Origin of the sequence: Nevskia ramosa DSM 11499 (assembly GCF_000420645.1) — a bacterium.
Taxonomy (GTDB): Bacteria; Pseudomonadota; Gammaproteobacteria; order Nevskiales; family Nevskiaceae; genus Nevskia; species Nevskia ramosa.
Genome location: NZ_ATVI01000001.1, coordinates 1 through 113,310, shown reverse-complemented (window position 1 = coordinate 113,310; position 113,310 = coordinate 1). Strand labels below are relative to the sequence as shown.

Sequence of the window (113,310 nt, the reverse complement as noted above, 5' to 3'; positions counted from 1 at the left end):
AGCAGGAAGGCGTGCACTACCACTACGTCGATGACGCGGCGTTCGCGGCGATGGTCGAGCACGGCGATTTCCTTGAGCACGCCGAAGTCTTTGGTCGTCATTACGGCACCGGCCTGACCCGTACCAAGGAACTGCTTGGCCAGGGGATCGATGTGATCCTGGACATCGACTGGCAGGGCGCGCGCCAGGTTCGCGCCCGGCGTTCGGACGTGCAGAGTGTGTTCATCCTGCCGCCGTCTTCGGACGAACTGGAGCGGCGCCTGCGCGCGCGCGGCCAGGATACGGACGAGGTGATCGCCGCTCGCATGCATGCGGCGCGAGCCGAGATGTCGCATCACGGCGAGTACGACTACCTGCTAGTCAACCACGATTTCGATCGCGCGCTGGACGAGATGGCGGCGATCTTCGTCGCTCGCCGGATGCGCGGTGCTACCCAGCAGGCGCGTTACGAAAACCTGATCACCAGCCTGCTCGACGAGTAAGTGGCGCGTCCGAATCGCCGCCGTCTGGCACGCTTTTCGCGCCGCCGCTATAATCCGCGACTTCCCGCAGCACAAGAGTGACAAGCCCATGGCCCGTGTAACCGTTGAAGATTGTCTGGACCGCATCCCGAACCAGTTCGAACTGACCCTGGTCGCCGCCAAGCGCGCCCGTCAACTCGCCCGGGGCGCCGAAGCCAAACTGCCGTGGGGCAACCACAAGTCGACCGTGCTTTCCTTGAAGGAAATCGCTCACGGCTACATCGATACCGGCGTGCTCTCGGAAGCCGACCTGCCGGCGATCCAGCAGCCGAAGATGGAACTCGAAGCGCTCGATCCGAGCTTCGATCTCTAAGCGACAACGCCTACGTTGCAACGATCAGGGGCCGCAAGGCCCCTTTTTCGTGGCCGACGGTCCGGGGCCGAGCAAGCCGCGTCTATACTCAAACCATGGATATCCCGGTTATCACGCGCATCGGCACCGCCATTCGCACGCAGAGAGTCGCGCGTGAGTACGGCATCGAAGCGCTGACCAAGATCCTCGAGGAGTATCTGCCGGCACCGCAGATTTCCGAAGTGCGCCGCGCCTACGAGTTCGGCGCCAAGATGCACGCCGGCCAGAACCGGTCGAGTGGCGAGCCGTACATCTATCACCCGCTGGCGGTGGCCAAGATCCTCGCCGAGATGCGGTTGGATGCGACCACGCTCTGTGCCGCGATCCTGCATGACGTGATCGAGGACACCCCGGTCGGCAAGGAAGAGATCGCCCGCCTGTTCGGCCGCGATGTCGCCGAGCTGGTCGATGGCGTGTCGAAGTTCCAGAAAGTCGAAGGCATGTCCGGCGCCGAGCGCCAGGCCGAGAACGTCCGCAAGTTGCTGCTGGCGATGGCGCAGGATCTGCGCGTGATCCTGGTCAAGCTCGCCGATCGCCTGCACAACGTTCGTACCTTGGACGGCGTCGAACCGGCCAAGCGCCGGCGCGTGTCGCTGGAAACGCTGGAGATCTATGCGCCGATCGCCCAGCGCCTCGGGATCAATACCTTGCGGATGGAACTGGAGGATCTGTCCTTTCAGAACCTCTATCCGAATCGCTACGAAGTATTCCGCAAGGCGGTCAACGATCGGCTCGGTGACACCAAGGGCTTGATCAAGGAAATCGAGCACAAGCTCGAGCGGGCGCTGAAGGAAGAAGGCATCGGCGCCAGCGTCGTCGGCCGGCAGAAGAACCTGTACGGCATCTACGAAAAGATGCAGCGCAAGCGCCTGCGCTTTCTCGACGTGATGGACCTGCTCGGCTTCCGCGTGCTGGTCACCAAGGTCGACGACTGCTACCGCGCGCTCGGTGTCATCCACCACGCATACCGGCCGATCTCCGAGCAATTCAACGATTTCATCGCCAGCCCGAAGGTCAACGGCTACCAGAGCCTGCATACCACCTGCATCGGCCCGCAGGGTCGCAAGATCGAAGTGCAGATCCGTACTCGCGACATGCACCACATCGCCGAGAACGGCATCGCCGCGCACTGGCAGTACAAGCTTGAAACCAAGGGCGTCACCAAGTCGGTCAGTGGCAAGAACGACTCGCAGAGTGCGCCGCAGGTTCGTGCCCGCGAGTGGCTCGGCAATCTGTTCGCCGCGCAGACCGGTGCCGCCCCGCTGGAGTTCATCGACAACGTCAAGGTCGATCTCTTCCCGGACGAGGTCTACGTGTTCACGCCGAAAGGCCACATCCGGCAATTGCCGCGCGGCTCCACGGCGGTCGATTTCGCGTATTCGGTGCATACCGAACTCGGCGATCACTGCGTCGCCGTGCGCATCGATCAGCAGTTGGAGCCGCTGAACACGATCCTGAAGAACGGCCAGACCATCGAAGTGATCACCGCGCGTCATGCCCGGCCGAATGCGGCCTGGCTGAACTACGTGAAGACGGTCAAGGCGCGTCAGCACATCCGCAATTACCTCAAGAATCAGCGCGAGGACGAAGCGATCCGCCTCGGCCGCCGCCTGCTGGAAATTGCCCTGCGCGAACTGAACGTGCCGCTGACCGTGCTCAAGGAAGAATCGACCGGCGCTGTGCTGAAGGCTTTCGGCCTGCAGGACATCGAAGACCTGTACGTGTCGATCGGCAGTGGCAGTCGACTGGCGCCGTTGGTGGCGCGCCACTTTCTGCCTGATCCGAGTGCCGCAACGATTCCCGGCGAAAGCGTACCGCTGGCCGTGGAAGGCACCGAAGGCCTGGTCATCGATTACGCCAAGTGCTGCCATCCGATTCCCGGCGACGAGATCTGCGGCTATGTCTCGATCGGCCGCGGCATCGTCGTTCATCGCCTCGAATGCAAGCATGTGTCGGCGCGTAAAGGCGCAGCGCAGGAGCGCGTACCGCTGATCTGGGCGCCGAGCGTGCAGGGCGATTTCCTCGCCGAACTGAAGCTCAAGGCCGAGAATCGGCGCGGCTTGCTCGCCGGTGTTGCCGGCGAAATCGCCGGCGGCGGCTCGGGCATCGAGAACGTGCAGATGCCGGAACGCGGCGGTGGCGATACGGCGCTGGAAATGCGCTTCGTGATCACCGTGCGCGATCGCGTCCATCTGGCGCGCGTGCTGCGTCGCCTGCGCCGGCTTGAAGCCGTGCAGCGCGTCATCCGCATCTGATCGCAGGCTGGCGCGGCGCACCGCAACCGCGCTAGTGTCGCGGGCACTTCAGGGGCAGTTCGGGCCGGCGATCACCGAGGCCCTTGCTCCAAGCTTGCAGCCTCCACGAACGAGAAACCGCATGTCCCGCCAGATCATTCATACCGATGACGCGCCCGCCGCGATCGGCCCGTATTCCCAGGCCGTCAAGATCGGCGATACCGTCTATCTCTCGGGCCAGATTCCGCTCGATGCGGCGACCATGACCATGGTCAACGCGACCATCGAAGACGAGATCCATCAGGTGTTCAAGAACCTGCGCGCGGTCTGCACGGCTGCCGGCGGTGGCCTTGGCGACATCGCCAAACTGAACATCTTTCTCACCGATCTCGGCCACTTCGCGACGGTCAACGCGATCATGGTCCAGTACTTCAGCGCACCATTCCCGGCGCGCGCCGCGATCGGTGTCGCCAGCTTGCCGCGTGGCGCACGCATCGAGGCAGATGCGGTGATGGTGCTCGGCTAAGCCAGAATCCTTTCGGCCGCGCGCGGCGATGAGCGAATCCCGCAGCCAGTCGCGGTCTGATGGGCGCCCCAATGGGCGGCCGGGTCAACGGCCAGCGTTGACCCTCGATACCGAGCTGACCTTCCTCAAGGGCGCCGGCCCGGCGGTTGCGATGAAGCTCAAGCCGCTCGGGCTGGAACGGGTGCGCGATCTGCTGCTGCATCTGCCGATCCGCTATGAAGATCGTCGCCGCATCGTGCCGATCAGCGACGTCGTCCATGGCGCCGAAGCGCTGGTCTGTGGACGCATCGAATCGACCGAAGTGCGCTTCGGTGCCAAGCGCTGGCTGCGCGTGGTCATCGACGATGGCCGGGCCAGCCTGGTGCTGCGCTTCTTCCATTTCAACGAAGCGCAGAAAGCGGCGATGGTCACCGGCCATTGGCTACGTGCCTTCGGTACGGTGCGGGTTGGCAACAGCGGTGCGGAGATCGTTCATCCCGAATACCGGGTTGCCGAGACTGCCGTGCAACTGCCGCCAGAAGACCGGCTGACCCCGATCTACGGCCTGACCACCGGCATTACCCAGACGCGGGTCCGGGCGCTGATCCAGCAGGCGCTCGCCGTGGCCCAGCACGATCCGGATTACATCGCTGATTTTCCGGGCCTGGGTGGCCCGACAACGCTTGCGGCGCTGCGCACCCTGCACGAGCCGGACGGCCGCGATCTCGGTGATCTGCTGCTCGATCGCCACCCGGCGCAGATCCGCCTGATGCGCGAGGAACTGCTGGCCCATCAGCTGTGCATGCGCCTGCTGCGCAAGCAGACCAAGGCCGCGCCCGGCGCGCGCATCGAAGCGGTGCTGCCGGCGTCGGCGAAGCTGCAGGAGAAGCTGCCGTTCGCACTCACCGGCGCCCAGCGTCGGGTGATTTCCGATATCGCCCACGACCTCGCCGCCGGCCAGCCGATGCTGCGGCTGATCCAGGGCGACGTCGGCTCCGGCAAGACCGTGGTTGCTGCCGCGGCGATGCTCGGCGCCGCAATGAGTGGCCTGCAATCGGTGCTGATGGCGCCGACCGAGCTGCTGGTCGAGCAGCACGCGCGCACCTTGTCTGCCTGGCTGAATGCGGTGGGTGTCGATGTCGGCCTGTTGACCGGCAAGATGAAGAAGTCCGAGCGCGATGCGGCACTCCATCGGGCGGCGACCGGCGAGACGCCGGTCTGGGTCGGCACGCATGCGTTGTTCCAGGGCGACATGAAGTTCAAGAAGCTGGCGCTGGTCGTCGTCGACGAGCAGCACCGCTTCGGTGTCGGCCAGCGCCTGGCTTTGCGCGACAAGGGCCCGGCCGGCGTCACGCCGCATCAGCTGATCATGTCGGCGACCCCGATCCCGCGCACCCTGGCGCAGACCGTCTACGCCGATCTCGATGTCTCGGTGATCGACGAACTGCCGCCCGGCCGCACGCCGGTGCAGACCGTGGTGCTGTCGAACGAGCGCCGCTTCGATGTGCTGTCGCGGATCGGCGAAGCCTGCCGCCTCGGCCGCCAGGCCTACTGGGTCTGCACCCTGATCGAGGAGAACACCGAACTGCAGGCGCAGGCCGCCGAGGAAACTTATCGCCAGCTGCGCGAGGAACTGCCGGAGCTGCGGGTCGGCCTGGTTCACGGCCGCCTGAAGGCTGCCGAGAAGGAAGCGCAGATGCGCGCCTTCCAGAGCGGCGCCACGCAGCTGCTGGTCGCGACCACGGTGATCGAAGTCGGTGTCGACGTGCCGAACGCCAGCATCATGATCATCGACAACGCCGAGCGGCTGGGCCTGTCGCAGCTGCATCAGCTCAGAGGCCGGGTCGGCCGCGGCGCTACTGCCAGCCAGTGCTTGCTGATGTATCAGCCGCCGCTCGGCGAAGGTTCGCGAGCGCGGCTCGATGTGATGCGCACCACCACCGATGGCTTCGTCATCGCCCAGAAGGATCTCGAACTGCGGGGTCCCGGTGAACTGCTTGGCCGCCGCCAGACCGGATTGATCGGCATGAAGATCGCCGACCCGGTGCGCGATTCGGCGCTGATTCCCGGCCTGCAGAAGCTGGCCGATGACTGGTGGCTGAAGTCGCCGAAGGATGCAAAGCGGATGATCGCGCGCTGGATTGGTGATGCGGATCGTTATGCGCAGGTCTGAAGGCGAGGCGCGGGACGCCGCTGGCACAATGACCCGATGAAAGCCCCGATCCCGATGCTGCTGGCGCTGGTCGCCGGTGCGGTCTTGCCCTTGCAGGCCGGCCTCAACGGCCAGTTGCGCGGCTACCTCGGCAATCCGTTCGCGGCGGCCTTCGTGTCGTTCTCGGCCGGAACCTTGCTGCTGCTCGCGATTCTGATCGCGATGCGCGCGCCGCTGCCGGCGAGCCCGCAGTCGGTGCCATGGTGGCTCTGGGTGGCGGGCGGCACGCTGGGCGTTGGTTACCTGATCATGAGCATCGTGCTGCCGCCGATGCTCGGCGTGGCGCTGACCTTCGGGCTGATCGTTGCCGGCCAGCTGACCATGTCGCTGGCGCTCGATCACTACGGCCTGCTCGGCTTCGCGCCGCACCTGATCAACCCCTGGCGGGTGCTCGGTGCGGCGCTGATCGTGGCCGGCGTGGTGCTGATCCGCAAATTCTGATTGCTGCCATTCGATGATTCGCGAACGTCTGCGGGAACGCTGGCAGGTCTGGGCCCAGCTGATGCGGCTCGACAAGCCGGTCGGCATCTATCTGCTGCTGTGGCCAACCTTGTGGGCGCTGTGGTTCGCGGCCGGCGGGCTGCCGCCGCTCTTGCTGCTGGCGATCTTCGTCGCCGGCACCGTGCTGATGCGCAGCGCCGGCTGCGTGATCAATGATCTTGCCGATAGGAAGTTCGATGGTCATGTCGAGCGCACTCGGCAGCGACCGCTGGCTTCAGGGCGAGCGCGGCCAGCGGAAGCGCTGATCCTGTTCGTCGTGCTCGGCCTGATCTCGCTCGCCGTGGCCGCGCCGCTGAATGCCGCCGCACTGTGGCTGACCGTGCCGGCGATCGTGCTCGCGGCGAGCTATCCGTTCGCGAAGCGCTTTCACAGCCTGCCGCAGGCGCATCTCGGCATCGCCTTTTCCTGGGGCATTCCGATGGCATCCGCTGCGGTATCCGGCGCGGTCGACTGGCCGATGTCGACCTTGCTGATGGCCGCCAATCTGTGCTGGGTGATCGCCTATGACACGCTGTATGCGATGGTCGATCGCGATGACGATCTGCGCATCGGCGTGAAATCCAGCGCCATCCTGTTCGGCCGCTTCGACCGATTGATCGTCGGCCTGCTTCAAACGGCCGCGCTATTGCTGCTGGCGTTCGCCGGCTGGCGGGTCGCGCTGGGATGGCCGTACTACGCGGGCCTGCTGCTGGCGGCAATTTTCGCCGCGCACCAGCTCTGGCAGGTGCGCCATCGCGAGCGCGCCGCCTGTTTTTCTGCTTTTGTCGGAAACAATCGTATCGGTGCGCTGGTCTTTCTGGGGCTCGCCGTCTCGCTGCCGCCGTTCTGAACGAGGATTCCACGATGTCCACCGCCACACTGTTTCGCTGGCCGCTTGCAGTTGTCCTGCTGAGCCTTTGCGGGCTTATTGCCTGCGCCCACGCGAAGGGGGCCGAAGACGGTGACGACGATGTCGAAGTAGCGGCTTCCGCCGGCGGCGCCACAGCTGCACAACGCGAGGTCGTCTACACCCCGGCGAATTGGCCGGCGGCGCTCTCCGGCGATCTGTTCACGCCAAGCAGCAAGGCTCCGGCGGGCGGGCGGCCAGCCGTGATCGCGCTGCATGGCGGCGCTTGGCACAAGGGTGATCGCACGAAGCTTCAGGGCTTGGGCAAACGTCTTGCCTCGCGCGGCTTGGTCGCGTTGACCATCGACTATCGGTTGGTGCCGGACGCGATCTACCCGGCGCAATTGCAGGACGTGCAGCAGGCGGTGCGCTGGTTGCGCGCCAATGCGGCGTCGATCGGCGTCGATCCGAAACGGATCGCGATCTGGGGTTCGTCGGCTGGCGCCCATCTGGCGGTATTGGAGGCGGGCCTGAGCCCTGGGGACCAGTATTTCGATCCGGAGGCGCGGGTACAGGCCGTGGTCGGTGTCGGCACGCCGACCGATTTCCGTGACGGCGGTGGTGGCAACAAGTCACTCGCCGCCTTTCTGGGCGAGCGCTGGAGCAAGGGTTCGAAGGTGTTCATCGACGCTTCACCGATCGCCCATGTCTCGGCGGACGATCCGCCGGTGTTCCTGATTCATGGCGACGCCGATACCACCGTGCCGCCCGAGCAGGCCACCGTTTACCGCGATGCGCTCACCGCCGCCGGCGTACCCAACACTTTGGTGCTGGTGCCCAAAGCCGGGCACGCGCTCGGCGCGGCTGGCAAGGATGCCTTGTCGAGCGGCATGGATTTTCTTGCCCAGCGGCTGCATCCCTGAGGGCCTGGAATCCCGATTGCCGCATCGGCCGTAGTGGCAACGGATAACTCCAGGCGAATTTCCCGATGATGCTCAGACTCGTATCCGCAGCGCTGTTGCCGGCCGCTGTGCTCAGCAGCGGCTGTGCGCGCCATATCGGCAAGCCGGAAACGCCGCAGCCGGCCCGCGTCGAACGCAGCTACAGCGTGCAGCGCGATCAGCTGTTCACGCCGCCGAACTGGCCGAAGGCGCTGCTCGCCGATGTCTACACGCCGAGCGGTGTGCCGCCGTCCGGCGACTGCTGGCCGGCGGTGCTGGTGATCCACGGCGGCGGCTGGAAAAGCGGCGACCGCGAGCAGGTGGAATCGCTGGCCGAAAGAGTCGCCAAGCGCGGTTACGTGGCGGTCAACATCACTTATCGGTTGGTGCCGGATGCGCTGTTTCCGGCGCCGGTCGAGGACGTGCAGCAGGCGGTGCGCTGGCTGCGTGCCAATGCTGAGCGGTATCAGGTGGATCCGACCCGCATCGGCGCCTGGGGCTATTCGGCCGGGGCGCATCTGGCAGCGCTGGTCGGTGGCCTGAGTCCTGGTGACCGGCTCTATGCCGAAGACGCGCGGCTGAAAGTGGTGGTGGCGGGCGGCATCCCGTCCGACCTGCGCAAGTTCCACGGCGGCACCCTGGTGCCGAATTTCCTCGGCGAGCACTGGAGCGAGAATTCGGTGGCGTTCCGCGAATCCTCGCCAGCCGCGTACGTGACGGCCGGTGATCCGCCAGTGTTCCTGTACCACGGCACCTGGGACATGCTGGTGCCGCTCGATCAGTCGCTGGACTACCAGGCGGCGCTCGATGCCGCCGGGGTTCCCAACGAGCTGTACCTGCTGCGCGGTCTCGGCCATATCGCCGCGTTCCTGATGGATGGTGCGGCGGTGCAGCGTGGCGCCGATTTTCTCGATCGCCATCTGCGCTGAGCGGCTTCAGGGAACTCGCGCTGCTGTCCAGACCTCGATTCGCGCGGCACCCGCTTCCCGGCAGGCACGGGCCAGTTCGTTGACGGTGCTGCCGGTGGTCATTACGTCATCGATCAGCGCGATGTGCCGTCCGGCGATTCGTTGATCGACGGCAAACGCACCGCGCACTTCGCGGCGGCGTTCGACGGCGCGCTTGCCGATCTGGTCGGCGGTCTCGCGGATGCGCGTCGCCGCTTGCCAGTCGATGTCGATCGCCAGCACGCGGTTGATACCGCGCGCCAGTTCCAGCGCCTGGTTGTAGCCGCGCTCGCGCAGGCGTTTCGGATGCAGCGGGACCGGAAGAAGGAGTTCGGGAAACGGCTCGGGACGCGCCGCGACCAGCGCCGCCAATTCACCACCGAGCCAGCGCGACTGCCGGAACTGCGCGTGGTACTTCAGCCCGGCGATCGCGCCGGCAATCGGTGGCTGATAGCGAAATGCCGACAGCGCGCTATCGAAGTGCGGCGCGTCCGCCGCGCAGCTGCCGCAGATGTATGCGGAAGCGCTGGCCAGCGGCAAGGCGCAGACCGGACAGGCGATGCGGTTCCACGGCAGGCTGTCGCGACAGCCGTCGCAGATCGTCCCCGGATCGGCCGGGCCGGTGCACAGCAGGCAGGCGGAGGGGACGATCCAGCGCTTGAGTGCCCCGATAACGTCAACCATGAGACAGGCCTTTCGGTTGACAGGAGTCGTGTGTGGCGGAAACACTGCGCGTCTTGTTCACCGTCCGGATTTCTCCATGTCGCTCGCCCTCGCGCCGTCGCCCAGCAGCCTGTCCGCTCCCGTTCGCAATGACTGGACGCGCGCCGAAGTCGAAGCGCTGTTCACGCTGCCGTTCAACGATCTGCTGTTCCGGGCTCAGAGCGTTCATCGCCTGCATTTCGATCCCAATGCGGTGCAGCTGTCCACCCTGCTGTCGATCAAGACCGGCGCCTGCCCCGAGGATTGCGGCTACTGCCCGCAGAGCGCGCGCTTCAAGACCGGCCTGAAGGCCGAGCCGCTGATGCCGCTCGCCGAAGTGGTCAAGGCCGCTGTTGACGCCAAGGCCAATGGCGCGACCCGCTTCTGCATGGGCGCCGCCTGGCGCGCGCCGAAGGACAAGGACATCGAGAAAGTGTCCGAGATGGTCCGCGAAGTGAAGGCCCTGGGCTTGGAAACCTGCGTCACGCTCGGCATGTTGAAGCCAGAGCAGGCGAAGAACCTGGCCAGCGCCGGCCTCGATTACTACAACCACAATCTCGATACCTCGCCGGAGTTCTACGGCGAGATCATCAGCACACGCACCTACGACGATCGCCTGGAAACGCTGGCCAATGTCCGCGAAGCCGGCGTCAAGGTCTGCTGCGGCGGCATCGTCGGCATGGGCGAGTCCGAGACCGACAGAGTCGAATTCCTGCGCGCGCTGGCCAATCTGCCGCAGCATCCGGAATCGGTGCCGATCAACGAACTGGTCGCCGTGCCCGGCACGCCGCTCGCCAATGCCGCGCCGCTTGATCCGCTGGACTTCGTGCGGATGATCGCCGTGGCCCGCTTGATGATGCCGCAGAGCTATGTGCGCCTGTCCGCCGGCCGCACCCAGATGAGCGATGAAACTCAGGCGATGTGTTTCTTCGCAGGCGCCAATTCGATCTTCTACGGCGAACGCCTGCTGACCACGACCAATCCGCAGAACGCCCGCGATCGCGCGCTGCTGGCCAAGCTCGGCATGCGCACCGAGCAGCGGATCGATGGCTCGGCCCATCTCGACCATCATCACGCGGACGTCGCGACCGCCGACGCCTGCAGTCCGCAGATGGCCTGCTGCGACGAATGAACGCCCTGGTGGTCGGGCCTTCGCTGCTCGATGTCCGCCTGAGCCACGAACTGGAACGACTGCGCGCTGCCGATCTCTATCGCCAGCGTCGCGTCATCGATGGCAGCCACGGCGTGCGCTTGAGCGTCGGCGGCAAGTCCTGCATCAGCTTCTGCAGCAATGATTACCTCGGCCTGGCCAGCGATCCTCGGGTGGCCGAAGCCGGCCGTGCTGCGCTGACCCGAGTCGGCACCGGCAGCGGCGCGGCGGCGCTGATCTCCGGCTACAACGCCGAGCACGCAAGGCTTGAAGAAGAGCTGGCCGATTACTGCGGCCGCGAGCGCGTGCTGCTGTTCTCCAGCGGCTGGGCGGCGAATCTCGGTTTGCTGCGCGCGCTGTTCGGCAAGGACGACACGCTGATCTGCGATGAGCTGAACCACGCCAGCCTGATCGATGGCGCGCGCCTGTCCGGCGCCCGCTATGTGCGCGCGCCGCACGGCGATATCGCGGCGATCGAGGCGGCGCTGATCGGGGCCAAGGAGCGGGGCGGCGAGATCGGCATCGTCAGCGATTCGATCTTCAGCATGGACGGCGACGAGGCCGAGGTGCCGACGCTGGCGCGCCTGGCGAAACGCAGCGGCGCAACCCTGATCGTCGACGACGCACATGGTTTCGGCGTTCAGCCCGCGCCTGGCGCTCGCTATCCGGGCGCCGATGCGCCCGAGGTCTATGTCGCCACGCTCGGCAAGAGCCTCGGTGCATCCGGCGCCTTTGTTGCCGGCTCCGAAGCGCTGATCGAATTCCTGATCCAGCGCGCGCGAACCTGGGTGTTTTCGACGGCCCCGCCGCCCGCAATAGCCGCTGCGGCGCGCGCAGCCTTGGCGATCATTCGCAGCGAACCGGACCATCAGGCGCAGCTGGCCCGGAACATCGCCCGCTTCCGCGCCGGCATCGCCGCGCTCGGCGACGGTCTGCCGTTCCGACTGATGGCCTCGACAACGCCGATCCAGCCGCTGATCGTCGGCGATGCTGGCCGGGCGATGGCCTTGTCGCGCGCCTTGTTCGAGCGCGGTTACTGGGTGGCGGCGATCCGGCCGCCGACGGTACCGGCCGGAACCTCGCGGCTGCGGGTGACCTTGTCGGCGGCGCATGACGAGGTGCAGATCGACGGCCTGATCGAAGCGATTGGCAGCTGCCGTTTGCCACCCGACACCCGTCGCTGACGGCGCCGTGGCACAGACGATCTTCGTCACCGGTACCGACACCGGCGTCGGCAAGACCCACGCCGCTTGCGCACTGGTCCGGGCGCTGCGCGCACAAGGGCTCAAGGTCGGTGCGATGAAACCGGTCGCCAGCGGTTGCGAGCGCACGGCGGATGGCCTCCGCAACGACGATGCCCTGGCGCTGATCGAAGCGACCGGCCGGCCCTTGGCCTATGCCGACGTCAATCCTTATGCCTTCGAACCGCCGATTGCGCCGCATCTTGCGGCGGCCGCCGTGAACGTCGATATCGACCTCGCGGTGCTCGATGCCGCCCATGCGCGGCTGGCGGCGGATTGCGAGGTGCTGGTTGTCGAGGGCGCGGGTGGCTGGCGGGTGCCGTTGTCGGCTGAAGCGGGTCGTCCCACTTATGCCGGCTGGGTCGCCAGCCATGATTGGCCGGTGCTGCTGGTGGTCGGTTTGCGGCTCGGTTGCCTGAATCACGCGCTGCTGACGGCGGAATCCATTGCGCGACGTGTGCCGCTGGTCGGTTGGATCGCCAATCGCCTGCCACCCGAGCAGCCGGCCTGGCGGGACAATGTGGCGACGCTGACACAGCAGTTGCCGACACCGCTCCTGGGCTGTCTGCCGCCGGCCGATGATGCCGCTGCGGCGATCGATATCGGCGCCCTGCTCAAGGCGCTGCGCGGAAGCTGAAGCGCTGGCGCGGTCGGCAATTTGTCATCGGCAGCGATGGACCGCTATTTCTGCACGACAGAGCCTATGACAGAAACGGGACAGAACCCGTCCGAAGCCGCGCGACTCAACCAGCGCAAGGCTTTGCGGCAGGCGCTTCATCCACTACAATCCGCCCGCTGCGAATCCCCGCTATCCCAAGGACGCGTCCGGACTGCCTCGTGACCACAGTGCGTGACACGTTGCTGGTGATCCGTCCGAACGCGTCGATGTCGGTGCGTGCGGCACAAGGGGTGATGCTGGTGATGGCGACGGTGTCGCTGAGCATCGCGGGCTTGTTCACCTGGCACGGCTTCTGGCCGGTCCTGCCGTTTGCGGGATTGGAGCTGGCGGCGTTGGCTTGGGCGTTGCAGGTCAGCCTGCGTCGCAACCGGTATCGGGAAGTGATCGAGTTCGACGATCAGCGGTTGCGGATCGAATTCGGCATGAGCGGGGAAGGCGCTGCGCTGTCGGTGGACTGGAACAGGTCCGCGACGCGGGTGCTGCTGGAAATGGGGCCGCATCGCAACGATCCAAGCCGGCTCAAGCTGGTCAACGGGCCGCAAAGCCTGGAACTGGGGCGCTGCCTGACGGATGCTGAACGCGAGCAGCTGGCAACAAGATTGCGTGAACTGATACTGGCCGGCTGGCGCGCCGGGCCGCCTCTGGCGGCAGAAGGCGCGGCGCCGGACTGCAACTGATTCCTACATATGGGGCTGAAGTAGACATGTCGAACCTGATTCGCGGCCTGCGTGGCCTTGCTCTCGCAATGACCGGCATGGCCGGAAGTTTTGCGGCGCAGGCTGCAGACACGATGGAAAACGCCTATTGGAACCTGCCGAAGGGCGTCACCGACATCAGCCATGAGGTCTGGCACCTGCACATGGCCGCGTTCTGGGTCTGCGTGGTGATCGCCATTGTGGTGTTCGGCGTGATGTTCTATTCGATCTTCGCGCACCGCCGCTCGAAGCATCCGGTGCCGGCGACGTTCCATCATTCGACCACCGTCGAGATCATCTGGACGATCATCCCGTTCGTAATCCTGATCGGCCTGGCCATTCCGGCAGCCGGCACGCTGATCAAGGAATACGACACCCGCAACGCTGAGATGACGGTGAAGATCACCGGCTATCAGTGGAAGTGGCAGTACGAATACGTGGGCGAAGGCGTCAGCTTCTTCTCGACGCTCGATCCGGAATCGAACAAGGCGCGTCAGCTGCACTCGGGCATCGATCCGAAGACCGTGCCGCACTACCTGCACAACACCGATAACTATCTGGTGCTGCCGGTCGGCAAGAAGGTTCGCTTCCTGCTGACCTCGAACGACGTCATCCATGGCTGGTGGGTGCCGGATCTGGCGATCAAGAAGGACGCGATCCCGGGCTTCATCAACGAAATGTGGACGCAGATCAACGAACCGGGCATCTACCGCGGCCAGTGCACAGTTCTCTGCGGCCGTGACCACGGCTTCATGCCGATCGTCGTCGAAGCCAAGAGCGAAGCCGACTACGCTGCCTGGCTCGCCAAGCAGAAGGGTGGCGCTGAAGTAGCTGCTGCGGCCCCGGTTGCCGCTACCGATGCTGCTGTCGACGCGCCCGCCGCGCCTGCTGCCGAAGCGGCGCCGACGGAAGTCGCAGCGGCTGCTCCGGCACCTGCTGCTGCGCCAGCACCGGCCGCCGCCGCTGCCCCAGCAGCCGATGCTGGCAAGAAGCTGTTCCTCGGCAACTGCGCTGCCTGCCATCAGGCCACCGGCGCCGGCATGCCGCCGACCTTCCCGGCGCTGACCGGCTCGAAGATTGCGACGGGTCCGGCTGCGGGGGCGATCACCCAGGTGCTGAAGGGCAAGAACGCGATGCCGCCGTTTGCCCAGCTTTCGGACGCCGATGTCGCCTCGATCCTCACCTACGTGCGCAACGACCTCGGCAACAAGGTCGGCGACACCGTGACCGCCGATCAAGTCAAGAAGCTGCGCTGATCCGCGCGGCTTGACGTCGCAACCTTCAAGAATCCAGATTGAGTCAGGAGCACCGAGTCATGGCCAACACGCACGACCACAGCCACGATCACAGTCACGGGCACGACCACGCCCATGACGATCACCATCACGGCCCTGCCAAGGGTGTGATGCGCTGGATCAAGACCACCAACCACAAGGACCTCGGTACCTTGTATCTGTGGTTCTCGTTCACGATGTTCTTCATTGGCGGCCTGATGTCGCTGGTGATCCGCGCAGAGTTGTTCCAGCCGGGCATGCAGTTCATCGATCCCGAGTTCTACAACCAGATGATCACGCTGCACGCGCTGGTCATGATCTTCGGCGGCGTCATGCCGGCGTTCGTCGGCCTGGCGAACTGGATGGTGCCGATGATGATCGGCTGCTCCGATCTGGCCCTGCCCCGCGTCAATAACTGGGGCTTCTGGATCCTGCCGTTCGCGTTCTCGATGCTGCTGTCGACGCTGTTCCTGCCGGGCGGTGGCCCTGCCGGTGGCTGGACGCTGTATCCGCCGCTGGTGCTCCAGGGTGGTGCCTCGTTCCCGCTGACCATCTTCGCGATCCACATGCTCGGCATCTCGTCGATCACCGGCGCGATCAACGTCGTGGTCACGATCATGAACATGCGCGCGCCGGGCATGACCCTGCTGAAGATGCCGCTGTTCGTCTGGACCTGGCTGATCACCGCCTACCTGCTGATCGCGGTCATGCCAGTGCTTGCCGGTGCGGTGACCATGCTGCTGACCGACAAGTACTTCGGCACCAGCTTCTTCAATGCGGCTGGCGGCGGCGACCCGGTGATGTTCGAACACATCTTCTGGTTCTTCGGCCACCCGGAGGTCTACATCATGATCCTCCCGGCGTTCGGCATCGTCTCGACGATCATCCCGACCTTCGCCCGCAAGCGTCTGTTCGGCTATGACTCGATGGTCTACGCCGTTGCGTCGATCGCCTTCCTGTCGTTCATCGTCTGGGCGCACCACATGTTCACCGTCGGCATTCCGCTGGCTGGCGAACTGTTCTTCATGTTCTCGACGATGCTGATCGCGGTGCCGACCGGCGTGAAGGTGTTCAACTGGCTGGCGACGATGTGGCGCGGCTCGATGACCTACGAAACCCCGATGCTGTTCGCGATCGGCTTCGTGTTCTTGTTCACCATCGGCGGCTTCTCGGGAATCATGCTGGCGCTGGCGCCGGTCGATTTCCAGTACCACAACAGCTACTTCGTGGTTGCCCACTTCCACTACGTGCTGGTGCCGGGCGCGATCTTCTCGATCATTGCCGCCATCTACTACTGGATCCCGAAGTGGACGGGCGTGATGTACAACGAGACGCTCGGCAAGCTGCATTTCTGGCTGAGCGCGATCTTCATCAACGTCACCTTCTTCCCGCAGCATTTCGTCGGTCTGGCCGGCATGCCGCGCCGCATCCCGGATTACGCGGTGCAGTTCACCGACTTCAACGTGATCTCGACGTACGGTGCGTTCCTGTACTTCATCGCGCAGTTCATCATGATCTACAACTTCCTTCGCTGCGCCATCTGGCGCAAGGGCATGGTCCCGGCGACGGCGCAGGTCTGGGAAGGCGCGCATGGTCTGGAATGGACGGTGCCGTCGCCGGCGCCGTACCACACCTTCGAAGATCCGCCGCACGTTGGCGACGAGCCGGCTGCTGCGCACTGAATGATTTGAGCGGATCTGGAGAACGATGACGACGATGGTCAAGCCTGCCGAACAGCCGACCCGACGCCGCAACTGGCGCCTGGCGGTGTTGCTGGCCCTCGTCGCCGTCGGTTTCTATGTCGGTTTCTTCATCGCCGTGAGCAACCGCAGCTGATGATGATTCGATGAAGAAGCCGATCCTCAGCAACAGCCGAGGCACCTGGAAACTGCTGATTGTGGTCGCTGGCATGTTCTGCTTCGGCTTCGTGCTGGTGCCGATGTACAACGCGATCTGCCAGCTGGTGAACCTCAATGGCAAGGACAGCGCGATGCTGGTCTCTGCCAAGGATGTCGTCGAGCGCGAAGATGCAACGCGCACGGTGAAGGTCGAGTTCGTGACCACCGTCAACGGTGGCCGCGTGTTCGCCTTCCGCGCCGAGCAGCCTTCGGTGCAGGTGCATCCCGGCAAGCTGTACACGGTCAATTTCGTGGCACGCAACGAGCGGGACGAAGCGGTGATCGGTCAGGCGGTGCCCAGCGTCGCGCCGTGGAATGCGGCCCGGCACCTGCGCAAGACCGAATGTTTCTGCTTCAGTCAGCAGCCGTTCGCGGCAAATGAAGAGAAGCGCATGCCGGTCCGTTTCATGCTGGATCCGGAGTTGCCGGCGGATGTTGAAGTGGTGACTCTGTCGTACACGTTCTTCGATGCCACCGCCTTGGCGGCCGGCAAGGTCGAAGAGGTGCAGAAGCAAGCTGTAGTCGTACCGAAAAGCTAGCCGTACCGCCATTCAAAGCAGATTCAAAGCAGACAGATAAGGAACCCGTCATGGCAACCCATGCCGCAGCAAGCGAGTCCAGCCACCGTCGTTATTTCGTTCCGGAGCCGAGCGTCTGGCCGTTCATGTTGACGATCGCGCTCGGCACGATCCTGTACAGCGTCAGCATGTACCTTGAAGAGCGCCACCCGGGGCCGATTCCGTTCGTGCTCGGCGGCGCGCTGTTCGTCTACATCGTGTTCACCTGGTTCCGCGGCGTTGCCAAGGAAAGTGAAACCGGTCAGTACAGCGAGCAGGTCGATCGGACCTACCGCCTCGGCATGAGCTGGTTCATCTTCTCGGAAGTGATGTTCTTCGCGGCCTTCTTCGGCGCGCTGTATTACGCCCGCGAACTGTCGGTGCCGTGGCTGTCGGGCGAAGGTGCCCGCGTCTCCACCAGCGAGTTCCTCTGGCCGGCCTTCGAGAACATCTGGCCGACCAACGGCCCGGCCGCCATCGGGGGGCAGTTCAAGACCATCTCGCCGTGGCATCTGCCACTGATCAACACGCTGCTGCTGCTGACCTCGTCGGTGACCATCACCTTCGCGCATCACGCGCTGAAGGAAGGCCATCGCAAGGCGACCATCCTGTGGATGTGGGCGACCATCGCACTTGGCGCCACCTTCCTGTACTTCCAGGTCACCGAGTACATCGAGGCCTATCACGAGCTGAACCTGACGCTGCACTCCGGCATCTACGGTTCGACGTTCTTCATGCTGACCGGCTTCCACGGCATGCATGTGACCCTGGGCACGATCATGATGATCTCGGTCACCGGTCGCCTGATGGCCGGCCACTTCAAGCCGGAAAGCCACTTCGGTTTCGAAGGCGTGGCCTGGTACTGGCACTTCGTGGACGTGGTTTGGGTCGGCCTGTTCATCTTCGTCTACATCCTCTAAGTCAGAGGACGAGGCGAGACCTGCAGCTTTCGAGGCTGCAGGTCTGCTGAACCAGAAAGCCCGACCGTTGCCGGTCGGGCTTTCGTCATTTGGGCGCAGACACCGTGAACGCTGGCGTCGGATTGAGGTCCATCAGCCGCCGATGCCGTGAGGGTGAATCCAGCCCATCATCGTCGCCACCAGCAGGAACACGATCAAGGCCACCTGCAGGCCGACTCTCAGGGACAGCGCCCGCACCGTGCGTTTGCTCTTGCTGGAATCCTTCAGCATGAAGAACAGTGCCGAGAACAGCGATACGACGATGGCGATCAGCAGCACGGCGATAATCAGCTTGGCGAGCATGGCAAGGTCTGGAAAGGGATTGCCGGAATGGTAAGGCTCGGCGCGCGGCTTCGATACCGGGCCGTCCAGCCATGACCTCGCGTTGGAGCTTCCGCCCGCCCTGGTGGGCGATTCTCGGCACCGTGCTTGGCTGTGCGCTGACCATCCGGCTCGGCCTCTGGCAGTGGCATCGCGGCCTGGCGCGGGAAGCGCTCGATGCCCAATACCTGAGCGCTGGCGCGCAGCCCCCGGAAGCTTTGCGAATTGACAGTGCAGTGCCGGACGGCGCCGATGCCGTACTGGCCGCAGCGTCTGGTGAATACGATGGCGCCCGACAGATTCTGCTCGACAATCAGGTCCATGACCGCACGCCTGGCTATCAGGTACTGACGCCGATCCGGCTCGCATCGGGCGGCATCGCGCTGATCAATCGAGGCTGGGTGCCGCAGAATCCGGATCGTCGCGTATTGCCACAACTGCCAGTCCCTGCAGGGCCGGTGACGCTCAGCGGCCTGTGGCGTTCGCTGCCACAACCGGCGCTGCGGCTGAAGACCGATAATTGCGCCGGCGCCGCTCAGCCCTGGCCGCGCATCGTCGAATATCCGACCTCCGACGATCTGCGTTGCCTGTACGGTGCCGACACGGCCGCCGGCATGCTGCTGCTGGCGCCGGAAGCGCCGGACGGCTATCTGCGTGAATGGTCGCAGGGCGACCGACGCTTCCCGCCACAACGCCATTACGGCTATGCCGCGCAGTGGTTCGCGTTTGCCGCGACCTTGCTGGTGATTTTCCTCAAGCTCAACCTGAAACGACGTCCATGAATCCGCAAGCCGCAAAACTGCGCCGATCCCGCCTGACCCTGGTACTGCTCGGCGCCCTCTTCATCGGGCCGCTGATCGCCGCCTGGGTGCTGTACAGCAACGGCATGCGGCCGACGCTGACCACCAATTACGGCGAACTGGTATTGCCGACCCAGCCGCTGCCGAAGCTCGAATTTCGGAATGTCGGCGGCGAGCCAATGCCGGAATTGCTGACCGGTCGCTGGAGCCTCGTCCAGCTCGGCGCCGCGACTTGCGACGCCGCCTGCAGCGATCGTCTGGTGCTGGGCCGCCAGACGCGGCTCGCACTCGGCGCCGTGGGCATCAACAAGGACCGTCTGCAACTGGTCTACATCGTGCCCGATGCGGCCGCCGCTACTGCCGCGGTCACGCAGCTGAGCGAGACACACAAGATCCTGCACATCGTTGCCGACGTCGGCCCCGCCGGCCAGCGCTCGGAGGACGTGTTCAAGCCGAGCGATCCGCTGGCGCTGTATCTGGTCGATCCGAATGGCAATTGGCTGATGACCTACAAGGACCAGGCCGACGTCGACAAGCTGCAGCGTGGGCTGCTGGATGATCTGAAAAAGCTGCTCAAGCTCTCCTCGATAGGATGAATCGTGACCCAGAGGGCGGCGAAGTCGCCGCACCATCACAGTAGTAAAATGCGCGGCTCGAAACACGACACCCCATGCTCCAGACCTTCAACCGCCTGAACCTGCTGACCCTGGTTCTCACCTTCTGCCTGATCGTGCTCGGTGCTTACGTGCGCCTGTCGCACGCAGGTTTGGGCTGCCCGGACTGGCCCGGCTGCTATGGCCACATCGGCGTGCCGGATGCCGCGCATGAGGTCGCCGCCGCCGAAGCCGCGTATCCGGAACGGCCTGTACAGGCGCCGAAAGCCTGGAAGGAGATGGTCCATCGCTATCTCGCCGGCATCGTCGGCTTGCTGATCGGAGCGCTGGCCGCGCTCGCTTGGCGTGATCGCAGCCACCGTCTGCCGCGTGGTCTGGCGACGGCTACCATCGGCGTGGTGCTGGTGCAGATCGTCTTCGGGGCGTTGACGGTTACTTTGAAGGTGAAGCCGATCATCGTCACCACCCATCTGCTGCTGGGTTTGACGACCTTGTCGCTGGTGTTCTGGATGTGGCTGGGGACGCGGGCGCCATCCGATCAACCGCAAGCCGCGCCGCTGCGTGCTGCCTTGCTGAAGCCGCTGTCGATCGCCGCGCTGCTGCTGCTCTGCGGTCAGATCTTTCTCGGCGGCTGGACCAGCACCAACTACGCCGCGCTGGCCTGTCCGGACTTCCCGGCCTGTCACGGCAGCTTCGCGCCGAAGGGCGAGCTCGGCGTGGCCTTCAAGCTGTGGCACGGCTTGGGCATCGATTACGAAGGCGGCATTCTCGATGTCGCAGCCCGTGCGACGATCCACATCGTCCATCGCTACGGGGCACTGGTATTGAGTCTGGTGCTGATCGGTATCGCTGCCTATTTGCTGAGCCTGAAGCGGGCGCTCTACCGACAGCTCGCGCTGGCGCTGCTGGGCGCGCTGGCGCTGCAGGTGCTCATCGGTGTCGGGCTGATCCACCTGCAACTGCCGCTATGGCTGGCTGACGCCCACAACGCCGGTGCGGCGCTGCTGCTGCTGGCGGTGCTGGCATTGAATCATGCGGTTTGGCAGGGAGGTCTGGCACGGTGCCCCGCCTCGTCCAGCGCAGACCTTGAGTCCCGAGCCGAACGATCATGAGCAGACCCCCCTCCTCGCTGAAAGCCCAGGCCGTGCCTGGTGCCGATGCGGTCGCTGCCGCACCGGTGTCGCGCAGCCGCGAGTACTACGAGCTGTGCAAGCCGCGCGTAGTGATGCTGATCGTGTTCACCGCAATCGTCGGCATGTTCCTCGCCGTGCCCGGCTTGCCGCCGTTCGCGGCGCTGATCTGGGGCACGCTGGGCATCTCGCTGCAGGCGGCTTCTGCGGCGGCGGTCAATCAGATCATCGATCGTGAAATCGACGCCCGCATGGCGCGCACCTGCGGCCGGCCGCTGGTCACCGGCACCTTGAGCCTGACCGAGTCGATCGCCTTCGCGACCTTTCTCGGTCTCGCCGGCTTCATCGTGCTGTGGTTCCTGGTCAACCCGCTGACCGCCGTGCTGACGCAGCTCACGCTGGTTGGCTATGCCGGCGTCTACACACTGTTCCTGAAGCGGGCGACGCCGCAGAACATCGTCATCGGCGGCGCTTCCGGTGCGGCACCGCCAGTGCTCGGCTGGGCGGCGGTCACTGGTACGGTCGATCCGCATGCGCTGATCCTGTTCCTGATCATCTTCATCTGGACGCCACCGCACTTCTGGGTGCTGGCGATTGAGCGCCGCGAGGAATACGCCAAGGTCGGCGTGCCGATGCTGCCGGTCACCCACGGCGTGGACTACACCGCGACCCAGGTGCTGCTTTACACCTTCCTGTTGATCGCCGTGACCATCATGCCGTTCGCGGTCGGCATGAGCGGCTGGCTGTACCTGGTGGCCGCGCTCGGGCTGGGCGGCCGCTTCCTGCAGCTGGCTTTCCAGATCAAGTTTGCGCCGCGCAAGGGCCTGAACATGAAGACCTTCGGATACTCGATCGTCTATCTGATGGGCATTTTCACGGCGCTGCTGGTCGATCATTACCTGATCTGAGCGGGAGGTCGGCATCCACAAAAAAGCCCGGCATTGCCGGGCTTTTGCGTATCGGAGCCGATGATCAGGCCGGCTCTGCTTCGACCTCGATCGCCTTGCGCAGCTTCTTCATCGCCGCGACCTCGATCTGGCGAATGCGCTCGGCCGACACGCCGTACTCGTCGCCAAGTTCCTGCAGGCCTGCCTTCGATTCATCAGCCAGCCAGCGGCGCTTCAGGATGTCGCGCGAACGATCGTCGAGTGCCGCCAGTGCGGTGCTCATCCGGGCTTCGCGGGCGTCCTGCCACTCGGCTTCCTCGATCGCCGAGTAGGCGTCGTGACGATCGGCCAGATAATCCTCGGGGACGAACGAGGACTCTTCGCCATCGTCCGGCGAAGCGCTGAACGACACATCGGCGCCGCCGAGGCGCGATTCCATCTGCAGCACTTCTTCGGGCTTGACCTTCAGATCCTTGGCCACCGCCTCGACTTCCGACTGGGTCATCCAGCCGAGGTGGGTCTTGGACTTGCGCAGGTTGAAGAACAGCTTGCGCTGCGCCTTGGTCGTGGCGATCTTGACGATGCGCCAGTTCTTCAAGATGTACTCGTGGATCTCGGCCTTGATCCAGTGCACGGCGAAACTGATCAGACGCACGCCGACACCCGGATCGAAACGCTTCACGGCCTTCATCAGGCCGATGTTGCCTTCCTGGATCAGATCGGACAGCGGCAGGCCGTAGCCCTGATAGCCGCGGGCGATATGGACGACGAAGCGCAGGTTCGACAGCACCAGTTTCTGCGCCGACGCGAGATTGCCGTCGTCGTGCAGTTCGTGCGCGAGCTTCTGTTCTTCGTCTGGCGTCAGCAGCGGAATCTGGCTGACCGACCGGATGTAGGTATCAAGGCTGCCGGCCAGCGGCACCGGAAACGAAGCAGCCCGTGGTGATAGTGCGAGAGCAGTCATCATGGTCCCCGTGTTTCGCAAAATATTAGCACTCGCGAAATTGGAGTGCTAAGACCAAAAGAAGTTCACCACAAAATTCGAAGTTCGATAGCCTCAAAGCATCGAGCAGCATAGACCTGCGGACTGGCGTCGAGGTTCAATCCGGCTCGATGCCACCGAGGTGGCGACCCACCGTCCAAAAGGCTGCCAGCCAGCCCAAAGCGGCACCGGTGGCGAACATGGCGAATACCGTGTCGGCCGCCAGCGCACCGAAGCCCGCGCCTACCCCGTACAGGCCGGCCAGATTCGCCGCTGGTTCTGACAAGGCAACTTGCGCGCCAATCACCATCAGGCAGGCCAGCAGCGCGCCGGTCAGGCCGTACCACAGGCCGGTATAAAGGAATGGCCGGCGAATGAAGCCATTCGAGGCGCCGATCACCTTGAGCACGACGATTTCCTCGCGTCTGGCCGAGATATCGAGCCGGATGGTGTTGGCGACCACCGCCAGCACGGCGATCGCCAGCGCCCCGGCGATCAGCAGCACCAGGCGTTCGACGATGGCGAGAATCGCGTACAGCCGCTCCAGCCACTCGCGATCCAGCCGCGCGCTTTCGACTTCCGGCAGCTTGGTCATCTCGTCGAGCATCGCCGAGGCCTGCGCCTTCGGCGCCTTGCTGTCCGGGGTAACGACGATCACCGCCGGCAGCGGATTGCTGTCGAGGATGTCCAGCGCTTCGCCGAAACCGGAGTGGGCCTTGAACTCGGCCAGTGCCTGATCGCGCGAGATGTAGCGGGCTTCGGCGACGCCGGGACGCTTGGCGAGCGTGGCGGCCAGCGCGCGGCCGGCGTTGTCGTCGAGGTTGTCGCGCAGGAACAATGAGGCGCGCAGCGAACCTTTGAGGCCGCTGGAAGCCGCATCGAGGCTGCCGAGCACCGAATACAGGCCGGCCGGCAGCGCCAGGGTCACGCCGATCACGAATGCGGTCAGCAAGGTGCCGAACGGCCGCCGCTTCAGCTGATCCAGGGTCGCGGCGATCGCCCGCGTGTGCTCGAGCAGCCAGCGCGAGAAGCCGCTCGGAGTGTTGCCGACTCGCCGTGCATTGCTCATGCGTCCTGCTCCTCGGCGTCATCGGCGTAGTCGAATTCGCTGGCCTTGACCTGGGTCAGCAGGCCTTTTTCCAGTCGCAGGATGCGATGCGGCAGCCGCGAGATCAGGCCCAGCGCATGGGTGGCGACCAGCACGCTGACGCCGACTTCATTGAAGCGGTTGAACAGCTGCATCACTTCCTGCGCCATTTCCGGATCGAGGTTGCCGGTCGGTTCGTCGGCGATCAGCAACCGCGGCTTGGCGACCACCGCACGGGCGATGCCGACTCTCTGCTGCTCGCCGCCGGACAAAGTCTGCGGCCAGTGGCGTTCCTTGCCGCGGAGGCCCACCGCATCGAGCGCCGCCCGCACGCGCCGGGCGATGTCATCGCCACTGTGGCCGCGGATGATCAGCGGCATCGCCACGTTGTCGAACACCGTGCGATCGGGCAGCAGATTGAAGTTCTGGAAGATCATGCCGAACTGCCGCCGATAGGCCGGCACTTCGCTCGGGCGCAGCGCCGACAGTCGCTGGCCATCGACGATGATCTCTCCGAGCGTCGGCCGGGCCAGACGGGCGATCAGCTTCAGCATCGTCGACTTGCCGGCGCCGCTCGGGCCGGTCAGGAAGGCCATTTCGCCACGCGCCAGTGCGAAGTTGGCGTTGCTGAGAATTTCCCGGCTGCTGTCGCCATAGTGATGGCTGACGCCGGTGAAGCGGATCAGCGCGTCGTTGCTCACCGTGGCTCTCCCAGTGCCGCGCCGCCGACCAGCGCTTCGGCATAGGCCTCGGCGTCGAACACGTCGAGATCGTCGATCGCTTCGCCGAGACCGACATAGCGCACCGGCAGCGCCAGCCGCTTGGCGATCGCCAGCAGCACGCCGCCTTTCGCGGTGCCATCGAGCTTGGTGATGGTCAGGCCGGTCAGGCCGATCGCTTCGTGGAATTGCACGGCCTGGTTCAGCGCATTGCCGCCGGCGGTGCCATCGACCACCAGCATCACCTCGTGCGGCGCATAGGCATCGAGCTTCTGGACGACGCGGCGAATCTTGCGCAGTTCGTCCATCAGATGGCTCTGGGTATGCAGACGGCCGGCGGTATCGGCGATCACCACGTCGATGCCGCGCGCTTTCGCGGCCTGCACCGCGTCGAAGATCACCGAGGCCGAATCGGCGCCGGCGCCTTGAGAAAGAATCGGCACGCCAGCGCGCTCGGACCAGGTGGTCAGCTGCTCGACCGCTGCCGCGCGGAAGGTATCGCCAGCGGCCAGCAGCACGCTCTTGCCTTCCTTTTTCATCTTCGCGGCCATCTTGCCGATCGTCGTGGTCTTGCCGGCGCCGTTGATGCCGGCGACGAAGATCACATAAGGCTTGATGTAGCTCGGCACCAGCAGCGGCTTGGCGCAGGGCCCGATGATGGCGAGCAGCGCTTTCTTCAGTTCCTTGCGCAGCTGCGCCTCGGTCTTGATCCGGCCAGCCATCACCTCGTTGCGTAACGTATCGCAGAGCTGGGTGGTGGCCTCGACGCCGGCATCGGCGATCAGCAGGCGCTCTTCGATGATCTCGATGGCATCGTCGTTGAGCTTTTCATCGGTGAACAGGCGGCCGAGGTCATAGGTCAGCCAGGAATCGCCCTTGTTGATCTTCTTCCGTAGCTTGGCGACGAAGCCGGCGTTGTCGCTCATGCCGCTTTCAGCTCCGCAAAGGCTTCCCGCGCCGCTGCAATCGTCAGCTCGACCTCGCGCGGGCCGTGCGCGGCCGAGACGAAGCCGGCCTCGTAGGCTGAGGGCGCCAGATAAATGCCGCGCTCGAGCATGGCGTGGAAGAAGCGCTTGAAGTGTTCGAGATTGCAGGCCGTGACTTCGGCGAAGCTGGTGATCGCCGGCTTGTCGGTGAAGAACAGCCCGAACATCGAGCCGAGCTGCACCGTCGTGAACGGGATGCCGGCGGCCTTCGCTTCGGCATCGAGGCCGGCGAGCAGCGCGGCAGTCGTCGCTTCCAGATGCGTGTAGATCGCGGCGTCATCGAGTGCGGTCAGCAGTGCGATGCCGGCAGCCATCGCCAGCGGATTTCCGGACAAGGTACCGGCCTGGTAGACCGGGCCGGCCGGAGACAGCTTCTGCATGATGTCGCGGCGGCCGCCGAAGGCGCCGACCGGCAGGCCGCCACCGATGATCTTGCCCAGGGTGACCATGTCCGGCGTGATGCCGTAGACGCCGGCCGCGCCCTTCGGGCCGACGCGGAAGCCGGTCATCACTTCGTCGAAGATCAGCAGCGCACCATCGGCCTTGCACAGCGTCTGCAGCCCTTCGAGAAAGCCCGGCTTCGGCAGGATGCAGTTCATGTTGCCCGCCACCGGCTCGACGATCACGCAGGCGATCTTGCCGGCATTGGCCTTGAACAGAGCCTCGACGGAGGCCAGATCGTTGTAATCGGCCGTCAAGGTGTACTTGGCGAAATCGGCCGGCACGCCCGGCGAGGTCGGCACGCCGAAGGTCAGTGCGCCGGAGCCGGCCTTGACCAAGAGCGAGTCCGAATGGCCGTGGTAGCAGCCTTCGAACTTCAGGATCATGTCGCGACCGGTATAGCCGCGGGCCAGGCGCAGCGCGCTCATCGTCGCTTCGGTGCCGCTCGAACACAGGCGTACCTGTTCGAGCCCCGGCACGCGGGCGCAGAGCAGTTCGGCCATGGCGATCTCGGCTTCGGTCGGCGCGCCGTAGGACACACCAATCTGCGCCTGCCTGATGATCGCGTCGCGCACCGCCGGGTGCTGATGGCCGAGGATCATCGGCCCCCAGCTGCCGATGTAGTCGACATAGGTCTTGCCGTCGGCATCGGTGATCGTTGCGCCATCGGCGGAGGCGATGAAGCGGGGCGTGCCACCGACAGCGCGGAAGGCGCGCACCGGGGAATTGACGCCGCCGGGGATCGAGGCCTGGGCGCGGCTGAACAGCTGGTCGGAACGGGATTCGCTTGTGGACATGGGACGGCAGTTTCCAGGGTTCTTCGAATCAGGAGGCGACGAACAGCGCGCAATAGGCGCGGGCGCGGCTTTCGATGCCGGCCGGTTCGCCATCGCCGAACAGGCCGTCGACGGCGGCCAGCCAGTCGGCACCAGCGGTGATCAGCAGCGCGCCATTATCCGGCGTAATGCCGCCGATTGCGCACAGCGGCACGACAAGGCGGCTGCGAGCCGCGGTCAGCGTGGCCAGCGAAGCCGGCGGCGCGTCGGGCTTGGTGTTGGAGGCGAAGTAGCGGCCGAAGGCGACATAGCTGGCGCCCGCCACAATCGCGGTTTCGGCACGGGCCAGCGAGTCACCGCAGCTGGCGCCGATCAGCGCTTGCGGGCCGAGCCGCGCGCGGGCTTCGCTCAGCGAACCATCGGAGGCGCCGAGATGCGCGCCGTCGGCGCCGATCCGCGCCGCGAGCGCGGCATCGTCATTGATGATCAGCCGCCCGCCGTGCGCGCGGCACAGCGCCAGCAGGGCGATGGCGTTCTGCTCGCGACGCGCCGGCGCGCTGCGCTTGTCTCGGTACTGCAGCAGCACGGCTCCGCCCACAAGCGCGGCTGCACAGGCGGCGAGCAGGCGGGAAGGATTGTCGGCCAGCGCATCCGGCGTGACGGCGTACAGGCCGCGTGGGGAGCCGTTCATGCCGGCAGTCTGCCCGGGATACGGCGCCCGCTGCCGACCGCGATCGCCCGTGCCAGTGCAGCCTGCGTCCACCGCTGGCCGGCATCGATCGCGTCATCGATGGAATCGCCCAGCGCCAGCCGCGCGGCGATGGCACTGGCCAGCGTGCAGCCGGCACCGTGGAAGGTTTCCGGCAGACGCGGCCATTGCCAGCGCTGTGCCGTCATCTCTCTTCCGTAACTGTGATTGACGACCGATGCGCCGGGTTCGTCGCCACCGGTGATCAGCACCCGCATGCAGCCATCGGTGACCAGTGCCGCGCCGCAGTCAGCGAGATCGGCGCCATCTGGCACTAGGCGTCGCGCTTCGGCGGCGTTCGGCGTCAGCACCGTCACCAGCGGCAGCAACTGCGCGCGAAGCGCGGCCGGAAACGCGTCGGCGACCAAGTCGGTGCCGCCGCCGGCCCGCAGCACTGGATCGCAGACCACTGGCACCGCCAGCCTTGCGAGATGGGCGACGATCACTGGCAGCTGCGCGATGCTGCCGAGCAGGCCGAGCTTGACCGCGTCGGGCCGCGCGTCGGCTAGCAGCACGCTCAGCTGTTCGTCGAGCAGGGTCGGGTCGGTAACGACCACGCGGCGGACATTGCGGGAGTCCTGCACGGTCAGCGCCGTAACCAGACTCAGCGTGTGAATGCGGTGTGCGGCCAGGGTTTCGATGTCGGCCTGCAGGCCGGCGCCGCCAACCGGATCGAGGCCGGACAGGCACAGCACACGAGGAAGGGAAAAAGCCATGCGTGCAGTCTATAAGCGGCAAACAAAAAAGGCTTGACAGCATCGATCGCATGACGTTGCTGCTAAGCACTTATGCACATCGTCAGGCAGCGAATGCCGCAAAGCCCCGGTATTGCGACATAAATCTGTCAAAAACCATAAAAAACACTGCAAACCATTGATATAAATAAACAAAGTAACTTGGTCAGAAATTAGGCGCAGGGCCAAAAACCCATGTGCGGACCGCTACTTAGCGGCGCTGCCCCGGCCTTGTTCACAGGCTTATCCACAGCTGCTGTGTGCGAACCGGGCTTCTTCTTAGATTTCAGTACTTAAGCCAGCTTTCTTCAAGTAAAGCGGAGATCCGCCCTCAATCGGTGCAGATCACCGCCACATCAATGCAGATCGGCCAGATAGTCGCTTCCAAGGGCTTGCATCTGGTCTTCGATCTGATTGGCGCGGCCGAGCACGTAGGCTGACGGCCGATCAACCCTGAGCCGCACCGGATTCGGCAGCACGGCGGCGAGCAGTGCCGCTTCGCTGCGGCTGAGCCGGGCGGCAGGCTTGTGGAAGTAAATCTGGGCGGCCGCTTCGACGCCATAAACACCCGGGCCGAACTGCGCGATGTTCAGATACATCTCGAGGACCCGCCGCTTCGGCCAGAAGGTTTCGATCAGCAAGGTGTAGCCGACTTCCAGCCCCTTGCGGACGTAACTGCGTCCGGACCACAGGAACAGGTTCTTGGCGGTCTGCTGGCTGATCGTCGACGCACCGCGCATGCGCCGCGAGCGCTTGTTGTGATCCAGCGCCTTGTCGATCGCTTCGAAATCGAAACCCCAATGCTCCGGGAATTTCTGATCTTCGGCAGCGACCATCGCCAGCCCGGCGACCGGCGCGATGCGCTGCCAGGGCACCCAGTCATAACGAATCTCGGGCGCATCGGACGCGATCATGAACGCGCTGGTGAACGGCGGCACGACCCGCAGGATCAGCACCTGCAGCACCGCGAACGCGGCGATCGCGAATGGCGCCAGCAGCAGCCATTGCCAGATGAGCAGGCGAGGACGTCGGAAGCGCTTCATGGCCGGTCATTCCGGTTGGGCGGCGGCGGTTCGTCGTCCGCCAGGGTGTAGACCGGCAGCGACCAGTTCCAGACGATCGCCCCGAGCCGGAAACCGGCGATCGCGACCATGCCAAGCACGGTTGCCGGCACGCGCTCCATGCCCAGTTCGAGTGCCGCGACGTACAGACTGGCGCCGACGATCACCGCGGTTGCGTAGATGTTGCCCTTGCGCAGGATCATCGGGATGTCATTGCACAGCACGTCCCGCAGCAGGCCGCCGAATGAAGCCGTGATCGTCGCCATCATCACCGCGATGACGCCGGAATGGCCGGCACTCAGCGCCACCTGGGCGCCGGCAATCGAGAAGAACGCCAGCCCGAAAGCATCGGCGACTTGCAGGATCTGCGTGGGCGGCCGTACCCAACGGGTATACGGAATGGTCAGCAGGGCCGCCACGATGATCACCACGACGTAGAGCGGATCGGCAATCCAGAACACCGGATGACGATCGAGCAGCAGATCGCGAATGGTGCCGCCACCGGTGGCAGTGACCAGCGCGATGACCACGACACCGAGCACATCCAGCGACTTGCGCCCAGCCGCCAGCGCGCCGCTGACCGCGAACACGGCCACGCCGCAATAGTCGAGTAGATGCAGGATCTTCATGCGCCGCGCAGCTTACGGCCGGGCTGTGCGGCTGTCATTGCGTACTGTCTCGCAACGCGGCTGCGGACTGCTCAGTGCGGGACTGGCAGCCCGAGGTTCTTCCAGAGCCGCAAGGTCGGGTCGGCCTGATTCAAGGTGTAGAAGTGGATGCCCGGCGCACCGCCGTTCAGCACCGCTTCGCAGACCCGGGTGACGACATCCAACCCGAAGTCGAGCAGCGCCGGTTTGTCGTCCTGCAACTGCTCGAGACGCAGACGAACATAGCGCGGGATATCGGCACCGCAGGCAGCCGAGAAGCGGCTCAGCTGGGCGTGGTTGGTGATCGGCATGATGCCGGCGATCACCGGAATCGTGATGTTGGCCTTGGCGCAGCGTTCGAGAAAATCGAAGTAGGCATCGGCGACATAGAAATACTGGGTGATCGCGGCGTGGGCGCCCGCGTCGACCTTGCGCCGGAAGGCGTCGAAATCGGCCGTCGGGTTCAGTGCCTGCGGGTGCATTTCCGGATAGGCGGCGACTTCCAGCTGGAAGGTGTCGCCATGGGTTTCCTGGACGAACGACACCAGCTCGTTTGCGTAGCGGAAATCGCCCGGTGCGCCGGTGCCGATGGCGGTGGCCGGCAAGTCGCCACGCAAGGCGACGATGCGCTTCACGCCCGCCGCCTTGTAACGATCAAGCAGGCTGGCGATTTTCGCGCGCGAGGAGCCGACGCAAGTCAGATGCGGCGCCGCTTCGATGCCGGTCTTCTCGACCACCTTGACCACGGTGTCGTAGGTGCCGTCCTGATCGGAGCCGCCGGCGCCGTAGGTCACCGAGAAATACTTCGGCTGCACCGCCGCAAGCTGAGCGGCGATGTTCGGTAATTTCGCGACGCCTTCGGGCGTGCGCGGGGGAAACAGTTCAAACGAAAACTGCGGTGCGACGGCGCTCACAGGCGTTTCTCGTAAAAGTGACGGTCATGGCCGTCGCTGTAGTTCTGGATGCAGCCGAAGCGGGTGTAGCCCAGCTTCTCGTAGAAACGCGGCGCCTGGAACTCGAAGGTATCGAGAAAGATGCCGCGGTACTTCTTCTCGCGTGTCGCCCGTTCAGCCTCGGCCATCAGCGCCGAGCCCAGGCCGGTACGGCGATAAGGCTCGGCGATCACGAGAATATCCACGTGCAGCCAGTAGCTGCGCCACTCGCCCAGCAGACCGCCGATGAGGCAGCCTGCTGGATCGCGTGCAGCCAGTTGAAAAGGGCCGAATGGCGCACGGCCGATGAACTGCTTGTTGTAGTCCCTCAGCAGTTCAAGGATGGCAGCCGCGGTATCGGTGTCTTGATCCGCGACTGCCGTGATCGACCAGGCGCCCGTCACGCCAGCCTCAGTAGCGGTAGTGATCCGGCTTGTACGGACCTTCCACCGGCACGCCGAGGTATTCGGCCTGCGCAGCGGTGAGCTTGGTCAGCTTCACGCCGATCTGCTCCAGATGCAGCGCCGCCACTTCTTCGTCCAGCTTCTTCGGCAGGCGATAAACGGTCTTCTCGTAGCTGTCCTTGTTCTTCCAGAGATCGATCTGCGCGAGCGTCTGGTTGGAGAACGAGTTGCTCATCACGAACGCCGGATGGCCATTGGCGCAACCGAGGTTCACCAGGCGGCCTTCGGCAAGAATGTAAATGCTCTTGCCACCCGGGAAGGTGTAGTGATCGACCTGCGGCTTGATGTTCATCTTCACGACACCATCGGCGGCGTTCAGACGATCCATCTGGATTTCGTTGTCGAAGTGGCCGATGTTGCAGACCAGCGCGTTGTGCTTCATCGCCTTCATGTGCTCGAGGGTGATGATGTCCTTGTTGCCGGTGGTGGTGACGTAGATGTCCGCCAGGCCCAGCGTGTCTTCGACGGTATCGACCTGGAAGCCTTCCATCGCCGCTTGCAGCGCGTTGATGGGGTCGATCTCGGTGACGATCACGCGCGCGCCGAGGCCACGCAGGCTGTGCGCCGAGCCCTTGCCGACGTCACCGTAGCCGCAGACCACGGCGACCTTGCCGGCGATCATCAGATCGGTGGCGCGCTTGATGCCGTCGGCCAGCGATTCGCGGCAACCGTAGAGATTGTCGAACTTCGATTTGGTGACCGAGTCATTGACGTTGATCGCCGGCACCAGCAGCTTGCCGGCCTCGACCATCTGGTACAGGCGGTGCACGCCGGTGGTGGTCTCTTCCGAAACGCCGCGCCAGTCCTTGACCACGCGCGTCCAGAAGCCGGGACGTTCGACCGCGACCTTCTTGAGCAGGTCCTTGATGACCTTGATCTCATGGTTGTCGGACGGCGTGTTGACCCAGTCCGAACCGTTTTCCAACTCGTAGCCCTTGTGGATCAGCAGGGTCACGTCGCCGCCGTCGTCGACCACCAGCTCGGGGCCGGTCAGTGTGCCGTCGGGCAGGGTGTGGGTGATCGAATCCAGCGCCAGATCCCAGTATTCCTCCAGCGTTTCACCCTTCCAGGCGAACACCGGCGTGCCGGCGGCGGCGACTGCAGCGGCGGAGTCGTCCGAGGTCGAAAAGATGTTGCAGCTGGCCCAGCGCACCGAAGCGCCGAGGTGGCCGAGGGTTTCCAGCAGCACGGCCGTTTCCTTGGTCATGTGCAGGGAGCCGGTCAGACGCACGCCCTTCAGCGGCTGCAGCGGCGCGTACTTGGCGCGGATCGACATCAGGCCGGGCATTTCTTCTTCGGCCATGCGGATGCGCTTGCGGCCGAATTCGGCCAGCGAGATGTCGCGGACCTTGAAATCGGTGAACGGGACAACGGGTTTCAGGACAGCATTCATGAGCATCGCTCCAGTGTAGAAATCGATTGGAACGGGCGCCGTTGCTGAAAGCCTGCCCCCGAGCCTGGCCGTCATCGCGTGGCGACGGTCGCAGCGCCCCTCGGGAGTCGTGGCAGGCATTGTATTCGCCTATGCGGATAAAAGGATAGACAGGAGCCGGACGGTTCGACCGGCGGCCCGGGCCAGCCGTTTCATGGCGAACTCGGCATCGGCTTTGCGTACCAAGGACCATGGATAACTCGACCAGCGACACCCGTAACGCCCGCAATGCCGCTGATGCCCCGCTGCGCGAGAACGTGCGCCGCATCGGTGCGACGGTTGGTGAAATGCTTGCCGAGCAGCACGGCGCGGCGTTTCTCGACGGCGTCGAAACGGTGCGCACCACGGCCATCCGTCGCCGCGAAGGCACCGCCACCTCGCAGGAATTGTCAGCGCTGCTTTCCGATCTGCCGGTGGTCCAGGCCGAATGGCTGACGCGGGCGTTCTCGACCTACTTCCAGGGCGTCAACATTGCCGAGCGTGTGCATCGCATCCGCCGTCGCCGCGATTACGAACGGGCCGGCGCCGCCGCCCAGCCGGACAGCCTGCTCGACGCGCTGCACACCCTGAAAGCGGCCGGCGTCAGCGCCCGCGAACTGCTGCTGTGGCTCGGCCGGCTCGATGTCGAACCGGTATTCACCGCCCATCCGACCGAAGCGGTGCGCGGTTCGATCCTGGAGAAGGAGCAGCAGATCGTCCGCTGCCTGGTCAACGAATTCGATCCCAGCCTCACCGGCCCGGAGCGCGCCGCCGACTGGGGCCGCCTGCGGGTGGCGCTGACCGCCAGCTGGCAGACCCGCGAAACCGCCGCGGCGCGGCCCACCGTGCAGGACGAATGCGACCACGTCGGCTTCTATCTGAGCGGCGCGATCTACAACATCGTGCCGGCGTTCTACGAAGCCTTCGAGGATGCGATCCGCACCGTTTACGGCACTGAAGTCGAGATGCCGCGTCTGTTGCGCTTCGGCTCCTGGGTCGGCGGTGATATGGACGGCAACCCGAATGTCGGCGCCGACACCATTGCCGACACGCTGAAAAGCCAGCGCGCGCGGATTCTCGAACGCTATGCGGCCGAGGTCGGCGAACTGTCCGACTCCTTGAGCCAGACCGCGGACCGCGTCGATGTCGCCGGCGAACTGCTGCGCCGCATTGCCGCTTACAAGACGCTGCTGCCGGAAGCCGGCGCCGCCTTGAAGCCACGCCATGGCGACATGCCGTATCGCCTGTTCCTGACCTTGATCCGCGCGCGTCTGCGCGCCACAGCCCACGATGAAGACGGCGGCTACGAGAACGCCGAAGCCTTCCGGGCCGATATCGAACTGGTCGCCGAAAGTCTGCTCGCCGGCAAGGGCCTGAACGCCGGCTGGTACGCGGTGCGCCGCTTGCTCTGGCGAGTGCGGACTTTCGGCTTTCATCTGGCGCGGCTTGATTGCCGCCAGGATTCGCGGGTCCATGCCAAAGCCATCGATGCGCTGATCGGCAATCCGGAATGGGCGGACCTTGCGGGCGACGCGCAGACCGAAAGCCTGCGTCCCTATGCTGGTGCCAGCGCCACCTTCGCCGCATCTGATGACGCGACCGCCGTTCGCTGTACGGCGGTGTTCGCCACGCTTGCCGAGTCGATCAAGCGCTACGGCGCCGAGGCCATCGGCCTGTACATCATCAGCATGGCGCAGCGGGCCGCAGACGTGCTCGCGGTGCTGGCGCTGGCGCGCCACGGCGGGCTGGTCGATGAGCGCGGCCAGGTGCCGCTGGACATCGCGCCGCTGTTCGAAACCGTCGACGATCTGCGTGCCGGCCCAGACACCTTGCGCGCGCTGTTCGCCGACCCGGTCTATCGCGAACATCTCGCTGCCCGCGGCGATCGCCAGGCGGTGATGCTCGGCTACTCGGACAGCGGCAAGGACGGCGGCACGGTTGCTTCGCGATGGGGCTTGCAGCGCGCTCAGGTCGAACTGCTCGAAGCTGCGCAGGCGTTCGGCATCAAGCTCAAGTTCTTCCACGGCCGCGGTGGCTCGGCCAGCCGTGGCGGCGGCAAGATCGTCACCGCGCTGATGTCCAGCCCGCGCGGCTCGGTGGCCGGATCACTGCGGGTGACCGAGCAAGGGGAAGTCATCCACCGCAAGTACGGCATTCGCGCGCTGGCCTTGCGCAGCCTCGAACAGATGGTTGGCGCCACCTTGCGGGCGAGCTTGCGCCCGCGCATTCCGGAAGCTCGCGAAGGCGCCTGGCGCGAGGCGATGACCGCGATCTCGAATCACAGCCGCACGGCTTATCGCGGCTTCGTCGATGCGCCGGATTTCGTCGACTATTTCCGCACCGCGACGCCGATCGACATCATCGAAAAGATGACCCTCGGCAGCCGCCCAAGCCGGCGCGGCACCATGGTCGGCGTCGAAAGCCTGCGCGCCATTCCCTGGGTGTTCGCCTGGACCCAATGCCGCTCCGGCCTGACCGCCTGGTACGGCCTCGGCAGCGGTCTCGAACAGGTTGCGGCCGAACTCGGCGAAGCGCGGTTGTTCGAGATGTCACGCGATTGGGCGTTCTTCCGCGTGATGCTCGACGACACCGACATGATCCTCGCCAAGTGCGATCTCGACATCGCCGAGCGCTTCTCGAAATTGTCCGGCCCGCTGCACGAAGCCTTCTTCCCGATGATCACCGCCGAGTTCGAGCGCACCCGCCATTGGGTGCTGCGCCTGCGCGGCCAGGAAACGCTGCTGGCCAACGAGCCCCGGCTGGCCGAATCGATCCGCGTCCGCAATCCCTATGTCGACCCGATCAGCTTCCTGCAGGTTGATCTGCTGACCCGCTGGCGCGCGTCAGGCAGCAGCGATGACAGCTTGCTGAGAGCCTTGGTCGCGACGGTGAACGGCGTTGCGCAAGGGCTTCAGAATACCGGGTGAGCCATCTGCGGAGCATGGCTCCGCAGATGGCGAACGCCCGGCAAGGGATTGCTGGGCCGGGGGGCGTAACGGAGGATCAAGTCTCGCCATGGACGGCAAAACTGAACTGGAGCGATGAGTCCGCGCGACACCCACAAAAAAGGCCGCATCACTGCGGCCTTTTCGTTTCTGCGATGAAGCGCTTACTTCAGCTTCTTCGCCGCATCCTTCAGCAGTTCGGCCTTGTCCGTCTTCTCCCACGAGAACGCGGTAAAGGTTTCGCCGTTCACCGTCATTTCTTGCGGCTTGCGGCCGAAATGGCCGTAGGCGGCGGTGGCCTGATACATCGGGTGGATCAGGTCGAGCATCTTGATGATGCCGCCCGGACGCAGGTCGAAGTGCTTGCGGACCAGCTTCTCGAGCGCTTCGTCGCTGACCGCACCGGTGCCGAACGAGGTCACGAAGATTGACGTCGGTTCGGCAACACCGATCGCGTAGCTGACCTGCACTTCGCAGCGCGAGGCCAGACCTGCGGCAACGATGTTCTTGGCGACATAGCGTGCGGCGTATGCGGCCGAACGGTCGACCTTCGACGGATCCTTGCCCGAGAACGCGCCGCCACCATGACGGGCCCAGCCGCCGTAGCTGTCGACGATGATCTTGCGGCCGGTCAGGCCGCAGTCACCGACCGGGCCGCCGATCACGAAGTTGCCGGTCGGGTTGATGTGGAACTTGGTCGCCTTGGTGATCCACTTGGCCGGAATCACCGGCTTGATGATCGATTCCATGACCGCTTCACGCAGGTCCTTCAGCTTGATTTCGGGTGAGTGCTGGGTCGACAGCACGACCGCGTCGACGCCGACGGCAACGCCGTTCTCGTAGCGCAGGGTGACCTGCGACTTCGCGTCCGGGCGCAGCCAGGCAAGGCCGCCCTTCTTGGCCTTGCGGATCTTCGACTGCTGCTCGACCAGGCGATGCGAGTAGTAGATCGGCGCCGGCATCAGTTCCTTGGTTTCGTCGCAGGCGTAGCCGAACATCAGGCCCTGGTCGCCGGCGCCGATATCCTCGGCCGCCTTTTCCTTCTTCTTGGTGCCGTCGACGCCCATCGCGATGTCTGGCGACTGCTTGCCGATGATGTTCAGGATGCCGCAGGTGGCGCCGTCGAAGCCGACGTCGGAAGAGTTGTAGCCGACGTCGATGATGACCTTGCGGACCAGCGCTTCGAGGTCGACCCAGGCCGAGGTCGTGACTTCGCCGGCCACGATCGCGACGCCTGTCTTGACGAGGGTTTCGCAGGCGACGCGGGCGCGCTTGTCCTGAGCGAGGATCGCGTCGAGCACAGCGTCTGAAATCTGGTCGGCGAGCTTGTCCGGGTGGCCTTCGGAGACGGATTCGGACGTGAAGAGATAGCTGCTCGTGGCTTGAGTCACTGCGGGTTCCTCGTGTGATCGGGTCATGCGGATAAGCAGATAGCGTAATGCAAGGTGGTTACCCCTGCATAAGAACGAATGCGACGAGTCTTGTCGCAAGCTCGGCTGCGCGACGGCGAGGCTACAATCCGGCGCACTGCGCGACGAGTGTGCCGCGCCCCTCGATGCAAGGAGATGACATGGCGCTGACCCCGTCGACGATGCTGCCGCTGGCGACGCTGGCGCCGGCTTTCAGCCTGCCGGATACCGTCAGCGGCCGCAGCCTGTCGCTGGCCGAGCTGCAGTCAGACCGCGCGACCGTGGTGATGTTCATCTGCAATCACTGCCCCTACGTGATCCATATCCGTGACGGCCTGCTGAAGCTGGCGCGTGACTACATCGCACAGGGTGTGGCATTCATCGCGATCAGCAGCAACGATGTCGCGAACTACCCGGACGACGCGCCGGACAAGATGGCTGCGCTGGCGAAGCGGGAGCACTTTCCGTTTCCTTATCTATACGACGAGTCGCAGATGGTGGCGCGCGCCTACCAGGCGGCCTGCACGCCGGATTTCTTTGTCTTCGATGGCGCAATGAAACTGGCTTATCGCGGTCAACTCGATGACTCTCGTCCGGGCAATGGCAAGCCGGTGACCGGCGTCGATCTGCGTGCCGCACTGGATGCACTGCTGGCGGGACGCGCGGTTGGCGAGGATCAGATCCCCAGCGTCGGCTGCGGCATCAAGTGGAAACGCGCCTGAGCCTCACGGGCTGCTGGCTGAACCGGTGCGCTGCACGCACCACTTCGAGGCAACGACGATGACCATGCAGGACCAGACTTTCGATCTCGCCGTGCTTGGCGGCGGCAGCGGCGGCATCGCCACGGCGCGGCGCGCAGCGCAGTACGGAGCCAAGGTGGTGTTGATCGAGCCGGCGCGCTTGGGCGGCACCTGCGTCAACGTCGGCTGCGTGCCGAAAAAGCTGATGTGGCATGCCGCGCAGATTGCCGGCACCTTGGCCGAAGCGGCCGGTTACGGCTTCGAACTTGCCGCGCACAGCCATGACTGGTCGGCGCTGGTCGAACGCCGCGAGGCTTACATCCGGCGCCTGAATGGCATCTATCGGGACGGGCTCGATCGCGATCGCGTGAGCTTGGTCGAGGGCTATGGTCGTCTGTTGCCGGATGGCCGCGTCGCTTGCGGTGAGAAAGCGATCGCCGCGCGACACGTGTTGATCGCCACCGGCGGCAAGCCGCAGCGGCCGACGGTTCCCGGCGCGGAACTGGGCATCGATTCCGATGGTTTCTTCGCGCTGCAGGCGATGCCGAACCGGGTCGCCGTGGTCGGCGCCGGCTACATCGCCGTCGAGCTCTGTGGTGTGCTGCGCGCGCTCGGCGCCGAGGTGACGCTGATCGTTCGCGGCCAGCGCTTGCTGAGCAGTTTCGACGCCATGCTTGCCGAGGCCTTGAGTGCCGAACTGATCCAGCAAGGCGTGCGCATCCGGTATGGCTGCGAGGTGAAGCGACTCGAACGGCAACACGACAGCTCTAGCTCGAGCTTGGGCGCAAGCCTCAACGACGGCACGGCTATCGCCGTCGACACCTTGATCTGGGCGACCGGCCGCCGCGCCAATACGGAAGGCCTTGGGCTGGCGGAAGCTGGCGTCAAGCTCGATGACGCCGGCCATATCGTCGTCGACGACTGGCAGAACAGCAGCCGCGAAAGCGTGCACGCCGTCGGCGATGTCACCGGCCGCGTGCCACTGACTCCGGTGGCGATTGCGGCCGGTCGTCGGCTGGCAGATCGTCTGTTCGATGGCCAAAGCGAGCGCAAGCTCGATTACGCCAACATCGCCAGCGTCGTCTTCAGTCATCCGCCGATCGGCACGGTGGGTTTGAGCGAAGACGCGGCGCGCAAGCAATACGGCGATGTGGTCAAGATCTACAACACGCGATTCAAGGCGCTGTATTACGGCCTCCTCGAGCACAAGCACGAGACGGCGATGAAGCTGGTCTGCGTCGGGCCGGAGCAGAAAGTCGTCGGCGTGCACGTGATCGGCATCGGTGCGGACGAAATGATCCAGGGTTTTGCCGTTGCGGTGCGGATGGGCGCCACGAAGCGCGACTTCGATGACACTGTGGCGATCCATCCCACCAGTTCGGAAGAGCTGGTGACGATGCGCTGAGTGTTCCTCACAGTCTGGTTTTCACCATGTCGCAATGGCCGCGGCAGCGCCGTCCGGTGTCGCCGGATTTGTCGAAAACTATACGTTTATTAATGTTTTAAGAAACTTCCGTTGCCTTGCTTATTGCCGTAACAGGTCAGTAGTATTCGGCCTTCCTCAGTCCGCCGTGCAGCTTTGGTGCGAGTCTTGCGAGCACCTCGCCATACCCTCGGCGCAACAGATCCAACCTTTCGGAGTACCTCACGTGGCAGTCAGTCTCATCAATATTGCGGCCGAAGCCGCCGGCAGCATCAACCCGGCCGACCTTTCGATCATGAGCCTCGTGCGACAGGCAGATCCTGTCGTCAAGGGCATCCTGCTGTTGCTCGGCTTTTTCTCCGTCTGGAGCTGGACGGTGATGATCGAGAAGTTCTTTGCCGTCGCCAAAGCCAACGGTGCCATCGGCCGCCTCGAGAACAAGCTCGAGACCGGCACGCTGGAAGACATGATCAATTACTCGGACGACAAGCAGCACCCGCTCGCAGCGGTCGTCGAAGCCGGCAACGCCGAATGGCGCGAAGGCTCGGGCGAGCACAGCCATGAAGCGCTGCACGAAGTGCGTGATCGCATCGAGCACGCGATGCGCCTGGAAATGTCCAATGAGATCCGCCGCCTGAATAAGGGTCTGCCGTTCCTTGCGACGGTCGGCTCGGCCGCTCCGTTCGTGGGCCTGTTCGGCACCGTGTGGGGCATCATGAATACCTTCACCGGCATCGCCGCCAACCGCGACACCTCGCTGGCGACCGTGGCTCCGGGTATCGCCGAAGCGCTGTTCGCCACCGGCATCGGCCTGGTTGCGGCCATCCCGGCGATCATGGCCTACAACAAGCTGTCGACCGACATGGGCCGCTACTCGGGCCGCATCGGCACTGCAGTGGGCATCTATGCCGGCCGTCTGGCCAAGCGTTTCGCCCCAGGCGCCAAGAGCTGACGCCATGGGCCTGAACGTAAAGGTCTCGTCAGGAGACGGCGAAGAAGGCGAGATGTCGCCGGTCGCCGAAATCAACATCACGCCGATGGTCGACGTGATGCTGGTGCTCCTGATCATCTTCATGGTCACGGCGCCACTGATGCTGCCGACACTTCCGATCGAACTGCCGAAAGCCTCTCTCGACGAGATGGGCAAACCGCGCGATCCCCTCATCATCTCGATCGATACAGCGAACGAGTACTTCATCAACAATGGCCCGCTGACCCAGCAGGTGCCCTTCGAACAGCTCGGTGAAGCCTTGCGCGCCATTTCGGCGAAGCAGGCTGACAACCTCGTCTACATCCGCTCCGACAAGGGCGTGGAATACGGCAAGGTCGTCGATCTCATCAGCCTCGTGGGCGCTTCCGGGTTCTACAAGGTTTCGTTGATGGCCGAAGCCCAGCAGTGACGGGCTGGAGCTATACCCAGTGAGCAATCCTCCCAAGAAGGGCAAGCAGACGTGGAGTACGGGACTGATCGTCTCGATCATCTTCCACGGCACGCTGATCCTGTTCCTCATCCAGCTGGTGCGACCGACGGTGAATCTGCCGCCGAAAGCCAAGAAACAGCTGATCGTCGAACTCGCACCTCCCCCACCTCCTCCACCCCCGCCACCGCCGCCCCCACCGCCGCCGCCAACGCCGCCGCCGAAGGAACCGCCGAAGATCGTCCCGACGCCGTCTCCGACGCCGCCGCCGATCGAGGCACCGACGACCAACGCGCCGGATGCCGTGGATGTACCGACGGTGCCGCCAGCACCACCGCCAGCACCCCCGGCACCGCCAGCGCCGCCGGCGCGGGCAGTGGGTACCGGCGTGCCGACGACGTACTACAACACGCTGCAGAGCGTCATCCAGCAGAACGTGCAGTACCCGGCCAAATCCTTGCGCAACGAGGAAGAGGGCGTGGTCAAGCTGCGCGTGCAGATCTCCCGCGACGGCTCGATTCTCGACGTGCAGCTGATCACCAAGTCGGGCTTCATCGAACTGGACAAGGAAGCCAAGGAAGTGTTCAAGCGCATCGGCAAGTTCCCGCCGGTGCCAGCGACCGTGAGCCCGGAATACACCGAGTTCCTCGTCGAGCTGCCGATCAACTTCACCTTGAACTGATGTGAAAAGCCGTTAATTACGGCTATGTCGTACATAAAAAGGGGGCCGACAAATGTCGGCCCCGCTTTTTTGGGGCTGGGCTAAAATGCAGCCCCGCCTGCACTTCAGCGTATCGGGCCGCCCGCATCCGATGATCGTCCGGGGCGTGTCTGCGAACAGGGCGATCCACCGACCTTCAGAGGAACATCATGGCAGTCAAAGTTGGCATCAATGGTTTCGGCCGCATCGGTCGCAATGTGCTGCGTGCTGCTGTGCAGAACTTCGGTGGCGACATCGAAATCGTCGCGATCAACGATCTGCTCGAGCCGGATTACCTCGCCTACATGCTGGCTTATGACTCCGTGCACGGCCGCTTCAAGGGCGAAATCGCGATCAAGGATGGCGCTCTGTTCGTCAACGGCAAGAAGATCCGCCTGACCCAGGAACGTGATCCGTCCAACCTGAAGTGGGCCGACGTCGGTGCCGAAGTCGTCATCGAATCGACCGGCCTGTTCCTCGACAAGGTCACTGCGCAGAAGCATCTCGACGCCGGCGCCAAGAAGGTGGTGTTGTCGGCACCGTCGAAGGACGACACGCCGATGTTCGTCTACGGCGTCAACCACAAGACCTACGCCGGCCAGGCGATCATTTCCAATGCGTCCTGCACCACCAACTGTCTGGCACCGCTGGCCAAGGTTGTCCACGACAAGTGGGGCATCAAGCGCGGCCTGATGACCACCATCCACGCCACCACGGCAACGCAGAAGACGGTCGACGGCCCGAGCAACAAGGACTGGCGCGGCGGCCGCGGCATTCTCGAGAACATCATTCCGTCGTCGACCGGCGCTGCCAAGGCCGTCGGCGTCGTGATCCCGGAACTGAACAAGAAGCTGACCGGCATGTCGTTCCGCGTGCCGACTTCGGACGTCTCGGTCGTCGATCTGACCGCCGAACTCGAAAAGCCGGCGACCTACGCCGAGATCTGTGCCGAAATGAAGGCGCAGAGCGAAGGCGCGCTGAAGGGCGTGCTCGGCTACACCGAAGACAAGGTCGTCGCGACCGACTTCCGTGGCGAGACCTGCACCTCGGTGTTCGACGCCGAAGCCGGCATCCAGCTCGACTCGACCTTCGTCAAGCTGGTCAGCTGGTACGACAACGAGTGGGGCTATTCCAACAAGTGCCTCGAGATGGTGCGCGTGGTCGCTGGTAAGTAAGTACAGCGCGGCGCGGAAAGGGAATCGGGAATCGGCTACGCGATTGCCGGTTCCCTTTTCTTTTGGCCCCTAATTTCTCTTTGCTGCACCGGATTCCGATCATGAAATTCAAGAAGCTCGCCGACCTCGATCTGAAGAATCAGCGCGTGTTCATCCGCGCCGATCTCAACGTGCCGCAGGATGACGCCGGCAATATCACCGAAGACACCCGCGTCCGCGCCTCGATTCCCGGCATCAAGCTGGCGCTGTCGAAAGGTGCAGCGGTGATGGTCACCTCGCATCTCGGCCGTCCGACCGAAGGCGAGTTCAAGCCGGCTGATTCGCTGGCGCCGATTGCCGCGCGCATGAGCGAACTGCTCGGCCAGCCGGTGAAGCTGATCCAGAACTGGGTCGACGGAGGCTTCACCGTCAAGCCTGGCGAAGTCGTGCTGCTCGAGAACTGCCGCTGCAACAAGGGCGAGAAGAAGAACAGCGAAGAACTCGCCGAGAAGATGGCCAAGCTCTGCGATGTCTATGTCAACGATGCCTTCGGTACCTCGCATCGCGCTGAAGCGACGACCCATGCGCTGGCGCTGAAGGCCAAGGTCGCCTGCGCCGGCCCGCTGGTTGCCGCCGAACTGGAAGCGCTCGGCGCTGCGCTCGGCAATCCGAAGCGGCCGCTGGTGGCGATCGTCGGTGGCTCCAAGGTATCGACCAAGCTGACCATTCTCGATGCGCTGGCCGACAAGGTCGATCAGCTGGTGGTCGGCGGTGGTATCGCCAATACCTTCATGCTCGCGGCAGGTCTGTCGATCGGCAAGTCGCTGGCCGAGCCGGACCTGGTGCCGGAAGCGAAGCGCATCATCGACAAGCTCAAGGCACGCGGTGCTTCGGTGCCGATTCCGACCGATGTCGTCTGCGCCAAGGCGTTTTCGCCGACGGCGGAAGCGACGGTCAAGAAGGCAACCGACGTGGCGGCCGATGACCTGATTCTCGATATCGGCCCGGATACCGCGAAGCTGCTCGCCGACATCATGGTCAGCGCCGGCACCATCGTCTGGAATGGCCCGCTCGGCGTCTTCGAATTCGATCAGTTCGCCAATGGCACCAAGGTGCTGGCCGCGGCGATCGCCAAGTCATCGGCGATGTCGATCGCCGGCGGCGGCGACACCGTGGCTGCGATCGCCAAATTCGAGATCAGTGACCAGGTCGGCTACATCTCGACGGCCGGCGGCGCCTTCCTCGAATTTCTCGAAGGCAAGACCTTGCCGGCGGTGGCGGCACTGGAAGCGCGCGCTAACGGCTGAGATTCGGGCCTTGTAAAGAAAAAGGGCGGCCCAGGTGAATCCGGGACCGCCCTTTTTCTTGAACCTGCGGGGCTTACTCGCCAGCAGGCTTGTCGCTCTTGTTGGACAGCTCATTGAAATAGGCATTGGCATCGGCCACGGCCTTGTTCGAGGCTTCGGCATGCTGGTTCGCGGCCTTGCCGTGGACCTCGGCATAGTTCTTCACGCAAGCCTGATAGTCGTTCAGCGCCGCATTGAACTTGTCTGCCTTTTCCTTGACCGAGAACGCTTTGACGATCGGCGGTTGCACGCAGGTCGGCAGTGCTGGCGCGGCTTCCATCTCCAGCGGCGTGTAGGGCGTGAAGTTCACGTCCGGGTCCTGGCTGGCAGCGGCCGTCGCTGGAGGCTTCTTCTTGATGCGCGAAGCGTTGTCGCCGATTTGAGAGAAGCCGAGCACGGGCACCAGCAGCAACGTGGCGATCAGGGTTTTCATTGGAGCCTGTTTCATGAATGTTCCTGGCCGCAGCGCGGCCTGATTGCGAGGACAGCCGCGATCCTAGCAAAGCAGGGGCAGGGCGGGCGTCAGGGCCATTCGGCTACACTGCCAGCCTTCCCTTTCCTGTCATTCGGACCCTGTTTCCATGCGCTTCGAAGGTACTCACGACTACGTTTCAACCGATGATCTGACTTTGGCCGTCAATGCCGCCGTCACCCTGCAGCGCCCGCTGCTGGTCAAGGGCGAGCCAGGCACCGGCAAGACCCGGCTGGCGATGGAGGTCGCGAAGTCGCTCGGCATGCCGTACTACGAATGGCATGTGAAATCGACCACCAAGGCACAGCAGGGCCTGTACGAGTACGACGCGGTGTCGCGCTTGCGTGATTCGCAGCTGGGCGATTCCAAGGTCAAGGACATCGGCAACTACATCATCAAGGGCAAGCTCTGGGAGTGCTTCGAGAGCGAAACCACGCCGGTGCTGCTGATCGACGAGATCGACAAGGCCGACATCGAGTTCCCGAACGATCTGCTTCGCGAACTGGATCAGATGGAGTTCTACGTCTACGAGACCAAGCAGCTGGTGAAGGCGAAGAACCGCCCGGTGATCATCATCACCTCGAACAACGAGAAGGAACTGCCGGACGCGTTCCTGCGCCGCTGCTTCTTTCACTACATCCGCTTCCCGGACAAGGAGACGATGCAGAAGATCGTCGACGTCCATCATCCGGACATCAAGAAGAACCTGCTCAAGGAAGCGATGGAAGCCTTCTTCGGCCTGCGCGAACTGCCGGGTCTGAAGAAGAAGCCGAGCACGTCGGAACTGCTCGACTGGTTGAAGCTGCTGATGGCCGAGGACATCGACCCGGCCGCACTGCGCGAAACCAGCGTCAAGAAAAGCCTGCCGCCGCTTTACGGTGCGCTGCTCAAGAACGAGCAGGATGTGCACCTGTTCGAGCGGATCGCCTTCATGGCGCGGCGTTCGAACTAGAGGATTCTCCGCGAGAACCGGGGCAACCCCGGTTCTCGCACGAAAGCGGGCGGCTCAGGCGGCCTTTCTGAGCTGATCGAGCCGGATCAAGGTCGGGCCACGCATCACGTCGGCGATGCTGAATTTCTTCAGGCCGTCGATGAAGCTGCGTTCGGCACGATCGAGTACGCCCTTGAGAATGCAGGCGCCGTGCAGCACGCAGGGGCCGCGTTCGCAGTCCGCCATATGGCCGCTGCCTTCCATCGCTTCGACGATCTCACCGATGCACAGCGCTTCGGGTGGATGGGCCAGGCGCAGTCCGCCGTGCCTGCCGCTGATCGATTCGATATAGCCCAGTTTGCGCAAGCCTTGCGCAACCTTGTGCATGTGATGCGTGGAGACCCCGTATTTCCCGGCAATCTTCGCCACGCTGACCGGCTTGTCCTGGCCCGCGCCGGCCAGATAGACCAGCAGGCGCAGCGAGAAATCCGTGTAGAGAGAAAGACGCACTCCAAGCTCCAGTCGACTTTGCCGAAGCTTAGCCCCAAACGATCGGGGGCAGTCAGACTTGCTCGTCTCATATATGGCATTTGAATTGCTATGTATACGCCAGGGCTCATCGGGGGGCTCGAAAAACGAGAAACGGCCATGGCGTCCGGACAAGCAAGAAGGCGCGTCATGCTGGTTTACGACAACGCGGCGCGTCTGCAGGTGCTGGAGCAGATGGTGGCGGCCGAAGGGCTCCCGGTCGTGGGCCGATTCGATCCGCTGGCCAATCTGGCCGTTGCGGTGGCGCAGCTGCAGCCCGACATGGTGCTGATCAGCGTCGACATGCCGAGCCGCGAGATGCTCGAGCGCCTGGCGCGGCTGCAGCGCGATCAGCCGAGACCCATGATGCTTTTTGCGGCACAAAGTGATGCCGATACGACACGGCGCGCGGTGCAGACCGGCATCAGCGCCTACATCGTTGACGGCCTGCACGCAGCGCGGCTGAGCACCCAGCTCGAGGTCGCGGTCACGCGTTTCGAATGGCAGCAGAACTTGCGCGAAGAACTCGACGAGGCGCGCATCCGCCTGGCCGACCATCGTGACATCGGCAAGGCCAAGGGCCTGATCATGAAGCGGCGCGAGTTGGACGAAGCCGAGGCCTATCGGCTGTTGCAGAAGATGGCGATGGATCGCAAGCAGCGCATCGGCGATTTCTCCCGCATGTTGCTGGGGGCTGCCAACGCCTTGTAGGCGCGCATCTGCCCGGTACGCATATTCGCGGCTCGATAGATTGAGCCCGGCTTGAGCGCTGCCGTTTCGTCCCCAGATACCGTGCAGCGCTACTGTGGCGCCTGAGCTCGCTGAGGAGAACCGCATGCTGAACCGAATTTCCGCCCTGCTGATGGTCGTTGTGACCTTGGCGCTGTCCGGCTGCGGCTACAACACGCTGCAGTCGCAGGACGAACAGATCAAGTCCTCCTGGGCTGAGGTGCTGAACCAGTACCAGCGCCGTTCCGATCTCGTGCCCAATCTGGTGTCGACGGTGAAGGGCTTCGCCGCGCAGGAAAAGGATGTGCTGCTCGGTGTCACCGAGGCGCGCGCCAAGGTCGGTGGCATCAATGCCACGCCAGAGCTGCTGAACGATCCGGCCGCGTTCAAGAAATTCACCGAGGCGCAGGGTGAACTGAGCGGCGCGTTGTCGCGCCTGCTGGTGGTCACCGAAAACTATCCGCAGCTGAAATCGGATGGCCTGTTCCGCGATCTCCAGGCTCAGCTTGAAGGCACCGAAAACCGCATCACCGTCGCCCGCAAGCGCTATATCGATTCGGTGCAGGCCTACAACATCACCGTGCGCAGTTTCCCGTCGAACCTGACCGCGATGGCGACCGGTGCCAAGACCAAGCCGAGCTTCGAAGTCGAGAACGAGAAAGCGATTTCGGCGCCGCCGAAGGTCGATTTCGGAAGCAGTCCGGCACCTGCGCCGGCGCCTTGATCGGCCCATCGATCGGCCACCCGCTTTAGCCAGCAATGATCCGCGCATTGGGTGCGCTGTTGCTGTCCGGCGCGCTGGCGCTGGCCAGCTTTGCCGCGCAGGCAGAGGTGCCGGTGCCGGCGCTGGCCGCGCGGGTCACCGATCAGACCGGCACCTTCAGCCCTGCCGATCAGGCCTCGCTCGAAGCCAAGCTGGCCGCGCTGGAAACCCGCAAGGGTAGCCAGATCGCGGTGCTGCTGGTGCCGACCACCGAGCCGGAAACCATCGAGCAATACGGTCTTCGCGTCGCTGAAGCCTGGAAGCTGGGCCGCAAGGGCGTCGATGACGGCGCGATCCTGATCGTCGCCAAGGACGATCGGAAGCTGCGCATCGAAGTCGGTTACGGACTCGAAGGCGCAATGCCGGACGCGATCGCCAAACGGATCATCCGCGAGGACATTGCGCCCTTGTTTCGCACCGGCGATTACGTGGGCGGCATCAACGCCGGCGTCGACCGGATGATCGCCGTCGCCGACGGTGAAGCGCTGCCGCCGCCGAAGGAACGGCGCGGCGCCTCGGGTTCATCAAAACGTCCGCCGTTCGAGCTGCTGTTCGTCGCATTCTTTGTCATCTGGGGCGTGATGAGCGCGGTCAAACGCGCGCTCGGCACCGGGCTGGCATCGATCGGTGTTGGTGGCATTGTCGGCGTCGTTGCCGCGCTACTGCTCGCATCGATCGTCGCCGGTGTGGTCATCGCCGTCGTCGCCGCGATCTTCGCTGCGATCGCCTGGAGCAGCGGAGGCGGACGTGGCGGCGGCTTGGGCGGCGGGCTCGGCGGCTTCGGCGGAGGCGGCTTTGGTGGCGGCGGTGGTGGTTTCGGCGGTGGTGGCGGTGGCTTCGGTGGTGGCGGTGCTTCGGGAGACTGGTGAGATGAGCCGCTCGACGAACCCGATCATCCGCTGGTCCCGACATCTGTTCACCGGCGTGCTCGCCGTGCGCCGCGCCTTTCCGCCCGCGGTGATGAACCAGATCACGGACGCGGTGCGTGCCTGCGAAAGCCGGCATCCGGGCGAGATCCGCTTCGTCATCGAAGCCTCGCTGGAACCGCACGAACTATGGGCCGGCCTGAGTCCACGTGAACGCGCGCTGGACGTCTTCTCACGCCTCAAGGTCTGGGATACCGAGCACAACAATGGCGTGCTGATCTACGTGCTGTATGCCGATCATGCGGTCGAGATCGTCGCCGATCGCGGCGTTGGCAACGGTAAGGTCGATCCCGGCGAATGGCAGCTGGCCTGCCAGCGCATGCGTGATCATTTCCGCAGCGGTCAGTTCGCTGCGGGTGCAATTGCCGGCGTCGAAACAGTGGCCGAGGTGCTGTCCCGTCATGCTTCGGGCCGTGCCGATGTCGGCAATGAATTGCCGGACGCGCCGCTGATCCTGCGTTGAAGTCTTTCCGGCTTCAGACGAGCGGCGTCAGGTCGCTCTCGGTCACCCGCCACAAGTACCAGCTGCCGACCGAGCGATAAGGCGCCCACTTCGCGGTCAGCGCCAGGCTCGCTGCGTCATCGAGCTTGGCGCCGCCCCCCAATCCACCACCGTGTAGACGGTTCAGGCCATTGCGCAGGCCGACGTCGCCGAGTGAGAACACGTCGAGACGATCGAGCGCGAAGATCAGGAACATCTCGGCGGTCCAGCGGCCGATGCCGGGCAAGGCATCGAGCACGGCGATTGCCGCTTCGTCGTCCATCTTGCGCAGCTTGGGGAACGATAACGTGCCGCTGGCGGCGGCCTCGGCCAGCGCTCGCAGCCATTTCGCTTTCGCGTTCGACAAGCCGCAGGCGCGCAGCGTCTCGTGTTCGGTGCTGATGAAATGCAGCGGCAGGAAGCGCTTGCCGGCACCGGTTGCGATCGCGACCCGCGCCTGAATGGTGTCAGCCGCCTTGATCGACAGCTGCTGGCTGATGATCGAATTGCACAGCACGTGGAAGGGATCGCGACGGCTGCCACCGATCGTGCATGGTCCGTGACGATCGATGACTCTGGCCAGCTTCGGATCGCAGGCACGCAGATGGGCTTCGGCGATGCGCAGCGTGTCGGGTTTGATCATGGGCGCTGGGTGAGTGAGGAAGGCGGACTGCGACGATCGCCGCGCTAGAATGCCGGAAACCTTCCAGCGTTTCGTTCGCCATGCTTTTCGGATTTTTCCTGACCTTGCGCGCTGCCGGCCTGAAGCCCGGGCTTGGCGAATTCCTGACCCTGCTCGAAGCGCTGAAGCAGAAGGTCGTCATCTATTCGATCGACGATTTCTACCTGCTGGCGCGGATGACGCTGGTCAAGGACGAAAGCCATTACGACCGCTACGACCGCGCCTTCGCCGCCTATTTCAAGGGCGTGGAAGCGGTGTTTGACCTGTTCGCTGGCCAGATCCCGGATGACTGGCTGCGCCGCGAGATGGAAAAGCTGCTGACCGACGAGGAGAAAGCCAAGATCGCCTCGCTCGGCGGCTTCGAGGAGCTGATGGAAACCTTGAAGAAGCGTCTTGAAGAGCAGAAAGAGCGTCATCAGGGCGGCAACAAGTGGATCGGTACCGGGGGTACCTCCCCATTCGGCAATTCCGGCTACAACCCGGAAGGCGTACGCATCGGCGGTGAAGGTGGCAACAAGCGCGCGGCGAAGGTCTGGGAGAAGCGCGAGTTCAAGAACCTCGACGATTCGATCGAACTCGGCACCCGCAACATCAAGGTGGCACTCCGGAAGCTGCGCAAGTTCGCGCGCCAGGGTGCGCCGGACGTATTCGATCTCGACGGCACCATTGAATCGACCGCGCGCAACGCCGGCTGGCTCGACATCAAGATGGTGCCGGAGCGCCACAACGCGGTGAAGGTGCTGCTGTTCCTCGATGTCGGTGGCTCGATGGATCCGCATGTGAAGGTCTGCGAAGAGTTGTTCTCGGCCTGCAAGACCGAGTTCAAGCACCTCGAGTACTACTACTTCCACAACTTCCTGTACGAAAGCGTGTGGAAGGACAACCGCCGTCGGCAAGCCGAGCGCATTCCGCTGTTCGAGGTGCTGCGCAAGTACACGGCGGACTACAAGCTGATCTTTGTTGGCGATGCGACCATGAGCCCCTACGAAATCCTCTATCCGGGCGGCAGTGTCGAGCACTGGAACGAGGAAGCTGGCGCGGTCTGGTTCAAGCGCCTGACGGAGGCTTTCCCGCGCGCGGTCTGGCTGAATCCGGAGCACGAGGAGCGCTGGGAATACACGCCCTCGATCACCGCGGCGCGCGAGCTGATCGGCGAAGACAGAATGTTTTCGCTGACCCTTGCGGGCCTCGACAAGGCGATCAAGCGACTCAGCCATTGACGCAATCCGCGGACTGAAAGATCGGCCGAGAAATTCAACAGTTCCTGCCAGCCATAGCGGCCGTCTATAGTCGGCGACGCTGTCGATCTGCAGCGCAAAAAACGGGGAGAACTATTTCAGATGACCATTTCCATTCAAGCCTTGCTGCTGTTCACCGCCTGGACCTTTCTGCTGGTGGTCGTGGTGTTCGCCTATCGCGGCGTTGCGTTGCTGACCGGCACCTCGATCACCTCGTGGCCGCGCGGCTCGAAGAACGCGAATGATCCTGGCTTCATCCAGCGTATCGCCGATGCCCATGCCAACAGCCTCGAGAATCTGCCGATCTTCGCCGTGCTGGTGCTGGCCGCGCAGGCAATTGGCAAGCCTGAAGTCACAGCGCCGCTGGCGATGTATGTCGTCTACGCCCGTCTCGCCCAGAGCGGCGTGCACATCCTCGGCGTCAACACGCCGCTGGTGCTGGCGCGTGCGACGTTCTGGGCTATCCAGCTGGTCTGCTTCGGCCTGATGTTCTGGGGATTGCTGCGTTGAAATTGACGCGCGCCTTTCGTCGTCGCCTGCGCCGTGGCCTGATCTGGGTCGCGGCGTTGGCGCTGGTGCTGGTCGCGCTGATCAACAACTGGGTGGTCAACAATTCGGAAGCCTACGTCTATTCGAATTGGTCGCTGCTGCCGGACAACGAGGTGGGTCTCGTGCTCGGCACCAGCCCGTTCACCCGCAGCGGCAAGCCCAATCCGCAGTTCTACGGCCGCATCGAAGCGGCCGTGCAGCTGTATCAGCTAGGCAAGATCAAGAAGATCATCGTCAGCGGCGCCAATCCGGATTCCACCTACAACGAGCCGCGCCAGATGTGGCGCGAGCTGACCAAGGCCGGCATTCCGTCGCAGGCGATCACCATGGATTTCGCCGGTGTGCGCACCTTCGATTCGATCAGCCGCGCCAAGGCGGTGTTCAATCTCGAACAGATGACGGTGATCACGCAGGAGTACCACGCCTACCGCGCGGTGTTCATCGCCAAGAAGCTGAACATCCGCGTTGCCGGCTATGCCGCGACCAGCGACAACATCGGCGTGTTCAGCCGCACCTATATCCGCGAAGTGTTCGCTCGCGTCAAAGCGGTGCTCGATCTCTACGTGCTGTCGACGGAGCCGAAGTTCCTTGGCGGCCGGGAAGCGATCAACGCAGCACCTGAAATCGAGATGCTGCCGCCGCCGCCTTGAGCGGATCGTTCTTGTCCGGCTCGCCATCCGGTGGCGAGTGGCTTGCAAAATCAGAAAGATCGGATCACGATTCTTTCCATGGAAATTCGAAACTCCAGTTCGACGAGTTACTCGGTCGCAAGCGGCGGCAAGCGCCGAGGCGCGCAGCCTGCTGCCGCAAGTGAGGCCGCTCCGGTGCTGTCAAAAGCCGTGGTTCGGGCCGCCGGGCGGCTTGCGCTATCGCAGGTACAACTGGCAAAAGCGCTGGGTCTGAGCCCGGCTACCGCGTCGCGGCTCAACGCTGGCACCTGGACTCTGGCGCCAGATTCCAAACCCTGGGAACTGGCGACGTTGCTGGTGCGTGTCTACCGCTCGCTCGATGCGATCACCGGCGGCAAGGTCGAAGCGATGCAAGCGTGGCTGCATTCCGGCAACAGCGCGCTTGGCGGCGAACCGGCGAAGCTGCTCGGCAGTTGCGAAGGCCTGATCCATGTCCTCCAGTACCTGGACGCCTCCCGCTCTCGCATCTGAGGCGGTCAGCCTCGAAGTGCTGCTGTGGCGGGCCGTCGAGGCTCAGCACACGGTGGCCACGCGGGTGCTGGTCGACAGTCAGACCGAGCAGGAACTGCTCGAAGACATCCTCGAAGCGAACAAGCCGGCCGTGCCGGCCGAGTGCCGCACGCTCGACTACCTGCTGTTCACGCCGTTCCGCTATCCCTCGGCCCGGGGCGGCTCGCGGTTTCGCGAGGTGATTGATCAAGGCGTCTGGTACGGCGCCGAAACCGTGCAGACCGCCTGTGCGGAAGTGGGCTACTGGCGCTGCCGCTTCGTCGCCGCAAGCGAGGGCCTGCACTCACTCGATGCGGTTGCCCACACGCTATTCCGCGCCCAGGCCGGTGGCTTGACCATCGATCTCGGGATTCCCCCGTTTGCGGCTGACGCCGCGAAGTGGATGCATCCGGACGATTACAGCGCCTGCCGCAGTCTGGCGCGCAATGCCCGCGAAGCCGGTGTGCAGTTGATCCGCTACGTATCGGTGCGCGATCCCGACCACGCGGCCTGCGCGGCGGTGCTCGATTGCCGCGCCTTCAGCGACGGACGCGGCATCACCACGCGGCAAACCTGGTTCCTGAGTGCCGATGCGCAGCGTGCGTCCTGGGTGCGTACCGGCAGCCGGCCATCACGGCCGGAAGCATTCGAGTTCGACTACCGCTGACCGGCTTCAGGCTTCGGCCATCAGCGCCGCCACGCGCGCGCGCCACTCCGGTTGGTCATCAACGACCAGAGACAGCGGCATGCGCCGGCGGACCACGTCATCAACCGTTCGTGCCATTTCATCGCGCACCGCGAGCACCACTTCCGCCGCCAGATACGGCGCGTCCGGATGGATGCGTTCGGCCCAGGCGTGATTCTCGTCGAGCAGCGCTTCCACCCGGCCGATGCCGGTGCCGTGACGCAGACTCAGGGAGCGCGCAACGTCGGCAGCCAGCCCGCGCCGCGCCAGGCCGGCAACGGCTTCCGCCTGCCAGCCGCTGAAGTCGCCCAGCTCACGAATCTCATGCGGCGCGCCGGGCAGGGCATCGCGATCGCTATGCGATTCGATCGGCTCGCGGCCGAGGCTTTCCAGCACGCGATCGACGATCTCCACCGCATCGCAGCGCGCCGTCGTGTACTTGCCACCCAGTGGCCAGACCAGCCCCGGGCGCGGCTCCAGCACGGTGAATTCGCGGCTCACCGCAGCCAGGCTTTCGGCGTCTTCGGCCTGCAGACTGCGCACACCGGCGAAGCGGCCGATGATCTGCTCCACGGTCCAGCCCAGACCCGGCATCAGCGCGTTGACGGCCTCGATCAGGTATTGCGCCTCGGCCTCGGTGACGCTGACGCCGGTGGCATCGTCGACCGAGGATTCAGTGGTGCCGACCAGGGTCCGGCCGTTCCACGGAATGACGAAGAACACGCGGCCATCCGAGGGTGCGGTGAGCAGGAAGGCATCTTCCAGTTCGGGAATCGCCGGCATCACCAAGTGCACGCCCTTGACCAGCTTCACCGCTTGCTGGGCCGCCTGCTTGCCATCGCTGCTGCCCATGCCCGGCAGGCGATGCGCCCAGGGTCCGGCTGCGTTGACCACGCAATCGGCCTTGACCGTGTAGACCTCACCGGTCTCGGTGTCGCGCAGGGTCGCGCCGGTGCAGCGCTCGCCGTCGAAGCTCAGGCTGTCGGCAGCCACCGCATTGGCGCAGACCGCGCCGGCGGCCTGGGCGGCGGCGATCACGAACAAGGTCATGCGCGCATCGTCTTCCTGGCAGTCGCCATAGCGCAGGCCGCCTCGGAGGCCGGCCTCGTCGAGATAGGGATGCACCGCCAGCAGCTTCCTGCGCGAGAACGATTTGAAGCGTGGCACCGGCTGCTTGCCGGTGGCCAGGAAGTCGTACAAGGTCAGGCCGGCGAGCAGTTGCAGACGGCCGACTCTTGCGCCTTTCCACACCGGCACCACGAAGTTCAGCGGCCGTACCAGATGCGGCGCCAGCCGCGACAGCACCCGGCGTTCCGCCAGCGCGTGGCGGACCAGCGCGAATTCGTAATGCTCCAGATAGCGCAGGCCGCCGTGGATCAGCTTGGAGGACGACTGCGAAGTACCCGAACCCCAGTCGTTGCGCTCGACGATCGCCACCTTCAGGCCGCGCTGCGCGGCGTCGCAGGCGGTCCAGGCGCCGTAGATGCCGCCGCCGATAACCAGCAGGTCGTAATGGGCGTCGCGAAGTGCAGAGGTTTGTCGGATCAGCGGAAAGGCAGGGGTCATCGGGCGAGGGAAATTCGGGAAGATTTCAATCAGGTTTCTGGATTCGGGTGACCGCGGCCAGCCAGTCGCGCAGCGCCTGGGCTTCGGCCTCGTCGATCACGCCGCTGTCGCGGGTCTGATCGATCCGAGTCGGCACGTGGCGCGACAGGCGGGTGATTTTCGCCGCGATCGCCCGCGCCTCGATGGCTTCGCCAGCACGCATCAGGCCAAGGGCCTGATCGATCAGCGGCCAGGGGCTGGCATCAGCTGGCAGGCCGACGCGCTCGCCTAGCCGTTCGCGCAGCCGGCTGTCGCTCTGCAACTGGTTGGCGACGCTGCGCTGCGTGGCTTCACGCGGCGCCCTGCGGCTGGGACCCAGCGGCAGCACGATGCGCCGCGTCAGCCAGGCCAGGAACGGTGAGGACAGATGGCGGATCAGGCGGTCCAGCGCTTCTTCGCAGGCGCTGAAGGCATCGGTGCAGATCAGTTCCAGCACCGCGCGTTCGTCGAGATGGGCGCCACCTTCGTCGTACTGGCGCAAGGCCGCGCTGGCCAGATAGAGCTGCGCCAGCGCATCGCCGAGCCAGGTGGTCAGGCTGCGCCGCGATGCTTCGCGGACGGCGCGCAGCGCGGTATACGGCTTGCGCGAACCGAGTTCGCTGGCCATCACGCTGAGGCTGACATCGGCCGCGAACGCGAGCGCGGCACTGTAGCGATTGATCTTGCGCAGGTACTGGGTTTCCGGCGCGCTGCTGCCGAACAGCGGGCTGCTCGCCGTCAGGCCCAGCGCAAACGCCTGCGTGGCGGTACCGAACAGATGGCCGACGTGTGACCACAGGGCGTCGTCGAAACGGGTCAGCGCGGTGGCGGGATTCGGGTCCTGCGCGGCTGCCAGGGCCTGCATGAAGGCGCCATGACTGCGCAGCACGCAGGCACTGTAGACGTCGGTGCGGGCGACCAGCGCCGGCTCCAGGGTTTCCGACGGCGGTTCGTCGAGATCGGTCACCAGCCTTGCCGACAGGCCCTGATCGAGGCCGAGATCGCGCGCCGTCGCCGTGCATTCGCGCGCCTGTGCCAGGCCCAGGGTGCGCGCGAACGCGGCGGCGGCGTAAGGCTTCTCGCCGAGATCGACGGCGCGGGCGGTCAGCGCTGCCAGCGCCTGCGCGGCCGTGGCGCGTGCCGCCAGGGTGGCCAGCGCTTCCTCGGCCAGCGAGCGTTCACCGAGCGACAGCCCGAACGGCGCGTGCAGCTTGGCCAGGCTGCCGGCCGCCAGTGCCAGCGCGGTGGTCGAACCGGCGTGAATCGCGATCGGTGCGATCGCATCGGCAACGGCGCGGCTCTCCGCACCCTGACGGGCGGCTTCACCGATGTGCTCGCGATCGCCGATCACCGCCTCCAGTGGCAGACGCAGCGGGCCACGCTTGTCACGCAACAGTGCTGCGTCGAGCAGCAGCCAGGTGGGCCCGGTCGCAGCATCAGGCCCGAGCCGCGCTTCCGGATCGCGCAGATCGACGCAGCAGCCAACGATTTCCGCATCGGCGGTCAAGCTGATGTCGAGCGTCAGCAGCAGTGCCGGACCCTCGTCGCCGGCTTCGATCACGGCATCGCCGGCAATGCCGGATTCGATGGTCTGCAAATTGGCACCCGCGGCCAGTTGCGGCAGCCAGCGGCTTTGCTGGGCCGGCGTGCCATGGCGCTGCAGCGCGGCGATCCAGGCCAGCCGCGAAGGCGCTCCGATACGGCGGGCCAGATCGCTGCCGGCGCTGGCGCTGAGCCGCATCAGCGCGGCCGACTGCGCCAGCGCCGACAGATCGCGCCCACCGTGCAGACCGTCGACGGCCAGACCGTGCAGGCCGTAGGCGCGCAGCCGGGCGTGCGCCGCTGGCGTTTCCGGATCGCGTGCGTAGCGGCTACAGAACTCGGCCAGCGGGCCGTCGAGCAGGCTGCGCTCGTCCGGCGTCAGACGGGCGCTGTAGCTTTCGTGGAAACGGCTCCAGTCCGGCTGGCCGTTGAACAGTTCGGCTTCCCAGCCGGTGCCGCTGCCGGTCAGCGCCGCGAGCTGGCGTTCATCGAGCCGCGACAGCACCCGCCGAAAGCCGGTGAACAGTGGCCGCGACAGCCATTCCTGGCGCAGCACCGGCAGATTCAGCGGCCCGAACACCAGCAGGCCGGCGATCATCATCAGCGCGAAAGCGATCCAGGATTCGCCGAACACGCCGTAGAACAGGGTCACCGCGCCGAGCACCAGGCTGGTGGTGCGGATGCCGGCCCGGGCGTGGGCCAGAGCGACGAAAGCAATCAGGAAAAACAGCAGCCAGTAGGCCATGACTCAGGCGCTCCGGCTCAAGGTGATGATCAAGGGTTGCGCTCGCTCATTCGACGGGTGGCTTCGAATTCGTCGCCGGGCAGCCAGGCGATCGATTTCGGCAGGCTCAGTGCCTCCCAGCCCAGGGCGAGACCGAAACGGGCCATCTCGACACTCGATGAGAAATCCATGTTTTCGCGGAATTCGTCGCTGGGCTGGTGGTAGGTCTTGGCGGTGTATTCGCGGCTTTTTTCCTGCGCCCATTCGCGGGTCTGGCCAACGTACTTGTCACCCAGACTGACCGAGAACGCCGGCACCCCGACACGGGCCATGCTGAAGTGATCGGAGCGGTAATAGCTGCCGGCCAGCGGCCGCGAATCGGCCTCGATGGTGAATTTGAAGGCCTTGGCAATCTTTTCAACGGACGGATAGAAAGTCAGGCGATCGGCGCCGAGCAGTTTGATGCTTTCCGGCACGCCGAACGGCGCGAAGCTGTCGAAGTTCAGATTCAGTGTGATCTGCCCCGCCGGAAGCGGCGGATGCTCGCCGAGATACTTCGAGCCGAGCATGCCTTTCTCCTCGGCAGTCACCGCCGCGAAGATCACCGAGTGCGGCGGCGGCTCTTTCACCGACGTATAGGCACGCGCCAGTTCGAGCAGTACCGCGCAGCCGGTGGCGTTGTCGATCGCGCCATTGAAGATGCGATCCATCTCCGGCGGCCCGGCCATCTCGGGAGCAACGCCCAGATGATCGTAGTGAGCGCTGTACAGCACCGCCTGCCGCGGTGCGGCCTTGTCGGCCCCTGGCAGCATCGCCACCACGTTCGAGGATTCGAAGCGGCGCACGTGGCTTTCGATGGTGGCTCTCAGCTTCACCGGCAGATCGAAGGCCCGGAACTCGCGCGTACCGGCGGCCTTGATCGCGGCGTCGAGATCGCGCCCGGACAGCGCCAGAAGCAGGCGCGCCACTTCCAGCTGCACCCAGGACGCCGCCTTCAGCTTCGGCCGCTGATCATCGGCCAGCGCCACCGATTCATTGCTCCACGAGCTTTTCACCACCGACCAGGGATAGCTGGCCAGATCCTCGCGGTGGATGAGCACCGCGCCCACCGCGCCCTTGCGCGCGGCCTGCTCGAACTTGTAGGTCCAGCGCCCGTAATAGGTCAGCGCATCGCCCTTGAAGAATTTCGGATCGGTCGACGGCGGCTCGTTGACGATGATCAGCGCCACCTTGCCGCGCATGTCCACGCCGCGGTAATCGTCCCACTGGTACTCGGGTGCTTCGATTCCGTAGCCGACGAACACCAGCGGCGCATCGACGATCGCCGACTCGGCGAGGCTCTGGTCGGCCACCACGTAGTCATCGAACAGCTTCAGCGGCAGGGCTTCGCCCTCGTTGGGCACGAAGGACATGGTCGTCGTGGTCAGCGTCTGGGTGCCTGCGAAGCGCACTTTCTGCAGATAGCTGCCGTTGTCGCCGGCCGGCTTGAGCCCGGCCAGCGCGAACTGCGCGGCCAGGTATTCGGCCGCGATATCGCCGCCACGGCTGCCGGTGCCGCGGCCTTCGAGCAGATCGCTGGACAGGAAGCGGACATGGCTCCTGATGTGTTCGGCATCTATGCCGGCAGCCGCCGCAGCGACTTCCGGCGGCAGGCCGGCGCCGGTCACCGAGGCGATCGGATCCGCGGCAAAGGCGGCATTGCCAAGCGATGCGGCAAGGCCAAACGCCAGCGCCAGCCGGCAGATGAGGGGAGGATTCATGACGGATTCCGTTGCAGGTGCAGGCGGATGAGCTACCAGGCCAGGGTGGCGGGTAGCAGGGAACGCCAGCAGAATAGGAAAAACCTTGGAGCGCCACAAATGGCCACGCCTTTTACGACGCAGCCGGTCGCCGATGCGAACCGTGATTACACCCCCGTCGATCGCCTGCTGCTGCAGGTCGGCAAGGGACTGGGCTTGCTGGCCAGAGGCCCGTTTGCCGCGCGCCCGGCGGCGCCGATGTCCAGCCGCTATCCCGCGGAGCGGGTGGCCGAAGCGCCGCTCGACGAGCGCGAGCGCAAGCACGCGGCCGGTTTGATGCGCGTCAACCATGCCGGCGAAGTGTCGGCCCAGGCGCTGTATCACGGCCAGGCGCTGGTCGCGCGCGATCACGAGGTCCGCGAGCATCTGCTGCGCGCCGCCGCCGAGGAGCGTAATCACCTGCAGTGGTGCGACGCCCGCTTGCGGGAACTCGGCGAGCAGCCGAGCGTGCTGAGTCCGCTGTGGTATGCCGGATCGTTCGCGATCGGCGCTGCTGCTGGGCTGGTCGGCGACAAGGCCAGTCTGGGTTTTGTCGAGGAGACCGAACGCCAGGTCGTCGATCATCTCAACGAGCACCTCGGCAAGCTGCCGCGCCAAGATCGGCGCTCGCGGGCCATCGTCGAAGCGATGCGCGCCGACGAAACGCGCCACGGCGAAGAAGCGGCGGCGGCCGGCGCTGCGCCGGTGCCGATGCCGGTGCGTCGGATCATGGCCGGCGTCTCGCAGATCATGAAGTTCGGCGCCTATCGCGTCTGAATCCACCTTCCGCGTCGGCCCGTAGTTCGGGTCGCCTCCATGAGTGCCCCGACGTGACAAAAATTTCTGCTTCCGCCTTGCGCGACGATTTTTTCGCCGTCGCCCCAAGCGCCACCACGCGTATCGTCGAACTGCACACCGAGAACCTGGCCGAGGACGCGGCGCGCCTGCTCGCCGGCCTGCTCGCGGCGGATGCGCGCACCGATCCGAAGTTCTTCTACGACGCCCAGGGCAGCGCGCTGTTCGATGCCATCTGCCAGCTCGACGAATACCACCCGACGCGCATCGAAGCCTCGATCTTCAGCGAAGCGCGCGAAGCGATTGCAGTGGAGATCAGCCGCGCGCTGCCGGATGGCTTCCAGTGGGTCGATCTCGGTGCCGGCGATGCCGCGAAGTCGCGCGACTGGCTGTCTGCGGTGGCGCCACGCCGCTATGTCGGTGTCGACATCGCCGATGCCTGGCTACGGCCGGCGGTGGCGCGGATCGCCGAAGCGCATCCCGATCTCGATGCGATCGGCGTGGTTGCCGATCTCACTCGCCCGCAGATGCTGGCCCCGGTGCTCGATGAAGTGCCGGAGCCGCCGCTGTTCTTCTACCCCGGCTCGTCGATCGGCAATTTCGAGCCGCTGCGCGCAATCACCTTGCTGAGAACCCTGCGCCAGCTTGGCGGCGGCTTCGGCGGCCTGCTGATCGGTGTCGATTGCGAGCGTGATGCCGGCCGGCTCGAAGCCGCCTATGACGATGCGCTGGGCGTCACCGCGGCGTTCAATCGCAATGTGCTGCGGGTGGCCAATCGCGTGCTCGGTGCCGATTTCGATCCCCGCGCGTTCGCGCATCGCGCCTGGTTCAACGCCGAGGAAAGGCGAATCGAGATGCATCTCGTCGCCAGCACCCAACAGACCGTGCGTTTCACCCAGCCGCTGCCTGCCGAACGTGATTTCGAGGCCGGCGAGCACATCGTCACCGAGTATTCGTACAAGTACACGCCAGCCCGTTTCGGCGCGCTGCTCGATGCCGCCGGCTTCAGCAGTCACCGCGTCTGGCAGGACCCGGCGCGGCGCTTCGCAGTATTCCTGGCGATCGCCTGAATCGTGGATCGTGGCCGTGCCTTGTCGGATCGCTTTGCGCGCATCCGTGCGCAAAGCCTGGCGCTGGCCGAGGGCCTGAGCGCGGAGGACTGCCAGCTGCAGTCGATGCCCGATGCCAGCCCGGTCAAGTGGCATCTCGCGCACAGCACCTGGTTCTTCGAAACCTTCGTGCTTTCGGCAGTCGACGCGGCCTATCAGCCAGTCGATTCCGCGTATCGCGAGCTGTTCAATTCCTACTACGTCGGCATCGGTGCGCGCGCGCCGAGGGCTGAACGCGGGCTGATGTCGCGGCCATCGCTGGATCAGGTCATCGCCTATCGAAACACCGTCGATGCGCGTCTGCTGGCGGCGCTGACCGAAGGCCGCCTTGATGCCGAAATGCTCGATCGCATCGAACTGGGCCTGCATCACGAGCAGCAGCATCAGGAGCTGATCCTCACCGATCTGAAGCACCATCTGTCTCGTAATCCGCTGCATCCGGTCTATCGAAACGAAGCGGTGGTCGCGACCGAAGTGCCGCTGCAATGGATCGGCTTCGCAGCCGATGTGCACGCGATCGGCCACGCCGGTGATGACTTCGCCTTCGACAACGAACGGCCGCGCCATCGGGTGTTCGCCGAAGCCTTCGCGCTGGTCTCGCGTCTGGTCAGCAATGCCGAGTACCAGGCGTTCATCGACGACGGCGGCTACGCGCGGCCTGAACTGTGGCTTTCCGATGGCTGGGATGCGGTGCAGGCTGGCGGCTGGCAGGCGCCGCTGTACTGGTTCGATGACGGCAGCTACTACACGCTGGCCGGGCGCCAGCCGCGTGCGGCAGTGGCGCCGGTCTGCCATGTCAGCTATTACGAGGCCGATGCCTACGCCCGCTGGGCCGAGGCGCGCCTGCCGACCGAAGCCGAATGGGAAATCGCCGCGCAAGCTGCCGATCGTGCCGCGTTCGCGCAGATGACCGGCGAACGCTGGCAATGGACGCACAGCGCCTATCTGCCGTATCCCGGTTTTCAGCCGGCGACCGGTGCGGTCGGCGAATACAACGGCAAGTTCATGATCAACCAGATGGTGCTGCGCGGAGGTTCCTGCGCGACGCCGCAAGGACATCTGCGCACCAGCTATCGCAATTTCTTTCCGCCGGCGACGCGCTGGCAGTTCAGCGGCATTCGGCTGGCGCGCAGCGTCTAAGCCGCGCGGGCCTCCGCTTCGCTGATCAGCAAGTGGCTCGGGACCAGTCCCTTGCCCTTGAGTTCGAGATGGCCGCGCCGTTCGAACACGAAATGGCCGCCAAGCCGCTGACGGAACGCTTCGGTGACATGAATCTGGCCGACGGCGCCGCTGGTTTCCATGCGGCTCGCGGTATTCACCGTATCGCCCCAGAGGTCGTAGGCGAATTTCTTCTGCGCGATCACGCCGCTGATCGCCGGGCCGGCGTCGATGCCGATGCGCAGGTTCAGCGGCATGCCGGATTCGCGGCTCAGGGAGTCGCAGGTGGCGAGCATCGCCAGCGCCATGCGGGCGACTCGTTCGGCGTGGTCAGGCACGGCGTGCGGTACGCCGGCTGCCGCCATATAGGCATCGCCGACGGTCTTGATCTTCTCGACGCCGTGCACGTCGGCAATTTCGTCGAACGCCTTGAACAGCGTTTCCAGCAGCTGGATCAAACGACTTGGCGGCAGCTCAGCGGCCAGTTGCGTGAAGCCGACAACGTCGGCGAACAGGACCGAGACGTCGTCATGGAATTCGACGACGTGACTCTCGCCCCGCTTCAGACGATCGGCAATCGCGTCCGGCAGGATGTTGCGCAGCAACTCGTCGGCGCGGCTGCGTTCTTCGGTCAGCGTCTTGCGCAGCACGAAACTGCGGACGGCGGCGCGGTACCAGACTTCGTCCGCCACCATCGCGCAGGCCGTCAGGCAGAAGGCATTGACGCCGACCGCGTACGACACCAGCGGATTCGGATTGATCAGCGCGATGCCGGTGATCAGGATTCCGAAGCTGATCGGGTAGGCGATCAGTTTCGTGCGGCTCGGCGTGACGATCATTCCGGCGATCACCAGCAGCACCAGCGCGTAGATCGACACGTCGATCGCCAGCGTCTGGCTCAGCAGCGCGTGCCAGATGCAGAACAGCAGCGCGAGCGGAATCGCGATCACGGTCATCTGGCGCGCGGTGTCGGGTGCCAGGTTGTTGCCGAGACGGTGCGCAGCGACCAACCAGGTGCCGAGCATGACGATGTTCACCAGCCGCCAGACCACCAGATCGCCATACATCCGGTACTGCTCGAACAGGCCGTGCCGGTAAAGCGGCAGATCGTAGGTGACCAGGGCTACCAGATTCAGCAGGGTGGCCGCCCAGAACAGCTTGCGAATGTTGGAAACCGCGGTTCGATTGCAGTCGGTATCGAACTCGGCTTGCCATTCGGGGCGGATCACCGGCATCTCCGGCCGGCGCCCGAGGAGAACTGCAGCAATCGATCCGAGCAGGGATTTCACGTCAGGTTTCAAGAGCGTGATGGCGGGTCGATCGGCAGCGGTTCGAGAATAGAGGGACGACCCTCGCATTCTTACCAGTTTGCTGCGCTTTTCGCAGTACATTGAGAGTGCTGGGCCATGGCCGATCAAGCCACTTGCCCCGACGTCGTCCTTCTCGCATCGAAGGCAACAAAAAAGCCCGCCATCGGCGGGCTTGGGTACGCGTGCTGTCTCAGCGCTGGATGTTGCGCCCGTAGAAGATTTCCATGATCTCGTGATCAACCCGCTCGCGAATGCGCTTGGCTTCACGCGGCGGCAGTTCCGACGAACCTTCACCGAACAGATAGGTGTCGAGATTCAACTGCTTCAGGCGCATCTTGGTGTGGAAGATGTTCTCCTGATAGACGTTGACGTCGACCATGTCGTACTTGTCCTTCACTTCGCGCGACAGGAAGTTCTGGATCGAATCGATCGTGTGGTCGATGTAGTGCTTCATGCCGCGTACGTTGCGGGTGAAGCCGCGGACGCGGTAATCCATCACCACGATGTCGCTCTCGAAGCTCTTGATCAGATAGTTCAAGGCCTTCAGCGGCGAAATCTTGCCGCAGGTCGAGACATCGATGTCGGCGCGGAACGTCGAGATGCCGGCATCCGGATGATTCTCCGGATAGGTGTGGACGGTGATGTGGCTCTTGTCGAGATGGGTCACCACCGAGTTCTTGCTCGGGCTCGGGTCGGGCATGCCATCGAGGTGGCCTTCGGAGATCAGCATCGTCACCGAGGCACCCTGCGGATCGTAATCCTGGCGCGCCACGTTGAGGATGTTGGCGCCGATGATGTGCGCCACCTCGGTCAGGATCGCCGTCAGACGCTCGGCGTTGTACGCCTCGTCGATGTACTCGATGTACTCCTGCTGCTGCTGCTGATTGCGCGCATAGCAGATGTCATAGATGTTGAAGCTCAGCGACTTCGTCAGGTTGTTGAACCCGAGCAGCTTGAGCTTCGGATTGTTCGTGGGCTTTGCCAACGTGCATCTCCCGGTAAGGGCAAACAGAAAACCAAAACCCTGCGCGCAAACCGCGAAGGGCCGACATTATCCATCAAATTTTCCGGCGAATTTCCTCAGGTCTCATGACCGGGGAATGACAGTCCCCGCGCAGCGAGCCCGACGAGGCTCTGGATCAGGCTTCGTCGTGGATCTCGTAGCCGTGGGTGATCTCGGCAGCCTTGGAAAGCATGATCGAGGCGGAGCAGTATTTTTCGGCTGACAACTGCACCGCGCGCTTGACGTGGTTGTCCGACAAGCCGATGCCCGAAACGATGAAATGCAGGTGGATCTTGGTGAACACCTTGGGATCGGTTTCGGCGCGTTCGCCGTCCACTTTCACTTCGCAGCCGCTGACCGGCTGGCGTGCCTTTTTCAGGATCTGCACGATGTCGACCGCCGAGCAGGAGCCCACCGACATCAGCATCAGCTCCATCGGCCGCACGCCGAGATTGCGCCCGCCGATCTCGGCCGGACCATCGACGACGATGGCGTGACCACTACCGCTTTCGGCGATGAAAACGGCGTTCTCGTGCCACTGAACCCTTGCTTGCATTGGCTTTTCCGGCGTTTGATGGGGCTGTGATATTTTCGCCGGGGGAGTTTACGCCGCGAGGAATCCGACCGGCGAAACAGATGGCAAACAGGGGGAAGTCGCGTGCTCGAAAAACCAGCCGTTCAGGCCTATATCAACACCGCGCACAAGCGCAGCTATCCGCCGAAGCACACCATCGTCCATGCCGGCGCCAACCCACAGTCACTATTTTTGATCCTCACCGGTTCGGTCAGCGTGCTGGTCGAGGACGAGGATGGCCGCGAGATGGTGCTGGCCTACCTGAATGCCGGCGATTTCTTTGGCGAGATGGGCCTGTTCCAAGACCAGCAGGTGCGTACCGCCGTCGTTCGCACCCGCAGCGCGACCTTGCTGGCAGAAGTCAGCTACACCGCGTTCCGCACGTTCGTGCGCGAACAGCCGGACATCATGTTCGAACTGGCTGGCCAGCTTGCGGCGCGCCTGCGCGATACGTCGGGCCGTCTGCGCGACCTGACCTTCGTCGATGTCGCCGGCCGTCTGGCCCGCACCCTGATGGATCTGGCCACCCAGCCCGACGCCAAGGCTCATGCACGCGGCATCCTGGTCAAGATCAGCCGCCAGGAAATTGCCCGCATCGTCGGCTGCTCGCGGGAAATGGCTGGCCGCGTGCTGAAGAAGCTCGAGGAAGATGGCGTGGTGCAGTCGCAGGGCCGCAGCATCATCGTGCTGTCGACCGGACGTCTCGCGAAGCAGAAAACGGCCTGACCCGCCGAGCCGAGCTTCAAGCCATCGTCGCGAGATAGGCTCGGCAGTCGTATTCGAACGCGACGCTGCCGTCCTGCTGGTGAGCGTCGAAGATCGTTCTGAGCTCGGTCAGCAAGGGTTCGCGCGCCGGATCGTCGGCCTTTGGCGTATACGACGAGGACAGCAGCCGGCCCTTGAGCCCGTCGAAATCGAACTGCTGGACGTAGTCGAAGCGCGCTTCGCGAATCGTCGCATCGCCAAAGAACTCACCGATCTCGCCGATCGACGCCTGATGCGGCTGTCCAGCGGCGTAGTCCGGGCAGCGACGCATCAGTAGATCCTCGTAGGCGATCGCAAACACGCCATCGAGGCGGCGCACGTTCCAGATCAGTGCTGCCGCGCCGCCCGGCGCCAGCACCCGTTGCGCCTCGTCCCTGGCCTTGAGCGGCACGAACCAGTGGAAGGCTTGTGCCGCAGTCAGCAGGCGCACCGATGCAGTTTCCAGCCCGGTCGCTTCTGCCGTGCCAGCGACGCTGGCGAAGCCGGAGAACGATCCCAGTTCGGCTTCCGCCGCTGCGCGCATTGCCATGTTCGGCTCGACGGCTTGCACCTGCAGGCCGGCGGCCAGCAGATCCCGGCTCAGCAGGCCGGTACCGGAACCGATGTCGGCGACTGTGTCACCAGGCGCAAGCCCGGCTTCATCGAGCAGCCAGCGGGTCAGCGCCGGCGGGTAGCCCGGCCGGTAGCGGCGATAGTCGTCGACCCGGTCGCCGAAGCGTTCGGTCGGGCGGTAGCGATCGGGATCGTGCATGCGGGAATTGGTCAAAGTGGGTGCGCAAGCTTAGCCGTCGGCAGACCCACTGCGCCGATCGGAAAGCGAGTTGAAAGCTCCGCTGCGATCCGCCTTTTTACAGGCTGCGGCGGTAGGCTTGCGATGGGTCTTTCGAATCGAGGTTTCATGGACGCTGCAGCCATTCTGTCCCAGTGCAGCCTGTTCTCCAGCCTCGATGCCCGCGGGCTCGCCGAGCTCGCCGCGCTGTGCAGCGAGGTCCAGGTTGCCGGTGGAGATTCGCTGTTCGCCGCCGGCGCGCCGGCCGATTGTCTGTATATCGTCGTCACCGGACGCCTGCGCGCGTTCCGGCCCGATGGTTCTGTGGCCGGCGACATCCTGCGCCTGGAGCCGATCGGCGAGATCAGCGTGATGGCCGACGAACCGCGAAGCGGCGAGGTCTATGCGCTGCGCGACAGCCTGTTGCTGCGCATTGGTCGCGAGGCGCTGCTGGATTTCATCGTTCGCTATCCGGCGACGGCGCTGGAAATCACCCGGGTACTGATTCACCGGATGCGCCAGAACCTGCGGCCGGCGGCGATGGCCCGCTTGCCGTCGCGTCCGGCGCTGGCGATCGTGCCGGCGACGCCCGGAGTGCCGATCGCCGCTTTCGTCGAACGGCTGGAGCGAGCCTTTCGCCGTCAGGGCGAAATCCCCGAACGGCTCGATGCGGTACGCATCGACGGCGAACTGGGTGCCGGCGCCTCCGAACTGCCGGTGACCGACAGCCTCGGCAATTCGCGGCTGATCGACTGGCTGGCGCAGCATGAAGCCAGCGGCCGGCGCCTGCTGTATTGCGCCGATCCGGCGCGCCGGGCCTGGAGCGAGCGCTGTCTGCGCCAGGCCGATCGGGTGCTGATCGTTGCCGATGAACATGCAAGGCCGATCGACAGCCGCGTACCGGCGATGCTCAGGCGTCTGCATCTGCGCACGCCGATCGAACTGGTGATGTTGCGCGAGGGCTACGCACCCGCGGCCAACTTGCGCGACTGGACGTCGAATTGCGCGCTCGACAGCCACCACCACGTGCATCCCACCGTCGATGCCGATCACGATCGCCTGGCGCGCCTGCTGAGCGGCCGTGCGCTGGGCCTGGTGCTGGGCGGCGGCGGCGCACGTGGTTTCGCGCACATCGGGTTGATCCGGGCGCTGGAAGAACTCGGGCGTCCGATCGATCTCGTGGGTGGTACCAGCATGGGTGCCTTCTTCGGCGGGCTGCTGGCCTGCGGTGCCGATAGCCGCGAGCTGCGCCGGGTCGCCAGCGAAACCTTCGTGCAGCAGAACTTCCTGAACGATTTCGTGATTCCCCGCGTGTCGCTGATCCGCGGCCGACGCTTCGGCACGCGGCTGCGCACGATCTTCGGCGAGCAGATGATCGAAGATCTGCCGCTCCCTTATTTTTGCGTGAGCACCAATCTGACACGAGGCACGGCCGTGGTGCATCGCCAGGGGCCGCTGTCCCTGTGGATCGGCACCAGCATGGCGGTGCCCGGGGTCGCCCCGCCGGTGGTCTGGAACGGCGATCTGCTGGTCGACGGCGCCATCGCCAACAGCTTGCCGACCGACATCATGCACGCCGAGGGTCGTGGGCCGATCATCGCTTCCGACGTGTCGACCGAAGGTGGCTTGAGCGCACCGGGCATCGAAGGGCCTGATCCGGAAGCCCTGTTGCGCCGCAACCGCATCGGCCCGCCGCTGACCCTGGCCGACATCCTGTTCCGCAGTGCCACCCTGGCCAGCGAAAGCGGCATCAAGGCGCGCGCGGCGCAGGCCGATCTCTATCTGCGCATGCCGGTGTCGGGCATCGGCCTGTTCGACTGGAAGCGGCTCGACGAGATCATCGATCGGGGCTACCGTCAGGCCGTGAAATCGCTGGAAGCCTTCCTCGCCAACAACGGCGACTGAAGCCGCGCGGGAGATCCCTCAACTTCGTTGCGGGGTTTGCAGCGGCCAAAGAAAAACGGCGCCGGACTTTCGTCCGGCGCCGCTGATTCAGCTTGCTGCCTGAGGCTAGGTCTTACTTCTTGATGACCTTGACCGCCAGCGGCTTGGTCAGCACCTGGAACTCGACGCGGCGGTTCTCGGCGCGGCCGGCTTCAGTGGCGTTGTCGGCGATCGGCTTCTTCTCGCCGTATCCGACAGCGGCCATGCGATCAGCCGAAATGCCCTTGCTGATCAGGTACTTGCGGACGGATTCAGCGCGACGCTTGGAGAGCGACAGGTTGTAACCGTCAGCACCCTTGGAATCGGTATGACCACCGATTTCAAGCGTCAGCTTCGGCTGCGACTCGAGGCCCGGCAGGATCGCATCGAGGATGCCCTGCGCGTTCAAGGTCAGCTGATCCTTGTTGTACTCGAAGTTGACACCGCGCAGCACAACCGTCTGCTCGATGATGCAACCCTCGGCATCAACCTTGAAGCCCTTCGGAGTACCCGGGCACTTGTCAAGGTAATCGGCAACGCCGTCACCGTCGGTGTCGAGCGGGCAACCGCTGGCATCGACCTTCACGCCAGCCGGGGTGCCTGGGCACTTGTCGAGGCTGTCGATGACGCCGTCCTTGTCGCTATCCGGCGGCGGCGGCGGTGGCGGCGGTGGCGGAGCCTTGGCAACGACTGGCGGCGGCGGCGGTGCAACCGGGGCGCCGAAGGCGTACTGCAGGCCTACGTTGAAGCGCCAGTCACCGAAAGTGTCCGATCCCGCGACCGATTCATCGTTGTAATCAAGGACGTAACGAGCTTCGGCACGTGCCGAAAGACGATCGGTCAGCGCAAACAGCGCGCCGGCACCAAAGTTTATGTACGGCGACACCGTCTTGGTATCGAGCGAGGTGCCCAGTTCCTCGTACATGCCACCAACACCGGCGAGCACGAACGGACGGAACGGACCCTTGACCAGCGGCACGAGCAGATCGATGCCGACGCCGAGCTGGGCGTCCTGCTTGCCGTCGGAGTCGCGGTCCAGGCTGGTACCGAAGCCCGAAAATTCGAGATTCAGGTGATCGCTCAGCGGCAGGCCGAGGAAAACCACTTGGCCACCAATGCCGTAGTTGGCATCACGCTCGCTGGCTGGCGCCGTGTAGCTACCCATCACAGCGCCATACGTCGTCTTCGAATAGTCGGCGGCGGTGGCAACTCCAGTACATGCGAGTAGTGCCAGCGCCAATGCAGTGTTTCTCATGGCCAGTTGCTCCTTTTGTTCTATTTACGGGGGGACAACCCGAGCGGGACAACAGGCGTTGCCCGGCCGGTCTTCAACATTTGTGCCGGGAGCATAAAAGGCCAAGGCACACACACGCAAACGCAGTGCATCAAAAAAAAGGGGCGGCTAGCCGAAAGACAGCTTAATGCGCACGTAATTCCTTGCGCAGAATCTTGCCGACATTCGATTTCGGCAAGGCGTCCCGGAACTCGATTGCTTTCGGTAATTTGTACCCGGTCAGGTGGACGCGGCAATGCTCGCGCAGGGTTTCGGCGGTCAGAGTCGGGTCTTTGCGGACCACGAAGATCTTGACCGCTTCGCCGGTTTTCGGGTCCGGTATGCCGATGCAGGCGCATTCGAGCACGCCGGAATGAAGTGTGACGATGTTCTCAATTTCGTTCGGATACACGTTGAAGCCTGAGACCAAGATCATGTCCTTCTTGCGATCGACGATCCGGAACCAGCCCTCGGCATCGACGGTGGCGATGTCTCCCGTCTTCAGATAACCGTCGGCCGTGAACGCGGCGGCGTTTTCGGTCGGCCGGTTCCAGTAGCCGCGCATCACCTGCGGGCCTTTGACGCAGAGTTCGCCGGGCTTGCCGACCGCCACCTCGCGCTCGTCGTCATCGCGCAGGGACACCCAGGTCGACGGCAGCGGCAGGCCGATGGTGCCGTTCCAGTCCGGCCGGTCGATCGGCGAAAAGCAGACACCGGGCGAGGTTTCGGACAAGCCGTAGCCTTCGGTCAGCGCCACGCCGGTCAGCGCCTTCCATTTTTCGGCGACCACCTGCTGCACGGCTGCGCCACCGCCGACGGTGAACTTCAGCGCCGAGAAATCGAGATCGGCGAAATCCGGGTGATTGACCAGGCCGTTGAACAGCGTGTTGACGCCAGTGAACGCGGTGAAGCGCTGTCTGCCCAACTCGGCGACGAAGGCATCGAGGTTGCGCGGATCGGTAATCAGCAGGTTCTTGCCGCCAACGTGCAGGAACAGCATGCAATTCACCGTCAGCGCGAAGATGTGATACAGCGGCAGTGCGGTGACCACGATGTCGCCGCCGTCGCTCAGCTTCGGCCCGATCCAGGCCTGCATCTGCAGCAGGTTCGCCACCAGATTGCCGTGGCTCAGCGTCGCGCCCTTGGAAAGCCCGGTGGTGCCGCCGGTGTACTGCAGGAAGGCGATATCGGCAGGCGCGAGCTGCACGCGGTGATAGGGCTGGGCGCGGCCGCGGGCCAAGGTCGTGCGGAACGGCACGCTGCCCGGCAATGACCAGGCCGGCACCATCCGCTTCATCCGTTTGACCACGAAGTTGGTCAGCAGGCTTTTCGGGAACGGCAGTAGATCGCCGATCTGCGTGGTGATGACGATCGAAAGCGAAGTCGCCGCGATCACCTGAGCCAGGGTCGCCGCACAGTTCTCGACGATCACGATCGCCTTTGCCCCGGAATCCTTGAGCTGGTGTTCCAGTTCGCGCGGCGTGTACTGCGGGTTGACGTTGACCGCCACCAAGCCGGCGCGAAGGATGCCGAACACCGCGATCGGGTACTGAAGCAGGTTCGGCATCATCACCGCGACGCGATCACCCGGCAGCAGGCCGGCGACGTTCTGCAGCCAGGACGCGAAGTCCTGCGACAGCCGGTCGACATCGTCGTAGGACAGCACCGTGCCCATGTTCTCGAAGGCCGGCAGATCGCGGTAGCGCTCGCAGGCGCTGTCGATGATCGCGGCCAGCGAGGCATGGCCAGAGGGTTCGATGTCGGCAGGCACGCCGCTCGCATAGGCCTTGAGCCAGACCCGCGGAGCCGCTGCCTCGGTTGCCCCGGCGATTGCTGGATCGCCCGGTTCTCCCCGCTTCGCCATGGTCGTTTTCCTTGGTTTACTGCTATCTGGCCGCGTCGCCCGCGGTCTTGTTCAGCGCGCTTTGATTATAGGGAAACGTCTCTGCTGCGCAGCCAGTCCGCAAAGGACGGCGTGCCGCTGGCAGCCGCGTCGGCTTCGGTCTGAGCAATGAAGCGCAGCAGCAGGCGATCGTCGGCATCGCTGGCGCCGCCAGCAACAGACTCTGGCAAGCCGCCGCGACACCAGAGCCACAGTTCGGCCAGCGTATAGCTGGAAGGATCGCGCGCTGGCAGCAGGCGACGATCGGGCTCGGTTTCGATCAGCGCGCCGCAACTGGTGAGCAGGCTCACCGCATGTTCGAGGCGATCGGCATTGGCCGCGAGCAAGCGCTCGACCTCGATGAACGGCAGCGCCGGCTCGCCGGACTGAAAGCGCCGCGCCGCCAGCATCATCACGCGCATCGGCAGATATTCGGACTCCCGGCTCGCCGGCGGTGCACTGACCAGGTTGCCGACCAGATGACGCGGATTCTGGATGTAGAACGCCAGTCGGCAGCCGTACAGCACGATCAGCCAGCTCACATACAGCCAGATCAGCAGGATGATGATGATCGCAAAGCCGGAGTAGATCGCGCTGTAACTGCTGGCGCCGCTGACGAAGCGGGCAAAACCGATGCTGGCGCTCTCCCAGGCGATGCCGGCGAACAGGCCACCGGCTGCTGCGGCGCGGAACTTCACCCGGGTATTCGGAATGAAGCTGTAGATGAAGGTCAGCGCACCTACGATCAGCACATACGGCGCCAGCTTGGTGATCAGCAGCAAGGTGGTGCCGAACGGCTCGTACATCGCCAGGGTCATGACGATGGTGCTCGAGCGCAGGGTCGCGGTCAGGCCGAGCGCGGAGAACACCAGCACCGGGCCGATCAGCAGCACCGACAGATACTCGCCGAAGCGCTGGGTAACGCCACGCTCCTGCTTGATCTTCCAGATGAAATTGAAGCTGGCTTCGATCTTCGAAATCATCGACACCGAGGTGTACAGCAGCAGCGCGATGCCGATCGAGCCGAGCACGCCGACCTTGATGTTGTCGACGAAGGCGATGACGTTGTCGCTGATCACCTTGGCCTGATCGCCGAGCGGCTCCAGCGCCTGGGCCAGGATCGGTTCCAGCGAGTTGTGCACGCCGAAAGCCTTCAGCACCGAGAACGCCAGCGCCAGCAGCGGCACCAGCGACAGCAGGGTGGTGTAGACCAGGCTCATCGCCCGCAGGGCAATTTCGCCTTCGAGCAGATCGCGCAGCAGCGCCAGCGCATAACGGCCAGGCTTCAGCAGACGGCGGCCCCAGATCGAGCGGGGCTCGCTCAGCCACAGCAGCCGGTGTACGCGATGGTAGGGATCGGGAAGCATGATCGGCCGATTGTCGCGGCCTCATCCGATGCTGTCCATGTGTCGCTGCCGCCGCGACCGGCGACAATGCAGACCGTCTCCCGCACGCCTGGATGCCACCGCCTGCAATGTTGCCTGTCGCCGAAACCGCAAATCTGATCGACGGATCGCTGGAAGCCGCGCTGAAGCGCTGGTTCGGCTTCGACAGTTTTCGCCCCGGCCAGCAGGCCGTGGTCGGTGATGCGATGGCCGGCCGCGACCTGCTGGCGATCATGCCGACCGGCGGCGGCAAATCCCTGTGCTTCCAGTTGCCGGCGCTGCTCAGGCCGGGTGTGATGGTGGTGGTCTCGCCACTGATCGCGCTGATGCAAGACCAGGTGCGACTGCTGCGCGACAACGGCATCGATGCCGCGTTTCTGAATTCATCGCTGACCGCACGCGAAGCCAGCGACACCACCGCCGGCCTGCTGCGCGGCGATTACAAGCTGCTCTATCTGGCGCCCGAACGGCTGCTGACGCCGGACTTCCTGAGCGGCTTCCTGCCGCGGCTCAAGGACGTGCAAGGTTTGTCCGGCTTCACCATCGACGAGGCGCACTGCGTCTCCGAATGGGGACACGACTTCCGCCCGGACTACCGGCAGATGCACTGCCTGCGCGATCACTTTCCGGACGTGCCGGTGTTCGCGTTCACCGCGACGGCTACTGGCCGCGTGCGGCAGGACATCGTCCATCAGCTGGGGCTGGTCGAGCCGACGATTCACGTCTCCAGCTTCAACCGGCCGAACCTGCATTACGCGGTCAGTGCCAAGGACGGCCGCAGTTACAACGAATTGCTCGATCGTGCGCGCAAGCGGCCGAATGATTCCGGCATCGTCTACTGCCTGTCGCGCAAGCGGGTCGACGAACTGGCGTCCGGGCTCGCCGAGGACGGCATCCGCGCGTTGCCGTATCACGCCGGCCTGAACGCCGACACGCGGCGCTCGAACCAGGATGCGTTCATCCGCGACGATGCTCAGGTGATCGTCGCGACGATCGCGTTCGGCATGGGCATCAACAAGCCGGACGTGCGCTGGGTCGTGCATTACGACCTGCCGAAAACCATGGAAGGCTATTACCAGGAAGCCGGCCGCGCCGGCCGCGATGGCCTGAAGGCCGACTGCCTGCTGTACTTCGGCATCGGCGACCTGAAGACCGCCGAGTTCCTGATCGCCCAGAAGGTCGACCCGCAGACTGGCGCGCCGCTGGAAGCCGAGCAGCGCGTGGCCAAGCAGCAGCTGCGCAAGGTGCTGGATTACGCCGAATCCACCGAATGCCGCCGCGCGATCCAGCTGCGCTACTTCGGCGAGAACTTCGAAGCACCCTGCGGCGCCTGCGACAACTGCAACGATCCAAAGCCGGTCGAGGATTGGACACTCGAAGCAAGGCAGTTCCTGTCGGCGATCGCGCGGCTGGCGCAGCGCAACGAGCGCTACGGCGCGGCCTATCTGATCGACATCCTGCGTGGTTCGGAAACCCAAAAGCTCATTGATCGCGGCCATCAGGCCTTGAGCGTCTACGGCATCGGCAAGCAGCGTTCGCAGGACGAATGGCGGCTGCTGGTGCGGGCGCTGCTGCACCAGGGTCTGCTTGGCGAAACCGGCAATGAATATCCGGTGCTGTGCCTGAACGAAGCGAGCCGCGCGGTGCTCAAGGGCGAGCGGCCGGTGCAGGTCGCGATCGCGCCGAAGACCGCCAAGCCGAAGAAGCGGCGCGGCGCGAGCGTCGAACTCGACACTTCGGCGATGCCGGAAGCGGAGGCTCTGTTCGAAGCGCTGCGCGGCCTGCGCAAGACCTTGGCCGATCAGCAGGGTGTGCCGCCCTACGTGGTGTTCAGCGATGCCAGCTTGAAGCAGATGGCCGAGCGCCAGCCGCTGACCAGCGCCACGTTTCTCGACATCTCCGGCGTCGGCAGCCGCAAGCTCGCGCAGTACGGGGCAGCGTTCACCGCGGCGATTCGTGCGTTTCTGGTCGACAAAGGTTTGTCGGTGCCGGAAGCGCCAGCCGAAGATGCGGCGGCGTTCGTCGTCGACGAGAAACAGATCGTCGATGAAGACCTGCCGGACACCGTCGCCGCCAGCCAGCGGCTGTTCGAGCAGGGATTGGAACTCGACGAGATTGCTGCGAAGCGCGGCTTGGATGCCGCGACGATTGCTGGCCATCTCGAAGCGCTGTTCGCTCACGGCGTGGCGCTGGAGTTGTCGCGTCTAGTGCCGGCCGATCGTGTGCAGACGATCGCCAGTGCACTGCAGGCGCACGGCGAGGCGCGGTTGCGTCCGGCCTGGGAAGCGCTCGGCAGTGGCGCCTACAGCTACGAAGAATTGCGTCTGGTCCGAGCCTGGCGGCATGGCCAGAAACGCGCGGGTTGAATCAGCCGAAACGCGGGCCGCAGAAAATTCTTCGCTGACCGCTTGTCTGCCGGACGAATTCGTGGTTGACAGTCAAAAACGCGCTGTTATGATGCGGTGCATCAATTGTTGCGTCGCAACATCTGAGCACCCGTCCCAAGCATGAGGAGTACAAAGATGAACCTGCAGAGCGTTGTTGAAGATGTCAAAGGCCGCGTTGAATCCATTTCTGGTCAGGGCCAGAAGGTTGCCGAGATTTCCATCGACAGCCTGAAGCAGGCTGGCGATGTGGTCGTCGGCGGCTACAAGTCGCTGGTCAGCGAGAACACCACTGCCGCCAAGGAAATCTACTCGGCTGCCGTGTCCAGCTTCGAGAAGGCGAAGACGGACGGCCTGAAGGCTGTCGCCGCCGACCCGATCAGCTACCTGCCGACCACCGGCACGCTGACCGCCCCGTTCAGCCAGACGGTCACCGTCGTCTCGCGCACCGGCGAAGAGCTGTACAAGGTCGTCAAGACCGGCGTCGAAACGATCCAGGCGCAGCTGACCGGCAAGCCGGTGCTGGCGAAGAAGGCTGAGAAGGCAGTCAAGAGCACGACCAAGAAAGCCGTTTCGACGGTCAAGAAGGCCGCCGCCAAGCTCGACAAGTAATCGACCTCGGCCGATCACCGCAGTCGCGATGATCCTGAACCGCGTGGTCGCAAGACCACGCGGTTCATTCGTTCTGGGGGCTGCCCCAACACCATGACTTCAAAACATTCAGAGCGGTTGCCAGGCGTCATCGCCGACAGCCGTCAGAGCAGATTGCAGGACTTGTTGCGGCGCTTCGCACGCAACGAGGCGCGGGCCATCGACGGTCACCGCCAAGGCTTGCAGGAACGCTGGCAGATCATTCGCCGCAGCCGCCGACCGGGTGAAACCCTGCGTTATCAGATCGACCTGCTGCCGCGAACCGCGAAGCGCGTGATCGGCGATCATCGCCGCCGTCTTGCACTGGTCAGAGCCTTGCTGCGCTCGACCCATACCGACGCCAACAGACCCTAGCTCTCGCTGCTCGAAGGTGGCTTCGCCACTTTCCGCCTGGCAGTCTTGCGTCGGCGAGCGGGCTTCGCTTCCGTCGTCCCATCCGCTTTCGCCGAACGCTTGCGCGTCCGCTTGGCGGCCGTTTTTTCCGCTGGCGCTGCTGCGCTCGCTGACGACCTGGCCTTCGCCGACGACACCAGCAGTTGCCAAGGCGCGCTCTGCCGCAGCGTCTGCAGGTTGTCCTTGACGAAGCTCGAGGGATCGAAGGTCTCCGCCGCTGCGCCGAGCTTGTCGCGCAGGAAACTGATCAGATCTTCCTGCAGGCCGGCGACGTCCGGCAGACCCAGAAAGCGGCGCAGTTCTTCAGGCTTGACGTCGATCTCGATGCGAATCTGCATGGCGGGTTCCTCGAGCGGAAAGACTGATCAGGCAGCGGACACGAACAGCGCAACGACACAGCCGGTGGCGATCATCCAGGCCAGCGAGCGCAACGACGGCAGGTTCGCGAGATACAGGATGCCGTAGACGACGCGGGCGGCGATGAAGGCCATGGCCAGCAGATCGATCCGCGCCTGCGGCACGGCAAGCAGATGGGCAATGATCACCGCGGCGGCGAATGGCGGAAACGCTTCGAAGCCGTTCAGCTGCGCCCAGTTCGCGCGCTGCCGCCAGCCGTCGAGCTTGGCCAGCATCGCGCGCGGCGCGGCGTTGTCGAAATCCTTGCCGCCGGCGCCGAACTTGGCCATGCCGGTCCAGGCAATCGGCAGATAGGCGGCGATCAGCACACACCAGTAAGCGGTCGTCATGAGTCGTTTCAGTTTCCGGTGAGGAGGCGTTGGGCTTCGCGGTAAGTGCTCGCGGTGCGGGCAATCACTTCATCGGGAAGCTTCGGGCCAGGAGCGGTCTTGTTCCAGTCGAGGGTTTCCAGATAGTCACGAACGTACTGCTTGTCGAAGCTCGGCGGACTGATGCCGGGGCGATACGCGGCTGCCGGCCAGAAGCGCGAGGAATCCGGCGTCAGCACTTCGTCGATCAGATGTAGCGTGCCGTGCTCATCGACGCCGAACTCGAACTTGGTGTCGGCGATGATGATGCCCCGCGTCGCTGCGAATTCGGAGGCTTCCTGATACAGCCGCAAGGTGATGTCACGGACCTGCGCGGCTAATTTTTCGCCGACCAGCTTCACCGTGTCGTCGAACGAGATGTTGGCGTCGTGCTCGCCCTTCGGCGCCTTGAAGGCTGGCGTGAAGATTGGCTGCGGCAGCTTGTCGGCCAGCATCAATCCGCCCGGCAGCGGAATGCCGCAGACCGCGCCGCTGTCCTGATAGTCCTTCCAGCCGGAACCGATCAGATAGCCGCGCGCCACCGCTTCCACCGGCAGTGCGACCAGCTTCTTGGCGACCACGGCGCGGCCTTCGCACTGCTCCTGTTCGGCCGGGTTCAGCCATTGGCCGAGATCGACGGAGGTATCGAAGTGATTCGGGATCAGCGCTTCGAAGCGCGCCATCCAGAACGCGGTCAGCGCATTCAGCACCGCGCCCTTGCCCGGAATCGGATCGGGCAGGATCACGTCGAATGCCGACAGGCGATCGCTGGTGACGATCAGCAGATGGTGATCGCCGAGCGCGTAAAGATCGCGGACCTTGCCGCTGTGCAGCTTCGGCAGGCTGTTGATCGTCGCTTCATGCAGCGGAGCCGTCATCGTCAGACCCCGGCGAAAAAGTAGCGGCCGCCGCTGGCGACGACGATGACGATCAGGCCCAGCAGCAGATTGATACCGACGAAGATGCGGATCTGCCCGATTCGGCGGCCGGCTTCGGCAACATCACCGGCGATCACCGCACGCTTCAGGCGCTTCAGCGGCGCGAAGTAGACGTGCAGCGCGAGCAGCATCATCACGACGCCGAGCCCCAGCATGATGTGGACATGCTTGCCGACCACAGCCATGCCGCCGAGACCGCGGATCATGTGCAGGCCGGTGCCGAGCAGCAGCGCGGCCGACAGGAACACGTAGCCGAAGAAACGATGCAGCACCTGGGCCCAGAGCGTGGTGCGGGTTTTCGCGTCGATGCCGGCCAGGGTCGGGCGCAGGCAGACGTAGGCGAAGAACATGCCGCCGACCCAGATGGCGGCGAACAAGGTGTGGACAGAGAGAGCGATACCCATGGGCGAGTCGATGGCAGGAACGAACAGGTCGTCACTGTATTGAAGTGCCTGCCGCGGCGCCACGAAAAAGGCCGCCGGATCGCCCCGGCGGCCTGATGTTGCTCAGCAGTTCAAGCGTTTCGCTGCGTCCAGCTCTTCTGGCCGATCAGACGAGGTCGTAGCGATCCAGGTTCATCACCTTGGTCCAGGCCGCCACGAAGTCACGCACGAAAACCTGTTGCGCGTCACTGCAGGCGTAGACCTCGGCGAGCGCCCGGAGCTGCGAGTTGGAACCGAACACGAGGTCGACGACGGTGGCCGTCCACTTCAGTTCGCCACTGGTCCGATCACGCCCTTCCAGCACACCTTCGGCGCTCGCGGACTTCTGCCACTTGGTTCTCATGTCGAGCAGATTGACGAAGAAGTCATTGCTCAGGGTTTCCGGCCGTTTGGTGAAGACGCCGTGCGCGGACTTGCCGACATTGGCGTTCAGTGCGCGCAAGCCGCCGACCAGCACGGTCAGCTCCGGGCCGGTCAAGGTCATCAGCTGCGCCTTGTCGATCAGCTGCTCGGCGGCCGATCCCGACTGTCCCTTGCGGATGTAGTTGCGGAAGCCATCTGCAGTCGGCTCCAGCACCACGAAGGTGTCGACGTCGGTCTGCTCCTGCGAGGCATCGGTGCGGCCCGGCGAGAACGGCACCTTGATGTCGTGCCCGGCCTTCTTCGCCGCAGCTTCGACGGCAGCAGAGCCGCCGAGCACGATCAGATCCGCCAGCGAGACTTTCTTGCCGCTGGACTGCGCAGCATTGAAGTCCTTCTGGATCACTTCCAGTTTCTGCAGCACCTTGGCCAGTTCAGCCGGCTGGTTGACCTCCCAGTCCTTCTGCGGCGCCAGACGAATGCGCGCGCCATTGGCGCCGCCACGCTTGTCGCTGCCGCGGAACGTCGCTGCCGACGCCCAGGCCGTGGTCACCAGCTCGGAGATTGACAGGCCTGAGGCGAGAATCTTGCCCTTCAGCGCGGCAACATCCTGCTCGTCGACCAGCTTGTGATCGACGGCCGGAACCGGGTCCTGCCAGAGCAGTTCTTCCTTCGGCACCAGCGGGCCGAGATAGCGCGACAGCGGGCCCATGTCGCGATGCGTCAGCTTGTACCAGGCACGGGCGAAGGCATCGGCGAGTTCCTGCGGGTTCGCCATGTAGCGCCGCGAGATTTTCTCGTAGGCCGGATCCATGCGCATCGCCATGTCCGCCGTGGTCATCGTCGGCGCGTGGCGTTTGCTCGGGTCATGGGCATCCGGCACGGTGCTGCTGCCGGCGCCGCCCGCGGGCTTCCATTGGTGGGCACCAGCCGGGCTCTTGGTCAATTCCCACTCATAGCCGAACAGGGTTTCGAAGTAGCTGTTGTCCCAGGTGATCGGCGTGGGCGTCCAGGCACCTTCGATGCCGCTGGTAAACGCATGCACGCCGTGGCCGGAGCCGTGGCGGTTGATCCAGCCCAGGCCCTGTTCCTCGATGGCTGCGCCTTCCGGCTCCGGGCCGATGTTGGCGGCGTCGACGGCGCCGTGCGACTTGCCGAAGGTGTGGCCGCCGGCGGTCAGCGCCACGGTCTCTTCGTCGTTCATCGCCATGCGGGCGAAGGTTTCGCGAATATCGCGAGCCGAGCCCAGCGGGTCCGGCTTGCCGTCCGGGCCTTCCGGGTTGACGTAGATCAGGCCCATCTGCACCGCGCCCAGCGGTTCTGCCAGATCGCGGTCACCGGAGTAGCGGCTGTCCGGCTTGTCGCTGTTCGCGAGCCATTCCTTTTCAGGACCCCAGTAGATGTCTTCGCCCGGCTCCCAGACGTCTTCACGGCCGCCGGCAAAGCCGAAGGTCTTGAAACCCATCGAATCGAGGGCGACGTTGCCGGTGAGCACGATCAGATCGGCCCAGGAGATCGCTCGGCCGTACTTCTGCTTGATCGGCCAGAGCAGACGGCGCGCCTTGTCGAGGTTGCCGTTGTCCGGCCAGCTGTTCAGTGGCGCGAAACGCTGGGTGCCGAAGCCGGCGCCGCCGCGGCCGTCGGCGATGCGGTAGGTGCCGGCGCTGTGCCAGGCCATGCGAATGAAGAACGGGCCGTAGTGGCCGTAGTCCGCCGGCCACCAGTCCTGCGAATCGGTCATCAGGGCATGCAGATCCTTGACCACGGCATCGAGGTCGAGGCGCTTGAACGCCTCGGCGTAGTTGAACGACTCGTCCATCGGGTTGGACTTCGAGGAGTGCTGACTGAGGACCTTCAGGTTGAGCTGATTCGGCCACCAGTCCGCATTGGTTCGGGCTCCCGCTAAAGGTGGCTTCAGAGCGCCGCCCGACATCGGGCATTTCGGTTCGGTTGACATGGTTCTCTCCTGTTGCTGATCTTTAGTTATTGCCGCTTGCGATGGATGACTTGATCGAATTTCGGAATCTTGATTTTGCCCGGGCAAGCCCACGACTTGCACCGCTCAGAGCTCATCCCAGATCTAGGTATTGCGACCGATGAATTCGATGGTTGACTTCACGGATTCGCAATTTTTTGCTGGTTTGCGAATTAGGCCGGCCGCAAAGAACAAAGATCGGCATCCGCTTCTGCATCGACCACCGCATCGAGCATGCTCCGCAGTCTGAAGACTGCCGATAAATTGGTAAAGACAATCGTTTTTATTTTATTGATTCTATAAATCTATGTATCTGTCCACCTGTAAGCCCATTTGAATCGGTTTTCGACAGCATAATCAGGAACAGGCAAATCCGAGCAAATCTGTTAGATTCCGCGCACTTCCACCTCTATCCAAGCGGAATCCCCATGAGCCTGTCACCGCTGCCCGCCGTCATCGCCCCGAGCATTCTGTCGGCTGATTTCGCACGTCTTGGTGACGATACGGCGAAAGTTCTCGCTGCCGGGGCCGACTGGGTCCATTTCGATGTCATGGACAACCATTACGTTCCCAACCTCACCATCGGGCCGATGGTCTGCGAAGCGCTGCGCAAATATGGGGTGAAGGCGCCGATTGATGTGCACCTGATGGTCGAGCCGGTGGACGCACTGGCCGCCTTGTTTGCCAAGGTAGGCGCCAGCTCGGTGACTTTCCATCCGGAAGCGACCAAGCACATCGACCGCAGCCTGCAGGCGATCCGCGATGCCGGCTGCAAGGCCGGCCTGGTGTTCAACCCGGCGACGCCGCTCGATCACCTGCGCTACGTCATGGACAAGGTCGACATCGTGCTGCTGATGTCGGTCAACCCGGGTTTCGGCGGCCAGAGCTTCCTGCCCAGCGCGCTCGACAAGCTCCGCGAAGCGCGCCGCCTGATCGACGCCCATCACGCCGAAACCGGCCACGAAATCCGCCTGGAAATCGATGGCGGCGTGAAGGTCGACAACATCCGTTCGATCGCCGCCGCCGGCGCCGATGCCTTCGTCGCCGGCTCGGCGATTTTCAATACCAGTGACTACGCGGCTACCATTGCCGCCATGCGGGCCGAGATTGCCAAAGCCTGAGGTTGACAGGAGCTGGAACGGGACATGACACGCTGGGTGGACCTAGCAGGCACAGCCGGTTGGCGATGGTGATCCGTCGTCGCCGAACCCGCTGCGCCCGGGGCTGAACGCTCCCTTCCACCGAATACCCGTTTGCCATGTCCGAATACACCCATGTCGCGCTGACGCGCGAGCTGCCCGGCGACCTTGATACGCCGGTTGGCACCTATCTGAAGCTGGGCAATCGCCCGTACACCTATCTGCTGGAATCGATGCACGGCGGCGAGCGCTGGGGCCGCTACTCGTTCATCGGCCTGAGTGCGCGCGAGATCGTTCGCATCAAGGGCCACACGGTCACCGTGACGGTCGACGGCGTTGTCACCCGGACGGTCGAAGCGGCCGATCCGATCGTCTGGCTGCGCGAGCACGCGGCGACCATCCGCGTCGCCCCGAACGACAAGCTGCCGCGTTTCTCCGGCGGCTTTGTTGGCTACTTCGGCTACGAATGCGTGCGCTTGTTCGAGCCGCGCCTGAAGGCCGCCAAGCCCGATCCGCTCGGCACGCCCGACGTACTGCTGATGCGCTCGGACGAGCTGGTGGTGTTCGATGCGCTGCGCGCGACCCTGACCCTCATCGTTCACGCCGATCCGTCATCGCCTGCGGACATGAAGCGTGGCGAAGCGCGGCTCGATGCGATCGAAGCCATGCTCGCCGAACCGACGCCGGCGCTGCCGGCCGCGACGGGTCCGATGCCGGAATTCGTTTCCGGCTTCGGCGAAGACGCATTCAAACAGGCTGTGCTGAAGGTCAAGGACTACATCGCCGCCGGCGACGTCATGCAGGTGGTGCCATCGCAGCGGATGAGCGCGCCGTTCACTGCGCCGCCGGTGACCTTGTACCGCGCGCTGCGCCGTCTGAATCCATCGCCTTACCTGTACTGCCTGAACCTCGACGATCACCACGTCGTCGGCTCGAGCCCGGAAATCCTGGTGCGCGCCGAAGGGGGCGAAGTCACCGTGCGGCCGATTGCCGGCACCCGCGTGCGCGGCAAATCGGTCGAGGAAGATCGCGCGCTGGAAGCCGATCTGCTGGCCGATCCGAAGGAAATCGCCGAGCACCTGATGCTGATCGACCTCGGCCGCAATGATGTCGGCCGGGTTGCCCAGACCGGCTCGGTGAAGCTCACCGAGAAGATGATCGTCGAGCGCTACAGCCACGTGATGCACATTGTCAGCAATGTCACCGGCCAGCTGAAGCCAGGCCTCGATGCGCTCGACGCACTGGCCGCGACCTTCCCGGCCGGCACCTTGAGCGGCGCGCCGAAAGTCCGCGCGATGGAGATCATCGATGAACTCGAACCGGTCGCCCGCGGCATCTACGGCGGCGCGGTTGGCTATCTCGGCTGGGATGGAAACATGGACATGGCCATCGCCATCCGCACCGCGGTGATCAAGGACGGCGTGGTTCACGCGCAGGCTGGTTGCGGCGTCGTCGCCGATTCGGTGCCGCAGTCCGAGTGGGACGAAACGGTGAACAAGTCGCGCGCCGTGATGCGGGCGACGGCCGACGTGCTGGGCGCGAAGCCGTGACCGTCTCCTTTCGCAGCATGCTCGGCTGGGACGGCGAGAACATTATGGGGTCCATGGCCATCGCCATCCGCACCGCGGTGATCAAGGACGGCGTGGTTCACGCGCAGGCCGGCTGCGGCGTCGTTGCCGATTCGATGCCGCAGTCCGAATGGGACGAGACGGTCAACAAGTCGCGCGCCGTGATGCGGGCAACGGCCGACGTGCTGGGCGCGAAGCCGGACCGTTGAAGCCGTGACCGCAACGACCGTTGTCCGCCGCTATCTCGCCGATGACGGCGTGGCGCTCACGGCCGATGTCGGTGGCGATCCAGCGGCGCCGGCAGTGATCCTCAGCCATGGCGGCGGCCAGACCCGGCATTCCTGGGGCACGGCGATGGCGCGGCTGCTGGCTGACGGCTATCAGGTGATCAATGTCGATGCTCGCGGTCACGGCGAAAGTGACTGGTCGCCGATCAGCGACTACCGCATCGAGCGACTCGCCGCCGACCTGCAGACGATTGTCCGGACCTTGCCGTCACCCCCGGCGCTGGTCGGCGCTTCGATGGGCGGCGCGGCGTCGCTGATCGCCGCGGCCGAACTGGGTGCCGCGAGCGCGCTGGTGCTGGTCGATGTCGTGCCGCGGCTGAATCCCGAAGGCGCGGAACGGATCATCGCCTTCATGCGCGCGCGGCCGGATGGCTTCGCGACGCTTGAGGAAGTGGCGGATGCGGTCGCCGCGTATTACCCGCAGCGCCGCCGGCCACGCGATCCCTCAGGCTTGATGAAGAACCTGCGCAAGCGTGCCGACGGTCGCCTGCATTGGCACTGGGATCCTGCTTTCGTGGCCAATGCCCAGGTGGTTTCCGAGCCACCGCGCTTCACCGAACGGCTGTACGAAGCCGCGGCTCGGGTTCGGGTGCCAACCCTGTTGGTGCGCGGCATGGAAAGCGACATCGTCAGCGAGGACAGCATCGCCGAGTTCCGCATCCATCTGCCGGCGCTGGAAGTCTGCGATGTCGCGGCCGCCGGCCACATGGTTGCCGGCGACCGCAATGATGCTTTCAACGACGGCGTCTCCGGCTTTCTTCGCCGGCACCTGCCGTCACCGCAGCCGCGCTAGCCGACCTTCGGCAGGTTCTTCAGCGATTCGTTGATCGCATCAACCGGGTAGTCGTAATCCTCGAGCTGGCCGGACAAATACCGGTCGTACGACGCCATGTCGAAATGGCCGTGGCCGGTGAGGCAGAACAGGATCACCTTCGGCTCGCCGGTCACCTTGCAGCGCAGCGCTTCGTCGATCGCCGCACGGATGCCGTGACAGGACTCGGGTGCCGGAATGATGCCTTCGGCCTGCGCGAACTGGACGCCTGCCGCAAAGGTCGCGACCTGCGGCACGGCGATCGCTTCGATCTGCCGCTCGAACAGCAGCTGCGACACCAGCGGTGAATCGCCGTGGTAACGGAGGCCGCCAGCGTGGATGCCCGGCGGCATGAAGTCATGGCCGAGCGTGTACATCTTCATGATCGGGGTGTAGCCCGAGGCGTCGCCGTAATCGTAGGCGTAGGCGCCCTTGGTCAGCGTCGGGCAGGAGCTTGGCTCGACTGCCACACAGCGCAGGTTCTGCGCGCGCTTTTCGCCAGCCATCTTGTCGGCAAGGAACGGGAAAGCGATGCCGGCGAAACTCGAACCGCCGCCGCAGGGGCCGAAGATGATGTCCGGATAGAGGCCGATCTTGGCGAACTGCTTCTTCGCTTCCAGGCCGATCACGGTCTGGTGCATTGCCACGTGGTTCAGCACCGAGCCCAGCGTGTAGCAGACGCCAGGGTTGGCCGCCGCTTCCTCCACCGCTTCGGAAATCGCCAGGCCCAGCGAGCCCATCGAGTTAGGATCGGCCGCCAGTGCATTGCGGCCGGCCTGGGTGCGATCGGTCGGGCTGGCGAACACTTCCGCGCCCCAGGTCTGCATCATCGAGCGGCGGAAAGGCTTCTGCTGGAAGCTGACCTTGACCATGTAGACGCGCACCGGCAGCCCGAACATCTGGCCGGCGTAGGCGATCGACGAGCCCCATTGGCCGGCACCGGTTTCGGTGGTCAGCCGCTTGGTGCCCGCCAGCTTGTTGAAGTAGGCCTGCGGCACCGCCGAATTCGGCTTGTGCGAACCGGCCGGCGAGACGCCTTCGTACTTGTAGAAAATCTTCGCCGGCGTGCCCAGCGCCTGTTCCAGCCGAAGCGCGCGGATCAGCGGCGACGGCCGCCATTGCGCGTAGATCTGCCGCACTTCCTCGGGAATCTCGATCCAGCGTTGCGCCGACATTTCCTGCTCGAGGATCGGCCCCGGAAAGATCGCGCCCATCGCTTCCGGTGTCACCGGCTTGCCGTCCGGCCCCAGTGGCGGCGCCGGCGGATTGCTCATGTCGGCGACCACGTTGTACCAGTGCTTCGGGATCTCGTCGGCTTCCAGATGGATGTGAAGCGGCGTCATTTCTCGGGCTCTCCTCGTTGTTGTGACGACGGTGGGAACGCTACCCGATCATCTGCATCGCTCCAAGTCGGGCCACGCCTCGGCCAAGAAAAAGGGCGCGACCGTCGAACGGTCGCGCCCTGGGCGCCAGCCTGCGTGGGCAGACTTCAGCTCATCGCAAAACCTTCGTAGTCCTTGGCCGCCACTTCATCGCACTTGCCGCGATAGGTGCCGACGCCACCGCAGTACGACAGCAGGCGACGCGGCTTGCCTTCGACGTTCGAGCCCATGTACCAGCTATCGGTCTTGACGATCAGGGTCGCGTTCGCGGTTTCGTCGTGGTGCTGCACCCAGGCGTCCTCGAAGGCCTTGGTCGCTTCGATCTCGGTCACGCCCTTGTCGCGCAGGCGGATCATGCAGTCGCTGATCCAGTCGACCTGCTGCTGCAGGCAGGTGGTCATGTTGCAGAGCGCGGCACTCGGCGCCAGCGGCACGCCGGTGGTGAACAGGTTCGGATAGCCGTGCACGCCCACGCCCATCGCGGTGCGGATGTCACGGCCCCAGTCCTCCTTCAGCGAACGGCCGCCACGGCCACGCACGTCGATGCGGCTCAGGGCGCCCGAGCCGGCGTCGAAACCGGTGGCCAGCACCAGGATGTCGACCTCGTGCACGGTGCCGTCCTTCATCTGCACGCCGTTCGGCAAGACGCGTTCGATGGCCGATTCACGGCAGTCGACGATCTCCACGTTCGGCCGCAGGTAGGCTTCAAGGTATTTGCTTTCCAGCGGCACGCGGTGGGTGCCGAAGCCGTAGTCGGAAGGCTTGGGAATCAGCTTTTCGCAGAGATAGGGATCGTTGTTCAGACGCTCGCGCATCTTTTCGCGCACGAACTCGGAGATGTCGGCGCTGGCCGCTTCATCGGTGAACACTTCCGGGAACGCCGACAGCCACAGCGCCAGCGAGCCATCCTTCCAGTAATGCTCGTAGATCGCGCGGCGCTCGGCCGGCGTCTTGTCATGCCAGGAGCCATTGGCGAAGTCGTATTCGAAGCCCGAGAACGTCGACTGCACGCGCTTCTTGAGATCCTCGAAGCCTTCGACCTTCTTGTTCCAGTCGGCTTCCGAGTACTTCGGATTGTTCATCGGGATGATGTACTGCGGCGTGCGCACGAAGGCTTTCAGCTTGCCGACCTTCGGGGCGATCGTCTGGATCACCTGGATGCCGGTGGCGCCGGTGCCGACCACGCCGACGGTCTTGCCGGTCCAGTCGATCTCGTCCTTCGGCCAGCGCGCCGTGTAGAAGATGCGGCCCTTGAACGTGTCCTGGCCCGGAAAGCGGTTCTCGAGCGGGGCCGACAGCATGCCGGCGCAGCTGATGAAGAAGCGTGCGGTGACGGTCTCGCCCTTGTCGGTCGAGATCGTCCACAGCTTGTTCGCTTCGTCGTAGTGCGCGACGGTGACGCGGGTCGAGAACGTGTAGTGCTTGCGCAGGTCGTGCAGGTCGGCGACGTGGTTCAGCCACTTCTCGGTTTCCGGCTGCGCCGGGAAGCGCTCGGTCGGCTTCCACTGCGCGTACATGTCCTTGGAGAACCAGTACTGGTAGATCTCGGCCTCGGAATCGAAGCGGGCGCCGGGGTAGCGGTTCCAGTACCAGGTGCCGCCGACGTTCGATCCGGCCTCGAAGGCCTTCACCGTGAAGCCGGCCTCGTTCAGCCGGTAGGTCTGGTACAGGCCGGCGACGCCTGCGCCGATCACTACTGCGTCGTACTGCGGGGTGCCGGTCTGAGCCGGCGCGTTCTGGGTAGCGGTTGCCATCTGTTCTCTCCGTTATCGCACTGGGTCCGTCGCAGCCTTCCGGGGCATGCGGTCGGTAATGGATTTCGAGCGCGGGAAGGTCACGGAGCGTGTTCTTCCAGCGTCTGGTGCCGGAATCATGACCGTTTGAGAGGGCGCTGACAGCTACCCGCTCGTGTGGGACGTGCGATCAAGGGGAATGGCCAAAACGAACCCTGGCCGGCATTCGGCAGGCCCACGCAAAAGCCCCCTCAGCCAGGGCTGAGGGGGCTTTTGCGTCTACGGGAAAGCGTGGGTCGGAACCCGCACTCAGGCCGCAGCTGTGACTTTTTCGTCTTCGAGCAGCTGGCGCATCTTCGGAATCGCGAGGTTGAGCAGTTCGCCCATCGCCTGGATCTGCGGGCCCATGATCGGGCATTCGAAATCGAAGATCGGGCTGAACAGGTCGATGCGCGACTCGTTGATCCACTTCACCACCGACGGCTCGGTCAGCCAGATCAGCATGTTTTCGCTGTCCTGGATTGCACAGCGCAGGTAATCGTTCGCGGCGTGGGGCAGCGGCACCGGGCGGCAGAGGTCGTTCTTGCGCGCTTCGTCGGTCAGGTTGGCTTCGACATTGCCGATATAGCCGGCGCTGTAGACCTGCTGGCACATGCGCACCGTCTGCAGGGTGATCCGGTTGCCGTCGAACACCTTCTTCTCCGGACGATTCTTCAGGCCATCGGCGGCGCAGTCGATGTACAGCGTCTTGGGCGCGGTCTTGTAGACGCCCTTCTTCAGGCGCATCTCGCCCGGTGCCACGGCATCGACATGGCCCATGCGCACGATGTTCGGGATGCTGCGCAGCTGCTCCAGTTCCAGCTTGGTGACCGTCGCGCAGCGCCAGTTGGTCGGCTTCACCTTGGGATCGAACTGGAACAGTTGATCGCAGGCGACTACCCGCTGGAAGAAATCGTCGACCGAATCCGCGGCCAGTGCGGCCTTCAGCACTTCGACTCTTCCCGCCGTGATGATGTCGGTGAACTTGCGACCCGGGTTGACGGTGAAGCGGTCGAACAGCCAGGCGTCGTTCGGCATCACCCAGGTGATGTCCGCCGGTGCCACGCCCATTTCGAGCAGGAACAGGCAGGTATCGATGCCGGTCTTGCCGGAGCCGACGACGGCGAACTTGCTGTACTCCGGCGCCAGCTTCGGCACGCTGTTCGGCGGCACGCAGACGGCACCGCCTTCCACCTTGAACTTCGGCGGACGCTGCGAAGGCACGGTGACGTTGATGTAGGTCGCGTCGACGACCTTCCTGGCGCGGATCTCATAGCTGTTGCCGTTGACCCGCGAGACCACCGAGCCGTCGTCGCGGTAGTCGCACATCGGCAGGTACTTGACCCGGCCGGACGGCAGGAAGCGCTGGCGCATCACCTGGTCGAAATAGGCGACCACCTCGCTGCCGCTGGCCAGTTCGTAGCAGCCCTTGTTCCAGCCCACCTGGTCGACGGTGCCGTTGCCCAGCGGCGTCGAGTTGACGCCGTAGCAAGTGGAGGTCTGATGCAGGCGCACGAAGGGATAGGCGTCGTTCCAGTGACCACCGGGACGATGATTGCGATCGACGATCGTCACCGTTGCCGAGGTCTGGGTGATGATCTCGTCGACAAATGCCATCCCCATGCCGCCGGCGCCGATGACCAGGTAGTCGGTATCAATGGTTTGCGTCATCGCTGTTTCTCGCGGTCAGGAAGGGAGTGCAGCCGAGTATCCAAATCGCCGCGCCCGGCGCCTGAGGGACCGTGCAAATCGCTTTGCCGCCCGTGCATTCCGTCCGTCGCGAGACCGGCACCGCCTCGATCCCGGGGCCAACCCTCCCCCGACCAAGGATTTGACCCAAGGCGCGACAGCCGGGCGACACTCTGCGTCCCCGAACCAACACCCCCACTCCCCGAGGACCCGATTCCATGAGCCCAGCCAAAGTGATCGTCGCCGGCGTCGGCATGATTCCCTTCCTGAAGCCGAGTGCCGCCGAGCCATACACCGTCATGGGCCCGCGGGCGATCCGCCTGGCGCTGACCGATGCCGGCGTCGGCTACGAGCAGGTGCAGCAGGTCTACGCCGGCTATGTGTACGGCGATTCCACCTGCGGCCAGCGCGTGGTCTATGAGGTCGGCATGACCGGCGTGCCGGTGATCAACGTCAACAACAACTGCTCGACCGGCTCCACCGCGCTGTACCTCGCACGCCAGGCGATCGCCAGCGGCATGGCCGACTGCGTGCTCGCCGTCGGCTTCGAGCAGATGGCGCCGGGCGCGCTCGCCGCCGTGTTCAATGACCGGCCACCGCCGATGGGCAAGTGGATGGAGCAGTCGCACGCGCTGCAGCCGGCAGCACCGACCACGCCGATGGCACCGCACCTGTTTGGCGGCGCGGGCCTCGAATATCAGCAGAAGTACGGCGCGACCAATGCCACTTTCGCCAAGATCGCCGAGAAGGCGCGCCGCCACGCCGAGCACAACGACAAGGCGATCTTCCGCGAGCAGATGACGGCCGAGCAGATCCTCGCCACGCCGACCATCTACGGCGTGCTGACCCGCGCCCAGTGCTGCCCGCCGACTTGCGGCGCAGCGGCGGCGATCCTGGTCTCCGAAGCGTTCGCCAAGAAGCACGGCATCCGCTCCAACATCGCGATCTTCGGCCAGGCGATGACCACCGACAGGCCGTCGACGTTCGAAGCAGGCTCGATGATCGAAGCCGTCGGCTTCGGCATGTCGAAAGCGGCGGCCGATCAGGTCTACGCGCAGGCCGGCGTCGGCCCTTCCGACATCGACGTCTGCGAGCTGCATGACTGCTTCACCGCCAATGAACTGGTGACCTATGAAGCGCTGGGTTTCGCACCGATCGGTGGTGCGGAGAAGTTCATCAATGACGGCGACAACACCTACGGCGGCGCGGTGGTGACCAATCCTTCCGGCGGCCTGCTCGCCAAGGGCCATCCACTGGGCGCCACCGGGCTGGCGCAGTGCACGGAACTGGTCGAGCAGCTGCGCGGCGTCTGCGGCCCGCGCCAGGTCGACGGCGCGCGGCTGGCGCTGCAGCACAACATCGGCATCGGCGGCGCCTGCGTCGTGACCTTGTACGGAACGGTCTGAGCGCTATCGACCCGGCGTCGTTCGTACCGCGACGACGCCGGATGTCGCTACTCGATCCAGCCCGTGATGGGGCACGGTGCGGACGGGATCGAGCGGCGGTGACACAACGGTGACAATGTCACCGGCGATGGTGATCAAGTGGTGACGGGCGGTGCGTAGTCTGGTTTTCATCGGAGGGGCGGACCTCTCCGAAAACAGACCCTTCTAACGCACTACCGGAGATTCACCATGAAAACCCTCAAGACCCTCGCCGCCGTCCTCGCCCTCTCCGTCGCCGCTGTCGCTCCGGCGCACGCCGGGCTGACGCCGAACGGCTTCTCGCTCAACGGCATGGCCATGAACGGCATCACTTTCAACGGCCTCGCGATGAACGGCATCTCGATCAATGGAATGGCGCTCAACGGTCTCATGCTGAACGGCATCTCGTTCAACGGCACCTCGTTCAACGGCACCGAAGCCACCGGCCTGAAGCCTGGCGCGATCGTCGCGGTGACCCTGCCGGAAGGCGTGGCCGCCCGGTAATCGCCCCGGACTTGCCCATGGCGCCGCACCGCGATCCGGTCCGGCGCCAATTTTTTCCCGCAGGCTGGGTTGGCTGCGTGGCCTGAAGGAAAAAGGAATCCATCCGATGTCAGCCTTGAGCCGATCCGCCCTACGAGCCATCGCCTTCTGTGCCGCGCTTGGCGGTGGAATCCTGATGATGGATCAGTGGTTCGGAACACCGGTCGATACCGGCGAATTGATCTTGCTGGCCATCGTGATGACGGCGGACCTGGTGATCGTCGGCTGGGAAAAATCGTCGATCGGCCGGCTGCTGAAGCCTGGCAACAGATCCACTGGCACCGACTTGTTCTATGGCGCGCTCATCTACAGCGGCGTGTTTTCACTGTTCGTCACCGGCTTCAGCTTCGGCATGGATCATCTGATCAACGCGGCGACGCAGGCCTTGCAATGGCAGCGCCCGCAGATTGATTTACCGGTCTTGATCGCTGTCCCGCTGATGTTCGTCGTCAATTCACTGGCCGGCTACGGCGCGCACCGGCTGCTGCACACCCGCTGGCTGTGGCCGCTGCATGCGGTGCACCATGCGCCGCGCGAGATGACGCTGCTCAATGCCGAGCGCGTGCATCCGCTGGAAGTCATCGTGCGCCTGGTGTTCGCCCCGCTGCCGGGCCTGCTGCTGGGCTTGGATCCGCTGTCGGCAGTCGTGTTGTGGAAGTTCACGGCCGTGCTGGTGTATTGGCAGCATTCAAACGTGCCCAACCCCTTTCCGTGGATCGAGCGCTGGCTGATCGCCGGGCCGATCAACCACCGCATCCATCACGCCCGAAACAAGCACCTGCACGACCGCAATCTCTCGAACTGCCCTTTGATCGATCGCCTGTTCGGCACCTATGCCTGGACGGACGAGGCCGTGGAGCTGGGCATCGAGGATCGGCAACTTGGCAACGGCAATCCGGTACTCGAGATGATCGCCATCCAGCGGCGCTGGTTCATGAGCCTGCTGCCGCGCGGGCGCAACAGCGGCCCGAGTGCTGCGCTGGCGAAGCCCTCAAGTGCCGCCGATGCCTTCTCCATTTCTCGACAGACGCCATGACGATCAGCCCTCTGCCCGCCTTCATTTCCTTGATTCTGATGGCCGCCTGCGCCAACGCTGCCGAAACCGTCACCGCGCCGGACCTGAGCACCGAGCACACCGCCTTCGTCCTCAAGCTGGCCGACGGCCGCGTGCTCCGAGGCGTGCAGATGCAGGGCGCGATGGTGCACATGGGGATCGAAGGCGGCCAGATCGCCTCGATCAAGCTGGCCTCGATCATCCCGGACCCGAAAGACCCCGACATCCTGCGCCACGAGTTCCAGGTGCAGGACGCGCAAGGCACATGGAAACCCGCCTGCCAGCCCAACTTCTACGGTGAGACCTGGGGCTTTCCCGTTGCACTGCCCGAAGGTCATCCCGGCCGCGAAGGCGCAATCACGCTCACTTGCTCATCGGGCGCGGTCGGCAAGTGCGTGCGTTTCGGCTACAAGCCCTGGGCGAAGGGTCCGCATGGCGAGGACCTGACGCCGTATCACGCGGCCTGCGTGCACATGGTCCGTGCGGACTATGCAGGTGACGGCACTGCGCATACCAAGAACGGCACCGACATCGACGTCTACGATCGCATCGGCATCCAGCAATCCGAATCCGGCAACGACTCGAAGTTCGGCTTCGAGGCCGGCTGGGCACCGGCCGGCGCGGTGTGCGTGGCGCATACGCGCTGGAGCGATCTGATCACCACAGCGCAGCTTTTCGAGCGCTATCCCCGGCTGGCGCGGAAGGGGTGCGACGAAGCGATAGCGGCGGCCGCCGGAGCGCTACTGTTCAACGGGTCGAAAAGATGATGCGGCTCTGGGGCGGGCCATGTCCGCCGCGCAGTCGAGCGCGGTCTTCTCGGCGGCCACCGCCCTGTGATTGCTTGAAGGAGCGACAAACATGAGCACCACCTCCGAGACCAGCGACAGCCAGGCGCTGCGCCGCCTGCGCGAGATCACCGACCGGGTGCCGGGCATCGTCTTCGAGCTGCGGCGCGAGACCGACGGCCGCATCAGCTTGCCCTTCGTCAGCGGCGGTTCGCTGGAGATGAGCGGGGTGCCATCGGCGGAGGCGGAGGCCAATCCGAACGCGCTGTTCAGCCTGATCCACCCGGACGACCTGCACATCGTCCTCGGCGCGATGAACTCGACCAGCGACCGGCCGACGAGCCTGGACTATCGCGCCTTCCATCGCGACGGCCGCACGCGCTGGGTCCACAGTCTGGCGACGCGGCGGGTAGAGCCCGACGGCGCAGTGATCGTCACCGGCTGCTGGCAGGAGTACACCCGCGAGAAGGAGTTGCAGGATCGGCTGGCCCAGGCCACCGAAGCGGCCGAGGCGGCGAGCCGTGCCAAGAGCGATTTCCTGGCGACGATGAGCCACGAAATCCGTACGCCGATGAACGCGGTGCTGAGCTTCGCCTACCTCGGTCTGCAGGCCGATCCGCCGCCGAAGTTGCGCGAGCACTTCGCGCGTATCGAGAGTTCGGCGCGCACCTTGCTGAGCCTGATCGACGACATCCTGGATCTGTCCAAGGTGGAGGCCGGCAAGCTGCACCTGGAGCACACGCCGTTTGCGCTGTCGCAGGTGCTGGACAACCTGCACAGCGTGGTTGGCCTGCGTGCGCAGGAAAAGGGCTTGCACTTTGCCGTCGAGGTGGACGAGGACGTGCCCGGCACGCTGGTCGGCGATCCGCTGCGGCTGGGGCAGGTGCTGCTGAATCTGGGCGGCAATGCGGTGAAGTTCACGCGTGAGGGCGAGGTGGTGGTGCGAGTGGGGATGGCCAGGGCCGAACCAGAGCATTCCGCGGACCAGACGATGCTGGAATTCTCCGTCCGCGATAGCGGCATCGGTCTGACACAGGAGCAGATCGGCAAGCTGTTCCAGGCTTTCGTGCAAGCGGATTCTTCCACCACGCGCGAGTTCGGCGGTACCGGCCTTGGGCTGTCGATCTGCAAGCGGCTGGTGGAGTTGATGGGCGGAACCATCGGCGTCCATAGCGAGCCGGGGCAGGGCAGCACCTTCCACTTCTCGGCGCGTTTCGATACGCCCGAAGCAGTCAGCGCCAAGCCGGGCGCGGCAGCGGAAGCGACAGTGCTGGCGGGACTGTCGGTGCTGGTGACCGACGACCACGACATCAACCGCCAGGTGGTCAGCGAACTGTTCGGATCGGTGGACGTGCAGGTGACGCTCGCGGCTTCGGGCGCGGAGGCCATCGAAGCGGCGGCGGCGCAGCGCTTCGACGCGATCTTCATGGACTTGCGCATGCCCGGCATGGACGGCATCGAGGCGACGCGTCGCATCCGCGCGCAGGAGGCGGCGCTCGATCCCGCGTTGGCGCGACGCACGCCGATCATCGCGCTGACCGCCAACGTCATGGCGCCGGATCGCGAGCGCTGCCTGGCGGCCGGCATGGATGCCTTCGTCGGCAAGCCGATCGCGGTGTCGGAGCTTTTCGGGGCACTGGCGCGCTGCACGAATCGCCGGGTCGCGACGCCTGCGGTGAGCGCGACACTGCCGGAACCGCCGCTGGCGCCGGAAGCCGCGTTCGCCGCCGCGAGAACGCGCTTCGGCCACAAGCCGGAGTTGTACGAGGCGCTGGCACGCCGCTATATCGAGGGCGAGGATTTGTCCGAACGCCTGCGCGCAGAACTGGCCGCGCAGCGTTTCGACGCAGCCCTGCTCAGTGCGCACACGCTCAAGGGCTTCGCTGCACAGGTGGGTGCGATGCAAGTGTCGCGGCTGGCGGCGCAGATCGAACGCTCGCTGGAAACCGGGCTGCCGACGGTTGCCGCGATCGACGCTCTGGTGGCGGCGGTGGCCGACTCGCGGCTCGCTTTGATGGCGCATGCCGAAGCCGGCGCGGACGCAGTGCCTGTTGTCAGCGCCTCTGCAGCGTCACTGCGTGCGGAACTGCTGCGCCGGCTTGGTGATGACGATGACGCGGCCTACGAGACTTTCGAGGCGCTGCGCGCCGCGCTCGGTGCGGCGGCGGGCGCGGACCTCGCGACTATCGGCCGGCACATCGCCAATCTGGAGTACGTGCAGGCGCTGGCCTTGTTGGCGTTGCTGGATATCGGGTCCGATTGAATCGATCTACCGACGCAGGCAAGCCGTTATATTGCGCCGACCCTTTTGCCGGTTCGCTCCATGCCCGCTCGTATCGCGCTGATCGACGACGACGCTGCCCTGCGCGAGGCCGTCCGCGCCTATCTGATCGATGCCGGCTTCGAGGTCGAAGCCTGTGACGGCGTGCCGGCCTTCCGCGCCGCAGTGGCTCAGCGCATGCCCGATGTGGTGATCTCCGATCTGCGCATGCCGGGCGAGGATGGCCTGGCGCTGCTCAGCTGGCTGCGCGGCTTCGCATCGACACCGGTGATCATGCTGACCAGCGTCGATGGCACCACCGACCGCATCGTCGGCCTGGAACTGGGTGCCGATGATTACCTTGCGAAACCCTGCGACATGCGCGAGCTGCTGGCGCGCGTGCGCACGCAACTCAGACGCTTGAAGAACGTGTCGGCGCAGGCGGTTTCTCCGTCGTCGCCAGCCCCCGTACAGCAAGCGCCGAAGCACACCTGGTTCGGGCGCTGGAGGCTGGACCGACAGCGTCGGCGCCTGATCGATGCCGATGGGCGGGAATGCCCGATCACCGGTGCGGACTACGCCCTGCTCGCGGTGTTCGCCGACCATCCGCTGGTGGTGCTGTCGCGCGACAAGCTGATCGAACTGGCCGGCATCGACGCAGACGAAGTCTTCGACCGCGCCATCGACATGCGCATCACGCGCCTGCGCAAGAAGATCGAGCCGGTGCCCGGCGATCCCACGGTGATCAAGACGGTACGCGGGCATGGCGGCGGCTATGAGTACGTGCCTGTTGGCGAGCCGCAGTACGGGCGCTAGGGTCTGTTAACACTCACTTTGATCGCTGCGGCGGAGGTCGTTTTCCCGCAGTGCAACTTGAGAGGAGCGGCCAATGGCCGACCCATTGGCGCGACGAGCAAGCAGCAATGCGGAAAAACGATCCCGCCCCTTCGGGTTGCGGCCAAAAAGTCGCCGGGACTTCGTTGCGAACCTTGACCACAGGTGGGCTGTGGCCTGCGGTTCGCGCCTCGCCCGGCGGCTTTTTGACCTGCAACGCAGCGACCAAAGTGAGTGTTAACAGACCCTGTCCAAACCCGGTTCCGCGCGGTTTATGCCGCGCAGCGGCCAGTATCGGGATGATCCGCGCCCCGGTTTCACCACGGTAGCGACAAAGGGATTTTGTCGCCCCCTTCACAGAACCGCTCTTTTTCCCATTCGCGGCGCCTTCCGAAGCCGCTCTATGAGCAATCGATCACATCCGCGGATCGAGGCCGCCCTTAGCTTTCGTCCACCCCGACTTGGGGCCCTTCAAGGCAAATGGGAGAGACGACATGCTGAACAAACTCAACAAGATTGCGGTCACCGCAACGGTGATCTTCGGTTCGATGCTGACCACTGCGGCACACGCGGACACGGTCTACACCGTGACCAGCGACGCCGGCATCGTGGCGCCGCTGGTCACTGCTGAAAGCTCTGGCAAGGGTTCCGCCGAGACTGGCGGCATCGCCAGCTTCCGCGGCGTGGATGTCGGCCGCCGCGATGCCGGAGCCGAGTTTTCGGCGCGCACCTACAGCACCAAGGAAATCGCCGAGTTCGCGGCCAAGTACAAGACCATGATCCCGGCTTATGCGCGTGACCAGGTGCAGCCCGAATCGGTGATCGGCGCCGATCGCCGCTTCCGCAAGTACACGACCACGTACCCCGAACGTGCGATTGGCCAGCTGACCTTCTCGCAGGCTGGCAGCAACTACATCTGCACCGCCTGGCTGATCGGCAAGGACACCATCGCCACTGCCGGCCATTGCGTGCACCAGGGCAATGGTGGCGTGTTCAGCACCAACGGCAAGTTCTATCCAGGCCGCAACGGCGCCTCGGACCCGTACGGCAGCTGCACGGTTCGCCAGTGGCGCACCAATTCCACCTGGATCAGCAACGGCTCCGACGAGTACGACTACGGCTCCGCGAAGCTGAATTGCACGATCGGCAATACCACTGGCTGGTTCGGCTGGTTCTGGACGACTGCGTCGCTGGTCGGCCTGCCAGTCGAAGTGTCGGGCTATCCGGGCGATACGGCGGCGGGCACGCACTACGCGTCGGTCAGCGACATCACCGTGTCCGAAACGCGCAAGACCCGCTATCCGCAGGACACGGCCGGTGGCCAGAGCGGCTCGCCGGTGTTCGAGCGTGACCGCGCGGCGGGAGCCTGCACCGGCGCCTGCGCCAACTCCATCCATGCCTATGGCGCGAATGGTGGCAACAACAGCGGTACCCGCATCACCCAGACGGTGTCCAACTTCTTCACGTCGTCGGTAAGCGCTCCGTAATCGCTGGGCCGGCCGGGTGTCGCGGCTCGACACCCGGCTGACGCCAGGATTCGTGATTCACCAGACGGGCCGGCGTCCATGTCAGGAGCCGGCCCGTTCTGGTTTTCAGCGGCCGCGCGCCGCGCTCGGTAAACTGCGCAACCTCATCACCCGATCATCCTCTGGCCATGTCTCGCTGGCGTCGCTCATCCTGAAGTCTTGCCCGTTCCGCTTCGGCTCGCTCCGAAGGCGTGAACCGCTCCGATGCACCCGACGACGACCGCTTACCGCCAGCCCGCGAGGCCGCACGCCATGATCCTGATGATCGACAACTACGACTCCTTCACCTACAACCTCGTCCAGTATTTCGGCGAGCTCGGGGCGGAGGTTGCCGTGCACCGCAACGACCAGATCACGGTCGATGAGGTAGCCGCACTGAAACCCAGCCATATCGTCCTGTCACCGGGGCCGTGCACGCCGAACGAAGCCGGCATCTGCCTGGAACTGATCGAACGCCTCGGCAAGCCCGGCACCTTTCCGATCCTCGGCGTCTGCCTTGGCCATCAGTCGATCGGCCAGGCGTTCGGCGGCACCGTGCGCCGCGCCGCATCGGTGATGCATGGCAAGACCAGCCCGATCCACCACCTGGCCGGTTCGGTATTCCGTGATCTGCCGAGCCCGTTCACGGCCACGCGCTATCACTCGCTGATCGTCGATCGCGGCGATTTTCCGGCCGAACTGGAAGCCACCGCGTGGACGGTGAAGCCGGACGGCACGCCGGACGAGATCATGGGCCTGCGCCACAAGTCCTTGCCGATCGAAGGCGTGCAGTTCCATCCGGAATCGATCCTGACCGAGCACGGTCACGCGATGCTGAAGAACTTCCTGGATAACTGGAAATGACGCCACAGGAAGCGCTGGCGCGGACCATCGAGCACCGCGAAATCTTTCACGACGAGATGATCGCGCTGATGCGCCAGATCATGCGTGGCGACGTCTCGCCGGTGATGACGGCGGCGATCCTGACCGGCCTGCGGGTCAAGAAGGAAACCGTCGGCGAGATCGCTGCAGCCGCGACGGTGATGCGCGAGTTCGCGCTGAAAGTGCCGACGCCGGGCGGCGCGGCGGACGCGTACCTCGTCGACATCGTCGGCACCGGGGGCGACGGCTCGAATACCTTCAACATTTCCACAGCCTCGATGTTCGTCGCGGCGGCCGCAGGCGCGAAAGTCGCCAAGCACGGCAATCGCAGCGTGTCGTCGAAATCCGGCAGCGCCGATGTGCTCGAAGCGCTTGGCGCCGATATCGATCTGTCGCCGGAGCAAGTGGCGCGCTGCCTCAGCATGACCGGCATCGGCTTCATGTACGCGCCGCGCCATCATCCGGCGATGAAGAACGTCGCCGCCGTGCGTCGCGAAATGGGCGTGCGGACGATCTTCAACATCCTCGGCCCGCTGACCAATCCGGCCAGTGCGCCGAACATCCTGATGGGCGTGTTCCATCCGGATCTGGTCGGCATCCTGGTTCGCGTGCTGCAGAAGCTCGGCGTGCAGCGCGCGCTGGTGGTCTGGGGTCGCGATGGCATGGACGAGATTTCGCTCGGCGCCGCGACCCTGGTCGGCGAACTGCGCGATGGCCAGATTCGTGAGTACGACATTCATCCCGAGGACTATGGCCTGGCGATGTCGGCCAGCCGCAATCTGAAAGTCGACGACGCCGCGCACTCGAAGCAGCGGCTGCTGCAGGCGCTCGACAACATCGCCGGCCAGGCACGCGACATCGTCTGTCTCAATGCCGGTGCCGCGCTGTATGCCGCCGGCGTGGCCAGCTCGATCTCCGATGGCATCGTCCGCGCAACCGCGGCGATTGCCAGCGGTACCGCGCGTGCGAAGGTCGACGCCTATGTTGCGGCGACGCGCGCTGCTGGTTCCGGAACTTGAACAAATGAGCGACATCCTCGAAACCATCCTTGCCCGCAAGCGCATCGAGATCGCCGAGCTGCAGGCGCGCATCGCGATCGGCAATCTGGAACGCATCGCGCTGGCGCAACCGTCACCGCGCGGTTTTGCCGCGGCGCTGTCGGCGAAGGCCGCAGCCGGCGCTGGCGTGATCGCCGAGATCAAGAAGGCCAGCCCGTCGAAAGGCCTGATCCGCGAAGACTTCAATCCCGGCTGGCTGGCCGAAGATTACGCCCGCGGCGGCGCCGCTTGCCTGAGCGTGCTGACCGACGAGCAGTTCTTTCAGGGCCATAACGATTACCTCGTCGAGGCGCGCCAGCACACGCCGCTGCCGGTGATCCGCAAGGATTTCCTGATCGACGAGATCCAGATCGTCGAAGCCCGCGCGATCGGCGCCGACTGTGTGCTGCTGATCGCCGCAGCACTTGAACCGGCACGGCTCGGTGAACTTGCGCGGCTCGCGCAGGATCTGGAAATGGATGTGCTGATCGAAGTGCACGATCGCCCGGAACGCGATGCGATGCTGGCGCTCGATCTCCCAAGTAATCGAACTGGGCCGGTGCTGCTCGGCATCAACAACCGCAACCTGCGGACCTTCGAGACCCGGCTGGAAACGACCATCGAGCTTCTCGATGGCATTCCCGCCGGCTACGACGTGATCACCGAAAGCGGCATCGGTGTGCCAGCCGATGTGCAGAAAATGCTTGCTGCAGGCGTGCGCCGCTTCCTGATCGGCGAATCGCTGATGCGTCAGCCGAGCCCGGGCGATGCCTTGCGGGCACTTATCGCCTAAGGCTGGGCATACAGCTTCAGCAGCAGTTCGCGCAGCCAGCGGTTCGCCGGGTCCTGATGCTGCTTGGCGTGCCAGAACAGACTGATCGCGATCTCCGGCAGCGTCGCTGGATGCTTGACGTGTACCAGGCCGAACGGCTCCGCGATGGTCTCCGCGAAGCGCAGCGGCACGGTCGCGATCATGTCGCTGCGGCTCAGGATGTGACCGACGGCGATGAAGTGCGGCACCGTCAGCCGGATACGGCGAGTGATGCCATTGCGCTCCAGCAGTTCGTCGACCTTGCCGTGGCCGGTGCCTTCCGAGACCACGACGACATGCTCGGCCGCTGAAAACTCCTTCGCGGTGATCGCCCGCTTGTCGAGCTTGTGGCCGTGGCGCATCAGGCAGACGTAGGGTTGCTTGAACAGGCGCCTTTGGTAGAAGCCGCCTTTCAGCTGTGGCAGCAGACCCAGCGCCAGATCGACCTGACCGGATTCCATCGCCACTCGCAGGTTCACCGCAGTATTGCGCACCGTGCTGATCACCAGCTTCGGCGCTGCCGCTGACAGCGCTTCCATCAGCACCGGCAGGAAATAGATTTCTCCGATATCGGTCATGCCGATCGTGAACGCGCGCTCGCTGGTCGCCGGCTCGAACTCGCTGCGCTGGTTGACCGCGCCGTGCAACAGCCCCAGCGCATGGCTGATCGGCTCGGCCAGACTTTCCGCAAACGGCGTTGGCTCCATGCCGCGCGAACTGCGCAGGAACAGTTCGTCGCCCAGCAGTCGGCGCAGCCGCGCCAGGGCGTTGCTGACTGCAGGTTGCGTAAGGCCCAGGCTCTCCGCCGCGCGCGACACGCGGCGTTCGAGCATCAGCTGACGAAACACCACCAGCAGGTTCAGATCGAGATCACGAAGTTCCATATGGGCATTCACATCGGTGATGACACGTATTCATCAGATTCTATTGGCTGATGGAGGCAATGCGGCAATCATGCGCTCATCGATCAGGCCGCCGGCATGTACCGGCCGCCGTTGGAGGAGAGCAAGTGCAGCGCACACAACGAAGCGTGAGTGATGTGGCGATGGATCGCGGAGCGAATCAAGGCGCGATGAGGAGCCATAGTTGTTCTATGGCGACGATTCGCAACGCAGAGTCGCGCCGCGAGACGCGGCACAGCGCTCAGGCTTTGTTGTACGCGCTGCACTAGCATGTCCGCGCAACGCCGCGCCTATTACGACCGCATCGCCGCCCATGGCCTGACGCCGCTGTGGGAAGTGCTTGGCGCGCTGGTGCCGCCATCGCCGCGTTCGCCGGCACAGCCCGCACTCTGGCGCTACGCAGAACTGCGCCAATACGTGATGGAAGCCGGTGAAGTGATCACCGCCGAGGAAGCCGAGCGCCGCGTGCTGATCCTCGAGAATCCGGGCTTGCGCGGCCAGTCCTGCATCACCCAATCGCTGTACGCCGGCCTGCAATTGATCCTGCCAGGCGAGGTCGCGCCGGCGCATCGCCACACGCAATCGGCCCTGCGACTGGTGCTTGATGGCGAGGGCGCTTACACGGCGGTCGACGGCGAGCGCACGACGATGCGCCGCGGCGATTTCATCATCACGCCGGCCTGGACCTTTCACGATCACGGCAACCTCGGCGATCAACCGGTGGTCTGGCTCGATGGTCTGGACATTCCGACCGTGCGCTTTCTCGATGCCGGTTTCGCCGAGAAGGCGGCCACTCATACGCAGTCGGTCGCCCGTCCGGAAGGCGATGCGCTGGCGCGCTATGGCTCGAACCTGCTGCCGATGGATTACGCGCCGAAGCCGGCGGACCCGACGCGCGTCTTCGTCTATCCGCACGACAAGACTCGCGTCTCGTTGCAGGCGATTGCGTCGGCCGGCGCGCCTGATCCGCACCTTGGCCACAAGCTGCGCTACGTCAATCCGGCGACTGGTGCATCGCCGATGCCGACCATCGCCGCGTTCACGCAATGGCTGCCGGCTGGCTTCGAGACCCGAGGCCTGCGCAGTACCGACGGCACCATTCACGTCTGCCTGGAAGGCGAGGGCGAGGCCGAGATCGCAGGCACCACGTATCGCTACGCCGAGAACGATGTCTTCGTCGTGCCGTCCTGGCACACGCTGAAACTCCGCGCGAGCCGCGACGCGATGCTGTTCAGTTTTTCAGATCGTCCCGTGCAGCAAGCCTTGGGCTTGTGGCGCGAAGAACGTCTCTAAGCGCTTTTCAATTCAACGGATCAAGCAATGACTTACGCCGTTCCCGCACCTGTGCAACGCAGCCTGACGATCGCCGGCAGCGGTGCCCGCTTCCCGGTCAATCGCATCTTCTGCGTCGGTCGCAACTACGCCGCTCATGCCCGCGAGATGGGCCGCGATCCAGACCGCGAAGCGCCGTTCTTCTTCATGAAGCCGGCGCAGGCAGCGGTTGATGCCGCAGGCCCGGTGACGATTCCGTATCCACCGCGGACCAAGAATTTCCATCACGAGATCGAACTGGTCGTCGCCATTGCCAAGGGCGGCGCCGACATCACGGTCGAAAACGCGCTCGATCACGTCTACGGCTATGCCGTCGGCCTTGATATGACGCGCCGTGACCTGCAACTCGACGCCCGCGACAAGGGCCGGCCCTGGGAGTTCGGCAAGTCCTTTGCCGCTTCGGCGCCGATCGGCGCTATTGCCCGCGCGGCTGACATCGGCCATCCCGAAAACGCTGCGATTGCGCTGACCGTCAACGGCCAGCCGCGGCAGGCGTCGGACATCGACAAGCTGATCTGGTCGGTCGCCGAATCAATCGCCCAGCTATCGATGTACGAAGCACTGGAGCCCGGCGATCTGATCATGACCGGCACGCCGGAAGGCGTGAATCCGGTGCTGCCAGGCGATCTGATGCTCGGGACCATTGCCGGACTTGCCGGTATCGACGTGCGGGTTGCGAAGTAAGCCGACAACCGTAGACGGGGAGCGAAACGCATGGCCACTTATGTCCTGATTCATGGTGCCTGGCACGGCGGCTGGTGCTGGCGCGAGGTTGCGAATTCCTTGCGCGCCCAGGGCCATACGGTGTTCACGCCGACCCTGACCGGCAACGGCCAGAGCCGGCACCTCGGCAACGAGCGCATCACTCTGGAAACCCATGCGCGCGACGTGCTCGGCGTCATCGAGACCGAAGAACTCAGCGACGTGATCCTGGTCGGTCATTCCTATGGCGGCATGGTGATCACCGCCGCGGCCGATCGCGCGGCGTCGAAGATCCGGCATCTGGTCTATCTCGATGCCTTCGTGCCCGAGCATGGTGAATGCCTGGCCGATTGCATACGCCACAACCTGCCGCCGGAGCTGGCGGCGATCTTCATCGGCCACTTCTTTCAGGCCAAGGACAACGGCGGCCTGGTCCCGCCGATTCCCGGCGCGCTGTTCGGCCAGACTCCGGCGACCACCGAATGGATGGAGCGACAGTGCAATCCCCAGGCGCTGGCCACCTTCCAGTTGCCGGTGCTGCTCGACGGAGCTGCCGATGCACTGCCGCGCAGCTATATCGTGGCCGATGGCTGGCAGCCAAGCCCGTTCCAGCAGCAGGCGGCGGCGATCAGCGGCAAGCCGGGCTGGACCTTGCATCGTCTGCCCGGCGGTCACTGCCTGATGATGGATCTGCCGGCCGAGTTGTCGGCGCTGCTCGCGCAGCTGGCTTGAGTCCCCCCGATGAACGCGCCCCATCTGGAAACACCACCGATTCCGTTGTCGGCCCTGCGATGGGAGCGCGGCACCAGCCGCATCCCATTCGCCGCCTATAACGATCCCGAACTCCACAAGCGGGAATTGCAGCGCTTCTTCTATGACAAGCACTGGTGCTATGTCGGCCTCGAAGCGGAGATCCCCAAGCCGGGGGACTTCAAGCGCACCAATGTCGGCGAGCGCTCGGTGCTGCTGGTGCGGGCGATGGATGGCGCGATTCATGTCGTCGAGAACGCCTGCGCGCATCGCGGCGTGGCATTCTGCCGCGAGCGGCATGGCAATCGCGAAGCCTTCGTCTGCCCGTATCACCAGTGGAATTACGCGCTCGACGGCCGCCTGCGCGGCGTGCCGATGCGTCATGGCGTCAAGCGTGATGGCGTGGTGCAGGGCGGCATGCCGGCGGATTTCAATCTCGCCGATCACGGCCTGACCAGGCTCAAGGTCGCAGTACGCGGTGGCGTGGTGTTCGCGTCCTTCGATCACGAAGTGGAGTCTTTCGAGGACTTCGTCGGTCCTGATGTCCTGCGCTACTTCGATCGCCTGTTTGATGGCCGCAAGCTGCACATCCTCGGCTACAACCGCCAGCGCATTCCGGGCAACTGGAAGCTGATGCAGGAAAACATCAAGGACCCGTACCACCCGGGCCTGCTGCACACCTGGTTCGTGACCTTCGGTCTCTGGCGTGCCGACAACAAGTCGCAGATGGTGATGGACGCCAAAGGCCGCCACGCGGCGATGATCTCGACGCGCGGCAATGCCGGTGCGGTGTCCGAGGTCTCGCGGGTGTCCAGCTTCAAGCAGACGATGAACCTGCATGATCCGCGCTTTCTCGACATCGTCCCGGAGCCCTGGTGGAACGGGCCGACGGCGGTGATGACCACGCTGTTTCCGAGCGTGATCCTGCAGCAGCAGGTCAACAGTGTCTCGACGCGGCAGATCATCCCTGATGGCCACGGCCACTTCGATTTCGTCTGGACGCACTTCGGCTTCGAGGACGACACGCCGGAAATGACCCAGCGGCGCCTGCGCCAGGCCAATCTGTTCGGGCCGGCCGGTTTCGTGTCGGCGGACGATGGCGAAGTGATCGAGTTCTCGCAGGAAACCTTCGAGGCCAAGCCGGGCCATCGCACGCTGGTCGAGCTGGGCGGGCGCGAAGTGGAGAACACGGATCACATGGTCACCGAAACCCTGATCCGCGGCATGTACCGCTACTGGCGCGAGGTCATGGAGTCGTGACTGGAATCTCTTTCGAGGATTGGCTGGCGCTGAACCAGCTCTATTCCGATTACGCGATCGCCGTCGATTCCGGCCGCTGGGACAGCTGGCCGGAGTTCTTCATCGAGGATTGCAGCTACCGCCTGCAGCCGCGCGAGAACTACGATCGCGGCTTTCCGCTGGCCACCTTGAGCTTCGAAAGCAAGGGCATGCTCAAGGATCGCGTCTACGGCATCCAGGAAACGCTCTTCCACGACCCCTACTATCAGCGCCACGTGGTCGGCACGCCGATGATCCGCAAGCTCGAAGCCGGGCGCATCCACGCCGAAGCGAACTACGCGGTGTTCCGCACCAAGTTGTCGGGACTGAGCACGGTCTACAACGTTGGCCGTTACATCGACGAGATCGTGCGCACCGATGAAGGTTTCAGGTTTGCCTCAAGGCTGGCGGTCTATGACAGCGAGATGATTCCGAACTCGATCATCTATCCGATCTGAGCTGTCTGAACGCAGAAAGGCCGGAAAGCGGGGGCTTTCCGGCCTTGTCTGTACGACGACGACTCTGGCTGGCGCGTCCGGACCCAGGCCCGTTCACGCGGCGATGGCTCAGCCCAGGGTCTTCTTCGGAGTGGTGTGCTTTGCAGTCTTATGAGCTTTGTGCGCGTGCTTGGTCTTGGCAGCAGCCTTGGCATCCGTCGTCGCTTCGGCCGTCGCTTTGGACTTGGCGGGCGGTACGGCGGCGGAGGCGAGGCCGGCGGCGAGGAAACTGGTCGACAGGGCAACAGCAGCAATGATCTTGTTCATCGAAAATTCCCAGGGGTTGGCAGCACAAGTGCGTGCTGCTCGCCCATCGTGGGGGTCGATAATGAGGACAGAATTAAGACATCAGATCGCCGCACCGATCTTGAAGATCGGCAGGTACATGGCGACGACCAGACCGCCGACCAGAACGCCGAGCACGACCATGATCATGGGCTCGAGCAGCGCGGTGAGATTGTCGACCAGGGCGTCGACTTCTTCCTCGTAGAAGTCCGCGAGCTTTGCGCACATGTGATCGAGCGAGCCGGATTCCTCGCCGATGGCGACCATCTGCACGGCCATCGCCGGGAACAGGCCGGTCTGCTGCATCGTCAGCTGCAGTTGCTGACCGGTCGACACTTGATCGCGCATCTGCATGATCGCTTCGGTGAACACGATGTTGCCGGCAGCCTTGGCGACCGAATCCATCGCTTCGACCAGCGGTACGCCGGCGGCGAACATCGTCGACAGGGTGCGCGCGTACCGGGCCACGGCAGACTTGTAGAGGATATCGCCGACCACCGGCAGTTTCAGCAGCAGACGATCGGTGAAGCGACGAACCTTGGGCGAGCGGATATGTGCTTCACGCAGACCGAAGAAGGTCCCGAGGATGATCAGCAGAACCACCCACCAGTCGGCCTGGATGAACTCGGACATCGAGACCACCATTTGTGTGAGTGCAGGCAGATCTGCGCCAAAACCCTTGAACAGCGCCGCGAACTGGGGGACCACGAAGTACAGGAGGATGGTGGTGACGATCACCGCGACGACGATCACCGCCGCCGGATAGGTCATTGCCTTCTTGACCTTCTTCTTCAGCGACTCGGTCTTTTCCTTGTAGGTGGCGATCTTGTCGAGCAGCGTTTCCAGCGCGCCGGAGCGCTCGCCGGCGTCGACCAGATTGACGAACAGATCGTCGAAATGACGCGGGTACTTGGCCAGCGATTCGGCCAGCGTCGCGCCGCCTTCGATGGTGCCCTTGATGCCGAGCACCATTTCCCCCATCGAAGGATTGGCGTGGCCGCGGCCGACGATTTCCAGTGACTGCACCAGCGGCACGCCGGCCGACATCATCGTTGCCAGCTGGCGGCTGAACACGGCGATGTCCTGGCCCTTGATCGGCTTCTTGCGCTTGCCGAACAGCGCCGACTTCTTCCGCACCCGGATCGGATTGATGCCCTGCTTGCGCAACTGCAGCTTGATGTGGGCTTCGCTCGGGCCGTCGGACTCGCCCTTGACCATCGTGCCCTTGCGGTCACGGCCTTCCCACGCAAACGTTGCGTCCTTCACCAAAGTGCTGGCTACGGCCATGGTTGATTCCGATCGACTGACGAGTGGGCTGCGCCGCCGCGAAAAGAATACTGCTAATCGACGGTGACGCGGTTCGCTTCGGTAAGGTCGATGGTGCCGTCCAGCACCTTGCGCAGAGCCGATTGGCGGAGCGTGCGCACGCCTTCGCGCGCGGCCTGGTCGGCGATGTCGATGGCGTTGCCGCCTTCCATGATCACCCGCGAGATCGCGTCGGTGACCGGCATCACCTGGTAGAGGCCGGTACGGCCCTTGTAGCCGCTGTTGCACTGATCGCAGCCATTGGCCTTGTAGATCGTGAAGCCGGGGGTGGCGATCTGTTCGGCGCTGAAGCCTTCGCGCAGCAGTTCTTCCTTCGGAACCACATCCGCCTTGCGGCAGTGCTTGCACAGCTTGCGGGCCAGACGCTGGGCGATGATCAGGGTCACGCAGCTGGCGACGTTGTAGGCCGGCACGCCCATGTTCAGCAGGCGCGTCAGGGTTTGCGGCGCGTCGTTGGTGTGCAGGGTCGAGAGCACCAGATGGCCGGTCTGCGCCGCCTTGATCGCGATCTCGGCGGTTTCCAGATCGCGCACCTCGCCGACCATGATGACGTCCGGGTCCTGACGCAGAAAGGCTTTCAGCGCGACGGCGAAGGTCAGGCCCTGCTTGACGTTGACATTGACCTGATTGACGCCCGGCAGATTGATTTCGCAGGGGTCTTCGGCGGTCGAGATATTGGTGTTGTCGTCGTTGAGGATGTTCAGGCCGGTGTACAGCGAGACGGTCTTGCCGGAGCCGGTCGGGCCGGTGACCAGGATCATGCCCTGCGGCTTGGCCAGCGCCTTCAGATACAGCTCCTTCTGATCCGGCTCGTAGCCGAGCGCGTCGATGCCGAGCATTGCGCTCGATGCATCGAGAATACGCATCACCACTTTCTCGCCCCACATCGTCGGGCAGGTAGAGACGCGGAAGTCGATCGCCTTGCTGGCCGACAGCTTCAGCTTGATGCGGCCGTCCTGCGGCACCCGGCGCTCGGCCAGATCGAGCCGTGACATCACCTTCAGACGCGCGGCCAGACGGCCGCCCATCTGCACCGGCGGCGTGGCGATTTCCTTCAGCTCGCCGTCGACCCGGTAGCGGATGCGGTACTTCTTCTCGTAGGGCTCGAAATGGATATCCGAGGCGCCGCGGTTGATCGCATCGATCAGCACCTTGTTGACGTAGCGGATGATCGGCGCATCGTCGGCATCGGTGCCACCGCCGGTGTCGGCGCCCGGATCAGTTTCGCCACCTTCGATCTCGAGATTTTCCAGATCCTCGTCGCCGCCTTGCAACGCCGTAGCCTGCACGGCGGCAACGGCGGCATCGATGCCCTTCGCCAGCTTGTCCTCTTCGACGAGGATGCCTTCCACCTGATAGCCGGTCGCGAACTTGACCTCGTCGAGCGCCTGCAGGCGGGTCGGATCGGACAGCGCCACGAACAGCCGGCGGTCGCGCTTGTAGATCGGCAGCACGTGGTACTTGCGCATCAGCTTTTCGCTGATTTCGCGGGCGATGCCGGCGTCAACGGTGATTGAACCGAGATCGATCAGCGGCGTACCGAACTCGATGCTGGCGATCTCGGCAAGCCGCGTGGCCTGAATCCACTTCGCTTCGACGACCACCGACACGAAATGCGAACCGGTTCTGGCCGCCTTGGTCTGGGCCTCGCGCGCCTGCTCCTCGGTCAGCAACCCGTCATTGATCAACCGACGCGGCAAGCCACCGATGAACGTGGTGATCGGTGGTGCCGGGGGCGGAGACGTCGTCTGGAAATTGGTTGCCACGAATCGAGCCTGGTGCCGCGCGCAGCAGAACACTGCGCCAGCGGAATCAGGAAATTACACCGCCCACATCCACGAAGCCAGCGACGAACCGGCAGCCGGAATGCCGGCGCGGTTCAACGGAACAGATACTTGCCGGTTTCCGGGTTGCCCTTGCGCCAGACCACGCTATCCAGAAAGTAGTGGTGGACGTTGATGAAGATCCAGGCCGCGAGCAGGAAGGCGCCACTGCCGACGCCTTCGAGCATCGTCGGAAACACTTTCGCCAACCACTGCGGCCCCATCCAGAAGCCGAGATAACCAAGGCCCATCGCGATCGCATAGAACAGCGCCATGCGCAGACCGAAGGTCATCGTCGGCAACTTCGCGTCTGTGCTGCGGTCCTGCTGCACGTTCAGTTCATAGCGCCAGACCACGACCATGTACTGGATCGAATGCATGGCCGGGAAGATCAGGGTCAGCACCGGATCGCGATAGAGCAGCCACAGGTACAGCGCCACCGTGTAGGCCACCAGGCCGTTGAACGGCGGCACCTGCCGGGTGGCCCGCCACTTCAGACCAAGCATCAGCAACACGGCGGCCGAGGAGAGGCCGGCAATCACTTCGATCGCCGTCAGGATCGGCTGCGGCGTGGTGAAGGTGTAATAGGAGATGCCCCAGTAATCAGCCTTGTAGGCGATGGCATTGGCCAGCAGCCAGGACAAGAACCAGACCACATAGGCATTCCACAGCAGTACCTTCTTCTCGCGTTCGTTGAAGAAGCGCCGCTTCAGCACCGAATCCAGCATCAGCATGCCGTAGCCCTGCTTCACGTAATGCCAGCCAACGGTGAAGAACATCAGGTTGACGCTGAAGCCCAGTGCCCGCGCGTTCTTGGTGACCAGGCACCACAGGAAGAAGCCGATCAGCAGCAGCGGCACGGCGACGCCAGCGATCAGATAGCGGACTCGCCACTCGCGCGGATATTCGGCATTGAAGCCGCGCTTGCCGAAGTCCCGATAGAACAGATGATAGGAATGCGCGAAGTGCGGGTTGTTGATGAAGTGTGCGACCGCCGTGGTGATGATCAGCACGTCGCCGTAGGCTTTCCAGTCGGTCGGCAGCAAGGCGAACCAGGGAATGATCAGCAGCGTCGCGCCGCCGAGGCAGAAGAAATCCATCCACGGCCCGAACAGGTAGCCGGGCTGCTGGGCGAAGCCGGTCTTCGGCGGGCTGGCTACTGCCTTCGGTTCGGCTGCAGACGACGGGACAGTGGTGGCGCTCATCGGGCGACGGTTCGAAACGGGAGTGCCTGAACCGTAAGGCGCGTACTGGTGGGATGCAAGCCGGCAGGTCCGATCAGCTCAGCCAGCGGCGCAGCCTGGCGTGCCGTCGCTGACCGGCGGTTCGCGTTCGCCCAAGTGGGCGATCGGCTTGGCCAGCGGATCATCAGGCAGGAAGATATTCAGCCCTTGTGCCATCTCGATCGCGTCCTTGCAACGGCCGAGTTTCAGCGCCAGCGGAATCGCGGCCTTCAGCAGCATGCTGCGACCGCTGTCCGGAAATGCCGCAACCTTCCACCAGCGCATGCCGTCGTCGAACAGCAGCGAGAACGCTGGCTCGTGCTGGCCTCGCATATCGAGCATCGTCGCCAGCTTGATGCGGGTTTGAACATCCATGGGTTCGCGCCGCAGCCCTTCCGCATAGAGCGCTTCCGGGGTTTCCCGTTCCGCAACCGGGATGGCCGTTGCGGCTTCCGGCTGCGCCACCAGCAAATCGGCAAGCCGAGCGTACGAAGTAGGCAGGGCCGGGAATTGTCGAATCAGATCACTGAGTTCTTTTGCCGCCTGACGGGCGCCCTCGAGGCGCTTTCCTCCGTCGGTCACGCCGTAGGCCGTAGCCAGATAGGCGTCTGCCAGCCAATCACGAGCGGGCAGATAGGACGGTTGCGTCGCCGCCAGCAGCGCCGAGAATCGGGCCAGAAAATTCTCGTCGCGGGTCAACGACTGGCACATGAGAAGCTGACACTGGCCAGTTCGCACGACGTGGTAGAAGCCTTGCAAGCCTACGGTTGTGGTCAGCCACAGCATGAGGCCGGACAGCAGCAGCCTCAGGCTGCGGGGCGTTGCCTCGAAACGAGGGGCGGATGCCGGTATGTCGGTGCGCAGGTTATCCAGCCTGCCGAAGTACAGGCCGGTGATCATCGCCAGCGGCATCGCATAGAAGATGAAATTCACCGCGGCGTGGGCGAACAGGCAACTGAGCCCGCCAACAAGTCCCGCAGCTTCAACGAACGTCGGTGAAGCGGCAGTGTTGCGCGCAGAGCGCCATAGTCGGCGGGCAGCCAACACCCCGCCGAAAGCGAGCAGCAGCAGCGTGCCGAGCAGCACCGGTCCGCCTTCGGCAAGCACCTGCAAGTAATCGTTGTGAGCGAGATCGCCGCTCGACGAGGAATCTCCGGGGCTGCGGAACATCAGATAGCGGACCTTGTAGGTGCCCAGGCCGCTGCCGTACCAGGGCCCGTCTTCGACCATGCGCCAGGTGGATCTCAATATCTCCAGCCGATCCTGCGTCGACTGGTCGTTCGTGATGCCCGTGAGCCGCGACAACGAACTCGCGTGGTGCTGGAACGGCACGATCAACATCAGCGAAGCCACGAAGATCGCAAGGCTCGCGGCCACCGTTTTCCAGGCGCGCCGGTCATGACGAATCAACAAAACGCCAAGGACTGCAACGCCAAGCAGAAAACTGAGATGCCCGCCGCGTGAGGCTGTTGCGGCCAGACAGAGCGACGCCGCACATAGAAACCATGCCGTGCGGGACCGCAAGGCAACGGCGAAGCCATCGGCCCGCACCCTGTCATGAAGCCGGGCGATCGCTGGCAGCGCGAAGACGTTGCAGAACGCCGCCAGCACATTGAAATCGAGAAAAATCGAGAACGGCCGGCTGCGGATCAACACGAACTCGACGATGCCGAGCGCCATGATTCCCAGCGCGACGATCTGGATCAGCTTGAGACTGTATCGCCATGCTCTCTCGTCGCGCAGCGCCACGGTCGTCGCAAAGTAGGCCAGGGGCATGGCCATGAACACCCAGGCTGCCAGCAGCGAAAGATTGGGCAGCAGACTGAGCTGGTAGGTCGCAAGGCAGTAGGCGGCGAATATCGCCAGCATGATCGCGCTGAACGAGTACGGACGACGAGCGGCCCGTGTGCCGTCGGTATTGTTGATTCCGTAGATCAGCAGCGCCAGCAGCAGGGCTGATGAGACATAAAGCGGAATCACCTGATAGCCGCCTAGGTAAAGGCAGGAGGCGGCGAAGGCTGAGGCAGCGCCAGTGCTGATAAGGGACTGCGATTTGGCGTTCACGAAATGCAGGCCCTTCACGGAAAGAAAACGCCGCCCTTGAGGGCGGCGTTTAAAAACAATTGCTTACCGAAACCGTTGGCTGGCTAGTGCCTTCGAAGGCTGTACAGAGAACCTGCGATCACTCCTGCGTACTGCGGCCCAAGGTCGGCAGATCGGTATTACGGAACCGCCGTGAACGTACCGGTAGTGCGGCAGTTGGCCGGCAGATACTTGAAGTTCGCCGTTGTTGCGTTGGTCGCGCAATTCCAGGTGATGCTGTTGTCGGCCTGCTTGGACGCGACCAGGATGATGTACTTGCCGTCAATACCAGCATTGACGCTCTGCACCAGCGCGCCGATGTTGCAGGCGGCGTCGGTCGCAACGGAGGTCACGTACTTCGCGCCGGTCGGTGACGACACTCCGGAGGCGGAAGTCGTTGCAGGGCATGCGCCCTGCGAAGCTACATATTCGGCTACCGAGGTCTTGGCGCCGTCCAACTGGGCGACGGCTTCGGTCACTTTCGCGCGGCCGATGTAGTCCTGATAAGCCGGCAGTGCAATGGCGGCGAGAATGCCGACGATCGCGACGACGATCATCAGTTCGATCAGGGTGAAGCCCTGCTGAGTCTTTTTCATGGATAGATGCTCCTGGAA

Annotated in this window: 109 protein-coding genes, 1 pseudogene and 1 riboswitch (1 of these 111 only partly in view); of the genes and pseudogenes, 67 read left to right on the top strand and 43 right to left on the bottom strand. The window is 64.4% G+C overall.

Annotation, left to right across the window (positions count from 1 at the left end; genetic code table 11):
• From gmk to G513_RS0100510, 9 genes are all read left to right on the top strand, one after another.
• Window positions 1-482 carry the 3' portion of a guanylate kinase gene (gmk, locus tag G513_RS0100550; RefSeq protein WP_028474972.1) on the top strand. Its footprint begins 148 nt before the window's first position, so 482 of the gene's 630 nt are visible here — the last part of the coding sequence; its start codon lies beyond the left edge, outside the window; its stop codon occupies window positions 480-482.
• 88 nt (window positions 483-570) lie between these two features.
• Window positions 571-834, top strand: a complete 264-nt coding sequence (gene rpoZ, locus G513_RS0100545) for a DNA-directed RNA polymerase subunit omega (RefSeq protein ID WP_022974882.1) — start codon at window positions 571-573, stop codon at window positions 832-834.
• 95 nt (window positions 835-929) lie between these two features.
• Entirely contained in the window at window positions 930-3,128 is a 2,199-nt protein-coding gene (locus G513_RS0100540; protein WP_022974881.1) for a RelA/SpoT family protein, read from the top strand.
• Window positions 3,129-3,249: 121 nt separating this feature from the next.
• The gene (locus G513_RS0100535; RefSeq protein ID WP_022974880.1) at window positions 3,250-3,633 is read left to right on the top strand and encodes a RidA family protein; all 384 of its coding nucleotides are present in this window, start codon (window positions 3,250-3,252) and stop codon (window positions 3,631-3,633) included.
• Between the two features lie 28 nt (window positions 3,634-3,661).
• Window positions 3,662-5,785 (top strand): ATP-dependent DNA helicase RecG, encoded by a 2,124-nt coding sequence (gene recG / locus G513_RS0100530; protein ID WP_084711267.1) that lies wholly within the window; start codon window positions 3,662-3,664, stop codon window positions 5,783-5,785.
• Window positions 5,786-5,821: 36 nt separating this feature from the next.
• Window positions 5,822-6,265 (top strand): DMT family transporter, encoded by a 444-nt coding sequence (locus G513_RS0100525; protein WP_022974878.1) that lies wholly within the window; start codon window positions 5,822-5,824, stop codon window positions 6,263-6,265.
• Window positions 6,266-6,278: 13 nt separating this feature from the next.
• A complete protein-coding gene (ubiA, locus tag G513_RS0100520) occupies window positions 6,279-7,154 on the top strand; it encodes a 4-hydroxybenzoate octaprenyltransferase (RefSeq protein ID WP_022974877.1) in 876 nt (291 codons plus the stop codon).
• 14 nt (window positions 7,155-7,168) lie between these two features.
• Complete coding sequence (locus G513_RS20605) at window positions 7,169-8,074, top strand: alpha/beta hydrolase (RefSeq protein ID WP_022974876.1); 906 nt, start codon at window positions 7,169-7,171, stop codon at window positions 8,072-8,074.
• A gap of 65 nt (window positions 8,075-8,139) precedes the next feature.
• Window positions 8,140-9,021: an alpha/beta hydrolase gene (locus G513_RS0100510; protein ID WP_022974875.1), complete on the top strand. Its 882-nt coding sequence runs from the start codon at window positions 8,140-8,142 to the stop codon at window positions 9,019-9,021.
• Between the two features lie 6 nt (window positions 9,022-9,027).
• Here G513_RS0100510 and G513_RS0100505 read toward each other — a convergent pair whose 3' ends face one another.
• Complete coding sequence (locus tag G513_RS0100505) at window positions 9,028-9,723, bottom strand: ComFC family protein (RefSeq protein ID WP_022974874.1); 696 nt, start codon at window positions 9,721-9,723, stop codon at window positions 9,028-9,030.
• A gap of 76 nt (window positions 9,724-9,799) precedes the next feature.
• Here G513_RS0100505 and bioB point away from each other — a divergent pair, with 76 nt between their 5' ends.
• The 9 genes from bioB to G513_RS0100460 all read left to right on the top strand — a co-directional run bounded on the left by bioB (window position 9,800) and on the right by G513_RS0100460 (window position 18,155).
• Complete coding sequence (gene bioB, locus G513_RS20600) at window positions 9,800-10,873, top strand: biotin synthase BioB (RefSeq protein WP_022974873.1); 1,074 nt, start codon at window positions 9,800-9,802, stop codon at window positions 10,871-10,873.
• A complete protein-coding gene (locus tag G513_RS0100495; RefSeq protein ID WP_022974872.1) occupies window positions 10,870-12,075 on the top strand; it encodes an aminotransferase class I/II-fold pyridoxal phosphate-dependent enzyme in 1,206 nt (401 codons plus the stop codon). Before bioB ends, G513_RS0100495 begins: the two co-directional genes overlap by 4 nt.
• 7 nt (window positions 12,076-12,082) lie before the next feature.
• Window positions 12,083-12,769, top strand: a complete 687-nt coding sequence (gene bioD / locus G513_RS0100490) for a dethiobiotin synthase (RefSeq protein WP_022974871.1) — start codon at window positions 12,083-12,085, stop codon at window positions 12,767-12,769.
• 227 nt (window positions 12,770-12,996) lie between these two features.
• Complete coding sequence (locus G513_RS24510) at window positions 12,997-13,488, top strand: DUF2244 domain-containing protein (RefSeq protein ID WP_245563048.1); 492 nt, start codon at window positions 12,997-12,999, stop codon at window positions 13,486-13,488.
• A 26-nt stretch (window positions 13,489-13,514) separates the two neighbouring features.
• A complete protein-coding gene (gene coxB, locus G513_RS0100480; RefSeq protein WP_033417053.1) occupies window positions 13,515-14,762 on the top strand; it encodes a cytochrome c oxidase subunit II in 1,248 nt (415 codons plus the stop codon).
• A gap of 59 nt (window positions 14,763-14,821) precedes the next feature.
• Entirely contained in the window at window positions 14,822-16,462 is a 1,641-nt protein-coding gene (ctaD, locus tag G513_RS0100475; RefSeq protein WP_022974869.1) for a cytochrome c oxidase subunit I, read from the top strand.
• A 25-nt stretch (window positions 16,463-16,487) separates the two neighbouring features.
• Window positions 16,488-16,616, top strand: a complete 129-nt coding sequence (locus G513_RS26335; RefSeq protein ID WP_022974868.1) for a hypothetical protein — start codon at window positions 16,488-16,490, stop codon at window positions 16,614-16,616.
• A 10-nt stretch (window positions 16,617-16,626) separates the two neighbouring features.
• On the top strand, window positions 16,627-17,217 hold the full coding sequence (locus tag G513_RS20590) for a cytochrome c oxidase assembly protein (protein WP_022974867.1): 591 nt from the start codon (window positions 16,627-16,629) through the stop codon (window positions 17,215-17,217).
• Window positions 17,218-17,267: 50 nt separating this feature from the next.
• Window positions 17,268-18,155 (top strand): cytochrome c oxidase subunit 3, encoded by an 888-nt coding sequence (locus G513_RS0100460; protein ID WP_022974866.1) that lies wholly within the window; start codon window positions 17,268-17,270, stop codon window positions 18,153-18,155.
• A 132-nt stretch (window positions 18,156-18,287) separates the two neighbouring features.
• On the opposite strand, the gene G513_RS0100455 is transcribed toward G513_RS0100460, so the two are convergent.
• The gene (locus tag G513_RS0100455; protein ID WP_022974865.1) at window positions 18,288-18,497 is read right to left on the bottom strand and encodes a twin transmembrane helix small protein; all 210 of its coding nucleotides are present in this window, start codon (window positions 18,495-18,497) and stop codon (window positions 18,288-18,290) included.
• A gap of 71 nt (window positions 18,498-18,568) precedes the next feature.
• On the opposite strand from G513_RS0100455, the gene G513_RS0100450 reads away from it, so the two are divergent.
• The 4 genes from G513_RS0100450 to cyoE all read left to right on the top strand — a co-directional run bounded on the left by G513_RS0100450 (window position 18,569) and on the right by cyoE (window position 21,967).
• Entirely contained in the window at window positions 18,569-19,297 is a 729-nt protein-coding gene (locus G513_RS0100450; RefSeq protein WP_022974864.1) for an SURF1 family protein, read from the top strand.
• Window positions 19,294-19,911, top strand: coding sequence for a redox-active disulfide-containing membrane protein (locus G513_RS0100445; RefSeq protein WP_022974863.1), 618 nt, complete (start codon window positions 19,294-19,296; stop codon window positions 19,909-19,911). Before G513_RS0100450 ends, G513_RS0100445 begins: the two co-directional genes overlap by 4 nt.
• Before the next feature lie 74 nt (window positions 19,912-19,985).
• Window positions 19,986-21,041 (top strand): COX15/CtaA family protein, encoded by a 1,056-nt coding sequence (locus G513_RS20585; protein WP_022974862.1) that lies wholly within the window; start codon window positions 19,986-19,988, stop codon window positions 21,039-21,041.
• Window positions 21,038-21,967 (top strand): heme o synthase, encoded by a 930-nt coding sequence (gene cyoE, locus G513_RS0100435; RefSeq protein ID WP_084711266.1) that lies wholly within the window; start codon window positions 21,038-21,040, stop codon window positions 21,965-21,967. The genes G513_RS20585 and cyoE overlap by 4 nt, the downstream gene beginning before the upstream one ends.
• A gap of 64 nt (window positions 21,968-22,031) precedes the next feature.
• Here the strand turns inward: cyoE and rpoH are convergent, their stop codons facing one another.
• The 12 genes from rpoH to ahcY all read right to left on the bottom strand — a co-directional run bounded on the left by rpoH (window position 22,032) and on the right by ahcY (window position 32,916).
• Window positions 22,032-22,913 carry an RNA polymerase sigma factor RpoH gene (gene rpoH, locus G513_RS0100430; RefSeq protein ID WP_022974859.1) on the bottom strand — a complete coding sequence of 294 codons (882 nt, stop codon included), beginning with the start codon at window positions 22,911-22,913 and terminating at the stop codon, window positions 22,032-22,034.
• Between the two features lie 133 nt (window positions 22,914-23,046).
• Complete coding sequence (ftsX, locus tag G513_RS0100425) at window positions 23,047-23,997, bottom strand: permease-like cell division protein FtsX (protein WP_022974858.1); 951 nt, start codon at window positions 23,995-23,997, stop codon at window positions 23,047-23,049.
• A complete protein-coding gene (ftsE, locus tag G513_RS20580) occupies window positions 23,994-24,701 on the bottom strand; it encodes a cell division ATP-binding protein FtsE (protein ID WP_033417068.1) in 708 nt (235 codons plus the stop codon). The genes ftsX and ftsE overlap by 4 nt, the downstream gene beginning before the upstream one ends.
• 11 nt (window positions 24,702-24,712) lie before the next feature.
• On the bottom strand, window positions 24,713-25,660 hold the full coding sequence (ftsY, locus tag G513_RS20575; protein WP_022974856.1) for a signal recognition particle-docking protein FtsY: 948 nt from the start codon (window positions 25,658-25,660) through the stop codon (window positions 24,713-24,715).
• Window positions 25,657-26,958, bottom strand: coding sequence for a glutamate-1-semialdehyde 2,1-aminomutase (gene hemL / locus G513_RS0100410; RefSeq protein ID WP_022974855.1), 1,302 nt, complete (start codon window positions 26,956-26,958; stop codon window positions 25,657-25,659). The genes ftsY and hemL overlap by 4 nt, the downstream gene beginning before the upstream one ends.
• Window positions 26,959-26,986: 28 nt before the next feature.
• Window positions 26,987-27,628: a thiamine phosphate synthase gene (gene thiE / locus G513_RS0100405; protein WP_022974854.1), complete on the bottom strand. Its 642-nt coding sequence runs from the start codon at window positions 27,626-27,628 to the stop codon at window positions 26,987-26,989.
• Window positions 27,625-28,401: a bifunctional hydroxymethylpyrimidine kinase/phosphomethylpyrimidine kinase gene (thiD, locus tag G513_RS0100400; protein WP_022974853.1), complete on the bottom strand. Its 777-nt coding sequence runs from the start codon at window positions 28,399-28,401 to the stop codon at window positions 27,625-27,627. The genes thiE and thiD overlap by 4 nt, the downstream gene beginning before the upstream one ends.
• 374 nt (window positions 28,402-28,775) lie before the next feature.
• Window positions 28,776-29,462 (bottom strand): monofunctional biosynthetic peptidoglycan transglycosylase, encoded by a 687-nt coding sequence (mtgA, locus tag G513_RS0100395; RefSeq protein WP_022974852.1) that lies wholly within the window; start codon window positions 29,460-29,462, stop codon window positions 28,776-28,778.
• Complete coding sequence (locus tag G513_RS20570; RefSeq protein WP_022974851.1) at window positions 29,459-30,109, bottom strand: trimeric intracellular cation channel family protein; 651 nt, start codon at window positions 30,107-30,109, stop codon at window positions 29,459-29,461. The genes mtgA and G513_RS20570 overlap by 4 nt, the downstream gene beginning before the upstream one ends.
• Before the next feature lie 71 nt (window positions 30,110-30,180).
• A complete protein-coding gene (gene metF, locus G513_RS0100385; RefSeq protein WP_022974850.1) occupies window positions 30,181-31,041 on the bottom strand; it encodes a methylenetetrahydrofolate reductase [NAD(P)H] in 861 nt (286 codons plus the stop codon).
• A complete protein-coding gene (locus G513_RS0100380) occupies window positions 31,038-31,463 on the bottom strand; it encodes a GNAT family N-acetyltransferase (protein ID WP_022974849.1) in 426 nt (141 codons plus the stop codon). The genes metF and G513_RS0100380 overlap by 4 nt, the downstream gene beginning before the upstream one ends.
• Before the next feature lie 7 nt (window positions 31,464-31,470).
• A complete protein-coding gene (gene ahcY, locus G513_RS0100375) occupies window positions 31,471-32,916 on the bottom strand; it encodes an adenosylhomocysteinase (protein ID WP_028474967.1) in 1,446 nt (481 codons plus the stop codon).
• Between the two features lie 26 nt (window positions 32,917-32,942).
• Window positions 32,943-33,024, bottom strand: a riboswitch (S-adenosyl-L-homocysteine riboswitch).
• A 122-nt stretch (window positions 33,025-33,146) separates the two neighbouring features.
• Here ahcY and ppc point away from each other — a divergent pair.
• Window positions 33,147-35,861 carry a phosphoenolpyruvate carboxylase gene (gene ppc / locus G513_RS0100370; protein WP_022974847.1) on the top strand — a complete coding sequence of 905 codons (2,715 nt, stop codon included), beginning with the start codon at window positions 33,147-33,149 and terminating at the stop codon, window positions 35,859-35,861.
• 182 nt (window positions 35,862-36,043) lie between these two features.
• On the opposite strand, the gene metK is transcribed toward ppc, so the two are convergent.
• Window positions 36,044-37,270, bottom strand: coding sequence for a methionine adenosyltransferase (metK, locus tag G513_RS0100365; RefSeq protein ID WP_022974846.1), 1,227 nt, complete (start codon window positions 37,268-37,270; stop codon window positions 36,044-36,046).
• Window positions 37,271-37,449: 179 nt separating this feature from the next.
• Between metK and G513_RS0100360 the strand changes: the two genes are divergently transcribed.
• The 7 genes from G513_RS0100360 to G513_RS0100330 all read left to right on the top strand — a co-directional run bounded on the left by G513_RS0100360 (window position 37,450) and on the right by G513_RS0100330 (window position 44,030).
• Window positions 37,450-38,010 carry a thioredoxin family protein gene (locus G513_RS0100360; RefSeq protein ID WP_022974845.1) on the top strand — a complete coding sequence of 187 codons (561 nt, stop codon included), beginning with the start codon at window positions 37,450-37,452 and terminating at the stop codon, window positions 38,008-38,010.
• A 64-nt stretch (window positions 38,011-38,074) separates the two neighbouring features.
• Window positions 38,075-39,433, top strand: a complete 1,359-nt coding sequence (gene gorA, locus G513_RS0100355; RefSeq protein WP_028474966.1) for a glutathione-disulfide reductase — start codon at window positions 38,075-38,077, stop codon at window positions 39,431-39,433.
• 244 nt (window positions 39,434-39,677) lie between these two features.
• Window positions 39,678-40,403, top strand: coding sequence for a MotA/TolQ/ExbB proton channel family protein (locus G513_RS0100350; protein ID WP_022974843.1), 726 nt, complete (start codon window positions 39,678-39,680; stop codon window positions 40,401-40,403).
• Between the two features lie 4 nt (window positions 40,404-40,407).
• Complete coding sequence (locus G513_RS0100345) at window positions 40,408-40,851, top strand: ExbD/TolR family protein (RefSeq protein WP_022974842.1); 444 nt, start codon at window positions 40,408-40,410, stop codon at window positions 40,849-40,851.
• A 19-nt stretch (window positions 40,852-40,870) separates the two neighbouring features.
• Entirely contained in the window at window positions 40,871-41,551 is a 681-nt protein-coding gene (locus G513_RS20565) for an energy transducer TonB (RefSeq protein WP_022974841.1), read from the top strand.
• Window positions 41,552-41,739: 188 nt separating this feature from the next.
• Complete coding sequence (gene gap, locus G513_RS0100335; protein ID WP_022974840.1) at window positions 41,740-42,744, top strand: type I glyceraldehyde-3-phosphate dehydrogenase; 1,005 nt, start codon at window positions 41,740-41,742, stop codon at window positions 42,742-42,744.
• Window positions 42,745-42,845: 101 nt separating this feature from the next.
• Window positions 42,846-44,030, top strand: a complete 1,185-nt coding sequence (locus G513_RS0100330; RefSeq protein WP_084711263.1) for a phosphoglycerate kinase — start codon at window positions 42,846-42,848, stop codon at window positions 44,028-44,030.
• 73 nt (window positions 44,031-44,103) lie between these two features.
• Here the strand turns inward: G513_RS0100330 and G513_RS0100325 are convergent, their stop codons facing one another.
• On the bottom strand, window positions 44,104-44,517 hold the full coding sequence (locus G513_RS0100325) for a hypothetical protein (protein ID WP_156891313.1): 414 nt from the start codon (window positions 44,515-44,517) through the stop codon (window positions 44,104-44,106).
• 133 nt (window positions 44,518-44,650) lie between these two features.
• Between G513_RS0100325 and G513_RS0100320 the strand changes: the two genes are divergently transcribed.
• Window positions 44,651-45,493, top strand: coding sequence for an AAA family ATPase (locus G513_RS0100320; protein ID WP_022974837.1), 843 nt, complete (start codon window positions 44,651-44,653; stop codon window positions 45,491-45,493).
• 54 nt (window positions 45,494-45,547) lie between these two features.
• Here G513_RS0100320 and G513_RS25905 read toward each other — a convergent pair whose 3' ends face one another.
• Entirely contained in the window at window positions 45,548-45,982 is a 435-nt protein-coding gene (locus G513_RS25905) for an RrF2 family transcriptional regulator (RefSeq protein ID WP_022974836.1), read from the bottom strand.
• Window positions 45,983-46,072: 90 nt separating this feature from the next.
• Between G513_RS25905 and G513_RS25900 the strand changes: the two genes are divergently transcribed.
• The 4 genes from G513_RS25900 to G513_RS0100295 all read left to right on the top strand — a co-directional run bounded on the left by G513_RS25900 (window position 46,073) and on the right by G513_RS0100295 (window position 48,881).
• Window positions 46,073-46,711: an ANTAR domain-containing response regulator gene (locus tag G513_RS25900; protein WP_169560469.1), complete on the top strand. Its 639-nt coding sequence runs from the start codon at window positions 46,073-46,075 to the stop codon at window positions 46,709-46,711.
• A 124-nt stretch (window positions 46,712-46,835) separates the two neighbouring features.
• Window positions 46,836-47,453 carry a LemA family protein gene (locus tag G513_RS0100305; RefSeq protein ID WP_022974834.1) on the top strand — a complete coding sequence of 206 codons (618 nt, stop codon included), beginning with the start codon at window positions 46,836-46,838 and terminating at the stop codon, window positions 47,451-47,453.
• 35 nt (window positions 47,454-47,488) lie between these two features.
• The gene (locus tag G513_RS0100300; protein ID WP_022974833.1) at window positions 47,489-48,361 is read left to right on the top strand and encodes a TPM domain-containing protein; all 873 of its coding nucleotides are present in this window, start codon (window positions 47,489-47,491) and stop codon (window positions 48,359-48,361) included.
• 1 nt (window position 48,362) lies between these two features.
• On the top strand, window positions 48,363-48,881 hold the full coding sequence (locus G513_RS0100295) for a TPM domain-containing protein (RefSeq protein ID WP_022974832.1): 519 nt from the start codon (window positions 48,363-48,365) through the stop codon (window positions 48,879-48,881).
• A 13-nt stretch (window positions 48,882-48,894) separates the two neighbouring features.
• On the opposite strand, the gene G513_RS0100290 is transcribed toward G513_RS0100295, so the two are convergent.
• A complete protein-coding gene (locus tag G513_RS0100290) occupies window positions 48,895-49,542 on the bottom strand; it encodes a DNA-3-methyladenine glycosylase family protein (protein ID WP_022974831.1) in 648 nt (215 codons plus the stop codon).
• An 80-nt stretch (window positions 49,543-49,622) separates the two neighbouring features.
• On the opposite strand from G513_RS0100290, the gene G513_RS0100285 reads away from it, so the two are divergent.
• The 5 genes from G513_RS0100285 (at window position 49,623) to G513_RS0100265 (ending at window position 53,213) form a co-directional block, all read left to right on the top strand.
• Window positions 49,623-50,801, top strand: a complete 1,179-nt coding sequence (locus tag G513_RS0100285) for a vWA domain-containing protein (RefSeq protein ID WP_022974830.1) — start codon at window positions 49,623-49,625, stop codon at window positions 50,799-50,801.
• A 120-nt stretch (window positions 50,802-50,921) separates the two neighbouring features.
• Window positions 50,922-51,329 carry an MAPEG family protein gene (locus G513_RS0100280; protein WP_022974829.1) on the top strand — a complete coding sequence of 136 codons (408 nt, stop codon included), beginning with the start codon at window positions 50,922-50,924 and terminating at the stop codon, window positions 51,327-51,329.
• Window positions 51,326-52,018: a SanA/YdcF family protein gene (locus tag G513_RS0100275; RefSeq protein ID WP_022974828.1), complete on the top strand. Its 693-nt coding sequence runs from the start codon at window positions 51,326-51,328 to the stop codon at window positions 52,016-52,018. The genes G513_RS0100280 and G513_RS0100275 overlap by 4 nt, the downstream gene beginning before the upstream one ends.
• An 84-nt stretch (window positions 52,019-52,102) precedes the next feature.
• Window positions 52,103-52,528, top strand: coding sequence for an antitoxin Xre/MbcA/ParS toxin-binding domain-containing protein (locus G513_RS0100270; RefSeq protein ID WP_436197932.1), 426 nt, complete (start codon window positions 52,103-52,105; stop codon window positions 52,526-52,528).
• Complete coding sequence (locus G513_RS0100265) at window positions 52,488-53,213, top strand: RES family NAD+ phosphorylase (RefSeq protein WP_022974826.1); 726 nt, start codon at window positions 52,488-52,490, stop codon at window positions 53,211-53,213. Before G513_RS0100270 ends, G513_RS0100265 begins: the two co-directional genes overlap by 41 nt.
• A 6-nt stretch (window positions 53,214-53,219) precedes the next feature.
• On the opposite strand, the gene G513_RS0100260 is transcribed toward G513_RS0100265, so the two are convergent.
• Genes G513_RS0100260 through G513_RS0100250 form a run of 3 tightly spaced genes read right to left on the bottom strand, consistent with a single transcriptional unit; the run spans window position 53,220 to window position 58,841 of the window.
• The gene (locus G513_RS0100260) at window positions 53,220-54,797 is read right to left on the bottom strand and encodes a glycerol-3-phosphate dehydrogenase/oxidase (RefSeq protein ID WP_022974825.1); all 1,578 of its coding nucleotides are present in this window, start codon (window positions 54,795-54,797) and stop codon (window positions 53,220-53,222) included.
• A 25-nt stretch (window positions 54,798-54,822) separates the two neighbouring features.
• Window positions 54,823-57,102, bottom strand: a complete 2,280-nt coding sequence (locus G513_RS0100255) for an acyl-CoA dehydrogenase domain-containing protein (protein WP_022974824.1) — start codon at window positions 57,100-57,102, stop codon at window positions 54,823-54,825.
• 29 nt (window positions 57,103-57,131) lie between these two features.
• Window positions 57,132-58,841, bottom strand: a complete 1,710-nt coding sequence (locus tag G513_RS0100250) for a M28 family peptidase (RefSeq protein WP_022974823.1) — start codon at window positions 58,839-58,841, stop codon at window positions 57,132-57,134.
• A gap of 99 nt (window positions 58,842-58,940) precedes the next feature.
• On the opposite strand from G513_RS0100250, the gene coq7 reads away from it, so the two are divergent.
• The 3 genes from coq7 to egtB are packed head-to-tail and all read left to right on the top strand — an operon-like array spanning window position 58,941 to window position 61,903.
• Entirely contained in the window at window positions 58,941-59,636 is a 696-nt protein-coding gene (gene coq7 / locus G513_RS0100245) for a 2-polyprenyl-3-methyl-6-methoxy-1,4-benzoquinone monooxygenase (RefSeq protein WP_022974822.1), read from the top strand.
• A 53-nt stretch (window positions 59,637-59,689) separates the two neighbouring features.
• Entirely contained in the window at window positions 59,690-60,724 is a 1,035-nt protein-coding gene (egtD, locus tag G513_RS0100240; RefSeq protein ID WP_211219584.1) for an L-histidine N(alpha)-methyltransferase, read from the top strand.
• Window positions 60,725-60,727: 3 nt separating this feature from the next.
• Window positions 60,728-61,903: an ergothioneine biosynthesis protein EgtB gene (gene egtB, locus G513_RS0100235; RefSeq protein WP_022974820.1), complete on the top strand. Its 1,176-nt coding sequence runs from the start codon at window positions 60,728-60,730 to the stop codon at window positions 61,901-61,903.
• Here egtB and G513_RS24505 read toward each other — a convergent pair.
• The 3 genes from G513_RS24505 to G513_RS0100220 all read right to left on the bottom strand — a co-directional run bounded on the left by G513_RS24505 (window position 61,900) and on the right by G513_RS0100220 (window position 64,790).
• Entirely contained in the window at window positions 61,900-63,150 is a 1,251-nt protein-coding gene (locus tag G513_RS24505) for an adenylate/guanylate cyclase domain-containing protein (RefSeq protein WP_169560467.1), read from the bottom strand. The two genes, egtB and G513_RS24505, sit on opposite strands and share 4 nt — an antisense overlap.
• A 271-nt stretch (window positions 63,151-63,421) precedes the next feature.
• Window positions 63,422-64,216 (bottom strand): adenosylmethionine decarboxylase, encoded by a 795-nt coding sequence (gene speD / locus G513_RS0100225; protein WP_022974818.1) that lies wholly within the window; start codon window positions 64,214-64,216, stop codon window positions 63,422-63,424.
• A 154-nt stretch (window positions 64,217-64,370) separates the two neighbouring features.
• Window positions 64,371-64,790: an OsmC family protein gene (locus tag G513_RS0100220; protein ID WP_022974817.1), complete on the bottom strand. Its 420-nt coding sequence runs from the start codon at window positions 64,788-64,790 to the stop codon at window positions 64,371-64,373.
• A gap of 102 nt (window positions 64,791-64,892) precedes the next feature.
• Here G513_RS0100220 and crp point away from each other — a divergent pair, with 102 nt between their 5' ends.
• Window positions 64,893-65,534 carry a cAMP-activated global transcriptional regulator CRP gene (gene crp / locus G513_RS0100215; protein ID WP_022974816.1) on the top strand — a complete coding sequence of 214 codons (642 nt, stop codon included), beginning with the start codon at window positions 64,893-64,895 and terminating at the stop codon, window positions 65,532-65,534.
• Between the two features lie 16 nt (window positions 65,535-65,550).
• Here crp and G513_RS0100210 read toward each other — a convergent pair whose 3' ends face one another.
• A complete protein-coding gene (locus tag G513_RS0100210) occupies window positions 65,551-66,324 on the bottom strand; it encodes a class I SAM-dependent methyltransferase (RefSeq protein WP_022974815.1) in 774 nt (257 codons plus the stop codon).
• A 147-nt stretch (window positions 66,325-66,471) separates the two neighbouring features.
• Here G513_RS0100210 and G513_RS0100205 point away from each other — a divergent pair, with 147 nt between their 5' ends.
• Window positions 66,472-68,247, top strand: a complete 1,776-nt coding sequence (locus G513_RS0100205; RefSeq protein ID WP_022974814.1) for a patatin-like phospholipase family protein — start codon at window positions 66,472-66,474, stop codon at window positions 68,245-68,247.
• 112 nt (window positions 68,248-68,359) lie between these two features.
• Here the strand turns inward: G513_RS0100205 and G513_RS0100200 are convergent, their stop codons facing one another.
• From G513_RS0100200 to G513_RS20550, 3 genes are all read right to left on the bottom strand, one after another.
• Window positions 68,360-69,520 (bottom strand): OmpA family protein, encoded by a 1,161-nt coding sequence (locus G513_RS0100200; protein WP_084711260.1) that lies wholly within the window; start codon window positions 69,518-69,520, stop codon window positions 68,360-68,362.
• 163 nt (window positions 69,521-69,683) lie between these two features.
• Window positions 69,684-71,402 (bottom strand): AMP-binding protein, encoded by a 1,719-nt coding sequence (locus tag G513_RS0100195; protein WP_022974812.1) that lies wholly within the window; start codon window positions 71,400-71,402, stop codon window positions 69,684-69,686.
• A 65-nt stretch (window positions 71,403-71,467) separates the two neighbouring features.
• Window positions 71,468-72,787 (bottom strand): YihY/virulence factor BrkB family protein, encoded by a 1,320-nt coding sequence (locus G513_RS20550; protein WP_022974811.1) that lies wholly within the window; start codon window positions 72,785-72,787, stop codon window positions 71,468-71,470.
• 107 nt (window positions 72,788-72,894) lie between these two features.
• Here G513_RS20550 and recQ point away from each other — a divergent pair, with 107 nt between their 5' ends.
• From recQ to G513_RS0100175, 3 genes are all read left to right on the top strand, one after another.
• The gene (gene recQ, locus G513_RS0100185) at window positions 72,895-75,171 is read left to right on the top strand and encodes a DNA helicase RecQ (RefSeq protein ID WP_022974810.1); all 2,277 of its coding nucleotides are present in this window, start codon (window positions 72,895-72,897) and stop codon (window positions 75,169-75,171) included.
• 156 nt (window positions 75,172-75,327) lie between these two features.
• On the top strand, window positions 75,328-75,801 hold the full coding sequence (locus G513_RS0100180) for a hypothetical protein (RefSeq protein ID WP_022974809.1): 474 nt from the start codon (window positions 75,328-75,330) through the stop codon (window positions 75,799-75,801).
• A 93-nt stretch (window positions 75,802-75,894) separates the two neighbouring features.
• Window positions 75,895-76,194, top strand: a complete 300-nt coding sequence (locus G513_RS0100175; protein ID WP_156891310.1) for a hypothetical protein — start codon at window positions 75,895-75,897, stop codon at window positions 76,192-76,194.
• Here the strand turns inward: G513_RS0100175 and G513_RS20545 are convergent.
• The 5 genes from G513_RS20545 to katG all read right to left on the bottom strand — a co-directional run bounded on the left by G513_RS20545 (window position 76,191) and on the right by katG (window position 80,695).
• Window positions 76,191-76,571 (bottom strand): DUF6489 family protein, encoded by a 381-nt coding sequence (locus G513_RS20545; protein ID WP_022974807.1) that lies wholly within the window; start codon window positions 76,569-76,571, stop codon window positions 76,191-76,193. The genes G513_RS0100175 and G513_RS20545 overlap by 4 nt on opposite strands.
• A gap of 27 nt (window positions 76,572-76,598) precedes the next feature.
• Window positions 76,599-76,979 (bottom strand): MAPEG family protein, encoded by a 381-nt coding sequence (locus tag G513_RS0100165; RefSeq protein ID WP_022974806.1) that lies wholly within the window; start codon window positions 76,977-76,979, stop codon window positions 76,599-76,601.
• A gap of 8 nt (window positions 76,980-76,987) precedes the next feature.
• Window positions 76,988-77,875 (bottom strand): phosphoribosylaminoimidazolesuccinocarboxamide synthase, encoded by an 888-nt coding sequence (locus G513_RS0100160; protein ID WP_022974805.1) that lies wholly within the window; start codon window positions 77,873-77,875, stop codon window positions 76,988-76,990.
• 2 nt (window positions 77,876-77,877) lie between these two features.
• Window positions 77,878-78,339: a CopD family protein gene (locus tag G513_RS0100155; protein WP_022974804.1), complete on the bottom strand. Its 462-nt coding sequence runs from the start codon at window positions 78,337-78,339 to the stop codon at window positions 77,878-77,880.
• A 145-nt stretch (window positions 78,340-78,484) separates the two neighbouring features.
• Window positions 78,485-80,695 carry a catalase/peroxidase HPI gene (gene katG / locus G513_RS0100150; RefSeq protein WP_028474950.1) on the bottom strand — a complete coding sequence of 737 codons (2,211 nt, stop codon included), beginning with the start codon at window positions 80,693-80,695 and terminating at the stop codon, window positions 78,485-78,487.
• 446 nt (window positions 80,696-81,141) lie between these two features.
• Here katG and rpe point away from each other — a divergent pair, with 446 nt between their 5' ends.
• From rpe to G513_RS20540, 4 genes and pseudogenes are all read left to right on the top strand, one after another.
• Window positions 81,142-81,834 (top strand): ribulose-phosphate 3-epimerase, encoded by a 693-nt coding sequence (gene rpe / locus G513_RS0100145; protein ID WP_022974802.1) that lies wholly within the window; start codon window positions 81,142-81,144, stop codon window positions 81,832-81,834.
• Window positions 81,835-81,971: 137 nt separating this feature from the next.
• Window positions 81,972-83,402: an anthranilate synthase component I gene (gene trpE, locus G513_RS0100140; RefSeq protein ID WP_022974801.1), complete on the top strand. Its 1,431-nt coding sequence runs from the start codon at window positions 81,972-81,974 to the stop codon at window positions 83,400-83,402.
• 20 nt (window positions 83,403-83,422) lie between these two features.
• Window positions 83,423-83,629 (top strand): annotated as a pseudogene (locus G513_RS25250) (chorismate-binding protein); the annotation flags it as partial.
• A 4-nt stretch (window positions 83,630-83,633) separates the two neighbouring features.
• The gene (locus G513_RS20540) at window positions 83,634-84,500 is read left to right on the top strand and encodes an alpha/beta fold hydrolase (protein WP_022974799.1); all 867 of its coding nucleotides are present in this window, start codon (window positions 83,634-83,636) and stop codon (window positions 84,498-84,500) included.
• Here G513_RS20540 and G513_RS0100125 read toward each other — a convergent pair.
• The 3 genes from G513_RS0100125 to G513_RS20535 all read right to left on the bottom strand — a co-directional run bounded on the left by G513_RS0100125 (window position 84,497) and on the right by G513_RS20535 (window position 89,343).
• A complete protein-coding gene (locus G513_RS0100125) occupies window positions 84,497-85,861 on the bottom strand; it encodes a TrpB-like pyridoxal phosphate-dependent enzyme (RefSeq protein WP_022974798.1) in 1,365 nt (454 codons plus the stop codon). The genes G513_RS20540 and G513_RS0100125 overlap by 4 nt on opposite strands.
• Before the next feature lie 146 nt (window positions 85,862-86,007).
• A complete protein-coding gene (locus G513_RS0100120; protein ID WP_022974797.1) occupies window positions 86,008-87,654 on the bottom strand; it encodes a flavin-containing monooxygenase in 1,647 nt (548 codons plus the stop codon).
• Between the two features lie 288 nt (window positions 87,655-87,942).
• Entirely contained in the window at window positions 87,943-89,343 is a 1,401-nt protein-coding gene (locus tag G513_RS20535) for an NAD(P)/FAD-dependent oxidoreductase (RefSeq protein WP_022974796.1), read from the bottom strand.
• Between the two features lie 236 nt (window positions 89,344-89,579).
• On the opposite strand from G513_RS20535, the gene G513_RS0100110 reads away from it, so the two are divergent.
• The 10 genes from G513_RS0100110 (at window position 89,580) to trpC (ending at window position 100,478) form a co-directional block, all read left to right on the top strand.
• Window positions 89,580-90,767, top strand: coding sequence for a lipid-transfer protein (locus tag G513_RS0100110; protein ID WP_022974795.1), 1,188 nt, complete (start codon window positions 89,580-89,582; stop codon window positions 90,765-90,767).
• Window positions 90,768-90,995: 228 nt separating this feature from the next.
• Window positions 90,996-91,289 carry a hypothetical protein gene (locus tag G513_RS20530; protein ID WP_022974794.1) on the top strand — a complete coding sequence of 98 codons (294 nt, stop codon included), beginning with the start codon at window positions 90,996-90,998 and terminating at the stop codon, window positions 91,287-91,289.
• 115 nt (window positions 91,290-91,404) lie between these two features.
• Window positions 91,405-92,364, top strand: a complete 960-nt coding sequence (locus G513_RS24500) for a sterol desaturase family protein (RefSeq protein WP_169560465.1) — start codon at window positions 91,405-91,407, stop codon at window positions 92,362-92,364.
• Window positions 92,361-93,149 (top strand): ADYC domain-containing protein, encoded by a 789-nt coding sequence (locus tag G513_RS24495; protein WP_022974792.1) that lies wholly within the window; start codon window positions 92,361-92,363, stop codon window positions 93,147-93,149. The genes G513_RS24500 and G513_RS24495 overlap by 4 nt, the downstream gene beginning before the upstream one ends.
• Before the next feature lie 91 nt (window positions 93,150-93,240).
• A complete protein-coding gene (locus G513_RS20515) occupies window positions 93,241-95,430 on the top strand; it encodes a PAS domain-containing hybrid sensor histidine kinase/response regulator (RefSeq protein ID WP_022974791.1) in 2,190 nt (729 codons plus the stop codon).
• Between the two features lie 60 nt (window positions 95,431-95,490).
• Window positions 95,491-96,243 carry a response regulator transcription factor gene (locus G513_RS0100085; protein WP_022974790.1) on the top strand — a complete coding sequence of 251 codons (753 nt, stop codon included), beginning with the start codon at window positions 95,491-95,493 and terminating at the stop codon, window positions 96,241-96,243.
• A gap of 512 nt (window positions 96,244-96,755) precedes the next feature.
• A complete protein-coding gene (locus G513_RS20510) occupies window positions 96,756-97,748 on the top strand; it encodes a trypsin-like serine peptidase (RefSeq protein WP_022974789.1) in 993 nt (330 codons plus the stop codon).
• A gap of 291 nt (window positions 97,749-98,039) precedes the next feature.
• Complete coding sequence (locus G513_RS0100075) at window positions 98,040-98,630, top strand: anthranilate synthase component II (protein ID WP_028474947.1); 591 nt, start codon at window positions 98,040-98,042, stop codon at window positions 98,628-98,630.
• Window positions 98,621-99,667, top strand: a complete 1,047-nt coding sequence (gene trpD / locus G513_RS0100070; RefSeq protein ID WP_028474946.1) for an anthranilate phosphoribosyltransferase — start codon at window positions 98,621-98,623, stop codon at window positions 99,665-99,667. Before G513_RS0100075 ends, trpD begins: the two co-directional genes overlap by 10 nt.
• Window positions 99,668-99,671: 4 nt before the next feature.
• Window positions 99,672-100,478 (top strand): indole-3-glycerol phosphate synthase TrpC, encoded by an 807-nt coding sequence (gene trpC, locus G513_RS0100065; RefSeq protein ID WP_022974786.1) that lies wholly within the window; start codon window positions 99,672-99,674, stop codon window positions 100,476-100,478.
• Here trpC and G513_RS0100060 read toward each other — a convergent pair.
• Complete coding sequence (locus G513_RS0100060; protein WP_022974785.1) at window positions 100,475-101,380, bottom strand: LysR family transcriptional regulator; 906 nt, start codon at window positions 101,378-101,380, stop codon at window positions 100,475-100,477. The two genes, trpC and G513_RS0100060, sit on opposite strands and share 4 nt — an antisense overlap.
• A 288-nt stretch (window positions 101,381-101,668) precedes the next feature.
• On the opposite strand from G513_RS0100060, the gene gtdA reads away from it, so the two are divergent.
• From gtdA to G513_RS0100035, 5 genes are read left to right on the top strand one after another with little or no spacing between them, the layout of a single operon-like run.
• Window positions 101,669-102,691, top strand: a complete 1,023-nt coding sequence (gene gtdA, locus G513_RS0100055) for a gentisate 1,2-dioxygenase (protein WP_022974784.1) — start codon at window positions 101,669-101,671, stop codon at window positions 102,689-102,691.
• 27 nt (window positions 102,692-102,718) lie between these two features.
• Window positions 102,719-103,414 (top strand): fumarylacetoacetate hydrolase family protein, encoded by a 696-nt coding sequence (locus tag G513_RS0100050; protein WP_022974783.1) that lies wholly within the window; start codon window positions 102,719-102,721, stop codon window positions 103,412-103,414.
• Between the two features lie 30 nt (window positions 103,415-103,444).
• Window positions 103,445-104,164 carry an alpha/beta fold hydrolase gene (locus G513_RS0100045; protein ID WP_022974782.1) on the top strand — a complete coding sequence of 240 codons (720 nt, stop codon included), beginning with the start codon at window positions 103,445-103,447 and terminating at the stop codon, window positions 104,162-104,164.
• A 9-nt stretch (window positions 104,165-104,173) separates the two neighbouring features.
• On the top strand, window positions 104,174-105,442 hold the full coding sequence (locus tag G513_RS0100040; RefSeq protein WP_033417048.1) for an aromatic ring-hydroxylating dioxygenase subunit alpha: 1,269 nt from the start codon (window positions 104,174-104,176) through the stop codon (window positions 105,440-105,442).
• Entirely contained in the window at window positions 105,439-105,918 is a 480-nt protein-coding gene (locus G513_RS0100035; RefSeq protein WP_022974780.1) for an aromatic-ring-hydroxylating dioxygenase subunit beta, read from the top strand. Before G513_RS0100040 ends, G513_RS0100035 begins: the two co-directional genes overlap by 4 nt.
• Before the next feature lie 108 nt (window positions 105,919-106,026).
• On the opposite strand, the gene G513_RS0100030 is transcribed toward G513_RS0100035, so the two are convergent.
• From G513_RS0100030 to G513_RS0100005, 6 genes are all read right to left on the bottom strand, one after another.
• Window positions 106,027-106,224: a hypothetical protein gene (locus G513_RS0100030; RefSeq protein ID WP_022974779.1), complete on the bottom strand. Its 198-nt coding sequence runs from the start codon at window positions 106,222-106,224 to the stop codon at window positions 106,027-106,029.
• Between the two features lie 81 nt (window positions 106,225-106,305).
• Window positions 106,306-107,529 carry a type II secretion system F family protein gene (locus G513_RS0100025; protein WP_022974778.1) on the bottom strand — a complete coding sequence of 408 codons (1,224 nt, stop codon included), beginning with the start codon at window positions 107,527-107,529 and terminating at the stop codon, window positions 106,306-106,308.
• A gap of 53 nt (window positions 107,530-107,582) precedes the next feature.
• Window positions 107,583-109,334 (bottom strand): type IV-A pilus assembly ATPase PilB, encoded by a 1,752-nt coding sequence (gene pilB / locus G513_RS0100020; protein ID WP_245563044.1) that lies wholly within the window; start codon window positions 109,332-109,334, stop codon window positions 107,583-107,585.
• A gap of 113 nt (window positions 109,335-109,447) precedes the next feature.
• Window positions 109,448-110,596: a hypothetical protein gene (locus G513_RS0100015; RefSeq protein ID WP_022974776.1), complete on the bottom strand. Its 1,149-nt coding sequence runs from the start codon at window positions 110,594-110,596 to the stop codon at window positions 109,448-109,450.
• A 78-nt stretch (window positions 110,597-110,674) separates the two neighbouring features.
• Window positions 110,675-112,696, bottom strand: coding sequence for an O-antigen ligase family protein (locus G513_RS0100010; RefSeq protein WP_022974775.1), 2,022 nt, complete (start codon window positions 112,694-112,696; stop codon window positions 110,675-110,677).
• Between the two features lie 140 nt (window positions 112,697-112,836).
• Window positions 112,837-113,292: a pilin gene (locus G513_RS0100005; RefSeq protein WP_028474941.1), complete on the bottom strand. Its 456-nt coding sequence runs from the start codon at window positions 113,290-113,292 to the stop codon at window positions 112,837-112,839.
• Window positions 113,293-113,310: the final 18 nt, after the last annotated feature.

Excerpts from the sequence above, each read along its gene's own strand:
- rpoZ (WP_022974882.1), top strand. The coding sequence starts at position 571 with ATGGCCCGTGTAACCGTTGAAGATTGTCTGGACCGCATCCCGAACCAG.
- G513_RS0100540 (WP_022974881.1), top strand. The coding sequence starts at position 930 with ATGGATATCCCGGTTATCACGCGCATCGGCACCGCCATTCGCACGCAG.
- G513_RS0100535 (WP_022974880.1), top strand. The coding sequence starts at position 3,250 with ATGTCCCGCCAGATCATTCATACCGATGACGCGCCCGCCGCGATCGGC.
- recG (WP_084711267.1), top strand. The coding sequence starts at position 3,662 with ATGAGCGAATCCCGCAGCCAGTCGCGGTCTGATGGGCGCCCCAATGGG.
- G513_RS0100525 (WP_022974878.1), top strand. The coding sequence starts at position 5,822 with ATGAAAGCCCCGATCCCGATGCTGCTGGCGCTGGTCGCCGGTGCGGTC.
- ubiA (WP_022974877.1), top strand. The coding sequence starts at position 6,279 with ATGATTCGCGAACGTCTGCGGGAACGCTGGCAGGTCTGGGCCCAGCTG.
- G513_RS20605 (WP_022974876.1), top strand. The coding sequence starts at position 7,169 with ATGTCCACCGCCACACTGTTTCGCTGGCCGCTTGCAGTTGTCCTGCTG.
- G513_RS0100510 (WP_022974875.1), top strand. The coding sequence starts at position 8,140 with ATGATGCTCAGACTCGTATCCGCAGCGCTGTTGCCGGCCGCTGTGCTC.
- G513_RS0100505 (WP_022974874.1), bottom strand. The coding sequence starts at position 9,723 with ATGGTTGACGTTATCGGGGCACTCAAGCGCTGGATCGTCCCCTCCGCC.
- bioB (WP_022974873.1), top strand. The coding sequence starts at position 9,800 with ATGTCGCTCGCCCTCGCGCCGTCGCCCAGCAGCCTGTCCGCTCCCGTT.
- G513_RS0100495 (WP_022974872.1), top strand. The coding sequence starts at position 10,870 with ATGAACGCCCTGGTGGTCGGGCCTTCGCTGCTCGATGTCCGCCTGAGC.
- coxB (WP_033417053.1), top strand. The coding sequence starts at position 13,515 with ATGTCGAACCTGATTCGCGGCCTGCGTGGCCTTGCTCTCGCAATGACC.
- ctaD (WP_022974869.1), top strand. The coding sequence starts at position 14,822 with ATGGCCAACACGCACGACCACAGCCACGATCACAGTCACGGGCACGAC.
- G513_RS26335 (WP_022974868.1), top strand. The coding sequence starts at position 16,488 with ATGACGACGATGGTCAAGCCTGCCGAACAGCCGACCCGACGCCGCAAC.
- G513_RS20590 (WP_022974867.1), top strand. The coding sequence starts at position 16,627 with ATGAAGAAGCCGATCCTCAGCAACAGCCGAGGCACCTGGAAACTGCTG.
- G513_RS0100460 (WP_022974866.1), top strand. The coding sequence starts at position 17,268 with ATGGCAACCCATGCCGCAGCAAGCGAGTCCAGCCACCGTCGTTATTTC.
- G513_RS0100455 (WP_022974865.1), bottom strand. The coding sequence starts at position 18,497 with ATGCTCGCCAAGCTGATTATCGCCGTGCTGCTGATCGCCATCGTCGTA.
- G513_RS0100450 (WP_022974864.1), top strand. The coding sequence starts at position 18,569 with ATGACCTCGCGTTGGAGCTTCCGCCCGCCCTGGTGGGCGATTCTCGGC.
- G513_RS0100445 (WP_022974863.1), top strand. The coding sequence starts at position 19,294 with ATGAATCCGCAAGCCGCAAAACTGCGCCGATCCCGCCTGACCCTGGTA.
- G513_RS20585 (WP_022974862.1), top strand. The coding sequence starts at position 19,986 with ATGCTCCAGACCTTCAACCGCCTGAACCTGCTGACCCTGGTTCTCACC.
- cyoE (WP_084711266.1), top strand. The coding sequence starts at position 21,038 with ATGAGCAGACCCCCCTCCTCGCTGAAAGCCCAGGCCGTGCCTGGTGCC.
- rpoH (WP_022974859.1), bottom strand. The coding sequence starts at position 22,913 with ATGATGACTGCTCTCGCACTATCACCACGGGCTGCTTCGTTTCCGGTG.
- ftsX (WP_022974858.1), bottom strand. The coding sequence starts at position 23,997 with ATGAGCAATGCACGGCGAGTCGGCAACACTCCGAGCGGCTTCTCGCGC.
- ftsY (WP_022974856.1), bottom strand. The coding sequence starts at position 25,660 with ATGAGCGACAACGCCGGCTTCGTCGCCAAGCTACGGAAGAAGATCAAC.
- hemL (WP_022974855.1), bottom strand. The coding sequence starts at position 26,958 with ATGTCCACAAGCGAATCCCGTTCCGACCAGCTGTTCAGCCGCGCCCAG.
- thiE (WP_022974854.1), bottom strand. The coding sequence starts at position 27,628 with ATGAACGGCTCCCCACGCGGCCTGTACGCCGTCACGCCGGATGCGCTG.
- thiD (WP_022974853.1), bottom strand. The coding sequence starts at position 28,401 with ATGGCTTTTTCCCTTCCTCGTGTGCTGTGCCTGTCCGGCCTCGATCCG.
- mtgA (WP_022974852.1), bottom strand. The coding sequence starts at position 29,462 with ATGAAGCGCTTCCGACGTCCTCGCCTGCTCATCTGGCAATGGCTGCTG.
- G513_RS20570 (WP_022974851.1), bottom strand. The coding sequence starts at position 30,109 with ATGAAGATCCTGCATCTACTCGACTATTGCGGCGTGGCCGTGTTCGCG.
- ahcY (WP_028474967.1), bottom strand. The coding sequence starts at position 32,916 with ATGAATGCTGTCCTGAAACCCGTTGTCCCGTTCACCGATTTCAAGGTC.
- ppc (WP_022974847.1), top strand. The coding sequence starts at position 33,147 with ATGGATAACTCGACCAGCGACACCCGTAACGCCCGCAATGCCGCTGAT.
- G513_RS0100360 (WP_022974845.1), top strand. The coding sequence starts at position 37,450 with ATGGCGCTGACCCCGTCGACGATGCTGCCGCTGGCGACGCTGGCGCCG.
- gorA (WP_028474966.1), top strand. The coding sequence starts at position 38,075 with ATGCAGGACCAGACTTTCGATCTCGCCGTGCTTGGCGGCGGCAGCGGC.
- G513_RS0100345 (WP_022974842.1), top strand. The coding sequence starts at position 40,408 with ATGGGCCTGAACGTAAAGGTCTCGTCAGGAGACGGCGAAGAAGGCGAG.
- gap (WP_022974840.1), top strand. The coding sequence starts at position 41,740 with ATGGCAGTCAAAGTTGGCATCAATGGTTTCGGCCGCATCGGTCGCAAT.
- G513_RS0100330 (WP_084711263.1), top strand. The coding sequence starts at position 42,846 with ATGAAATTCAAGAAGCTCGCCGACCTCGATCTGAAGAATCAGCGCGTG.
- G513_RS0100325 (WP_156891313.1), bottom strand. The coding sequence starts at position 44,517 with ATGAAACAGGCTCCAATGAAAACCCTGATCGCCACGTTGCTGCTGGTG.
- G513_RS0100320 (WP_022974837.1), top strand. The coding sequence starts at position 44,651 with ATGCGCTTCGAAGGTACTCACGACTACGTTTCAACCGATGATCTGACT.
- G513_RS25900 (WP_169560469.1), top strand. The coding sequence starts at position 46,073 with ATGTATACGCCAGGGCTCATCGGGGGGCTCGAAAAACGAGAAACGGCC.
- G513_RS0100305 (WP_022974834.1), top strand. The coding sequence starts at position 46,836 with ATGCTGAACCGAATTTCCGCCCTGCTGATGGTCGTTGTGACCTTGGCG.
- G513_RS0100300 (WP_022974833.1), top strand. The coding sequence starts at position 47,489 with ATGATCCGCGCATTGGGTGCGCTGTTGCTGTCCGGCGCGCTGGCGCTG.
- G513_RS0100295 (WP_022974832.1), top strand. The coding sequence starts at position 48,363 with ATGAGCCGCTCGACGAACCCGATCATCCGCTGGTCCCGACATCTGTTC.
- G513_RS0100290 (WP_022974831.1), bottom strand. The coding sequence starts at position 49,542 with ATGATCAAACCCGACACGCTGCGCATCGCCGAAGCCCATCTGCGTGCC.
- G513_RS0100285 (WP_022974830.1), top strand. The coding sequence starts at position 49,623 with ATGCTTTTCGGATTTTTCCTGACCTTGCGCGCTGCCGGCCTGAAGCCC.
- G513_RS0100280 (WP_022974829.1), top strand. The coding sequence starts at position 50,922 with ATGACCATTTCCATTCAAGCCTTGCTGCTGTTCACCGCCTGGACCTTT.
- G513_RS0100265 (WP_022974826.1), top strand. The coding sequence starts at position 52,488 with ATGTCCTCCAGTACCTGGACGCCTCCCGCTCTCGCATCTGAGGCGGTC.
- G513_RS0100260 (WP_022974825.1), bottom strand. The coding sequence starts at position 54,797 with ATGACCCCTGCCTTTCCGCTGATCCGACAAACCTCTGCACTTCGCGAC.
- G513_RS0100255 (WP_022974824.1), bottom strand. The coding sequence starts at position 57,102 with ATGGCCTACTGGCTGCTGTTTTTCCTGATTGCTTTCGTCGCTCTGGCC.
- G513_RS0100250 (WP_022974823.1), bottom strand. The coding sequence starts at position 58,841 with ATGAATCCTCCCCTCATCTGCCGGCTGGCGCTGGCGTTTGGCCTTGCC.
- coq7 (WP_022974822.1), top strand. The coding sequence starts at position 58,941 with ATGGCCACGCCTTTTACGACGCAGCCGGTCGCCGATGCGAACCGTGAT.
- G513_RS0100220 (WP_022974817.1), bottom strand. The coding sequence starts at position 64,790 with ATGCAAGCAAGGGTTCAGTGGCACGAGAACGCCGTTTTCATCGCCGAA.
- G513_RS0100210 (WP_022974815.1), bottom strand. The coding sequence starts at position 66,324 with ATGCACGATCCCGATCGCTACCGCCCGACCGAACGCTTCGGCGACCGG.
- G513_RS0100205 (WP_022974814.1), top strand. The coding sequence starts at position 66,472 with ATGGACGCTGCAGCCATTCTGTCCCAGTGCAGCCTGTTCTCCAGCCTC.
- G513_RS0100200 (WP_084711260.1), bottom strand. The coding sequence starts at position 69,520 with ATGAGAAACACTGCATTGGCGCTGGCACTACTCGCATGTACTGGAGTT.
- G513_RS0100195 (WP_022974812.1), bottom strand. The coding sequence starts at position 71,402 with ATGGCGAAGCGGGGAGAACCGGGCGATCCAGCAATCGCCGGGGCAACC.
- G513_RS20550 (WP_022974811.1), bottom strand. The coding sequence starts at position 72,787 with ATGCTTCCCGATCCCTACCATCGCGTACACCGGCTGCTGTGGCTGAGC.
- recQ (WP_022974810.1), top strand. The coding sequence starts at position 72,895 with ATGTTGCCTGTCGCCGAAACCGCAAATCTGATCGACGGATCGCTGGAA.
- G513_RS0100180 (WP_022974809.1), top strand. The coding sequence starts at position 75,328 with ATGAACCTGCAGAGCGTTGTTGAAGATGTCAAAGGCCGCGTTGAATCC.
- G513_RS0100175 (WP_156891310.1), top strand. The coding sequence starts at position 75,895 with ATGACTTCAAAACATTCAGAGCGGTTGCCAGGCGTCATCGCCGACAGC.
- G513_RS20545 (WP_022974807.1), bottom strand. The coding sequence starts at position 76,571 with ATGCAGATTCGCATCGAGATCGACGTCAAGCCTGAAGAACTGCGCCGC.
- G513_RS0100165 (WP_022974806.1), bottom strand. The coding sequence starts at position 76,979 with ATGACGACCGCTTACTGGTGTGTGCTGATCGCCGCCTATCTGCCGATT.
- G513_RS0100160 (WP_022974805.1), bottom strand. The coding sequence starts at position 77,875 with ATGACGGCTCCGCTGCATGAAGCGACGATCAACAGCCTGCCGAAGCTG.
- G513_RS0100155 (WP_022974804.1), bottom strand. The coding sequence starts at position 78,339 with ATGGGTATCGCTCTCTCTGTCCACACCTTGTTCGCCGCCATCTGGGTC.
- katG (WP_028474950.1), bottom strand. The coding sequence starts at position 80,695 with ATGTCAACCGAACCGAAATGCCCGATGTCGGGCGGCGCTCTGAAGCCA.
- rpe (WP_022974802.1), top strand. The coding sequence starts at position 81,142 with ATGAGCCTGTCACCGCTGCCCGCCGTCATCGCCCCGAGCATTCTGTCG.
- trpE (WP_022974801.1), top strand. The coding sequence starts at position 81,972 with ATGTCCGAATACACCCATGTCGCGCTGACGCGCGAGCTGCCCGGCGAC.
- G513_RS0100125 (WP_022974798.1), bottom strand. The coding sequence starts at position 85,861 with ATGACGCCGCTTCACATCCATCTGGAAGCCGACGAGATCCCGAAGCAC.
- G513_RS0100120 (WP_022974797.1), bottom strand. The coding sequence starts at position 87,654 with ATGGCAACCGCTACCCAGAACGCGCCGGCTCAGACCGGCACCCCGCAG.
- G513_RS20535 (WP_022974796.1), bottom strand. The coding sequence starts at position 89,343 with ATGACGCAAACCATTGATACCGACTACCTGGTCATCGGCGCCGGCGGC.
- G513_RS0100110 (WP_022974795.1), top strand. The coding sequence starts at position 89,580 with ATGAGCCCAGCCAAAGTGATCGTCGCCGGCGTCGGCATGATTCCCTTC.
- G513_RS20530 (WP_022974794.1), top strand. The coding sequence starts at position 90,996 with ATGAAAACCCTCAAGACCCTCGCCGCCGTCCTCGCCCTCTCCGTCGCC.
- G513_RS24495 (WP_022974792.1), top strand. The coding sequence starts at position 92,361 with ATGACGATCAGCCCTCTGCCCGCCTTCATTTCCTTGATTCTGATGGCC.
- G513_RS20515 (WP_022974791.1), top strand. The coding sequence starts at position 93,241 with ATGAGCACCACCTCCGAGACCAGCGACAGCCAGGCGCTGCGCCGCCTG.
- G513_RS0100085 (WP_022974790.1), top strand. The coding sequence starts at position 95,491 with ATGCCCGCTCGTATCGCGCTGATCGACGACGACGCTGCCCTGCGCGAG.
- G513_RS20510 (WP_022974789.1), top strand. The coding sequence starts at position 96,756 with ATGCTGAACAAACTCAACAAGATTGCGGTCACCGCAACGGTGATCTTC.
- G513_RS0100075 (WP_028474947.1), top strand. The coding sequence starts at position 98,040 with ATGATCCTGATGATCGACAACTACGACTCCTTCACCTACAACCTCGTC.
- trpC (WP_022974786.1), top strand. The coding sequence starts at position 99,672 with ATGAGCGACATCCTCGAAACCATCCTTGCCCGCAAGCGCATCGAGATC.
- G513_RS0100060 (WP_022974785.1), bottom strand. The coding sequence starts at position 101,380 with ATGGAACTTCGTGATCTCGATCTGAACCTGCTGGTGGTGTTTCGTCAG.
- gtdA (WP_022974784.1), top strand. The coding sequence starts at position 101,669 with ATGTCCGCGCAACGCCGCGCCTATTACGACCGCATCGCCGCCCATGGC.
- G513_RS0100050 (WP_022974783.1), top strand. The coding sequence starts at position 102,719 with ATGACTTACGCCGTTCCCGCACCTGTGCAACGCAGCCTGACGATCGCC.
- G513_RS0100045 (WP_022974782.1), top strand. The coding sequence starts at position 103,445 with ATGGCCACTTATGTCCTGATTCATGGTGCCTGGCACGGCGGCTGGTGC.
- G513_RS0100040 (WP_033417048.1), top strand. The coding sequence starts at position 104,174 with ATGAACGCGCCCCATCTGGAAACACCACCGATTCCGTTGTCGGCCCTG.
- G513_RS0100030 (WP_022974779.1), bottom strand. The coding sequence starts at position 106,224 with ATGAACAAGATCATTGCTGCTGTTGCCCTGTCGACCAGTTTCCTCGCC.
- G513_RS0100025 (WP_022974778.1), bottom strand. The coding sequence starts at position 107,529 with ATGGCCGTAGCCAGCACTTTGGTGAAGGACGCAACGTTTGCGTGGGAA.
- G513_RS0100015 (WP_022974776.1), bottom strand. The coding sequence starts at position 110,596 with ATGAGCGCCACCACTGTCCCGTCGTCTGCAGCCGAACCGAAGGCAGTA.
- G513_RS0100005 (WP_028474941.1), bottom strand. The coding sequence starts at position 113,292 with ATGAAAAAGACTCAGCAGGGCTTCACCCTGATCGAACTGATGATCGTC.